Annotated in this window: 87 protein-coding genes and 3 tRNA genes (1 of these 90 only partly in view); 21 read left to right on the forward strand and 69 right to left on the reverse strand. The window is 71.5% G+C overall.

Annotated features, from left to right (window positions below; all coding sequences use genetic code 11):
* The 3 genes from Q9R26_RS09000 to glgB form a co-directional block, all read left to right on the forward strand.
* Positions 1–824 carry the end of an alpha-amylase family glycosyl hydrolase gene (locus tag Q9R26_RS09000; protein ID WP_311227077.1) on the forward strand. The gene continues 1,285 nt to the left of window position 1, outside the view, so the window shows 824 of its 2,109 coding nt (coding positions 1,286–2,109); its start codon lies beyond the left edge, outside the window; the stop codon is at positions 822–824.
* Between the two features lie 174 nt (positions 825–998).
* Positions 999–2,999 carry an alpha-1,4-glucan--maltose-1-phosphate maltosyltransferase gene (locus tag Q9R26_RS09005; RefSeq protein WP_311227078.1) on the forward strand — a complete coding sequence of 667 codons (2,001 nt, stop codon included), beginning with the start codon at positions 999–1,001 and terminating at the stop codon, positions 2,997–2,999.
* A complete protein-coding gene (glgB, locus tag Q9R26_RS09010) occupies positions 2,996–5,590 on the forward strand; it encodes a 1,4-alpha-glucan branching protein GlgB (protein WP_311227079.1) in 2,595 nt (864 codons plus the stop codon). Before Q9R26_RS09005 ends, glgB begins: the two co-directional genes overlap by 4 nt.
* 85 nt (positions 5,591–5,675) lie before the next feature.
* On the opposite strand, the gene Q9R26_RS09015 is transcribed toward glgB, so the two are convergent.
* Positions 5,676–6,686, reverse strand: coding sequence for a tetratricopeptide repeat protein (locus Q9R26_RS09015; protein ID WP_311227080.1), 1,011 nt, complete (start codon positions 6,684–6,686; stop codon positions 5,676–5,678).
* Positions 6,683–8,425, reverse strand: coding sequence for a hypothetical protein (locus tag Q9R26_RS09020; RefSeq protein ID WP_311227081.1), 1,743 nt, complete (start codon positions 8,423–8,425; stop codon positions 6,683–6,685). Before Q9R26_RS09020 ends, Q9R26_RS09015 begins: the two co-directional genes overlap by 4 nt.
* Positions 8,426–8,609: 184 nt before the next feature.
* Here Q9R26_RS09020 and Q9R26_RS09025 point away from each other — a divergent pair, with 184 nt between their 5' ends.
* A complete protein-coding gene (locus Q9R26_RS09025) occupies positions 8,610–10,451 on the forward strand; it encodes a hypothetical protein (RefSeq protein ID WP_311227082.1) in 1,842 nt (613 codons plus the stop codon).
* A gap of 87 nt (positions 10,452–10,538) precedes the next feature.
* On the opposite strand, the gene Q9R26_RS09030 is transcribed toward Q9R26_RS09025, so the two are convergent.
* The 10 genes from Q9R26_RS09030 to Q9R26_RS09075 form a co-directional block, all read right to left on the reverse strand.
* Complete coding sequence (locus Q9R26_RS09030; protein WP_311227083.1) at positions 10,539–11,288, reverse strand: alpha/beta family hydrolase; 750 nt, start codon at positions 11,286–11,288, stop codon at positions 10,539–10,541.
* On the reverse strand, positions 11,285–11,587 hold the full coding sequence (locus Q9R26_RS09035) for a hypothetical protein (RefSeq protein ID WP_111103455.1): 303 nt from the start codon (positions 11,585–11,587) through the stop codon (positions 11,285–11,287). The genes Q9R26_RS09030 and Q9R26_RS09035 overlap by 4 nt, the downstream gene beginning before the upstream one ends.
* Before the next feature lie 12 nt (positions 11,588–11,599).
* Complete coding sequence (locus tag Q9R26_RS09040) at positions 11,600–12,508, reverse strand: transglycosylase SLT domain-containing protein (RefSeq protein ID WP_311227084.1); 909 nt, start codon at positions 12,506–12,508, stop codon at positions 11,600–11,602.
* A gap of 147 nt (positions 12,509–12,655) precedes the next feature.
* A complete protein-coding gene (locus tag Q9R26_RS09045) occupies positions 12,656–13,204 on the reverse strand; it encodes a DivIVA domain-containing protein (protein ID WP_071406375.1) in 549 nt (182 codons plus the stop codon).
* Positions 13,205–13,281: 77 nt separating this feature from the next.
* Positions 13,282–14,292: a phosphatidate cytidylyltransferase gene (locus Q9R26_RS09050; protein WP_259578144.1), complete on the reverse strand. Its 1,011-nt coding sequence runs from the start codon at positions 14,290–14,292 to the stop codon at positions 13,282–13,284.
* Complete coding sequence (gene frr / locus Q9R26_RS09055; RefSeq protein ID WP_182065613.1) at positions 14,292–14,846, reverse strand: ribosome recycling factor; 555 nt, start codon at positions 14,844–14,846, stop codon at positions 14,292–14,294. The genes Q9R26_RS09050 and frr overlap by 1 nt, the downstream gene beginning before the upstream one ends.
* 47 nt (positions 14,847–14,893) lie before the next feature.
* Positions 14,894–15,613: a UMP kinase gene (gene pyrH / locus Q9R26_RS09060; protein WP_071406376.1), complete on the reverse strand. Its 720-nt coding sequence runs from the start codon at positions 15,611–15,613 to the stop codon at positions 14,894–14,896.
* A gap of 127 nt (positions 15,614–15,740) precedes the next feature.
* Entirely contained in the window at positions 15,741–16,568 is an 828-nt protein-coding gene (gene tsf, locus Q9R26_RS09065; protein WP_027465873.1) for a translation elongation factor Ts, read from the reverse strand.
* A 91-nt stretch (positions 16,569–16,659) separates the two neighbouring features.
* Entirely contained in the window at positions 16,660–17,577 is a 918-nt protein-coding gene (gene rpsB, locus Q9R26_RS09070) for a 30S ribosomal protein S2 (protein ID WP_027465874.1), read from the reverse strand.
* A 320-nt stretch (positions 17,578–17,897) separates the two neighbouring features.
* Positions 17,898–19,340: a sugar porter family MFS transporter gene (locus Q9R26_RS09075; protein ID WP_259362783.1), complete on the reverse strand. Its 1,443-nt coding sequence runs from the start codon at positions 19,338–19,340 to the stop codon at positions 17,898–17,900.
* Between the two features lie 277 nt (positions 19,341–19,617).
* On the opposite strand from Q9R26_RS09075, the gene Q9R26_RS09080 reads away from it, so the two are divergent.
* Positions 19,618–20,190, forward strand: a complete 573-nt coding sequence (locus tag Q9R26_RS09080; protein ID WP_311227085.1) for a M23 family metallopeptidase — start codon at positions 19,618–19,620, stop codon at positions 20,188–20,190.
* A 33-nt stretch (positions 20,191–20,223) separates the two neighbouring features.
* Here Q9R26_RS09080 and Q9R26_RS09085 read toward each other — a convergent pair whose 3' ends face one another.
* From Q9R26_RS09085 to rplS, 9 genes are all read right to left on the reverse strand, one after another.
* Positions 20,224–21,156 (reverse strand): tyrosine recombinase XerC, encoded by a 933-nt coding sequence (locus tag Q9R26_RS09085; protein WP_311227086.1) that lies wholly within the window; start codon positions 21,154–21,156, stop codon positions 20,224–20,226.
* Positions 21,157–21,181: 25 nt separating this feature from the next.
* Positions 21,182–22,417 carry a DNA-processing protein DprA gene (dprA, locus tag Q9R26_RS09090; protein WP_311227087.1) on the reverse strand — a complete coding sequence of 412 codons (1,236 nt, stop codon included), beginning with the start codon at positions 22,415–22,417 and terminating at the stop codon, positions 21,182–21,184.
* Positions 22,417–23,940: a YifB family Mg chelatase-like AAA ATPase gene (locus Q9R26_RS09095; protein ID WP_311227088.1), complete on the reverse strand. Its 1,524-nt coding sequence runs from the start codon at positions 23,938–23,940 to the stop codon at positions 22,417–22,419. Before Q9R26_RS09095 ends, dprA begins: the two co-directional genes overlap by 1 nt.
* Entirely contained in the window at positions 23,937–24,314 is a 378-nt protein-coding gene (locus Q9R26_RS09100) for a YraN family protein (RefSeq protein ID WP_311227089.1), read from the reverse strand. The genes Q9R26_RS09095 and Q9R26_RS09100 overlap by 4 nt, the downstream gene beginning before the upstream one ends.
* A 163-nt stretch (positions 24,315–24,477) precedes the next feature.
* Positions 24,478–24,828: an Lsr2 family protein gene (locus tag Q9R26_RS09105; protein ID WP_017888250.1), complete on the reverse strand. Its 351-nt coding sequence runs from the start codon at positions 24,826–24,828 to the stop codon at positions 24,478–24,480.
* Between the two features lie 117 nt (positions 24,829–24,945).
* On the reverse strand, positions 24,946–25,269 hold the full coding sequence (locus Q9R26_RS09110; protein ID WP_017888251.1) for a DUF2469 family protein: 324 nt from the start codon (positions 25,267–25,269) through the stop codon (positions 24,946–24,948).
* A gap of 45 nt (positions 25,270–25,314) precedes the next feature.
* Positions 25,315–26,022, reverse strand: coding sequence for a ribonuclease HII (locus Q9R26_RS09115; RefSeq protein ID WP_182065607.1), 708 nt, complete (start codon positions 26,020–26,022; stop codon positions 25,315–25,317).
* Positions 26,019–26,762, reverse strand: a complete 744-nt coding sequence (gene lepB, locus Q9R26_RS09120) for a signal peptidase I (protein ID WP_182065606.1) — start codon at positions 26,760–26,762, stop codon at positions 26,019–26,021. Before lepB ends, Q9R26_RS09115 begins: the two co-directional genes overlap by 4 nt.
* A 122-nt stretch (positions 26,763–26,884) precedes the next feature.
* Entirely contained in the window at positions 26,885–27,241 is a 357-nt protein-coding gene (gene rplS, locus Q9R26_RS09125; RefSeq protein WP_017888254.1) for a 50S ribosomal protein L19, read from the reverse strand.
* A 168-nt stretch (positions 27,242–27,409) separates the two neighbouring features.
* Here rplS and map point away from each other — a divergent pair, with 168 nt between their 5' ends.
* Positions 27,410–28,201, forward strand: coding sequence for a type I methionyl aminopeptidase (map, locus tag Q9R26_RS09130; RefSeq protein ID WP_311227090.1), 792 nt, complete (start codon positions 27,410–27,412; stop codon positions 28,199–28,201).
* Between the two features lie 169 nt (positions 28,202–28,370).
* Here map and trmD read toward each other — a convergent pair whose 3' ends face one another.
* The 8 genes from trmD to aroA all read right to left on the reverse strand — a co-directional run bounded on the left by trmD (position 28,371) and on the right by aroA (position 37,969).
* Positions 28,371–29,063 (reverse strand): tRNA (guanosine(37)-N1)-methyltransferase TrmD, encoded by a 693-nt coding sequence (trmD, locus tag Q9R26_RS09135; RefSeq protein WP_311227091.1) that lies wholly within the window; start codon positions 29,061–29,063, stop codon positions 28,371–28,373.
* Between the two features lie 5 nt (positions 29,064–29,068).
* Positions 29,069–29,614: a ribosome maturation factor RimM gene (rimM, locus tag Q9R26_RS09140; protein WP_171907871.1), complete on the reverse strand. Its 546-nt coding sequence runs from the start codon at positions 29,612–29,614 to the stop codon at positions 29,069–29,071.
* 19 nt (positions 29,615–29,633) lie between these two features.
* Entirely contained in the window at positions 29,634–29,870 is a 237-nt protein-coding gene (locus tag Q9R26_RS09145) for an RNA-binding protein (protein ID WP_017888258.1), read from the reverse strand.
* A 3-nt stretch (positions 29,871–29,873) separates the two neighbouring features.
* On the reverse strand, positions 29,874–30,287 hold the full coding sequence (gene rpsP / locus Q9R26_RS09150) for a 30S ribosomal protein S16 (RefSeq protein WP_027465884.1): 414 nt from the start codon (positions 30,285–30,287) through the stop codon (positions 29,874–29,876).
* Between the two features lie 164 nt (positions 30,288–30,451).
* The gene (locus tag Q9R26_RS09155) at positions 30,452–32,587 is read right to left on the reverse strand and encodes an FAD-dependent oxidoreductase (protein ID WP_311227092.1); all 2,136 of its coding nucleotides are present in this window, start codon (positions 32,585–32,587) and stop codon (positions 30,452–30,454) included.
* A gap of 4 nt (positions 32,588–32,591) precedes the next feature.
* The gene (locus Q9R26_RS09160; RefSeq protein WP_311227093.1) at positions 32,592–33,437 is read right to left on the reverse strand and encodes an SDR family oxidoreductase; all 846 of its coding nucleotides are present in this window, start codon (positions 33,435–33,437) and stop codon (positions 32,592–32,594) included.
* Between the two features lie 87 nt (positions 33,438–33,524).
* The gene (locus Q9R26_RS09165; protein WP_311227094.1) at positions 33,525–34,703 is read right to left on the reverse strand and encodes an acyl-CoA dehydrogenase family protein; all 1,179 of its coding nucleotides are present in this window, start codon (positions 34,701–34,703) and stop codon (positions 33,525–33,527) included.
* Complete coding sequence (gene aroA, locus Q9R26_RS09170; protein ID WP_311227095.1) at positions 34,700–37,969, reverse strand: 3-phosphoshikimate 1-carboxyvinyltransferase; 3,270 nt, start codon at positions 37,967–37,969, stop codon at positions 34,700–34,702. The genes Q9R26_RS09165 and aroA overlap by 4 nt, the downstream gene beginning before the upstream one ends.
* A 119-nt stretch (positions 37,970–38,088) precedes the next feature.
* Here aroA and Q9R26_RS09175 point away from each other — a divergent pair, with 119 nt between their 5' ends.
* A complete protein-coding gene (locus Q9R26_RS09175; RefSeq protein ID WP_311227129.1) occupies positions 38,089–39,228 on the forward strand; it encodes a glutamate--cysteine ligase in 1,140 nt (379 codons plus the stop codon).
* A 72-nt stretch (positions 39,229–39,300) separates the two neighbouring features.
* Here the strand turns inward: Q9R26_RS09175 and ffh are convergent, their stop codons facing one another.
* On the reverse strand, positions 39,301–40,851 hold the full coding sequence (ffh, locus tag Q9R26_RS09180) for a signal recognition particle protein (RefSeq protein WP_182065600.1): 1,551 nt from the start codon (positions 40,849–40,851) through the stop codon (positions 39,301–39,303).
* A 70-nt stretch (positions 40,852–40,921) separates the two neighbouring features.
* Here ffh and Q9R26_RS09185 point away from each other — a divergent pair, with 70 nt between their 5' ends.
* Positions 40,922–41,716 carry a nucleotidyltransferase domain-containing protein gene (locus Q9R26_RS09185; RefSeq protein ID WP_311227096.1) on the forward strand — a complete coding sequence of 265 codons (795 nt, stop codon included), beginning with the start codon at positions 40,922–40,924 and terminating at the stop codon, positions 41,714–41,716.
* A gap of 38 nt (positions 41,717–41,754) precedes the next feature.
* On the opposite strand, the gene Q9R26_RS09190 is transcribed toward Q9R26_RS09185, so the two are convergent.
* From Q9R26_RS09190 to Q9R26_RS09200, 3 genes are all read right to left on the reverse strand, one after another.
* Complete coding sequence (locus Q9R26_RS09190) at positions 41,755–42,432, reverse strand: hypothetical protein (RefSeq protein WP_182065598.1); 678 nt, start codon at positions 42,430–42,432, stop codon at positions 41,755–41,757.
* A 93-nt stretch (positions 42,433–42,525) separates the two neighbouring features.
* Positions 42,526–43,404, reverse strand: a complete 879-nt coding sequence (locus Q9R26_RS09195) for a hypothetical protein (RefSeq protein WP_262138430.1) — start codon at positions 43,402–43,404, stop codon at positions 42,526–42,528.
* A gap of 80 nt (positions 43,405–43,484) precedes the next feature.
* Positions 43,485–43,838: a PadR family transcriptional regulator gene (locus Q9R26_RS09200; RefSeq protein ID WP_262138431.1), complete on the reverse strand. Its 354-nt coding sequence runs from the start codon at positions 43,836–43,838 to the stop codon at positions 43,485–43,487.
* A 94-nt stretch (positions 43,839–43,932) separates the two neighbouring features.
* Here Q9R26_RS09200 and lipB point away from each other — a divergent pair, with 94 nt between their 5' ends.
* Both lipB and lipA read left to right on the forward strand, forming a co-directional pair.
* Positions 43,933–44,598 carry a lipoyl(octanoyl) transferase LipB gene (lipB, locus tag Q9R26_RS09205; protein WP_311227097.1) on the forward strand — a complete coding sequence of 222 codons (666 nt, stop codon included), beginning with the start codon at positions 43,933–43,935 and terminating at the stop codon, positions 44,596–44,598.
* On the forward strand, positions 44,595–45,578 hold the full coding sequence (gene lipA, locus Q9R26_RS09210; RefSeq protein ID WP_311227098.1) for a lipoyl synthase: 984 nt from the start codon (positions 44,595–44,597) through the stop codon (positions 45,576–45,578). Before lipB ends, lipA begins: the two co-directional genes overlap by 4 nt.
* 78 nt (positions 45,579–45,656) lie before the next feature.
* Here the strand turns inward: lipA and Q9R26_RS09215 are convergent, their stop codons facing one another.
* Entirely contained in the window at positions 45,657–46,682 is a 1,026-nt protein-coding gene (locus Q9R26_RS09215; protein ID WP_311227099.1) for a TerC family protein, read from the reverse strand.
* A 217-nt stretch (positions 46,683–46,899) separates the two neighbouring features.
* Between Q9R26_RS09215 and ftsY the strand changes: the two genes are divergently transcribed.
* Entirely contained in the window at positions 46,900–47,769 is an 870-nt protein-coding gene (gene ftsY, locus Q9R26_RS09220) for a signal recognition particle-docking protein FtsY (protein ID WP_182065592.1), read from the forward strand.
* Between the two features lie 83 nt (positions 47,770–47,852).
* The gene (locus tag Q9R26_RS09225; protein ID WP_017888269.1) at positions 47,853–48,011 is read left to right on the forward strand and encodes a hypothetical protein; all 159 of its coding nucleotides are present in this window, start codon (positions 47,853–47,855) and stop codon (positions 48,009–48,011) included.
* Between the two features lie 96 nt (positions 48,012–48,107).
* On the opposite strand, the gene Q9R26_RS09230 is transcribed toward Q9R26_RS09225, so the two are convergent.
* The 7 genes from Q9R26_RS09230 to Q9R26_RS09260 all read right to left on the reverse strand — a co-directional run bounded on the left by Q9R26_RS09230 (position 48,108) and on the right by Q9R26_RS09260 (position 57,283).
* On the reverse strand, positions 48,108–51,836 hold the full coding sequence (locus Q9R26_RS09230) for an AAA family ATPase (RefSeq protein ID WP_311227100.1): 3,729 nt from the start codon (positions 51,834–51,836) through the stop codon (positions 48,108–48,110).
* A 31-nt stretch (positions 51,837–51,867) separates the two neighbouring features.
* On the reverse strand, positions 51,868–52,839 hold the full coding sequence (gene mutM / locus Q9R26_RS09235; RefSeq protein ID WP_311227101.1) for a bifunctional DNA-formamidopyrimidine glycosylase/DNA-(apurinic or apyrimidinic site) lyase: 972 nt from the start codon (positions 52,837–52,839) through the stop codon (positions 51,868–51,870).
* 4 nt (positions 52,840–52,843) lie between these two features.
* Positions 52,844–53,569 (reverse strand): ribonuclease III, encoded by a 726-nt coding sequence (gene rnc / locus Q9R26_RS09240; RefSeq protein WP_247738016.1) that lies wholly within the window; start codon positions 53,567–53,569, stop codon positions 52,844–52,846.
* A gap of 13 nt (positions 53,570–53,582) precedes the next feature.
* Complete coding sequence (rpmF, locus tag Q9R26_RS09245; RefSeq protein ID WP_017888273.1) at positions 53,583–53,786, reverse strand: 50S ribosomal protein L32; 204 nt, start codon at positions 53,784–53,786, stop codon at positions 53,583–53,585.
* 55 nt (positions 53,787–53,841) lie between these two features.
* Positions 53,842–54,414, reverse strand: coding sequence for a DUF177 domain-containing protein (locus tag Q9R26_RS09250; RefSeq protein ID WP_071405664.1), 573 nt, complete (start codon positions 54,412–54,414; stop codon positions 53,842–53,844).
* Positions 54,415–54,530: 116 nt separating this feature from the next.
* Entirely contained in the window at positions 54,531–55,016 is a 486-nt protein-coding gene (coaD, locus tag Q9R26_RS09255; protein WP_110894839.1) for a pantetheine-phosphate adenylyltransferase, read from the reverse strand.
* A 38-nt stretch (positions 55,017–55,054) separates the two neighbouring features.
* A complete protein-coding gene (locus Q9R26_RS09260; protein ID WP_311227102.1) occupies positions 55,055–57,283 on the reverse strand; it encodes an ATP-dependent DNA helicase RecG in 2,229 nt (742 codons plus the stop codon).
* Positions 57,284–57,380: 97 nt separating this feature from the next.
* On the opposite strand from Q9R26_RS09260, the gene Q9R26_RS09265 reads away from it, so the two are divergent.
* Positions 57,381–57,941 (forward strand): RsmD family RNA methyltransferase, encoded by a 561-nt coding sequence (locus Q9R26_RS09265; protein WP_027465899.1) that lies wholly within the window; start codon positions 57,381–57,383, stop codon positions 57,939–57,941.
* An 18-nt stretch (positions 57,942–57,959) separates the two neighbouring features.
* Here the strand turns inward: Q9R26_RS09265 and thiL are convergent, their stop codons facing one another.
* On the reverse strand, positions 57,960–58,955 hold the full coding sequence (gene thiL / locus Q9R26_RS09270) for a thiamine-phosphate kinase (RefSeq protein WP_262138442.1): 996 nt from the start codon (positions 58,953–58,955) through the stop codon (positions 57,960–57,962).
* Between the two features lie 24 nt (positions 58,956–58,979).
* Between thiL and Q9R26_RS09275 the strand changes: the two genes are divergently transcribed.
* Positions 58,980–59,465, forward strand: a complete 486-nt coding sequence (locus tag Q9R26_RS09275) for a DUF3515 family protein (RefSeq protein WP_182065586.1) — start codon at positions 58,980–58,982, stop codon at positions 59,463–59,465.
* A gap of 66 nt (positions 59,466–59,531) precedes the next feature.
* Here Q9R26_RS09275 and Q9R26_RS09280 read toward each other — a convergent pair whose 3' ends face one another.
* The 6 genes from Q9R26_RS09280 to leuC all read right to left on the reverse strand — a co-directional run bounded on the left by Q9R26_RS09280 (position 59,532) and on the right by leuC (position 66,017).
* On the reverse strand, positions 59,532–60,614 hold the full coding sequence (locus Q9R26_RS09280) for a D-alanine--D-alanine ligase family protein (RefSeq protein ID WP_311227103.1): 1,083 nt from the start codon (positions 60,612–60,614) through the stop codon (positions 59,532–59,534).
* 59 nt (positions 60,615–60,673) lie between these two features.
* Positions 60,674–61,687 (reverse strand): NAD(P)H-dependent glycerol-3-phosphate dehydrogenase, encoded by a 1,014-nt coding sequence (locus Q9R26_RS09285; protein WP_182065633.1) that lies wholly within the window; start codon positions 61,685–61,687, stop codon positions 60,674–60,676.
* A gap of 79 nt (positions 61,688–61,766) precedes the next feature.
* Positions 61,767–62,591 carry a lysophospholipid acyltransferase family protein gene (locus tag Q9R26_RS09290; protein ID WP_311227104.1) on the reverse strand — a complete coding sequence of 275 codons (825 nt, stop codon included), beginning with the start codon at positions 62,589–62,591 and terminating at the stop codon, positions 61,767–61,769.
* A 5-nt stretch (positions 62,592–62,596) separates the two neighbouring features.
* Positions 62,597–63,964, reverse strand: coding sequence for a UDP-N-acetylglucosamine 1-carboxyvinyltransferase (murA, locus tag Q9R26_RS09295; protein WP_071244875.1), 1,368 nt, complete (start codon positions 63,962–63,964; stop codon positions 62,597–62,599).
* Positions 63,964–64,560 carry a 3-isopropylmalate dehydratase small subunit gene (gene leuD, locus Q9R26_RS09300; protein WP_110859117.1) on the reverse strand — a complete coding sequence of 199 codons (597 nt, stop codon included), beginning with the start codon at positions 64,558–64,560 and terminating at the stop codon, positions 63,964–63,966. Before leuD ends, murA begins: the two co-directional genes overlap by 1 nt.
* A complete protein-coding gene (gene leuC / locus Q9R26_RS09305) occupies positions 64,560–66,017 on the reverse strand; it encodes a 3-isopropylmalate dehydratase large subunit (RefSeq protein WP_311227105.1) in 1,458 nt (485 codons plus the stop codon). The genes leuD and leuC overlap by 1 nt, the downstream gene beginning before the upstream one ends.
* A gap of 157 nt (positions 66,018–66,174) precedes the next feature.
* On the opposite strand from leuC, the gene Q9R26_RS09310 reads away from it, so the two are divergent.
* Positions 66,175–67,242: an FUSC family protein gene (locus tag Q9R26_RS09310; protein WP_311227106.1), complete on the forward strand. Its 1,068-nt coding sequence runs from the start codon at positions 66,175–66,177 to the stop codon at positions 67,240–67,242.
* Between the two features lie 346 nt (positions 67,243–67,588).
* Here Q9R26_RS09310 and Q9R26_RS09315 read toward each other — a convergent pair whose 3' ends face one another.
* From Q9R26_RS09315 to Q9R26_RS09335, 5 genes are all read right to left on the reverse strand, one after another.
* Entirely contained in the window at positions 67,589–68,194 is a 606-nt protein-coding gene (locus tag Q9R26_RS09315; RefSeq protein ID WP_111093386.1) for a histidine phosphatase family protein, read from the reverse strand.
* On the reverse strand, positions 68,191–68,580 hold the full coding sequence (gene crcB / locus Q9R26_RS09320; RefSeq protein WP_259578188.1) for a fluoride efflux transporter CrcB: 390 nt from the start codon (positions 68,578–68,580) through the stop codon (positions 68,191–68,193). Before crcB ends, Q9R26_RS09315 begins: the two co-directional genes overlap by 4 nt.
* Positions 68,577–69,023 (reverse strand): CrcB family protein, encoded by a 447-nt coding sequence (locus Q9R26_RS09325; protein WP_311227107.1) that lies wholly within the window; start codon positions 69,021–69,023, stop codon positions 68,577–68,579. Before Q9R26_RS09325 ends, crcB begins: the two co-directional genes overlap by 4 nt.
* A gap of 107 nt (positions 69,024–69,130) precedes the next feature.
* Positions 69,131–69,206, reverse strand: a tRNA-Glu gene (locus Q9R26_RS09330).
* 33 nt (positions 69,207–69,239) lie between these two features.
* Positions 69,240–69,315: transfer RNA gene (locus tag Q9R26_RS09335), tRNA-Glu, on the reverse strand.
* 103 nt (positions 69,316–69,418) lie between these two features.
* Between Q9R26_RS09335 and Q9R26_RS09340 the strand changes: the two genes are divergently transcribed.
* Entirely contained in the window at positions 69,419–70,315 is an 897-nt protein-coding gene (locus Q9R26_RS09340; protein ID WP_311227108.1) for a DUF72 domain-containing protein, read from the forward strand.
* 122 nt (positions 70,316–70,437) lie between these two features.
* Here Q9R26_RS09340 and Q9R26_RS09345 read toward each other — a convergent pair whose 3' ends face one another.
* From Q9R26_RS09345 to Q9R26_RS09370, 6 genes are all read right to left on the reverse strand, one after another.
* Positions 70,438–71,073, reverse strand: a complete 636-nt coding sequence (locus tag Q9R26_RS09345) for an MBL fold metallo-hydrolase (protein WP_311227109.1) — start codon at positions 71,071–71,073, stop codon at positions 70,438–70,440.
* A gap of 10 nt (positions 71,074–71,083) precedes the next feature.
* Positions 71,084–72,100 (reverse strand): LacI family DNA-binding transcriptional regulator, encoded by a 1,017-nt coding sequence (locus Q9R26_RS09350; protein WP_311227110.1) that lies wholly within the window; start codon positions 72,098–72,100, stop codon positions 71,084–71,086.
* Between the two features lie 21 nt (positions 72,101–72,121).
* On the reverse strand, positions 72,122–72,619 hold the full coding sequence (locus Q9R26_RS09355) for a hypothetical protein (RefSeq protein ID WP_209135437.1): 498 nt from the start codon (positions 72,617–72,619) through the stop codon (positions 72,122–72,124).
* A gap of 5 nt (positions 72,620–72,624) precedes the next feature.
* Entirely contained in the window at positions 72,625–73,467 is an 843-nt protein-coding gene (locus Q9R26_RS09360) for a carbohydrate ABC transporter permease (protein ID WP_311227130.1), read from the reverse strand.
* Positions 73,468–73,532: 65 nt separating this feature from the next.
* The gene (locus Q9R26_RS09365; protein WP_311227131.1) at positions 73,533–74,510 is read right to left on the reverse strand and encodes a sugar ABC transporter permease; all 978 of its coding nucleotides are present in this window, start codon (positions 74,508–74,510) and stop codon (positions 73,533–73,535) included.
* A 152-nt stretch (positions 74,511–74,662) separates the two neighbouring features.
* A complete protein-coding gene (locus tag Q9R26_RS09370; RefSeq protein WP_311227111.1) occupies positions 74,663–75,946 on the reverse strand; it encodes an ABC transporter substrate-binding protein in 1,284 nt (427 codons plus the stop codon).
* A 293-nt stretch (positions 75,947–76,239) separates the two neighbouring features.
* Here Q9R26_RS09370 and Q9R26_RS09375 point away from each other — a divergent pair, with 293 nt between their 5' ends.
* Complete coding sequence (locus Q9R26_RS09375; RefSeq protein ID WP_209135432.1) at positions 76,240–77,559, forward strand: glycosyltransferase family 2 protein; 1,320 nt, start codon at positions 76,240–76,242, stop codon at positions 77,557–77,559.
* A 163-nt stretch (positions 77,560–77,722) separates the two neighbouring features.
* Here Q9R26_RS09375 and Q9R26_RS09380 read toward each other — a convergent pair whose 3' ends face one another.
* Positions 77,723–79,015: a glycosyltransferase family 2 protein gene (locus tag Q9R26_RS09380; protein WP_311227112.1), complete on the reverse strand. Its 1,293-nt coding sequence runs from the start codon at positions 79,013–79,015 to the stop codon at positions 77,723–77,725.
* Positions 79,016–79,197: 182 nt separating this feature from the next.
* Between Q9R26_RS09380 and Q9R26_RS09385 the strand changes: the two genes are divergently transcribed.
* The 4 genes from Q9R26_RS09385 to Q9R26_RS09400 all read left to right on the forward strand — a co-directional run bounded on the left by Q9R26_RS09385 (position 79,198) and on the right by Q9R26_RS09400 (position 83,161).
* Entirely contained in the window at positions 79,198–79,422 is a 225-nt protein-coding gene (locus Q9R26_RS09385; protein WP_123312254.1) for a hypothetical protein, read from the forward strand.
* A 105-nt stretch (positions 79,423–79,527) separates the two neighbouring features.
* Positions 79,528–80,442, forward strand: coding sequence for a beta-1,6-N-acetylglucosaminyltransferase (locus Q9R26_RS09390; RefSeq protein ID WP_311227113.1), 915 nt, complete (start codon positions 79,528–79,530; stop codon positions 80,440–80,442).
* On the forward strand, positions 80,439–81,983 hold the full coding sequence (locus Q9R26_RS09395) for a lipopolysaccharide biosynthesis protein (protein WP_182067069.1): 1,545 nt from the start codon (positions 80,439–80,441) through the stop codon (positions 81,981–81,983). The genes Q9R26_RS09390 and Q9R26_RS09395 overlap by 4 nt, the downstream gene beginning before the upstream one ends.
* On the forward strand, positions 81,980–83,161 hold the full coding sequence (locus Q9R26_RS09400; protein ID WP_311227114.1) for a glycosyltransferase family 4 protein: 1,182 nt from the start codon (positions 81,980–81,982) through the stop codon (positions 83,159–83,161). Before Q9R26_RS09395 ends, Q9R26_RS09400 begins: the two co-directional genes overlap by 4 nt.
* A 65-nt stretch (positions 83,162–83,226) precedes the next feature.
* Here the strand turns inward: Q9R26_RS09400 and Q9R26_RS09405 are convergent, their stop codons facing one another.
* The 9 genes from Q9R26_RS09405 to gltX all read right to left on the reverse strand — a co-directional run bounded on the left by Q9R26_RS09405 (position 83,227) and on the right by gltX (position 97,764).
* Entirely contained in the window at positions 83,227–84,234 is a 1,008-nt protein-coding gene (locus Q9R26_RS09405) for a glycoside hydrolase family 16 protein (protein ID WP_311227115.1), read from the reverse strand.
* Positions 84,231–86,165, reverse strand: a complete 1,935-nt coding sequence (locus Q9R26_RS09410; RefSeq protein WP_311227116.1) for a PIG-L family deacetylase — start codon at positions 86,163–86,165, stop codon at positions 84,231–84,233. Before Q9R26_RS09410 ends, Q9R26_RS09405 begins: the two co-directional genes overlap by 4 nt.
* Positions 86,152–89,706 (reverse strand): glycosyltransferase, encoded by a 3,555-nt coding sequence (locus Q9R26_RS09415; RefSeq protein ID WP_311227117.1) that lies wholly within the window; start codon positions 89,704–89,706, stop codon positions 86,152–86,154. The genes Q9R26_RS09410 and Q9R26_RS09415 overlap by 14 nt, the downstream gene beginning before the upstream one ends.
* Positions 89,703–90,668 (reverse strand): glycosyltransferase family 2 protein, encoded by a 966-nt coding sequence (locus Q9R26_RS09420; RefSeq protein WP_182067156.1) that lies wholly within the window; start codon positions 90,666–90,668, stop codon positions 89,703–89,705. The genes Q9R26_RS09415 and Q9R26_RS09420 overlap by 4 nt, the downstream gene beginning before the upstream one ends.
* Positions 90,665–91,606: a glycosyltransferase family 2 protein gene (locus Q9R26_RS09425; RefSeq protein WP_209135419.1), complete on the reverse strand. Its 942-nt coding sequence runs from the start codon at positions 91,604–91,606 to the stop codon at positions 90,665–90,667. Before Q9R26_RS09425 ends, Q9R26_RS09420 begins: the two co-directional genes overlap by 4 nt.
* A gap of 397 nt (positions 91,607–92,003) precedes the next feature.
* Complete coding sequence (locus tag Q9R26_RS09430; RefSeq protein WP_311227118.1) at positions 92,004–94,769, reverse strand: alpha/beta fold hydrolase; 2,766 nt, start codon at positions 94,767–94,769, stop codon at positions 92,004–92,006.
* 379 nt (positions 94,770–95,148) lie between these two features.
* A tRNA-Gln gene (locus Q9R26_RS09435) sits at positions 95,149–95,220 on the reverse strand.
* Between the two features lie 48 nt (positions 95,221–95,268).
* Positions 95,269–96,270 (reverse strand): NAD(P)/FAD-dependent oxidoreductase, encoded by a 1,002-nt coding sequence (locus Q9R26_RS09440; protein WP_311227119.1) that lies wholly within the window; start codon positions 96,268–96,270, stop codon positions 95,269–95,271.
* Positions 96,271–96,276: 6 nt separating this feature from the next.
* Positions 96,277–97,764, reverse strand: coding sequence for a glutamate--tRNA ligase (gene gltX / locus Q9R26_RS09445; RefSeq protein WP_311227120.1), 1,488 nt, complete (start codon positions 97,762–97,764; stop codon positions 96,277–96,279).
* Positions 97,765–97,822 lie beyond the last annotated feature (58 nt).

The raw sequence follows: 97,822 nt of genomic DNA on the forward strand, positions 1-97,822 counted from the left end.
AGACCGGGATCGGCCGGCTGGCTGAGGCGTTGTCGGGGTCGAGGAGTGTCTTCGGCGCCGACCGCGGCCCGCTGGCGAGCGTCAACTTCGTCACCGCGCACGACGGCTTCACCCTGCTCGACCTGGTGTCGTACGACGGCAAGCACAACGAGGCCAACGGCGAGGACAACCGCGACGGCTCGAACGACAACCGCTCGTTCAACCACGGCATCGAGGGCGACACCGCCGACCGCGGGGTCCGTGCCGCGCGTGGGCGGTCGATGCGCAACCTGGTGGCGACCCTGATGCTGTCCGCCGGGGTGCCGATGCTCACCGCCGGCGACGAGCGGAGCCGCACGCAGCACGGCAACAACAACGCCTACGTGGTGTCTGACGACCTGACCCCGGTGGACTGGTCCGACGACGAGGACGCCGAGACGATGACCGAGGCCGTCGCCGCGCTGGCACGGTTCCGGCAGGCGCACCCGTCGCTCCGCCCCACCCGCTTCGGCGTCGAGGGGCAGGAGACCCCCGGGGCCTCGCGGATGTCCTGGTACGGGCCGAACGGGCACCCGATGACGATCGAGGGTTGGGACCAGCCCGTGCACCGCGCCCTGCAGTACTTCGTCGAGTCGACGCCGGAGCACGAGCCCTTCGACCGCGTCCTGGTGGTCGTGCACGGCAGCGGCCGCACCCGCGACCTGACCCTGCCGGTCCGCGAGGACGTCTTCGGGTACCGCCTGGCCTGGTCGAGCGAGAAGCACCGCGACCACGAGCGCCTCCGTCCCGCCGGGCAGGTCTTCACCGCCTACGGCCCCGGCATCCACCTGTTCGAGGTGGCGTAGCGCCGAGCAGGCGGGTGCGGCCCGGCGTCGCGACCGGGTGGCGGACGGGAGGCCCGTGGCGGCCCCGCCACGGGCCTCCCGTCCGGTCCTCAACAGGGTCCACGGCGCGCCCGGCCCGCCACAGCGGGCCGATTCCGGGGAACGCGGAGCCGCTCGCCGGGTAGCGTCGCTTCCGTGGCCACCGCAGACCGACCCCGCCGCCCGAAGATCGGGCGCATCCCGATCACCGAGCTCGCCCCGAGGACGCCGAACGGCTTCCCCGGCAAGGCATTCGACGGCGAGGTGATCACGTTCGGTGCAACCGTCTTCCGAGAAGGACACGGCATCATCGGCGCCGACCTCGTCCTCGAACGCCCAGACGGTGGAACCCGCACCGTCCCCATGACCCTCGGCGCCCCCGGCACCGACCGCTACGAAGCCACGGTGCAGGTCGACCACGTCGGCGTCTGGACGTGGCACGTCGAGTCGTACTCCGACGACTGGGCGAGCTGGCTGCACGGTGCACGCCTGAAGATCGCGGCCGGCGTCGACACCGAGGCGACGCTGCTCGACGGCGCCGTGCTGCTCGACCGGCTGGCCGAGGAGACCGACTCCCCCGCCGCCACCCGTGCCGCCGCACGCGTCCGGGACACCGACCTCGACCCGGCCGAACGCCTGGCCGCCGTCGACGACCCACGCATCGTCGCCGAGGTCGAGGAAGCCCCGCTCACCTCGCTCCGGACCCACTCCGCCACCCAGCTGCTCGACGTCGAACGCACCCGCGCCGGCGTCGGTGCCTGGTACGAGTTCTTCCCCCGCTCAGAAGGTGCGAAGAAGAACCCCGACGGCTCCTGGAAGAGCGGCGACTTCCGCACCGCGGCCCGCCGTCTGCCCGCCGTCGCCCGGATGGGCTTCGACGTCATCTACCTGCCGCCGATCCACCCCATCGGCACCACCGCCCGCAAGGGGCCGAACAACACGCTCACGCCCGGGCCGCACGACCCCGGCAGCCCCTGGGCGATCGGCTCCCCCGACGGCGGGCACGACGCGATCCACCCCGACCTCGGCACCGAGGACGACTTCCGCGACTTCGTCGAGACGGCGAAGAACACCGGCATGGAGGTCGCGCTGGACTTCGCGCTGCAGTGCTCCCCCGACCACCCCTGGGTCACCCAGCACCCGGAGTGGTTCACGCAGCGTGCCGACGGCTCCATCGCGACCGCCGAGAACCCCCCGAAGCGGTACCAGGACATCTACCCGATCCAGTTCGACACCGACCCCGAGGGTCTGGTCACCGAGGTCGAGCGTGTCCTGCGCCACTGGATCGACTTCGGCATCCGGATCTTCCGCGTCGACAACCCGCACACCAAGCCGCTCTGGTTCTGGGAACGCGTCATCCGCGAGATCCGCGACGAACACCCCGACACCGTGTTCCTCGCCGAGGCGTTCACCCGCCCGGCGATGATGCGCGCGCTCGCCGAAGCCGGGTTCCAGCAGTCGTACTCGTACTTCACCTGGCGCAACACGAAGGACGAGATCGAGGACTACCTCACGGAGCTCTCCCACGAGACGAGCGACTACCTGCGCCCGAACCTCTTCGTGAACACCCCCGACATCCTCACCGAGTACCTGCAGTTCGGCGGCCGTGCCGGCTACAAGGTGCGCGCGGCGCTCGCCGCCACCGGTGCGCCGACGTGGGGCATGTACGCCGGGTACGAGCTCTTCGAGGACGTCGCCCGTCCGGGCTCGGAAGAGAACATCGACAACGAGAAGTACGAGTACAAGCCGCGTGACTTCGCCCTGGCCGAGGCAGAGGGTGCGTCGCTCGCGCCGTACGTGACGATGCTCAACCGCCTCCGAGCGGCGCACCCCGCGCTGCGACAGCTGCGGAACCTGCACGTGCACGCCGCCGAGGACCCGGCGATCGTCGTCTACTCGAAGCACCTGTCGGGCGAGTACATCCGGTCAGGACGCCCCGACACCGTGATCGTGGTCGCCAACGTCGACCCGCACTCCGCCCGTGAGACCACCGTGCACCTGGACCTCGCTGCACTCGGTCTGCCGACCGAGGGCCTGTTCGACGTCCGCGACGTCGTGACCGGTCAGCGCTGGACCTGGGGCGCGTCGAACTACGTCCGCCTGGATGCGTTCCAGGAGCCCGTGCACCTGCTCGTCGTGGAAGGACCCCACCGATGACCCCCGAACCGACCGACCCCACGAAGCGCGGACCGGCCGTCCCGCCCGTACCGCCTCCGCCGCCGGCCGTGCCGCGGTACGAGCCGAAGGTGTCCGCGCCGGACGAGGACCTGCCCGGCGCTCCGCCGGCGCAGCGCGAGGCGCCCGACCGCGGCGTGGCGGAGTCCGCCACGCTCGCCGGGCACCCTGTCGACCCGACGCACCCGCGGCAGCCGTCCGTCGCAGCCGCGGCACCGTCGGAGGCCCCGACGGCCCCGACCGGAGGCGCTGCACCCGTGGTCCGGCCTGCCTCCGTCGACGCTCCGGCCGCCCCGAGCGCCGCTGCTCCGGCGCCGGCTCCGGCTGAGGTGTCGGCATCGACTCCGGCTGACGCCTCAGCTGCTGCCCCTGCCCCTGCCCCTGCCGGTACGGCCACGGATCCGCGTCCGGCTCCGATCGAGGACTGGCTGCGTCTGCAGGTGGCCGAGGGCCGCTGGTCCCAGCCGCACGACGTGCTCGGCCCGCACCCGGTCGACGGCGGCACCAGTGTCCGCGTCGTCCGGCACCTGGCCCGCGCGGTGCGCCTCGTGCGCCCCGACGGCGACGACATCGAGCTCACGCACGAGGGCGACGGGCTCTGGGCCGGCGCCACCGCCGATCCGCTCGGTCGCTACCGCGTCGAGTCGGAGTACGACTCCGACGAGTCCACGGACGAGGACGACGCCACCTGGACCACCGACGACGCGTACCGGTTCGCCCCGACGCTCGGCGAGCTCGACCTGCACCTGTTCGGCGAGGGCCGTGACGAGCAGCTCTGGCACCACCTCGGCGCACACGCCCGCACGGTCGACGGCGTCGACGGTGTCGCGTTCGCCGTCTGGGCGCCCCGGGCGACCGCCGTCCGCGTGATCGGCGACTTCGAGGGCTGGGAAGGCCGCACCACCGCGATGCGCCGTCTGAGCGACCTCGGCGTCTGGGAGCTGTTCTGGCCCGGCGCGGTCGTCGGGCAGCGCTACAAGTTCCAGATCCTCACCGACTCCGGTTGGGTGGAGCGGGCCGACCCGTTCGCCCGCGAGGCCGAGATCGCGCCGGCGACCGCCTCCGTCATCACCGAGTCCACGTACGCGTGGTCCGAGGGTGACGCCGCGTGGATGGAGCGCCGCGCGCAGACCACCACGCACGACGCCCCGATGAGCGTCTACGAGGTGCACCTCGGCTCCTGGCGCCCCGGTCTGTCGTACCGCGAGGTCGCCGACCAGCTCATCGGGCACGTGGAGTACACCGGCTTCACCCACGTGGAGTTCCTGCCGCTCGCCGAGCACCCCTTCGGCGGCTCGTGGGGCTACCAGGTCACCGGGTACTACGCACCGACAGCACGTTTCGGTTCGCCCGACGACCTGCGCTACCTGATCGACCGCCTGCACTCCGCGGGCATCGGCGTGATCATGGACTGGGTCCCCGGGCACTTCCCGAAGGACGAGTGGGCGCTCGGTCGCTTCGACGGCTACGCACTGTTCGAGCACCCGGACCCCCGCCGCGGCGAGCAGCTCGACTGGGGCACGTACGTGTTCGACTTCGGGCAGCCGCAGGTGCGCAACTTCCTGGTCGCGAACGCGCTGTACTGGCTCGAGGAGTTCCACATCGACGGCCTGCGGGTCGACGCGGTGGCCTCGATGCTGTACCTCGACTACTCCCGCACCGACTGGCTGCCGAACGTCCACGGTGGCCGCGAGAACCTCGACGCGATCTCGTTCCTGCAGGAGACGAACGCGACGGCGTACAAGCGCTACCCCGGCATCGTGATGATCGCGGAGGAGAGCACCTCGTGGCCGGGCGTGACCCAGCCGACGAGCGCCGGTGGGCTCGGCTTCGGGCAGAAGTGGAACATGGGGTGGATGCACGACTCGCTCGAGTACGTGCAGCGCGACCCCGCGTACCGCAGTTACCACCACGACGAGATCACGTTCTCGTTCGTCTACGCGTTCAGCGAGCAGTTCACGCTGCCGATCAGCCACGACGAGGTCGTGCACGGCAAGGGCTCCCTGTACGGCAAGATGCCCGGCGACGAGTGGCAGAAGCTCGCCAACGTTCGTGCGTACCTGGCGTTCATGTGGGCGCACCCCGGCAAGCAGCTGCTCTTCATGGGCCAGGAGTTCGCGCAGCCCGCCGAGTGGTCCGAGGCAAAGGGCCTCGACTGGTGGCTCCTCGACCAGCCCGGCCACCGAGGTGTGCAGGACCTCGTCGCGGAGCTCAACCGCGTGTACAAGGACTCCCCTGCGCTCTGGACGCACGACTCGACAGCCGACGGCTTCGAGTGGCTCGAGGGCGGCGACGCACCGCACTCGACGCTCGGGTTCCTGCGGAAGGACGGCGACGATCGGGTCGCGGTGTTCGTGAACTTCTCCGGCGTGCCGGTGGAGCGTCGCTTCGGGCTACCGACCGCCGGTGATTGGCACGAGGTGCTCAACACCGACGCTGCCGAGTACGGCGGGTCCGGAGTCGGCAACCTCGGCGTCGTCACGGCGGAGGACACCCCGTGGGCGGGCCGCCCGGCCTCGGCGCACCTCGTGGTGCCGCCGCTCGGCGCCGTCTGGCTGAAGCTGGACCAGTAGCCCGGCCAGCGTCCTCGACGCGACCGATGAACAGACGGGAGGCCCGGTGCCAGCTGGCACCGGGCCTCCCGTCTGCCTCGTGGGGTCAGTACAGGGCGTTCGCCAGACGGCGACGCGCCGCGACGACGCGCGGGTCCTCGCTGCCGATGAGCTCGAAGTACTCGACGAGCCGGACACGCAGGGCCTCACGGTCGTCCCCGAACACCGTCGGTACGAGGTCGAGCAGCCGCCCGAAGGCGTCGTCGACGTGCCCGCCCGAGATGTCGAGGTCGGCGACCGCCAGCTGTGCCTGGACGTCCTGCGGGCCGGCGGCTGCTGCCGCCCGGATCTCGTCGGCCGTCCGACCGTTGAGCCGGTCGAGCAGTGACACCTGCGCGAGCCCGGCCACGGCCATCTGGTCGTGCGGGTCCTGCAGGATGGCGGTCTTGTACTCCTCGATCGCGGTGGCGTAGTCGCCCCGCTCGATCGCGTCGTACGCGGCCTGGTGGTGCGGCGGGAGCGGCTCCGGCTCCGGCTCGCCCTGCTCGGCGTCAGCGGATGCGACTGCGCCGTCGACGGTCACGCGACCGGCCACGCCGTTCTGCTCGGCGGCCTGGAGCACCTGCTCGTAGACGTCACGGACCTGCGCCTCGGGCAGTGCCCCGACGAAGAGCCCGAGCGGGCGTCCGCCGATCACGGCGGCCACGGTCGGGATCGACTGCGCCTGGAACGCCTGCACGAGCTGCGGGTTCGTGTCGGCGTCCACCTTGGCGAGCACCACGCGGCCGTCGTACTCCGCGGTGAGCTGCTCGAGGATCGGCGAGAGCTGCTTGCACGGCCCGCACCACTCGGCCCAGATGTCCACGATGACCGGGACGACGTTCGACAGCTCCAGGACATCCTGGAACGTCGCGTCGGTGACGTCGATCACGAGCGACGGGACGGTCAGGTCGGCACCGTTCACGGTGCCGGCTTCCGTGCCGGGAGCGGCTCCGCTGGCGGAACCCGCCGGGGCCGGAGCACCGGACGGCTGGGGCGGCCGCTGTGCGCGGTCGACGAGCGACGACAGGTCCACGGCTCCGCGGAGCCCGGACGGGGTCGGGGGGATGTTGCTCATTGCACCTCACTTGCTGCGGTCAGGCCCTGTGTGAACCCGAGCAGGACCACTTTGCCATCCGAGGCGACCGGCGGCACGTAGAAGAGCAACTGGACGCTGTAGGTCGCGCTGATGCCCTTCTTGCTCGTGTCCACGCCGGACAGTGCCTTGACGGCACCCTCGGTGTTCACCTCGGCACCCGACGCGGTCGGGGTCACCTTCTCGATCTCGTCCAGGTCGGCGGAGACCAGGGCGCCGGCGTCGTCCGTCGCGATGGCGACGGCGGAGTCGGCGGGTGCCTCGGACGAGTACTCGATCTTCGCCGTGTCCGGCAGGGCCTTGGCCTTCTTGTCCTTGTACGCCTTGCCGATGGTGGTGCGGAGCGCGTCGCCCTCGGTCGCGAACAGGTCGGCGTACTCACTGGCGGTGTCCTTCGACAGGATGTCGCCGTAGGCGGTCGCGACCTGGTCGGGCTGGATCGTCAGGAGCTTCGACTCCGGCGCGAGCAGTGCTGCACCGATCGTCGTCGGGGCGAGGCTCGGGATCTTCGCGTCGGCCTCGAGCGAGACGTCGTACGCCACCTTGTACGGATCGCGGGCAGTGTCCTGCACCAGGGTCAGGGCCTGCGGTGCGGACTTGGCGTCACAGTCCTCGGCGACGATCGTGAAGACCGTGCGCGGCCAGGTGTCGGTCTGCTGCGGCAGCGCGACGCACACCTGCGCGGCCGAGATCGCCGGCGGTGCCTTGACGTCCGAGTCCTTGCCGCGGATCGAGTAGTTCGCCAGACGGAGATCGAGCGCCGCTCCGGAGAACCGGGTCCGGACCAGGTCGCGGTCGCGGGCCCCGTCGGCCTGCTCGGCGACGGCGGCGGTGCGCTGCACGATGCGGGTGATCTGCTGCTTGGTCGCAGCCGTCGGCTCCGTGGTCTCAGCAGCCCCCGTGGCGGTGGCCGTCGGGGTCGGCGTGGCGAGCGACGGGTCGCCACCCTGCGGCCAGTAGTCCGAGGAACAGCCGGCCAGGGTCAGGGCGCCGACGAGCAGCACCGGGACGCCGACGAGCGCACGCGTGCCGCGACGACCGCGGCGCGGCACCTGGGCTCCGGCGGCGGCTGCTCGACGGGACGCACGCACCCGCGGCGGGCGGCTGCCACCACTGCGACGGCGGGGACCGCGGCCACGGCGCTGGTGCAGGAAGGCGAGGACGAGCAGCACGAGACCTCCGAGGACGAACACGCCGCCGGCCACGAGCAGCGGACCGACCGCCGGCGTCGCGGTGTCCTGCGGCCAGGTGACGGACACGTCGCTCGGCGCTGCGGCCTCGCCGTCGCTCACGACGAGGACCGAGACGTCCTGCGGCAGGCGGACCGTGAACTGTCCGGCACCGTCGTACTCCTGGTACCAGAGGTCGCTGCCCTTCGGCGAGGGGACGCTGGTCTCGCTGCCCGAGGTCGACCCGACCAGCGCGCCCTTCTCGGCGTCGAAGCGGAGCGTGGTGTGCTCGGCGTCACCGATCCAGGCATCCACGTCGGCGGTCTTGCCGTAGGCCGCGAAGACCTTGCCGGAGCCGGACACGTTGATGCGCTGGTAGCCGGGGTTGGCGTTGAGCGTCGTCCCCGGGATCACGGTCACCGGGGCGGAACTGGTCGTCGAGCTCTCGGCCACGAGCGAGGACGGCGGCGCGAACACGGTCCGCTGTCCCACCGCCAGCGCCACGAGCAGCAGACCGATGACGAAACTGACGATCGCCAGGACGAATCGCACGAACTCTCTCCCTACCGCGCCGGGGTGGGGATGTCGGCGCGCGAATCAGCGATTCAGGATAGCGAGCAACGCTGGACAGCGCATCAATCCGCGCTGTCGCCGGACTCAGACGACCCGCTCCGGCCGCCACTACAATCGACCGCGGGCCGATCCAAGCCCTCCGCCGAGCACCCAGGAGCGACACGTGGCGAACGACGAGGCCGAGTTCGGGACCGAGCTGCGGGGGTACCGCCGCGACGAGGTGGAGCGTTCGCTGAACGACCTGCGCCGCGAGCTCATCAAGTCGAACAACGACCGCGCCGACGCCGCGAAGGAGATCCGTCTCCTGCAGGCCCGGGTCTCCGAACTGCAGGGCGAGCTCGACGAGGCCGGCACGCCCACGTACAGCGGACTGGGCACCCGCCTCGAGTCCACCCTGCGTGTGGCCGAGGAGCAGTCGACCCGGCTCATCAGCCAGGCGGACATCGACGCCCAGCGGCTCCGAGCCTCGAGCCGCGCCGAAGCCGAGCGCACCGTCCGCGAGGCCCAGGAGGAAGCGCGCGACACCCTCGAGGACGCCCGCACCCGCGCCACCAACGAACTGACCCGCGCCCGCGCCGAGGCAGCCGACACCGTCGAACGTGCCCGCGCCGAGGCCGGTCTGCTCACGCAGGACGCCCGCAACGAAGCCGCCTCGATCCGCGGGGCCGCCGTGACCGAGGCCGCCGAGGTCCGTTCCGTCGCCATCCGCGAGACGAACGCACTGCGCGCGCAGGTCGAGCACGAGGTCGCCGAGCTCCGCGAGATCGCCCAGCGCGAGTCCGCCGACGCCCGCACCGCCGCGGCCGAGCTCGACCGCGAGACCGAGCACCGCCGTTCCGTCTTCGAGGCCGACCACACCCGCCGCACCGAGGACCTCGACCGCGAGGAGACGACCCGGCGCGAGGCCCTCGAGCGCGAGGTCACCGAGGGCCGTGCCGCCTGGCACCGTGAGCGTGACGAGGAGCAGCAGGCACACGCCCTGGCACTCGAGACCGGTCGCGCCGAACTCGAGTCCAAGGTCACCCGCCGTCGCGCCGAGCTCGACACGGAGGTCGCGGACCGCCGCCGCGAGCTCGACGAGGAACTCGCCGCCGCCCGCGCCCAGTGGGACCGCGAACTGGCTGCAGCCCGCACCGCGCTCGAGCAGGAGATCGAGGCGGCCCACGCCCAGCTCCGTGTCGACGAGGAGCAGACCCGGGTCGAGAACGCGCGCCTGGTGCAGGAGACCGCCGACCGGATCGCCCGTGAGCTCGAGGAGCACGACGCCCGGATCGCGCAGGAGCGCGCCGAGGCCGACGCTGCAGCCGAGCGTGCGGTCCGGGAGCACGAGAACGCCATCGCCGCCCGACGCGAGCGTGAGCACGCCGAGGTCGACACCGAGATCGCCGACCGTCGCACTGCCGAGCTGGGGGTGCTCGAGGCCGAGCGCACCGCCCTGCGGCAGGAGATCGACACGGCCCGCGCCGCCCTGGTCAAGGAGCGTGACGAGGTGCGCGCCGAGATCGCCCGGGAGCGCGACGAAGCGCGCACGACGCTCGAGTCGGAACTCGCGTCCCGCCGCGACGACGCCGAGCAGGACTACCTGCGGAAGCACCACGAGACCGTGACCGAGACGCAGAAGTACCTGGACGAGGCCAACCTGCAGCTCGCCGAGGCCACCCGCCGCGCGACCGAGGCCCGCGAGCGCGCCGAACGCCTGCAGCAGGAGGCCGACGACCTCGAGCGCACCAGCACAGCCGAGGCCCAGGAGCACGCCCGCACCATCATCGCCGACGCGCAGGACCGCGTGCACCGGATGGTCGCCGACGCCGAGGAGCGCACCGCCGGCGTCATCGCCGAGGCCGAGGACCGCCTGGCGGCGATCCGCACCGAACGCGAAGCCGTCGCGGGCTACCTCGAGAACCTCCGCGGGGTCCTCACGAACGCCACGGGCCTGCTCGGCACGGCACCCGCCGCAGCGTCCGCTGCGGACGCTGACGACGACGTGGACGCGACCGACCGCTGACGGTCCACGGCCTGGAGGCGTGACCCGCGCCTCCAGGCCGTCCCACCTGGTGCAGGTGGCGGGCTGCAGGGCTTCGTGCGGACGTGGTCAGACGGGCCAGTTGGTCGGCAGCGGGGCGCTGCCCGGCACGACGAGGTCGGCAATCGCGTCGAGGACGATCCGCACGTACCGCTCTCCCACCCACAGGTGCTTCGCGCCGGCCACGGGCACGACCCGGACGTTCGGGGCGAGCGCGAACCGTGCCGCCGCGGCTTCGGGCTGCAGGAAGTCGTCGTGTTCCGGGACGAGCGCCACGACCGGGACACCGACGGCAGCCCAGCGGGCGAGCTCCTCGTCCGAGGTGCGGTGCAGCGGTGGCGACAGCAGGACGACGCCGGCGACCGTGCCGGCCTCGACGTGTTCGAGCGCGTGCTTGAGGATCACCTCGGTGCCGAAGGACCACCCCACCAGCCACGGCGTCGGCAGGCCGCGGTCGGCGACCTCGGCGACGGCCGCGCGCAGGTCGAAGCCCTCGGACACGCCCTCGCCGAAGGCACCCTCGGACGTGCCCCGGGGCGACGTGACGGACCGGAAGTTGAAGCGCAGCACCGCGATGTCGGCGAGGGCGGGCAACCGTGCGGCGGCCTTCTTGAGCACGTGCGAGTCCATGAACCCGTGCGCGGTCGGCAGCGGGTGGAGCGTGACGATGGCCCCGCGAGCCGGGGTGTCGGCAGGCTCGGCGAGCTCACCGACGAGCGTCAGGTGGTCGTCCGTGACGAGCTCGACCTCGGTGCGACGGGCCGGTAGCTCGGTGGCCGATCGGATCTCGGTGTCGTGCGTCACGTCACGCTCGGTCATGCGATGCTCCAGCAGTGGTTGTGCCAGTGCCGGCGCGACGCCAGGTCGGCAGCGTCACCGAGCACGCCGTCCGCACGCCAGACCACCACGTGGGCGGTGCCGGGCAGGACGGTTCCGCCGCACCCCGGGCAGATGTACTCCTTCTGCGCCGACGCGGCCGAGATCGGCTGCACCTGGTACTCGCGACCGTGGCGGACCTCGGTGCGCTTCCACGAGCTCATCAGCCGATCGAGGGTGGTCTCCTCGTCAGGCTCGACGTCGCGACCACGGGGACGCCGCGGTCGGTTGCTGCGCGGCACCCGAGCAGCCGATCAGTACCAGTTGTTGGCCTGGCTGTGCCCCCAGGCACCGCAGGGGGTGCCGTAGACGCCGGCGATGTAGTTGAGACCCCAGGTGATCTGCGTGGCCGGGTTGGTCTGCCAGTCGGCGCCGGCCGTGGCCATCTTGCTGCCGGGGAGGGCCTGCGGGATGCCGTACGCACCGCTGGGGTTGTAGGCGTTCACCCGCCAGCCGGACTCCTTGTTCCACAGCGAGACCAGGCAGTTGTACTGATCGGTGCCCCAGCCACGAGCCGTGACCTGCTGCAGGGCGATGGCCTGCGCGCTGCCCGGGTCGGGCGTCGCGGCGGTCGCGGCGAGCGTGTTGGCGGCGGAGACCGGCTGGGTCTCGGTGGCCGCAGCGTCCGCGCTGTCGTCGGTGGTCTCGGCGTCGGTGTCGGCCTCTTCGACGACGGGCTTGACGACCTTCGGGGCCGGGACGGTGACGTCGTAGCCGTCACGGTCGGCGGCGGCCACGGCGTAGGTGCCGTGCGCGGTGTACTGCTGCGGCGCCGGCGGCGTCTTCACGAGCACCGGGGTGTCGACTGCGGCCTGTGCCACGTCCGCCTGCAGCGGGTTGAACAGCGAGCCGCCGACGAAGAGGAACACGCCGACGAAAGACATCATCGGCGCGACCGCGCGCTTGCGGGTCGCAGCGTTCACCGACGAAGCGGCGGGCTTGCCGAGCTTCGGCGTCGCGCGGCGCTGCACCGTCGCGGTGCGCTGCTTCGCGGGACGCTGGTCGGCGTCGTTCAGGGCATCGTGGGCGAAGGAGGCCACACGCTCGTCGGAGACGCGGTTCGCCGCCACCGACTTCGGCATGGCGACCGGACCCGTCGCCGCGGGCGCTGCCTGCGGGGTCACCCCGAACGCCGACGTCTCCGTCGTGCGGGTTCGCTGCATTGCCGCGCGGCGCTCACCGGAAGCCTGGAGGCTGAGGTGCTCGCGGGTATCGCGGTCGGAGCTTGAGTCTGCCGTGTGCCTGCCCATGAGTAGGACCAGGGTAACGGAACGATCACGGAAAGCGAAGCACCTGGGGATAGCGCGTCGTCACCGGACAGCGAGCATCACTTCGACGACGGCGTCGAGCAGCGCATCGACCTGCGCCTCGCGGTACCCGCCGTGCTTCGGGCGGAAGACGATCGAGCGGACCTCGGTGAGGCTGAGCGGCTTGCCCTCGCGGAAGTACCCGGCCAGCCGGGCAGCGAACGCGTCGACGTCCTTCGGGTGGTACCCGGTGCCGAGCACGCTGACCCGGCTGAACCGTTGCCCGTCGGGCCGTTCGAGCCGCGCCACGACGTCGGAGGCCTTCGTCCGCGCCTCGGCGTACCAGGCCTTCTTGCCCACCTCGCTCATCTCCCGCTCGCGCTCGCGGGCCGCGAAGGCGTCCTCGAGTCGCTCGAGTGCGGCGTCGACGTGCGACGTGGAGTACCCGCCCTTGCGCATCGAGAACGCCGTGGCGCGGATCTTCGCGGCTTCGATGCCGGGGGCGCTGTCGTCGGCGGAGTACGCGCGCCGGGCGTCCTCGAGGAAACGCTCGACTTCGTCGACGTCGTAACCGAGGGCGGAACGGGCTGCGGTCGGGAAGGTGGTGGCCACGGCGTCATTCTGCCAGTCCCCCGCCATGGCACAACCTGGACGCGCTGAGTGGGGCGTTCAGCCCGGGACGGGCGCGGTCAGTGGTTGACGATCAGGTACAGCACGTAGGCGACCGCGGCGGACGGCAGGATGCTGTCGATGCGGTCGAGCAGGCCACCGTGTCCGGGCAGGAACGACGAGATGTCCTTGATGCCGAGGTCACGCTTGATCATCGACTCGGTCAGGTCGCCGAGCGTGGCCGAACCGGAGATGAGCACACCGAGCAGGACACCGGTCCACCAGGGCAGCCCGAGCATGAACACGGCCACCAGGATGCCGACGACGATGCTCGCCGCCACGGACCCGGCGAAGCCCTCCCACGTCTTCTTGGGACTGATGCGCGGAGCCATCGGGTGCTTGCCGAGGTTCAGCCCGGTGGCGTACGCGCCGGTGTCGACCGCGACGACGACGAGGATGAACGCGATCACCCAGAGGTTGCCGTCCGGCTGGGCGGAGAGCAGCACGACGCACGCGCCGAGCAGTGAGATGTAGGCCTGGACGAACAGCCCGTTCGTGAGGTCTCGGGCGACGTTGCCGGCCGGGGGCTTCTGCCGCGCGAGGGCGACCTCGACCAGTCGCCAGGCGCTGATCAGGACGATGCCGCCGAGCAGGGTGAACAGCGCCGCCACCTGCCCGAGCAGGAACGCCGCCGGCACGATCGCGATCGCCACGGCGACGCTGGGGATCCGCGGGACGTCGCGCCCGGCGAACCGCATCGCACTCGTCAGCTCGTAGACGCCGACCCCGAGCAGGAACGCCGCGACCACCATGAAGGAGGGCGTGAACAGGAGCAGCGTGCCGAGCATCACGACCGCGAACGCGAGCGCGATGCCGATCGCCGCCGGCAGGTTGCGCCCGGTCCGCGCGGTCAGCGCTTCGTTGCGCGCGCCGAAGTCGGCCTTCCGCTGGCGGAGCTGCGCCTCGAAGTCGGTGCGCGCCGCTCGTGCACGCGCATCGAAGTCTTGACGGAGCCCCTTCTTCACGGGCCCGCTCGACGCGGGCCCGTGCTCTGCTGTGGGGCGGTCCTCGCCCTGGTCGGAGCGACGCATCAGACCTCGAGGAGTTCGGCTTCCTTCTTCTTCAGCGCGTCGTCGATCTGGTCGACGTGCTTCTTCGTCAGGGCCTCGAGGTCCTTGTCGCCACGCGAGATCTCGTCGTCGGAGATCTCACCCTTGAGCGCGTCGAGGTCGTCCTTGGCCTTGCGGCGGATGTTCCGGATGACGACCTTGTGGTCCTCGCCCTTCGTCCGCACGAGCTTCACGAACTCCTTGCGGCGGTCCTTGGTGAGCTCCGGGATCGTCACTCGGACGATGTCGCCGTCGTTCGTCGGGCTGGCGCCGAGGTTCGGGAACGTCGCGATGGAACGTTCGATCTCCTTGAGCGCCGACTTGTCGTACGGCGTGACGATGAGCGTGCGGGCCTCGGGCGTCTGCAGGGACGCGAGCTGCGCGAGCGGCGTCGGCGTGCCGTAGTAGTCGACCGGGATCTTCTGGAAGAGCGCGGCGTTGATCCGGCCGGTACGGACGGTCGAGAAGTCGTCCTTGGCGACCTCCACGGCCTTCGCCATCTTCTCGGTGGCTTCGGTCAGGACATCACTGATCACGGTGTGACTCCTTCGGTACTGGCGTCGAGTCTAGTCAGCGCCGGGGGTCAGTTGCTGACGACGGTGCCGATGCGCTCGCCACGGATCGCGGCCTGGACGTTGCCGTCGCCCTCCATGCCGAAGACGTGCATCGGCATGCCGTTGTCCATGCAGAGCGAGAACGCGGTGGCGTCGACGACCTTGAGGCCCTTCAACAGCGCGTCCTGGTAGGTCACGTGGTGCAGCTTCTCAGCGGTGGCGTCCTTCTTCGGGTCGGCGGTGTACACGCCGTCGACGCCGTTCTTGGCGACGAGGACCTCGTCCGCCTTGATCTCGAGCGCACGCTGCGCCGCCACCGTGTCGGTGGAGAAGTACGGCAGTCCGGCACCGGCGCCGAAGATGACGACCCGGCCCTTCTCGAGGTGCCGCTCGGCGCGCCGCGGGATGTACGGCTCGGCGACCTGGGTCATCGCGATGGCGGACTGCACCCGGGTTGCAGCTCCCGCCTGCTCGAGGAAGTCCTGCAGCGCGAGAGCGTTCATCACCGTGCCGAGCATGCCCATGTAGTCGGCGCGCCCGCGGTCCATGCCGCGCTGCGAGAGCTCGGCTCCGCGGAAGAAGTTGCCACCGCCGACGACGATCGCGATCTCGACCTCGCGCGCGGCGACGGCGATCTCCTTGGCGATGGTGCCGATCACGTCGGGGTTCACCCCGAGGGAGCCGGCGCCGAACGCCTCTCCCGACAGCTTCAGCAGAACGCGGCGTCGTCCGGTCTTCTCGTCGGTCATCTGGTCCGCACCCTTCGTCGTGGTCTCGTGGAAATGTACTCGCGGATGTGTCGCGCGCGTGTCGTGCCGGCGCGCGCGAAAAACGGGGCCAGGAACCTGGTTGGTTCCTGACCCCGTCACGGGTTCGTTACGCGCCGACCTTGACGCGGGCGAAGCCCTGGATCGTGATGCCGGCGTTCTCGGCGGCCTTCGCGACGGAGATCTTGTTGTCCTTCGCGTAGTCCTGGTCGAGGAGCGACACCTGCTTGATGTAGGCGTTCACCCGGCCCTCGACGATCTTCGGGAGCGCAGCCTCGGGCTTGCCCTCTTCGCGCGTGATCGCCTCGACGGTCGCACGCTCCTTCTCGATGGCCTCGGCCGGGACCTCGTCGCGGGTCAGGTACGTCGGGTTCGCGAACGCGACGTGCTGTGCGATCGAACGTGCCTCGGCGGCGTTGTCACCCTCGTACGCGATGACGACGGCGATCTGCGGCGGCAGGTCCTGGCTGGTCTTGTGCAGGTAGATCTCGAAGGCCGAGCCCTCGACGCGGCGGACCGTGCGGACCTCGAGCTTCTCGCCCAGCGCAGCAGCCGACTCGTTGACGACCTCGAGGACGGTCTTGCCGTCCAGCGGTGCGGCGTTGGCGGCGGCGACGTCGGCGGCACCGGCAGCGGCGACCGCGCCCAGCACCTTGTCGGCGAGGGTCGTGAACTTCTCGTTCTTCGCGACGAAGTCGGTCTCGCTCGCGAGCTCGACGACCGTGGCGGCGCCGTTCTCGGAGGTCGCGACGACGACGCCTTCAGAGGTGGCACGGTCGTCGCGCTTGGCGACGGCCTTCGCACCCTTGATGCGGAGCAGCTCGACGGCCTTGTCGTAGTCGCCGTCGGCCTCGACGAGCGCGTTCTTCGCGTCCATCATGCCGGCGCCGAGGTCCTCGCGGAGCTTCTTCACGTCAGCAGCGGTGAAGTTTGCCATTGACTGGAGTCCTTTCTGGACTGTACGTGTGTGGAGAGTGGTGTGCAGTCGGGGGGGCCGGCCCCGGGGGGGGGCCGGGCGCCCCGGCGACTCACTCGGCGGGGGTGGTCTCCGCGGCTGCCTCGGCCTCGGCCGTCGGCTCCGCGTTCTTCGCCTCGTCGGCGATCGGCTCGCCGATCTCCTTCGCGGCGACCTGCGCGTCGGCATCGTTCTCCTCGACCGGGGCGGCGGGCGCCTCGGTCGTGGCGGCGGTCTCGCCACCGAGGAGCTCCTGCTCCCACTCGGCGAGGGGCTCGCTGGCCTCGTCCTCGTCGCCGCCGTTGTGGCGGGTCTTCAGGCCCTCGGCCGCGGCGTCGGCGACGATGCGGGTCAGGAGGCCGACGGAGCGGATCGCGTCGTCGTTGCCCGGGATCGGGTACGTGATCTCGTCGGGGTCGCAGTTGGTGTCGAGGATGCCGATGATCGGGATACCGAGCTTCTGCGCCTCGTCGACGGCGAGGTGCTCCTTCTTGGTGTCGACGATCCAGAGCGCGCTCGGGGTCCGCGTGAGGTTGCGGATACCACCGAGGGTCTTGTGGAGCTTGTCCAGCTCGCGCTTCTTGATGAGGAGCTCCTTCTTGGTGAAGCCCTTCGTCGTGTCGTCGAAGTCGATCTCCTCGAGCTCCTTCATGCGCGCGAGGCGCTTGGAGACCGTCTGGAAGTTCGTGAGCAGACCGCCGAGCCAACGCTGGTTGACGTACGGCTGGCCGACGCGGGTCGCCTGCTCGGCGATGGAGCCCTGGGCCTGCTTCTTGGTGCCCACGAAGAGGATCGTGCCACCGTGCGCGACCGTCTCCTTGACGAAGTCGTACGCGCGGTCGATGAAGGCCAGCGACTGCTGCAGGTCGATGATGTGGATGCCCGAGCGCTCGGCGAGGATGAAGCGCTTCACCTTCGGGTTCCACCGACGGGTCTGGTGTCCGAAGTGGACGCCGCTGTCGAGCAGCTGGCGGATGGTGACGACGGCCATGTGCCGTCCTCCTTCTGTGTTCTCGGCGCGCAGCCGTGCTCTCGCACGTCGCTGCGGACCTGTTGCGGTTGTGTCGATCACGACCGTCGGTCGTGGTCCCTGGTGTCCTGGCACGCGACCGCCTGCTCGTGAGAGCAGGACCGGTGGTCGGGTACCGAGCCCGTGAGGGCTTGGTGGACACGCGAAGTCAGCGCGCGTCAGCACGCTGCTGGATAGATGCTAACAGAACGGAGGCCCGGATCACGCGCGCCTCGCGGCTGACGTGGTCCGGGCCTCCTGACCGGTGATCCGTGCGGAACGGACGCGGTGCGACCGGCCGATCAGGCCTTGGCGTCCACCGTGTCGCCGTCGGCGGAGATGCCCATCTCCTCGAGCGAGCGGCCCTTGGTCTCCGGGATCTTGGCGATGACGAAGAACAGCGACAGCAGCGCGAACAGCGCGTAGATGCCGTACGTGACCGTCAGGTTGAAGCCCGAGAGCACCGGGAACGAGATCGTCACGATGAAGTTCGCGATCCAGTTGGCGGCCGAGCCGACGCCCAGCGCCGTGGCGCGGATGCGGTTCGGGAACATCTCGCCGAGCAGGACCCACATGAGCGGACCCCACGTCGCGCCGAAGGACACCACGAAGAGGTTCGCGAAGACCAGCGCGATGACGCCCCACGAGCCGGGGAGGCTCGGGCTGCCGTCGACGATCGTCGCCTGCGAGAACGCGATGGCGACCATGGTGAGCGAGACGAACATGCCCGCGGAACCGGCGACGAGCAGCGGCTTGCGGCCGACCTTGTCGACCAGGAAGATCGCCACGAAGGTGACGGCGACGTTGACCACCGAGGTGATCGTGGAGATGAGGAACGAGTCCTCCTCCTTGAAGCCGACGGCCTGCCAGAGCGTCGTCGAGTAGTAGAAGATCACGTTGATGCCGACGAACTGCTGCAGCACGGCCAGGATGATGCCCACCCAGACGATCGGCTGGAGCCCGAAGCGGTTGCCCCGGATGGAGCCCTTCTTCTCGTTGGCTTCCTTCTTGATGCCGTCCTGGATCTCCTCGAGGCTCGTGTTCACGGTGTCGCGCGGGACGATCTTGCCCATCACGACGCGCGCATCGTCAGCACGGCCCTTGGTGAGCAGGTAGCGCGGGGACTCCGGCAGCGTGATCGCCAGGACGCCGTAGACGACCGAGGGGATCACCCCGACCAGGAACATCCAGCGCCAGGCGGCCAGACCCCAGACCTCGGCCGAGGCGCTGCCCGCGGTGACGGCGAAGAGCTGGTCGGACAGGAGCGCGGCGAAGATACCGAGCGTGATCGCCAGCTGCTGGAACGAGGCCAGCCGCCCGCGGATCGCCTTCGGGGACACCTCGGAGATGTACGCCGGTGCGATGACCGAAGCGGTACCGATGCCGAGACCGCCGACGAGACGCCAGATCACGAGGTCCCACGTCGCGAACGCGAACGCCGAACCGATCGACGAGACGAAGAACAGCACGGCGGCCCAGAACATGATCCGGGTGCGGCCGTAGCGGTCGGCGAGGCGGCCGGCGAAGTAGGCGCCGAACGCGCAGCCGATCAGGGCCGATGCGACCGCGAAACCGCTGGCCGCGTCGGAGAGGTCGAACTCGCCCTTGATCGCGTCGACGGCGCCGTTGATGACGGACGAGTCGAAGCCGAACAGGAAGCCACCGACCGCCGCCGCGATGGCGAACAGGGTGACCTTCCCCTTGAACGCACGGTCTTCGCCGTGCCCGGTGGTCGTGGTGGACACGATGCTCCTGGGTTCTGCCGCCGTGCAGTTGTGCAGCACGGTGCCCCGGCGGTCGGCTGGTTCGCCGTCCGAGCGGCGTTGCGTGTTCCGGAGCGGCCCCGACTGTACTCCTCGCTCGGGATCTGGTCATAACCGGGGCGCGGTCGGGACGGCGTGCGGTCGGTGCTGTCGCATCCGTCGCCGTCTTCTCCCTCCCCAGGCCTGGAGGCGCGACTCCCCCCTCCACGGATCGCCCCCGCCCGCATCGGGGCCGGGTTCCGCCGCCCAGGCTGGGGAGATGCGATCGAGCGCACGTCCCGTCCTGCTGTCCGTGGTGTGCGCGGCGGTGCTGAGCGGGACGGTGCTGAGCGGAACCGTGGTGTTCGTTGCTGCGTCGTCGACCGGAGCCGGGTCGTCCGCGGACGCTGCGACCGATCGGGGCCGGGTCGAGGCTCGCTGGGTCTGGCCCACCGGATCGCGGGTGGTCGAGCGCGCGTGGGAGGCACCGTCCTCGGACTACGGCGCCGGCCACCGGGGCCTCGACGTCCCGAGCGCCCTCGGCAGCACTGCCTCGGCGGTGGACGACGGCACCGTGGCGTTCGCCGGCGCGGTCGGCGGCCGCACCGTCGTGACGATCGACCACGGCGACGGGCTGGTCAGCACGCTCGACTCGGTGACGCCCCTGGTGGCCGCCGGTGACGAGGTCGTGCGGGGCGCGCCGGTCGGCCGCGTCTCGGTCGGGCACTGTCCGGCGTCGGCGCCGTGCCTGCATCTGGGTGCTCGCGTGGACGGTCACTACGTCGATCCGATGGCGTACCTTCCACCAGCCGAGTGGCCGGTGCTGTTGCCCAAGTCGGCCTGGCCCGGGTGAGCGGAGCCGACCGGGACGTACATCGGCGCACCGTCAGGCGCGCGGGTGTGCCGTCCGGTAGACCTCGCGCAGCCGGGCCGACGACACGTGCGTGTAGATCTGCGTCGTGCCGAGGCTGGCGTGTCCGAGGAGTTCCTGCACCGCGCGCAGGTCCGCTCCCCCGTCGAGCAGGTGCGTCGCCGCGGTGTGCCGGAAGGTGTGCGGCCCGCTCGGCCCCTCGCCCGGCAGGTCACCGAGCAACCGCGCCACCACGCGGTAGGCGCTGCGGACGCCGAGTCGCGTGCCACGGTCGCCGAGGAACAGCGCCGTGCCTGCCGGTCCCTCGGCCCGTGCGGCGAGGGCGGGCCGTCCGCGCTCGAGCCACGCCTCGAGTGCCTCCCGCGCCGGCACCCCGAACGGCACCACGCGTTCCTTGCCGCCCTTGCCGAGCACCCGCACGGTCAGGCGTCCCCGATCGACGTCGGTCACGTCGATGCCGACGAGCTCGCTGACCCGGATGGCCGCCGCGTACAGGAGCTCGACCAGGGCCAGGTCCCGCAGCGCCGTCGGGTCGTCCGTCGCCGCTCGGGCACCGAGCCCGTCGAGCAGGGCGCGCACCTGGTCGGCCGACACCACGCGGGGAAGGTGTGCCCCACCCTTCGGGGCCCGGAGCCGGACCCCGGCGTCCGTCGCGGTCGCCCCGGTCTCGCTCGCCCAACGCGTGAACGCCCGCACGGACGAGGACCGCCGAGCGATGGTCGACCGGGCGAGCCCCCGGTGGTCGGCATCCCACAGCCAGTCACGCAGGAGCTCGAGCTCGACGTCGGCGACGCGGTCGACCCCTCGGGCGTCCGCGAACGCCACGAGCTGCTCGAGATCGTTGGCGTACGCGCGGAGGGTCTGCTCGCTGAGGCCCCGCGCGTGCCGGGCGTGCCCGAGGAAGGCGTCCACCGCCACCACGAGTCGACCGTCCGTCCGAGCAACCACGACGTCAGCGTACGGCTGCCGACCGTCATGCCCGACCCCACCCGCCGCCGCTCGCGACGACGAGTCCCTGCAGCTGCGCCAGCGCGAGCGCGTCGGCGACGTCGGACGTCGACATCCCGGCCCGGCGGGCGATCTCCGCCTCGGGCAGGGCGCGACGACCGAGCGCGTCGAGCACCCGGAGCACATCGGGGTCCTGCCGACCGGACAGGAGCGGTTCGTCCGGCACCGCTCCCCCGCTCATCCCGGTCGCCGGTCTCGTCGCCGCGACCGGATCGCCGGGGTGCACGACGATCTGCGCCCGCCCCTGTGCGATGAGTCGATGGCACCCGACCGATGCCGAGGACGCGAATGCACCCGGGACCGCGAACACCGGGCGACCGAGCTGCGCGGCGTGGTGGGCCGTGTTGAGCGCGCCGGACCGGGCGCCGGCCTCGACCACGACCGTGACGTCGGCGAGCGCGGCGATCAGCCGGTTCCGGGCGAGGAAACGCCACCGCGTCGGTCGCGTCCCCGGTGCGGACTCGGCGAGCAACGCCCCCTGCCGCGCCACGTTCTGGAGCAGCTGTGCGTTCCCCGCCGGGTAGAGCTGATCGATTCCACCGGCCAGGACGGCGACCGTGGGCGTCCCGGCGGCGAAGGCGACACGGTGCGCCACCGCGTCGATGCCGTAGGCACCCCCGCTCACGATGCAGACTCCCGCGTCCGCCGCCGTCGAGGTGATCTCCGCCGCGGCCTCAGCACCCGCCACCGTGTTCGCCCGGGACCCCACGACACTCAACGCCGACATCCCGTCGCCGAGGCGTGCACCCGAGCTGCGCGTCCAGAGGACCACCGGCGCGTGCGGCCCGAGGTCGTCCATCGCCGACGGCCACCCGTCGCTCTCGGGGACCAGGAGTCCGGCACCGACAGCACCGGCCGCTGCGAGCACGTCGCCCACCTCGACAGCGGCCAATCGGGGCCGCCAGCGTTCCACCGCGGTCTGCAGCACACCGAGCAGCACCGCGGGGTCCTCGGCACCCGGCACCTCGGCGTCGACGCAACATCCCAGCAGCGAATCGAAGTCCCCGTCCGCCGCGAGCAGCACCGTACCGAGCGCGCGCTCGGGTCCGAGGCCGCTGAGGAGCTCTCCGGCGACGGAGTCCCCCGGTTCGACGATGGCCGACCAGGCGACGCGGGCCGCGGCCTGCACCGGGTCCACCGCGGCGCCGCTGGGCCCGAGCAGGCGCGCCACGGTGTCGAGGAGCTCCGTGCCCGCCGGCATCACAGCGCGCTCCGCAGGGCAAGGGCACCGCGGACGTGCGCACCCGTGGGCCGCTCCACCGCGTCGAGGTCGGCCAGCGTCCACGCCAGTCGCATCACGCGGTCCCAGCCGCGCATCGTCAGGGTGCCGAGGTCGAGTGCGCGGTCGAGGTCTGCCGTCGACCCGGGTTCGATGCGCCCCTCGGCCCGGAGCCACGTCCCGGTGACCTCGGCGTTGCGCGTCCATCCCGTCCCCTGCAGTCGCTCCGCCATCCGGGCGCGGGCTGCCGCGACCGCGGCACGCGCGACCGCCGTGGTCGGGGTGTTGCCGTCCGCGTCCCGCATCCGGCCCGTCGTCACCCGGGGCACCAGTACCCGGATGTCCATCCGGTCCAGCAGCGGCCCCGACATCCGGCCGAGGTACCGGCGGACGATGCTCGGGGAGCACTCGCACGGTTGCCCGTGCGCACCACCGGCATTGCCGCACGGGCAGGGGTTCGCCGCCAGGACGACCTGGCATCGTGCGGGGAACTCGGCCGCTCCCGCCGCACGGTGGATCGTGATCCGCCCGGACTCGAGCGGTTGCCGGAGCGCGTCGAGCACGGCCCGTGGGAACTCCGGTGCCTCGTCGAGGAACAGGATGCCCCCGGTGGCGCGCGACACGGCTCCGGGGCGCAGGACCCCGGATCCGCCGCCGATGAGCGACACCGCCGATGCGGAGTGGTGCGGGGCTTCCCACGGTGGCTTCGTGCTCCACGACGCGGGGCCCAGCCCGGCGACGGACCGGACCGCGGCCACCTCGAGCGCGGTCTCGTCGTCGAGGTCGGGCAGCAACCCGGGCAGCCGTTCGGCGAGCATGGTCTTGCCGGCGCCCGGCGGCCCGAGCAGGAGTGCGTGGTGTCCACCGGCCGCCGCCGCGATGAGCGCTCGGACGCCGACCAGGTTCCCCACGACGTCCGACAGCTCGGCCACGGGACGCGGCACAGCCGTGACCGGAACCGGCAGCACCGGATCGACCTCGACCGTCGGCAGGAGCGCCCCGGCGTCGATCGCCGCCGCACGCAACGAGTCCACGCCACGGATCCGGACCCCGCTGACCACACGGGCCTCGGTCAGGTTGCCGACGGGCAGGACGACACGGTCCACACCGGCGTCGCGCGCGGCGATCAGCATCGGGATCACGCCGGGGACCGGACGCACCCGCCCGTCGAGGCCGAGCTCGCCGATGTAGACGATGCGCTCCGAGACGTCCGGCGCGAGACCGGCACCGGCGAGCACGGCCATCGCGATGGCGAGGTCGAACCCCGAACCGCGTTTCGGGATCGCCGCCGGGGTCAGGTTCACGGTGATCCGGCGGGCGGGCAGCGGACACCCCGCGTTCGCCGCCGCGGATCGCACGCGTTCCCGTGCCTCACCCAGCGAGGTGTCGGGCAGACCGATGATGCTGAACGTCGGGAGCTGACTGGTCAGGTGCGCTTCGACCTCGATGCGCCGACCGGTGACACCGAGGAGCGCGACCGCGGCAGCCCGCCCGATGCCGGTCACAGCACACCTGCCAGGTGCTCGACGACGGTGCGGGGACCGTCGACGTGGACCGCGATGACGTCCACCCGGACGGCGCGCGCCGAGGTCTCGCGGTGCGCGTCGAACCACTCGGGCACGAGTCGCCGCATCCGGCTGAGCTTGGTCGCCGTGATCGCCTCGAACGGGTGACCGGTCGCGGCGCCGGAACGGGTCTTCACCTCGATGAAGGCGAGCGTGCAGGAATCCCACGCGACGATGTCGATCTCACCACGGGCACATCGCCAGTTCCGCTCGAGCACACGGAATCCCCGTGCTTCGAGCCAGGCCACCGCTCGTTCTTCACCGAATCGTCCGAGTCGGCCGTTCCGGAGCGACCGCCCCGGTGCGCGTTGCACGTCGTGTTCCATGTCGTTGCCTCCACGACAACGATCTCCGGAACGAACACCCCGATCGGCGGATGCGGAGAGTCTGTGGAATCAGTGCGGGCCAATTGCTCCTGTGGAGGAAAGAAGAAGGACCCGGGCGATCGAGATCACCCAGGTCCTGCTGCAACGAGCGTCAGTGCGCTGCTGCGTAAGCTTCCTGCACCTGCGTCGAGATGCGGCCGCGGGACGAGACTTCGTACCCGTTCTCCTTGGCCCACTCGCGGATCTTGCCGAGTTCTTCCGAGTTGCCGCGCTTGGGGGCGGACTTCGGGGCGGAACCGCCGCCGGTGCGACGACCGGAGACCTTGCGCGCTGCGGCGATGTAGTCGGAGATCGCCTCGCGGAACTTGTCGACGTTGTCGTTCGACAGGTCGATCTCGTACGACGAGCCGTCGAACGCGAATTCGACCGTCCGGCCTTCACCGGTGGTGATGGGGGAATCGTCGAGGTCGTCGACGAGCTGGACGGTGACCTTCTGTGCCATGGGGTGCTCCTGTTCGTGGGGCGGTTATTTCCCCATCAGAATAGCGCCAACAATTCTCCGCCGTTCCGGATCAGCGGCGATTCATCGAGAAAGAAGCAGGAGAAAGGAAATTGACGATCACTCGTCGAGTGCGAGTTCCTTCGGCAGTTCGAGTTCCCGCGTCGTGAGTTCCTCGACGTTCACGTCCTTGAACGTGAGTACCCGGACACCCTTGACGAACCGGTCGGAACGGTAGACGTCCCAGACCCAGACGTCGTTCATCGTCAGTTCGAAGTAGAAGTCGTGCTCCGTGTCACGGCGCACGAGTTCGACCTCGTTCGCCAGGTAGAAACGGCGCTCCGTCTCGACCACGTAACGGAACTGCGACACCACGTCGCGGTACTCGCGGTACAGGGCCAGCTCGACCTCGCGGTCGTAGTCGTCGAATTCGTCCTCATCCATTGCGCCCACAGTCTACGGCGACGGAGGCCCGTGCGGACGACCGGCTCAACCGGCGACGGCGTCGAGTTCGTCGAACCCGTCCAGTGCGACGCTCGAGGCCTGGTGCAACCACGACTTGCGGTGCAGCGCGTGCGCCCCGATCGCCCGGATCGCGTCGTAGTGCGCCGTCGACCCGTAGCCCTTGTTCGACACCCACCCGTAGTGCGGAGCCTCGTCGTGCGCGGAGATCATGAGCGCGTCACGAGCGACCTTGGCCACCACGGACGCCGCAGCCACCGAGGCACAGTCGCGGTCGGCCTTGATCCGGACGACGACCTCGAGCGGATCTGCGGCCGGACGGAGCGACGCGGGCAGAGCGCGGCTCAGCCAGTCGAACGAGCCGTCGAGCACCACCACCGCACCGTCGAGGGACACCCCGTCGGCGACCAGGGAGCCGAGCGCCTGCGCACCGGCAGCACCGAGGGCGGGGACGATGCCCTGCTGGTCGACGAAGTCCGCCGAGGCCATGCCGACCGCCGTGCGTGCCCATCGCTGCACGACGGGCACGAGGTCGGTGCGGCGCGCTTCGGAGAGCAGCTTCGAGTCCGCGAGCCCCTGGGGCACTCGGCCGATGTCGAGCGTCACCGCGGCCACCCCGACGCCGACCGGACCGGCGATGGCGCCACGGCCGACCTCGTCCATGCCGATGACCGTCACGCGGCCCTCGGCGAGCAGACGCTTCTCGACCCGGAGCGACGGACGGACGGCGGTCACTCGTCGCGCTCCTCCACGCCGGCGAACACCTCGGGATGGTCGTCGAGCCATGTCCAGCGGCTCGCCGGCCACGAGATGACGAACGCGCGGCCCGTGACGTCGGACATCGGGACGAAGCCCTTCGACGGTGTGTCCCCGTTGTACCGGGAGTCCTTCGAGTCGTTCCGGTTGTCGCCCATCACCCAGATGGTGCCCTTCGGCACGGTGACCGAGAAGTCGGTCGCCGAGGCCGGAGCGCCGGCAGGCAGTTTCAGGTACGGCTCCTTGATCGGCACACCGTTCACCGACATCTGCCCGAGGTCGTTGCAGCAGGACACCTTGTCACCGGGCAGACCGATGACGCGCTTGATCAGGTGGTCGTCGCTGTCACCGGTGCCGAGACCGACCTGGGTCAGTGCCCAGTCGATGGCCTTCGCGGGCTGGGTGTCCGGCGTGACGCTCGGCACCTCGGACCCGGTGAGCCACCCGCCCGGGTCCTTGAACACGACGACGTCTCCCCGCTTCAGCGCCACGGCGCCGGGGACGAGCTCGTTGACGATCACCCTGTCGTTGATCTGGAGCGTGTTCTCCATCGACGCCGACGGGATGTAGAACGACCGGATCAGGAACGTCTTGACCAGGAACGACACGAGCAGTGCGGCGATGAAGATGATGACGAGGTCACGAAGGAATGTGAGGACTCCGTTCCGTTGCTTCTCGGCACGTGGCCTGCGCCCGGGATCCTCTGTCGTGTCCGTCATTTCCGCTCTCGTTCGAACCACTGTCTCCCCGCAATGGGAAGAGCCCCCCGTCGATGCACAACCGTACATGGACGAGGGGCTCGCAGCGGCGTCCGGCTCGCGGACGTTCACTGTGAAGGCGATCAGGCGTCGCGCTTCTCCTTGATCTTGCGGCGGGCCGCCTTGCCGCGGAGCTCGCGCAGGTAGTAGAGCTTCGCACGACGGACGTCACCCTTGGTGACGATCTCGATGTGGTCGATGATCGGCGAGTGCACCGGGAACCAGCGCTCGACGCCGACCTGGAAGCTCACCTTGCGGACCTTGAAGGTCTCGCCGATGCCGTGGCCCTGACGGCCGATGACGACTCCCTGGAAGACCTGGATACGCGAGCGCGTGCCTTCGATGATGTTGACGTGCACCTTGATGGTGTCGCCGGGACGGAAGTCCGGGACGTCGGTACGCAGCGATGCTGCGTCGACGTTGTCGAGGAGCTGGCTCATGGTGGGTTTCACTCTCTGCGGACGCGCACGGGTCGCCGCGGATCGAAGGTTCGGAAAGTGGTGGTGCGTGCCCGGTGTCGGCGACTCCCCCGTGGCAGAGTCCAGCCAGGGCACAGCGATCCATACTGCCACAGAGAGCGCGGGAGACAAAACGACGAGGATGGTCCCATGATCGAACTCCGCACCCCCGCCGAGCTGGACGGACTGCGCGTCGCCGGCCGGTTCGTGGCCGACGTCCTCGACGAGCTGCTCGAGACCGTCGACGTCGGCGTCAACCTCCTCGACCTCGACCGCGTCGCGGCCCGGATGATCGCCGAACGCGGGGCGGAGAGCTGCTACGTCGACTACCACCCGTCGTTCGGCATGTCGCCGTTCGGCAAGAACCTCTGCACCTCGGTCAACGACGCCGCCCTGCACGGCCTGCCACACGACCACACCCTGCAGAACGGCGACCTCGTGAGCCTGGACTTCGCCGCGAGCGTCGACGGCTGGGTCGCGGACTCCGCGGTCAGCGTCCAGGTCGGGACGCCGCGCGACGAGGACCAGGCGCTGATCGCCACGGTCGAACGGGCACTGGCCGCCGGCATCGCCCAGGCGACTCCCGGCAACAAGCTCGGCGACGTCTCGCACGCCATCGGTCGCGTCGCACACGAGGCCGGCCACGAGGTGAACCTGCAGTTCGGCGGACACGGCGTCGGTCGCACCATGCACGGGGACCCGCACGTGCCGAACGACGGCCGTCCGGGTCGTGGCCTGAAGCTCCGGCCGGGACTGGTCGTCGCGATCGAGCCGTGGCTCATGCAGACCACCGACGAGCTCTACCAGGACGACGACGGCTGGACGCTGCGCAGCGTCGACGGCTCGCGTGCCGCGCACGTCGAGCACACGGTCGCGGTCACCGCGGCCGGCCCCGAGGTCCTGACCCTGCGTCGCGCCCAGCGCGCCGACCCGACCGCGTGACGGACTGGAGGCACGGTGCGGGCCCGCTCCGCGCCTCCAGTCCGTCACGCTTCGTCCCCACCCCACGGACGCGACAGATCTCGCGGCCCGCGGACCGTCACAACAGCGAAAGCGACAGATCTCCGCGGATGTTCCGCGGAGATCTGTCGCTTTCGCGAGACCGGCGAGGCTACTCGTCGGGCAGCAGGTCCGGACGGACGCGCCGCGTCCGCTCCAGCTGCTGCTCGTACCGCCAGGCACCGACGCGGGCGTGGTGCCCGCTGAGCAGGACGTCGGGGACGTCGAGGCCGCGCCACGACGCGGGCTTGGTGTACGAGGGGTACTCGAGCAGGCCGTCCTCGTGGGACTCCTCGACCAGCGACTCGGGGTTGCCGACGACGCCGGGGACGAGTCGTCCGACGGCCTCGATCATCGCCATCGCGGCGACCTCGCCGCCGTTCAGCACGTAGTCGCCGAGCGAGAGCTCGACGACGGTGGCCCGCGACGACGCCCATTCGAAGACGCGGGCGTCGATTCCCTCGTACCGCCCGCAGGCGAACACGAGGTGCTCCGACGTCGACGCGAGCGACCGCGCGATCGACTGCGTGAAGGGCGTGCCGGCCGGCGTCGGGACCACCAGGGTGGACGAGCCGTCGGGGCGGAAGAGCGCTTCGAGCGCCTGCGCCCACGGCTCCGGCTTCATCACCATGCCGGCGCCCCCGCCGTACGGGGTGTCGTCGACGGTGCGGTGCCGGTCGGTGGTCCAGGACCGTAGGTCGTGCACGTGCAGATCGAGCAGACCGCCGGAGCGGGCCTTGCCCAGCAGGGACACGTCGAGCACGGAGAAGAACTCCGGGAAGATCGTGACGATGTCGATCCGCACGGGGACTAGTCCGTGACCGTCTCGGGGCGCGAGGTGTCCTCGGGGTCCTCGAACAGCCCCTGCGGCGGCGTGACCGTGACGGTGCCGGCCGCGATGTCGACCGCCGGCACGATGGCCGAGACGAACGGCACGAGGACCTCGCCGCGGGACGGCGTGTCGATCGCGAGGAGGTCCTGAGCGGGCATGTGGTCCACGCGGGCGACCGTACCGACCTCGACGCCGTCACGCAGGACCTTGAGCCCGACGAGCTGGTGGTCGTACCAGGCGTCGTCCTCACCGGTCTCGGCGTCGGCGTCCTGCTCGACCCAGAGGATGATGCGCGCCAGGGACTCGGCCGCGGTCCGGTCGTCGATCCCGGCGAAGAACGCGACGGGGTGACCGTTGTACCAGCGGAGTTCGTCCAGCTCGAGGGTCTTGCCCGACCACGGTGAGTCGTCGGGGACCTGGAGCGTGAAGGTGGCGCCCGGGGTGAACCGACGATCCGGGTCGTCGGTGTAGAGCTCGAGCTTGATGCCGCCCTTGAGCCCGTGCGCCTTCGTGATTCGACCCACCCGGAGCTGGGTCGTCTCCCTAGGAATCGGTGTCCACCACGTCGACCCGCACGCGCTTGCCGTCGGCCAGGGCCGTGACGAGCGTGCGGAGCGCCTTGGCGGTGCGCCCGGCGCGACCGATCACGCGGCCGAGGTCCTCGGGGTGCACGCGCACCTCGAGGACCTCGCCGCGTGGGGAGGTGGAGCTGGCGACGCGCACGTCGTCAGGGTGATCGACGATCCCCTTGACGAGGTGCGTCAGCGCGGATTCGAGCAAGGACTACGCCTCGGTCGTCTCGTCGGCGGTCTCGGCGTCGTCGGCCTTGGCGGCGGGCGCCGTCTTCTCCGACTTCGGCTTGAGGACGGCCTTCTTCGAGGAGTCGACCTGGAAGGCCGGCTTCGGCTCGGCGACCTTGACCTTGGACTCGGTGTCCTTCTCGCCCTTGAACTTGGCCCAGTCGCCGGTCAGCTTGAGGAGGGCCGCGACCTGCTCGGTCGGCTGCGCGCCGACGCCGAGCCAGTAGAGCGCACGCTCGGACTCGATCTTGATGACCGAGGGCTCCTCGGTCGGGTGGTACTGACCGATCTCCTCGAGGACACGACCATCGCGCTTGGTGCGCGAGTCGGCGACGACGATGCGGTAGTAGGGCGCACGGATCTTACCGAGACGCTTCAGACGGATCTTGACAGCCACAATTGCTCCTGTTTGCTTTCGTTGTGGTTGAACTGGAACCGCGGGCGTGGGGGCACACACGGCGAAAGCTCGAGAGAGATCGCTCACAGCTGGATAGAGGGTCGAGCTGCGGCGATTCGACCGTTCATTCTTGCAGATTCCCGGCCGTGATGCGAGCCGACTCGCTACGGCGCGAGGCGCCGCACCGCTTCGAGGGCCTCGGACGTCGCCCGGACCGCGTCGACGCTCCGTGCGTCACGCGCGCCGCCGACGACGGCGTACGGTACGCCGGCGGCCTGGAGGCCCGTGGCGAGTCCGTCGGGCGCGTCGCCCTCGGCGTCGCTCGCGCGCTCCTGCCCGGCGCAGACCACGACGCTGTCCGCCGGGACGCCGACCTCGTCCCCGTGCTCGTCGCGGATCCAGAGCACCCCGGGTTCGATGCGCAGGTACTCCTGCACGCCGCCGACCATCCGCACCCCGGCGTCCCGCAGCCGGCCGATCGCGACCCAGCGCGAGGTGATGCCGATCCCCTGCCCGAACTTGCCCGAACGCCGGAGCACCGTCACCTGCGACCCCGGCCGGGTGGTGCGCTGCGCCGCGGGGAGCCGCTGCGGCACGCCGCCGATGAGCTCCTCGGACACGTCGAGGTCCCAGCGGGCCGCGAACTCCGCGGCCCGGACGACCTCGTCGGGCGACTCGGTCAGGAACGCCGCGGTGTCCACGCCGATGCCACCGCCGCCGATGATCGCGACGGTGCCCTCGGGGACCCCTTGGCGGAGTGCCTGCTCGTAGGACAGCACGTGCGGCAGGTCGCTGCCGGGGACGTCGATGCTCCGCGGGACCACCCCGGCCGCGAGCACGACGGCGTCGCTGTCGACGAGGTCCGCAGCCGTGGCCGGGCGTCCGAGGTGGATCGTGGCGCCCCGCTCCGTGAGCTCGGCACGGGCGGACCGCACCGTGGCGGCGTAGTCCTCCTTGCCCGGGACGAGTGCGGCGAGGCCGAACTGGCCGCCGAGGCGGTCGGAGGCCTCCCAGACGGTGACGTCGTGGCCCCGTCGGGCGGCGTCCACCGCGGCGGCGAGTCCGGCCGGTCCGCCACCGACGACGTCGACGCGCTTCGGGTCCGCGGTCGGCCGCGCGGGGAAGACCACCTCGCGGGCGGCACGGGGGTTCACGAGGCACGACACCGGTGCGCCGATGATCGAGCGGTCGAGGCACGCCTGGTTGCAGCCGATGCAGGTGTTCACGAGGGCGAACCCGCCCGCGAGCGAGCGCGACACGATCGCGGGGTCGGCGAGGAACGGCCGGGCGAGGGCGACGGCGTCGATCAGGCCGTCGCTGAGGACGGCCTCGCCGTCGCGCAGGTCCGTCATCCGGTTCGAGGCGATCACGCGGACGTCCGGGTGCGCGGACGAGCGCACCACCGCGGCGACCCGTGCCGCGTACGCCAGCCACGCCCCGTGCGGCACCGAGGCCTGCACGGTCGGGGTGCGGGACTCGTGCCAGCCGATGCCGACCGAGATGCCGTCGAGTCCGAGCGGCAGCAGGTCGTGCACGAGCGCGTCGACCTCGTCGTCGGTCGACGAGCCGGGCATCAGGTCGGCACCGGACAGCCGGATCGTCACGGCGAGCTCGGGCACCGCGGCGCGCACGGCTCGGACGACCTCGATCGCGAAGCGCCGACGCCGTTCCGCATCGCCGCCCCACTCGTCGTCGCGCAGGTTCGTCAGCGGCGACTGGAACTGGTTGATCAGGTACCCCTCGGACGCCATGATCTCGACGCCGTCGAACCCGATCGCGCGAGCGGTGCGGGCCGCGGCGGCGAAGTCCTCGATGGTCCGCTCGACCTCGGCCGACGTCAGCTCGGTCGGCACCACCCCGCGGGCGGCCGCCCACGGCAGGGCCGAGGGCGCCACGACGCGCTGCGGGTCACCGTGCCGGTCGACCATGCCCGACGCGAGCGCGTACCGCCCGGCGTGGAACAGCTGCGCGAGGATCGTCCCGCCCTCGTCGTGCACGGCGTCGACCGCCACCCGGAACCGCTCGTCGGCTCCCCCGACGTCGAACACCGCGAAGTCCGGACCGCCGCGGGCCTCGTCGTTCACCGCGATGCCGCCGGTGATGATGCACGCCACCCCGCCGGCCGCCCGTTCGCGGTAGAAGGCGGCCATGCCGGCTCCGCCGTCGTCGTGCACCTCGAGCCCGGTGTGCATCGACCCCATCACCACCCGGTTCGCCAGGTGCAGGGGGCCGAGGGTCCAGGGTGACGCGACGGTCCGGAGGGACTCCGGCACGACGGGGGCGGAAGCGACGCTGCTCATGCGCCTATTCTGCGGTGTCCGCGGCCGGGGCGTCGGCCGGCAGCACCGCGTCGCGGAGGGGCGACGTCGTGTCCGACCAGTACGGCGGGGCGATGACCGTGAGTCCGCCGTCGACCGAGAGCACCTGCCCGGTGATGTACCCGGCCTTGTCCGACAGCAGGAAGTCGACGACGTCGGCCATGTCGTCGGCCGTCCCGGGGCGCTGCAGCGGGAGCTTCTCGAGCACCGTGTCCATCGGCGCCTGGCCGGGGACCTTCGTGTAGAAGTACTCGAGCGAGTCGGTGTCGATGAGGCCGCCGTTCACCGCGTTGACGGTGATCTGACGCGGACCGAACTCCACCGCCATGTACTTCATGTAGGCCTCGCTCATCGCCTTGGCGGCACCGAGTGCGGCGTAGGTCGGGAACGCCCGGAGTGATCCGTACGAGGTCACGACGACGATGCGGCCACCGCGGTCCATCAGCTCGGCAGCGCGTTGCGCCCCGAGCACGAACGAGCGGGCGTTCGTGGCGTAGCTGCGGTCGAGGTGGTGCAGCTTGAGGTCGGCGACGGGCTTGAACGCGCTGGCGGCGGCGTTCGCGACGAACATGTCGAGGCGCCCGTAGGTGTCGCGCACCAGGTCGAACAGGGCGTCGATCGACTCCGGCTGCTCGATGTCGACCTGCGCGGTGATGCCGTCGCCGCCCGCGGCCTTGACGTCAGCCAGCGACTCCTCGGCCAGGTCGGCGTTGCCCTTGTACGTCACCACGACGGTGACGCCGCGCCTGCCGAGCTTCTGTGCGAGCAGGCGGCCGATGCCGCGCGAAGCGCCCGTGATCAGTGCGATGGGTGCGTTGGTGGAGTCGGTCACTGGTGTCCTCTGCTGACGTGGTTGCGGACGGACTGGAGGCGCGGGGCGGGCCCGCCACGGGCCTCCGGTCCGGTGGTTGGTGACGGTCTAGAACCCGGCCTGGCCGGTGACGACGGCGCGGCCGACGATCAGCTTCTGGATCTCGTTGGTGCCCTCTTCGAAGCGCTGCGCGCGTGCGTCGCGGTAGACGCGCTCGATGGCGTTGCGCTTCCAGTAGCCCTGCCCGCCGTGCACCTGCAGGGCCTTGTCGGTGACGCGCGCGAGCATGTCGACGGCGACCATCTTCGAGGCGCTGGACAGCGTGCCGGCGTCGGGGCGGTCTGCTTCGTAGGCGCGGGCGGCCTCGAGCACCAGGGCGCGGGCGGCGGCGATGTCGGCGTAGTTCTCGGCCAGGTAGAACTGGATCGCCTGGCGGCTGGAGAGCCGCTTGCCGAACGTCTCGCGCTTGTTGGCGTACTCGACGGCGAGCTCGTTCGCCCGCTCGGCGAGCCCGACGGCGCTCATCGCGACGGACACCCGGCTCGGCAGCAGGAAGCCGCCGAGCGCGACCTCGAGGCCCTGGCCTTCCGCGCCGAGGCGGGCGCTGGCGGGGATCGGGGTGTCGGTGAACCGCAGGATCGCGTGGTCGGTGCCTCGGATGCCCATCGTGTCGGAGTCGTCGATCACCTCGGCACCCGGCAACCCGCTGTTCGGCATGAGGAACGCGACCGTGCCGTCCTGGCCGGAGGTGCCCTCCAGCCGAGCGGCGATGAGCCAGTGGTCGGCCTTGACGCCGAACGTGATGAGGTGCTTCTCGCCGTTCATCACGTAGGTGTCGCCCTCACGCCGGACCGTCGTGCGGATGTCCGCTCCGGTGCCCGCGGTGGCCTCGGTCAGGGTGAACGCGACGAGCGTGTCGCCGGCGACGCTCGGCTTGACGACCTGCTCGATCTGCTCCGGCGTCGCGTAGGGGGCCATCGCGCGCCAGGTGCCGTTGATGACGTGCACGAGCATGCGGATGGAGGCGTGCGAGCGGGAGATGACCTCCATGATCTCGAGGTACCGCGAGAAGGGGATCGCCCGTCCACCGAGCTCCGTCGGGGCTGCGAGGCTGAGCCACCCGTGCTCCTTGAGCTCCTGGAACAGCTCCGGGGCGACCCGGCCGGTGCGTTCGATCTCGTCCGCCCACTCCTCGCCGGGGCCTCGGACCCACTCGGTGACCTCGGTCTTGAGCTGCTGGAAGGCGGCTTCGTCGAAGCCGGTGCTCGTCTGCTCGACGATCGTCATCGTGTCTCGTTCTCCTTCGTCGCGACGAGCGCGGCCGCCTGCTCGCGCAGGACGTTCTTCTGGACCTTGCCGACCGCGTTGCGCGGCAGCTCGGTGGTGTACTCGAGTCGTTCCGGCCAGTAGTACTTGCTCACGCCGGCCGTGTCGAGGTACTGCTGCATCGCGGCGAAGTCGAGCGGCTCGTCCGCGCGGGCGTTCACGACCCAGGCGCACGCACGTTCACCGAGCCGTTCGTCCGGCATCGCCACGATCGCGACGTCCGTGACCAGCGGGTGCTGGTACAGCAGGTTCTCGATCTCGACGACGGGGATCTTCTCGCCGCCGCGGTTGATGACGTCCTTCACGCGTCCGGTGATCGACAGGAAGCCCTTCTCGTCGACCTTCGCCAGGTCGCCGGTGCGGTACCAGCCGTCCGCGGTGAACACGTCGTCGGTCAGGTCCGGACGGTCGAGGTAGCCGGCGAACATCGTGGGCGAGTGCAGCTCGAAGTTGCCCTCGGTCCCGGCGGGCAGCTCGATCCCCGCGTCGTCGACGATGCGGACGGCGATGCCCGGCAGTGCCCGGCCGTCGTGGCCGTACGCGTCGGCGGGGTCGTCGCCCGGGCTGGACAGGGCCCCGAGACACGTCTCGCTCGTCCCGAAGGCGCCGAGGATGGCGCTGCCGAGCACCGTGCTCGCCCGCTGGGCCAGTGCGCGGGGCACCGCGGCCCCCGTCGGCACGAAGATCCGGAGCGAATCGGGCCGCGGAGCGCCGGCCTCGACCAGGTCGACGAGGTCGGTCAGGAACGGCGTCGCGCACTGCACGAAGGACGCCCGGGCGACGCCGAACGCCTGCTCGAGTGCGACCCGGCCGTCCCACACCGGCTGGATGACCTGCGGCGCACCGAGCCGGAACGCCAGCAGCATGCCGTACAGGAACCCGGTCTGGTGGGCGAGCGGCGAGGGGATGTAGATGCGGTCGGCGCTGGTCAGACCGGACTGCGCCACGTGCATGGCGGTCGCGAGCCCGAGCGTCCGGTGCGGGTGCTGCACGCCCTTCGGCTCCCCCGTGGTGCCGGAGGTGAAGAGCAGCTGGCAGACGTCGTCCGGACCGGGAGCGTGCGACGCGATCTCGTCGACGTCGACGTGCACGGCGGCGAGGGCGTTCTCGAAGTAGCGCCAGTGCCAGTCGCTCGCCACCACCCGCTCCAGGGCATCGGCGGGCAGCGGCGGCTGGTTCGTCGGGGTGTCCCCCTGCCCGCGGGCCTCGGCGCGGAGCACGATGACGTGCTCGAGCGACAGGCGGCGGTCCTGCGCGGCGGCCTCGTCGATGACGTCGAGGAGTTCGAGCGCGGGACGGCGCTTCCGGAACACGTTCGGCAGGAAGACCACGCGGGCCTTCGAACGCGCGAGCGTCATGGTGGTCTCGCGTGGACCGAACACCGGCATGATCGGGGTCGCGACGGCGCCGATCTGGATCGTACCGAGGGTGATCGAGACGAACTCGCGCCAGTTCGGCAGCTGCATCGCGACGGATTCGCCGGTGCGCACGCCGAGTTCGAGCAGCAGGGCGGAGACCCGGTCGGCCTCGTCCTGCAGCTCCTTCCACGTGGTGTTCACGGGCGTCGCACCGCCGACCTCGATCACCGCGAGGCCGTCGGGGTCGGTCTGCGACAGGGCACGGACCCGCTCGCTCAGGACGAGGGGGTCGGCGTCGACGCCGGCGAGCTCGGGCACAGCGACGGGGGGCTGCGGGGCGGGGGATTGCGGAGCGGCGGGCTGCGGGACGGCGGGCTGCGCGACCGGCTGGTCGGTGGGCTCGGGCACCGCCGACGTGTCGAGGTCACCGGCAGCCGCGCTGACCAGGGGCGTGCCCAGGTGCGTGCGGACCCCGTCGGCCTCGGCGGCGTCGATCCGGTCGTCCCGCGCCACCTGCGCTGCGAGCCGGTCACCGACGGACATGTCGAGCCCGACGGAGTTCATCGCCTCGAGGAACGTCGGGTAGGAGATCCGGTAGGCACGCGGGTAGGTCAGGCCGGACACCCCGTCGGCACCCGACGCAGCGACCGCGAGGGACATCAGCACGCGGTGGTCGTTGAACGAGGACATCGGCGCACCGTGCAACCCGGCTGCACCGACGCCGGTGACCCGCAGCTCGTCCGCACCCTGCTCGGCACGGCCGCCCATCCGGTTGAGCTGGAGCATCGCCGCGACGCGGTCGGACTCCTTCAGCCGGATGTGCGCCACGTTCCAGAGCCGGCTGGTGCCCTCGGCGAAGGTGGCCATCGTCGACAGCACGGGCAGCAGGTCCGGGATCGGACGGCAGTCGACGTCGAGCGGCCGGAGCGGTGACCCGTCGTGCTCGATCCGGACGAAGCCGGTCTCCTCGTCGATCCGCATCGGCACGCCCATCGCGGTGGCGAGGTCGAGGAACTCGCTCTCCGGGTGGTCCGTCTCGGCCGTCGTCGTGGCCGTCATGCCGCGCAGCAGCACGTTCGACTCGCGGGTGCCGGCCGCCGCGATGCCGAACGCAGCGGAGCCGATGTCGGGCGGGATGACGTAGTCGTGCGGGGTGGCCTGTTGGCCCGCCGGGATCCGGTACTCGAGCCAGTCGTCGGAGACCTCCACCGTCAGGCCGAACTGCCGCATCATCCGCACGGTGAGCTCGACGTAGGGCTGCTCGTTGAGCCGTCCGCCGGTGATGTGGATCCGGGTCTCGTGCTCGGCGAACGGTGCCACCAGCAGCAGCCCGGACACCCACTGCGACAGCGTGCCGGCGATCGTCACGTCACCGCCGCGCGGGCGCCTCGGCTGCACGGTGACGGGCGGGCAGTCGTTCGTCGCCTCGAGCTCCACACCCATCTGCGTCAGCGAGGTGAGCAGCGCCTTGATCGGTCGGCGCTGGAAGTACTTCATGCCGGACAGGGTCATCGGGCGGTCGGCCAGCGAGGCGAGCCCGGTCATGAAGTAGAGCGTGGTGCCCGAGGACCCCATGTTGAGCAGGCCGTCGGCACCCCGCGAGCCGTGGTCCACCACGTCGGTCGCCTCGTACCGGCCGCCCAGTCCGGTCACGTGGTACGCGTTCCCACGACGCTTGACGTCCACCCCGAGCGCGCGGAGCGTGCCCACGGTCCACTCCACCTGTCGCGTCGCGCTCACCCCGGAGACGACACTCGTCCCCTTCGCGAGCGACGCGAGCACCAGCGCACGGTGCGCGTGGTACTTCGAGACCGGGATGTCGAGTTCTCCGACGAGCGGGGCGTTCGTCCCGCGGACCACCAACTGCATGCGTACCTCTTCCCTGTAGGAACATTTCAACGGTACGCCCGGTGTGGAACTAATTGCGGAAGGATCCGCACGATCGGGACAGTGCTTCGTTGTGCGTGTCCGACAAGGACCCGGGCAGGATGGACGGCATGGACATCCGCTTCACCGAGTCCCGCCCGTCGACCATCGGCGTCGAGTGGGAACTCCCCCTGGTCGACCGGGCGACCGGCGACCTCGCTCCCCGCGCCCCCGCCGTCATCGCCGCCGTGCACGAGCGGCTCGGTGACCACGACCGCGTCACCGAGGAACTCCTGACGAACACGGTCGAGGTCGTCTCGAGCGTCCACGACCGCGTGGGGGCTGCGACGAGCGAGCTGTCCGGCATCATCGGCGAGGTCATCGACGCCGCCGAGCCGCTCGACGCCCAGGTGATGTGCTCCGGCACGCACCCGTTCGCGGTGTGGGACCAGCAGGAGATCACCCCGGACAGCGAGCACTACACGACCCTCATCGACCGCACCCGCTGGTGGGGACGCCAGATGCTCATCTGGGGCGTGCACGTGCACGTCGGCATCGACGACCGCGACAAGGCCGTGCCGATCATGAACGCGATGCTCGCCTACGTCCCGCACCTGCAGGCGTTCACCGCGTCGAGCCCGTTCTGGGGCGGCACCGACACCGGGTACGCCTCGAACCGCGCACTCATGTTCCAGCAGCTCCCGACCGGCGGGCTCCCGCCGCAGCTCGGCGCCTGGGCGAACTTCGAAGAGGTCGTCGGCGACCTCACGCACACCGGCGTCATCGACGGGGTGAAGGACCTGCGGTGGGACATCCGACCGTCGCCGGGCTGGGGCACCCTGGAGAACCGGGTGTCCGACGGCATCTCGACCCTGCACGAGGTCGGCGCCGTCACCGCGCTCGTGCAGTGCCTGGTGACCGCCTGCTCGGACCGGCTCGACGCCGGTGAGACCCTGCCCACGATGCAGCCCTGGTTCATCCGCGAGAACAAGTGGCGCGCGGCCCGCTACGGCATGGAGGCCGAGATCATCACGAACGTCGCCGGCGACGAGCGGCTCGTGACCGACGAGGTGCACGACCTGGTGCAGCGGCTCGACCCGATCGCCGAGCGGCTCGGCTGCCAGGACGAACTGCACCACCTCGACACCATGATCGAGCGCGGCGCCTCGTACCAGCGGCAGCTGCAGGTCGCGCGGGAGAACGGTGGCGACCTGCGCGAGGTCGTCCGCCACCTGGTCAGCGAGTTCCGCGACGCGCTCTAGCCGCGACCAGACGACGGACGGGAGGCCCGGTGCCAGCTGGCACCGGGCCTCCCGTCCGTCAGGTGGTCGCGACTAGCGACCCAGGAACTTCTGCAGGCTCGCGAGCTCTTCCTCGGTCGGTGCCTTGCCGCCCTTGGCGCCTCCGAGGCCGAGTCCGGATCCCTGCGGGGCCTGCTGCGGCGCAGCCGCCGCGCCGGCAGCCAAGGCCGCGCGCTTGGCGGGGTTGCCCACCTTCGACTTCTTCTTGCCGCCCTGCTGCTGCTTCTTGCCGCCGTGCATGCCCGGGATCGGACCCATGCCCGGCATCTGCGGCACGCCACCGCGAGCGACGGTCTTCATCATCTTGGCGGCCTGCTCGAAGCGGTTGACCAACGCGTTGACCTCGGTGACGGTCGATCCGGCACCGCGCGCGATGCGCAGACGACGCGAACCGTTCAGGAGCTTCGGGAGCTCGCGCTCCTGGGGCGTCATCGACTGGATGATCGCCTCGGTGCGGACGATCTCGCGCTCGTCGAAGTTGTCGAGCGCCTCGCGCATGCCCTTGGCTCCCGGGAGCATGCCGAGCATGCCCTTGATGGAGCCGGCCTTGCGGAGCTGCTGCATCTGCTGCAGGAAGTCGTTCAGGGTGAAGTTGTCGGTCGCGATCTTGTCGGCGACCTTGCGGGCCTCTTCCTCGTCGAAGGCGCCCTGCGCCTGCTCGATGAGGGACAGGATGTCGCCGAGGTCGAGGATGCGGCTCGCCATGCGGTCCGGGTGGAACGGCTCGAAGTCGTCGAGCGACTCACCCGTCGACGCGAACATGATCGGGCGGCCGGTCACACTGGCCACCGACAGGGCGGCACCACCACGGGCGTCACCGTCGAGCTTCGAGAGCACGACACCGGTGAAGTCGACGCCTTCCTGGAAGGCGCGGGCCGTGTTGACGGCGTCCTGACCGATCATCGCGTCGATGACGAACAGGACCTCGTCCGGGTCGACGGCCTTGCGGATGTTCGCGGCCTGCTTCATCAGCTCGGCGTCGACACCGAGCCGACCGGCGGTGTCGACGATGACGGTGTCGTACTGCTGGTCGATCGCGGCCTTGACGGCGTTCTTGGCGACCTTGACCGGGTCGCCGACACCGTTGCCGGGCTCGGGCGCGAAGACGTGCACGCCGGCCTGCTCGCCGACGACCTGCAGCTGCTGCACGGCGTTCGGACGCTGCAGGTCCGCCGCGACCAGCATCGGGGTGTGGCCGTCCTTCTTGAGCCACTTGCCGAGCTTGCCCGCGAGAGTGGTCTTACCGGCACCCTGCAGACCCGCGAGCATGATGACCGTCGGCGGCTTCTTCGCGAACTCGAGCCGTCGCTGCTGCCCGCCCAGGATGCCGACGAGTTCCTCGTTGACGATCTGGACGACCTGCTGCGCCGGGTTGAGCGCGCGGTTGACCTCGTCGGAGAGGGCACGCTCGCGCACCGATGCGGTGAACGCCTTGACGACCTCGAGCGCGACGTCGGCGTCGAGGAGCGCCCGCCGGATCTCGCGGACGGTGCCGTCGACGTCGGACGGAGTCAGCCGACCCTTGCTCCGCAGATTGCGGAAGGTCTCGGTCAGCCGATCGGAGAGTGAACCGAATTGCGCCATGATCCGTCGATTCTACCGGTAGACGAGCAGATCACCTGATCCGGCGTCCAGCGCTCGGTATCGTCGAGGCATGCGCGCCGTCCCCGAGGAGCTCGACCCCGCGGTGGTCGCCGAGATCGACGGGCGCCTCGCGCGTCTGCAGACCGAGCTCGGCGTGACGATCCCCTGGGCGATCGAGAGCGGCAGCCGCGCCTGGGGCTTCCCGTCCCCCGACAGCGACTACGACTGCCGGTTCCTGTACGTGCGACGGCCGGACGACTACCTGTCGCTCTGGCCCAGCCGTGACGTCATCGAGACGCCGCTGGACAAGGTCTTCGACGTCAACGGGTGGGACCTCGCCAAGACGGTCCGCCTGGCCGTGAACGGGAACGCGACGGTCGGCGAGTGGCTGCGGTCACCGATCGTGTACTCGGGCGACGAGGGCTTCCGCGACCGCCTGCTGGCGTTCGTGGCGAGCGTCGCCGACCGGGGGCGCATCGGCCGGCACTACCTGCACGTCGCCGATCGGCAGTACGAGCGCGAGGTCACGCTGAAGCGCTTCTTCTACGTGCTCCGCACCGCGGCCTCGCTCCGCTGGCTGCGGGAGCACCGGGAGAGCGCCACGCCCCCGATGGACCTGCCGACGCTGCTCGCCGAGTCGACGGTCGACCGCGCGGTGGCCGACGCCACGACGGATCTCATCGCGGTGAAGGCGCGGACGCGCGAGGTCGGCACCGGCACCCCACCCGGTGTCCTCGTCCGCTTCGTCGACGCGGAACTCGACCTGGCACGGTCCTTCGACGACCTGCCGCCCGAGAACTCCTCTGCCGACGCGCACGACCGAGCGGACGCGTACTTCCTCGGCGAGCTCGACCGGCTGCGCTGACGAGGACCCACGGGGCGGTCGGCACAGAGCAGGAGGGCTCAGCGGACCACGACCCCCTCGGCGAGCTCGACCGGGGCCGTCAGCCCGACGTCGAGGACCACCGGTGCCGTCGACGGAAGTCGGTCGCCCGTCGGGAACCACCGCCGCTCCGGCGACACCAGGATGACGAGACCGTCGACGTCACCGACCGCGGCGAAGCCCTCGCCGGGCGGGTTGGCGTAGGGCTCGAGCCCGGCGTGGCGCAGGGTCTCGACGGCACCGAGGACGTCCGGGACGGGGATGCCGACCTCGCTGACCGAGACGAGCGGAACGGCGCCGGCGTGTGCCGGTGCGAGTGCGGCGCTCGCGGACCTGGTCGCGACGAGTTCGCGGCGCTCGATCAGCTCGAGCAGCTGCTGATCCGGACCCTCGAAGTACACCGATCGCGAGTTCCAGTTCGGCGGGCCGTCGAACTGGTCTCGGCCGGCGGCGTCGACCAGCACGATCGCGATCTCGGCGACCCACGCTGCAGCCGCGTCGAACGTGCCCGTCGGGATCGTGATCGCCAGGTGGAGCGCGCCGGTCATCCCCGGGAGCTCGCGGAACACGAGTTGTGTGGACCCGACGGCGACCTCGACCGCCCCGTCGACGAGCTCGACCGAGCAGCCGAGCCGTTCGTAGAAGCGAGCGGTGCCGTCGAGGGAACGGGTGGCGAGCTGAACCTGGCGGATATCCATGCGCCCATTGGAGCAGCTCAACCGATGTTGCGGTCAAGCACCGGGTTGATGAGCCAGGAACTGTCGTCCGCCCGCCATCAGGACTGCCACGCCTCAGTGCGAGACCGCACGGCGAGGCGTGCGACGCAGCGCGACGACCGTGAGCGAGACGAGCACGAGCGTTGCGGACCCGATGACCATGATCACCGCGTCCGTGCGTTCGTTCGCGAACCACCGGAGGGCGATCGCCCCCGCGGCGCCCCAAGGTATCCAGGCGATGGAGAGCGAGGCCGCCAACTCCTGGCGCCGCTGCACGAGCAGCACGACCACGAGGATCGCAAGCAGGGCGCCGGCGGCCGCGAGCATCCAGGCGGGGGCCACAACGGTCCACATCGCACTGTCGGTCACTGTGGTCAGACGGAACGGGCGCCCACTCGACGGGAACAGGACCGCGTAGGAGGCCAGGCCACCCCCGACGACCGCGAGTCCCCAGAGGAACGCGCCGCGGTGACGCGGATCGCCGCAGTTCGCGAGCAGGATCAGCAGCAGGGTCACACCGGTGGTCGTGGAGTGCGGGCCGTTCCAGGACTCGTCGGACCGCCCGAGCAGCCAGGCCGCTGCGGCACCGAGCACTGCGAGGACGGCCAAGAGGTATACGCCCCACCGCGACCGCACGGCCGCGGCGAGCGCCATCAGGGCGAGCGGGACGACGACGAGGATCCCGGCGTTCCAGAACGGCCCGAACGTGCGCAAGTCACCGGGGGTCTGCAGTGGGCGCGCGTCCCAGGGTCCCCACACCACGAAGACGCCGTATACGAGGGCGAACCCGAGGGCCGACCCAGCCCCGATCGACGCGGCGATCCCCCGGACCGCGGAGGGCACGACGGAGTCCGCCCAGGCGCGGAGGCCGTGCAGGCGGAGACCGACCACCTCGCCCCTCGCCGGTCGGGTGCGTCCGTGGGCGTCCGCGACGTCGAGCAGTGTCCCGAGCATCGCGACACCGTGCTCTCGTCGCCACCTCGGCGGGTACCACCGGATCGCAGCGCGGTACTCCTCCTCCAGCCTCGTGGTCGTCACGACGCTCCCCCCATCTGGATCGTCCCCGGTCGCCACGTCGACAGTCGCGCTCGCGCCACGGTGGCGTTCGCCTCCAGGCGCCGCACCTCAGCGGCGAGCGCCCGAGCGCCGTCCTCGGTCAGCTCGAAGTAGCGGCGCAGGCGCCCGTCCACGACCTCCTCGCCCGCCGTGCGGACGAGCTCCTGGTCGAGCAAGCGGTCGAGCACCGCGTACAGCGTGCCGACCTTCAGCTGCACCCGCCCGCCCGACAGCTCGGATGCCTCGCCGATCAACGCGTACCCGTGCTTCCGTCCGCCGACGAGCGCGGTCAGGACGAGCATCGTCGGCTCGCGCATCTCCGTGGTACTCATGCGGAAAGGATACTCATACAATCAGGGTATGCAAGCGGCGACCGCGAAAACGGGTTGATGTACGGAGTCCAGAAACTGTCGTACGCTGGCGCCCATGCCGGAACTCGAGATCGTCCGGGTGCCCGGGCTGCTCGACTACAACGAGGGCCTCGCACTGCAGAAGCGCCTGAAGGCTGACGTCGTCGCCGCGCGCTCCCCTGGCGCGGTCGTTCTGTGCGAGCACCCGTCCGTGTACACCGCAGGTCGTCGGACGCGGCCGAGCGACCTGCCGACGGACGGCTCCCCCGTGGTCCAGGTCGACCGCGGCGGGCGCATCACGTGGCACGGCCCCGGACAGCTCGTCGCCTACCCCATCCTGCGGCTCGCCGAGCCCCTCGACGTCGTCGCCTGGGTGCGTGACCTCGAGCAGGTCATCATCGACGCCGCCGCCGCGGTCGGCATCACGGCGGAGCGCATCGACGGTCGCAGCGGCGCGTGGGTGCCGACCTCGCCGCCGGCGAAGGTCGGCGCGATCGGGCTGCACGTCGCCGAGGGCGTCACGAGCCACGGGATCGCGATCAACTGCGAGAACGACCTCGAGGCCTACGCGACGATCGTGCCATGTGGGATCGCGGACGCGGGCGTCACCACGCTCTCGCGGGCCGCAGGACACCGGGTCGCCGCCGACGAGGTCGCCGACCGCGTCGCTGCCCGGGTGCAGGCGGCGTTCGACGGCATGCACACCGGCAACCGGATCGCACGACAGGAGACCCTCGTATGACCCTCGCCCCCGAAGGCCGCCGCATGCTCCGGGTCGAGGCCCGGAACGCCGAGACCCCGATCGAGACGAAGCCCGCGTGGATCAAGACCCGTGCCACGCAGGGCCCCGAGTTCCGCGAGCTGTCGAGCCTGGTGCGCGAGAAGCAGCTGCACACCGTCTGCCAGGAGGCCGGCTGCCCGAACATCTTCGAGTGCTGGGAGGACCGCGAGGCCACCTTCCTCATCGGCGGCTCGCAGTGCACCCGTCGCTGCGACTTCTGCCAGATCGACACCGGCAAGCCCGAGCCGCTCGACCGCGACGAGCCCCGCCGCGTCGCCGACTCGGTCGTGTCGATGGGCCTGAAGTACGCGACGGTGACCGGCGTCGCCCGCGACGACCTGCCAGACGGCGGCTCCTGGCTCTACGCCGAGACCATCCGCGCGATCCACGAGCACTCCCCCGGCACCGGCGTCGAGATCCTGGTGCCGGACTTCAACGGGCGACCGGACCAGCTCGGCCCGGTGTTCGACGCCCGCCCCGAGGTCTTCGCCCACAACGTCGAGACCGTCCCGCGGATCTTCAAGCGGATCCGGCCGGCGTTCACGTTCGAACGGTCCCTCGACGTCATCACCCAGGGCCGCGACGCCGGACTCGCCACGAAGTCGAACCTGATCCTCGGCATGGGCGAGGATCGCACCGAGATCGAGGATGCCCTGCAGCGTCTGCACGACGCGGGCACGGACATCATCACGTTGACGCAGTACCTCCGACCGTCGCCCCGGCACCTGCCCGTCGCGCGGTGGGTCAAGCCGGAGGAGTTCGTCGAGCTCCGCCGGGTCGCCGAGCAGATGGGCTTCGCCGGGGTGCTCGCCGGACCGCTGGTCCGGTCGTCGTACCGGGCGGGCCGGCTGTGGGCGCGGGCGACGGTGGCCCGCGGCGGCTCGGTTCCCGAGCACCTGGCCCACCTGCTCGACGCGACCCCTGGTCGCCAGGCCGTCTGACGCTCCGGACGACGCCCGGACGGATGGGAGGCGCGGTGCCAGCTGGCACCGCGCCTCCTGTCCGTCAGGCGCTGACGACTACTTCGCGTCGGCCTCGACCGACTCCTTCGGCTCACCCGACGGGGTGAGCCCGCGCTCCTGGCGGCGCTTCGAGACCACGAGCGAGGCGATGGTCGCGACGGTGATCGTCAGCGCGATGAAGCCGAGCGAGAACCAGATCGGGATCTCCGGCGCCCACTCGATGTGCTCGCCACCGTTGATGAAGGGCAGCTCGTTGACGTGCATGGCGTGGAAGACGAGCTTCACACCGATGAACGCCAGGATGACGGCCAGGCCCTGGCCCAGGTAGATGAGCCGCTCGAGCAGCCCGGCGATCAGGAAGTACAGCTGCCGGAGCCCGAGCAACGAGAACGCGTTCGCGGTGAACACGATGAAGGCGTCCTGCGTCAGCCCGAAGATCGCGGGGATCGAGTCGAGGGCGAAGAGCACGTCGGTCAGGCCGATGGCGACCATGACGAGCAGCATCGGGGTGAACAGGCGCTTGCCGTCGACACGGGTGGTCAGGCGGTCACCGTCGTAGTGGTCCGACGTCGGGATGAAGCGCTTGAGGATCCGGATGAGTCGCGAATCGCCCTCGCCGCCGTGGTCGTTGCCGCTGCGGGCCTGCGACCAGGCGAGCCAGAACAGCAGCGCGCCGAACAGGTAGAAGACCCACGAGAAGTTCTCGATGATCGTGACGCCGAGGGCGATGAAGACGCCGCGGGCGACGAGCGCGATCGCGACGCCGACCAGCAGGACCTTCTGCTGGAACTCCTTCGGCACGGCGAAGCTCGACATGATGATGAGGAAGACGAAGAGGTTGTCGACCGACAACGCCTTCTCGGTCAGCCAGCCGGCGAAGTACTCACCACCGGCCTGCCCGCCGCCGAACACCAGGATCCCGATGCCGAACAGGATCGCCAGCCCGATGTAGAAGGCCGACCAGAACGCGGATTCGCGGATGTGTGGCACGTGCGGCGTGCGGACGTGCGAGTAGAAGTCGAACACCAGCAGTGCGACGATGCCGGCGATCGTGATGAGCCAGACGAAGAGTGGGACGTCCACGGTTTCCTTCAGGTAGGGCGCGCCGCTGCTGTGCGGGTACGCCGAGGCCTGAAGGTCTCTTCCGTCGCACGGCACCGGAACCGGTGTCGCACGACCGGCGCCCCGGGGCCGGATCGTTCCGGACCGTACTGACGGGGTCACCGAGAGGGAATACTCCCCTTCGTGATCCCGAGCATACCGGGCACAGCGGACATGTGCCGCGCTCTAAGCTGGGAGCATGGCGAGTTCTTGGTCACTGTCCACACGGCTGCGCGGCCTCTTCCAGCGCAAGACGATCGACGAGACCACGTGGGAGGACCTCGAGACCGCCCTCATCGGCGCCGATTTCGGTCCGGACATCTCCGAGGAGATCATCGACGACCTGCACGCCCGCGTCGACCGGTACGGCACGACCGACCCCGCCGACCTGCAGCGCATGCTCCGCGAGGTCCTCGAGGAACGGCTCTCCAAGCTCGACACCACCCTGAAGCTCAGCGCGCGGCCTGCCGTGGTGCTCGTCGTCGGGGTGAACGGCGTCGGCAAGACCACGACGATCGGCAAGTTCGCCAAGTTCCTGAAGACCTACGACCGCACGGTGCTCGTCGGGGCGGCGGACACGTTCCGCGCCGCGGCGGTCGAGCAGGTCGCCACGTGGGCCCAGCGCGCCGGGGTCGACGTCGTCCGTCCGTCGCAGCCCGGGCAGGACCCGGCGTCGGTGGCGTACCAGACCGTCGAGAAGGCGATCCGCGACCAGACCGAGATCGTCGTCATCGACACCGCCGGGCGTCTGCACACCAAGGCCGGCCTGATGGACGAGCTCACCAAGATCAAGCGCGTGGTCGAGAAGCAGACCGAGATCAGCGAGGTCCTGCTCGTCCTCGACGCGACGACGGGCCAGAACGGCCTCGCACAGGCCCAGGCGTTCATCGAGGGTGCCGGCGTGACCGGCCTCGTCATCACCAAGCTCGACGGCTCGGCCAAGGCCGGGTTCGTGCTGAGCGTGCAGGAGAAGACCGGCATCCCGATCAAGCTCATCGGACAGGGCGAGGGCATCAACGACCTCACGGGCTTCACGCCGCACGTGTTCGTGCAGAACCTCGTCGGCTGAGCGAACGCGTCGGCACGCCGAGGAGTAGCGTCCCTGACGGTCCGGGCATCTGCTCGGTCTCGTTCCAGGGATAGGAGACCCTCATGCCCGCACTGCTGATCATCGCGATCATCGTCGGCCTCGTCCTGCTCTTCAGCGGCATCTTCGTCGGTGCGCTGAAGCTCCTGCTCTGGGTGGGCATCGTGCTCATCCTGCTCGGGATCATCGGCTGGCTGCTCCGGACGATCCGCGGTCGCGCGTAGCGACCCGGCGTCCTGTCCGGACGCACCTGACGCAACGGGAGGCGCGGTGCCAGCTGGCACCGCGCCTCCCGTCTGTCGTGGTCGCGACCAGGGCGCCTACGCGACCGCGTCCGCCGGCTCGCGCTTCTGCACCCGCTGCCCGACGACCGCGGAGACGCCGTCCTGCCGCATCGACACCCCGTACAGGGCGTCAGCGATCTCCATCGTCCGCTTCTGGTGCGTGATGACGATGAGCTGGGACGACTCGCGGAGCCGCTCGAACACGGTCAGCAGGCGGCCGAGGTTGGCGTCGTCGAGCGCCGCCTCGACCTCGTCCATGATGTAGAACGGCGACGGCCGAGCGGTGAAGATCGCGACGAGGAGCGCCACCGCCGCCAGGGACCGCTCGCCGCCGGACAGCAGGGTCAGGCGGTCGATCTTCTTGCCGGCTGGCTTCACCTGCACGTCGATCCCGGTGCCGAGCAGGTCGGTCGGGTCGGTCAGGTTGATGGACCCCGAGCCGCCCGGGAACAGGATCGGGAAGATGACGTCGAACGCTTCCTTCGTGTCGTTGAACGCGGACTCGAAGATCGTCTGCATCTTCGTGTCGAGCTCGTCGATGATCGTCAGCAGGTCCGTCCGGGTCTTCTGCAGGTCCTCGAGCTGCTCGGCGAGGAACGCGTGCCGCTGCTCGAGCGCCTGGAACTCCTCGAGCGCGAGCGGGTTCACCTTGCCGAGCTGTCCGAGGTCGCGCTCCGCGGTCTTGAGCCGGCGCTCCTGTTCGGCACGGACGTAGGGCACGGTCTCGACGTCGGCGGGGTCGATCTCGTCGGTCGTGTCGAACTCGGGCAGGGCCGGGCCGCCGGGCAGGGTGGACTCCGCGTCGACGAGGGCCACGTCGTCGGTGTCGGGACCTGCTTCTGCCGCAGCTTCCTCCGGCTCGGTCACGCCCGCGGCGTCGGCCGCGGCGGCCGCCGCGGCACGCTCCGCCTCACGGTGCTTCCGCGCACGCACCCGCGGGTCCACGAGCACGTCGACCGGCACCGGCACGTGCGGCCCGTACTCGGCCACCAACACGGCCTCGGTCAGCCCGAGTTCGCTCTGCGCCCGGTCGAGGACGCCGGACACGTGCAGCTTCTTCTCGTAGATCTCCATCTCGAGCGAGTGCACGCCGTCGGTGATGGTCTGCAGGCGGTCCCGGAGCTCGCGCTCCTCGTTGCGGATCGTCTGCAGCTCGGTGTTGCGCTTCGACCGCTCGGCTTCCTCCGTCGCCAGCTGCACCCGGGCCTCGGCCAGCGAACGGTCGACCGCACCGAGCACCCCGGGCAGGTCGTCGAGGACGGCTTCGGCGGTCCGGATCTGACCACGGCGGATGACGGCGAGCCGCGCGGCTTCCTCGGCCGCGGCGCGCTCGGCCTCGAGTTGGCGGTCCAGCTGGTCGGCGCGGTTCCGTTCGGCGCGCACGCGCTCGCGCACGGTCTCCACCTGGATCCGCTGCTCGACCTCGGCGGCACGTGCGGCCTCGAGCGCGTCCTGCAGCGCGGGGCGCTCGGAGGCGTCGACCACGGGACGCTCCTGGTCGGTGAAGGCACGGTACGCCGACTCGGCCTCGGCCAGCAGCGACTCGGCGGTCTCGACGGCGCCGTCCGTCTCGGCCAGCGCGGCACGCAGCCGCTCGACCTCGGCCGCGGCGTTCTCGGCCTTCGCCCGCGTCGACGCGCTCGTGCGGTCGTACTCGGCCTTCGCCCGCGTGTAAGCGCGGGATGCTGCGTCGGCCTCGTCCGCACGGCGGCGTGCGTCCTCGACGGCGCTGCGCGCGGCCTGGAGGCCCGTGGCAGCGTCCTCGGCGTCGGTCGCGATCGCGTCGCGTCGCGTCACGGCGTCGTCGCGCTCCGCGACGAGCTCGATGCGCGAGGTCACGCGCTCCCCGCCGCCGGTCACGCGGACCGCACGGACGAGGTCGCCGGGCCGCGTGACCACCGTGGCGTGCGGGGCGGCCGTGAGCACGGCCTCCAGGTCGAGGTCGTCGGTCTCCGCGACCAGCGTGTCCCGCAGGATCGACGCGAGCGCCGGCGGTCCCTGCACCAGGTCCGTGGCACGGCGGACGCCGGCCGGCAGGGTCTCGGGCAGGGCCGCGGGGACGGACGCGGCGTCGGCGACGACGACGTCGATCCGGCCGAGGTCGGCAGTGCGGGCGTGGTCGACGGCGTCGAGCGCCGCACCGCGGTCGTCGGCGAGGACGGCGTCGGCGAGTCCCTCGAGCGCGGTGGCGATCGCGGCCTCGAACCCGGGCGACACCGTCAGGCTGTCGGCCAGGCGACCGACGATGCCCGCGCGACCGGCGTCGATCAGCGCCTGCGAACCGTCGCGGACCTCGATCGACATGCCGAGCGCGGTGACCCGGGCGTCGAGGGCGTCCCGCTCGCGTTCGAGGGCGTGGAGCCGGTCGCGCTGCTCGTCGCGTGTGGTCTGGGTCCGTTCGAGCACGGCGCGCGCCTGCTCCAGGGTCTGCGCCAGCGCGGTCTCGTCGCCCCCCTCGGACGGATCGACACCGAGTTCGGCGAGGGCCGCCGCGGCACGCTCGGCACGCTCCCCGGCCTCGGCCAGAGCCCGCTCCCGCCGCTCGCGGTCGGCGACGGCGGAACCGCGCTTCGACCGGGCGACGTCGACGGCACTGGCGAGCCGCTGCGCCTCGAGGTCGTGCTGGGAGACCCGGGCAGCCTGGGCGGCGATGCGTTCGTCCAGGGCGTCGAGCGCCGCGCGGGCGTCCTGCACCGCGCGGGCGGTCGTCGCCGAGCCGCCCTGCATCTCGTCGGCACGGGCGGCGAGGCGGTCGGCCTCGGCACGGACCCCGGCGACCTGCTCCTGGGTGACGGTGGGTCCCTGCTGTGGTGCCTCGGCCTGCTGCGCGAGGAACATCAGGCGCTGGTTCGCCAGGCTTGACAGCCCGCGGAGGCGCTCCTGCACGCTCTCGAGCCGGTGCACGACGGTCCGGGCGCGGTCGACGTCGTCGCCGACCATGCTCTGCTCGACGTGCTGCTGGCGCACCCGGGTCTGGTCGAGCCGCTCGGTCAGGACGATGCGCTCGGACTTGCGGCCCGCCTCGACCTCCTGGTGGTCGTGCAACTCGCGGCGCAGGCGCACCACGTCGTCGGCGAGGATGCGGGCCTTGGCGTCGCGGAAGACCGCGGCCACCGACTGGGCCTTGCGTGCGACCTCGGCCTGCCGCCCGAGGGGCTTCAGCTGCCGCCGGATCTCACCGGCCAGGTCGGACAGGCGGGTCAGGTTCGTCTGCATCGCGTCGAGCTTGCGGAGGGTCTTCTCCTTGCGGCGACGGTGCTTCAGGATCCCGGCGGCCTCCTCGATGAAGCCGCGGCGGTCCTCGGGGGTGGCGTGCAGCACCTTGTCGAGCTGACCCTGCCCGACGATCACGTGCATCTCACGGCCGAGGCCCGTGTCGCTCAGCAGCTCCTGGACGTCGAGCAGCCGGCAGTTCTCGCCGTTGATGGCGTACTCGCTGCCACCGTTGCGGAACAGCGTGCGCGCGATCGTCACCTCGGAGTACTCGATCGGCAGCAGGCCGTCACTGTTGTCGATCGTCAGCAGCACCTGGGCGCGACCGAGCGGACCGCGGGTCGAGGTGCCTGCGAAGATGACGTCCTCCATCTTGCCGCCGCGCAGGGTCTTCGCACCCTGCTCCCCCATCACCCAGGCCAGGGCGTCCACCACGTTCGACTTGCCGGAGCCGTTCGGGCCGACGATGCACGTCACGCCCGGCTCGAACGCGAACGTCGTCGGCTGCGCGAAGGACTTGAACCCCTTGATGGTCAGGCTCTTCAAGTACATGCGGTCTCCGGATGCTCTGGTTGGCGTCAGGCTAACGCGTGCGGGCGCGGGGACGGGGTTGGCACACGGGGCAGATGTGGCTCGACCGGTTCATGAAGGCCTCGCGCACGATCGTCGTGCCGCAGCGTGGACACGGCTTCCCCTGCTGCCCGTAGACGTTCAGGCGCTGCGAGAAGTACCCCGACTGCCCGTTGACGTTGACGTACTGGGCGTCGAAGCTCGTGCCGCCGTCCTCGAGCGCCCGGCGCAGGATGGCGCGCACCTCGTCGAGCAGGCTTCGCAGGTCGGCACGGCTGAGGCGGTCTGCGGCGCGGTCGTAGTGCAGCTTCGCGGCCCAGAGCGACTCGTCGGCGTAGATGTTGCCGATGCCGCTCACGACGCCCTGGTCGAGCAGCACCCGCTTGATGCCGCTCGAACGCTTCCGCGCCATCGCGGCGAACCGGTCGTCGTCGAACGCGGGGTCGAGCGGGTCACGGGCGATGTGCGACACCTGCCCGGGCACCCAGCGGCGCCACACCGCATCGGGGTCGATCGCGTCGACCTGCCCGCCGAACCCGGCGGGAGCCCCGTCGATCGTCGGCACCATCGCGTCGATCGCCATCGAGCCGAACGTGCGCTGGTCGACGAACTCGAGTTCCACCGGGGGCTCCGCCGCACCCGAGCGGTCGGTGCCCGCAGGCTGCACGTCGATGAGGATCCGCCGGTGCTTGGCAGCCGGTCGACCACGACCGAGCAGGATCTGCCCGCTCATGCCGAGGTGGGCGACGAGGGCCTCGGGGCGGTCCCCGTCCCGCTCGGGACGCAGCGGCATCCAGAGGAACTTGCCCCGGCGGACGGCGGCGGCGATCGTGCGACCGGTCAGTCGGTCGGCGAAGTCCTCGGCGGGGCCGTCGTGCCGGGTGAGGGCACGGTCGTCGACCACGTCGACGTGCAGGACCCGCGCGCCGCTGACGGCGGGTTCGAGGCCGGCGCGGACGACCTCGACCTCGGGGAGTTCGGGCACGCGGTCAGGCCGCTCGACCGGACAGCCGGGTCCAGGCGTCGAGCGCGGCGGCCATCTCGGCGGCCTTCTTGCTCGACCCGGTGCCGGTGGCGATGTCCTCACCCTGCAGCACGACCGTCGCCATGAAGGTCTTGTCGTGGTCCGGGCCGGTCTCGGTGACGCGGTACGCCGGGTTGCCGAGCGAGCGGCTCGAGGCGAGCTCCTGCAGGCTCGTCTTCGGGTCCATCGCGGCGCCGAAGCGGTCCGGGTCGATCATGAGCGGTTCGACCAGGCGGAGCACGAGTTCGGTGGCCGGGTCCGGGCCGGCCGACAGGTACGTCGCGCCGATGACGGCTTCGACGGTGTCGGCCAGGATCGACGACTTGTCGCGCCCCCCGGTCTGTTCCTCGCCCTTGCCGAGGCGCAGGTAGCGGCCGAGCCCGATCATCCGGGCGATCTCGGCCAGCGCCACGGTCGACACCAGGCTCGCCCGTCGCTTGGCGAGGTCACCCTCGTCGAGGTCGGGGAACGACCGGTAGAGCTTCACGGTCACGGCCTGACCGAGGATCGAGTCCCCGAGGAACTCGAGGCGCTCGTTGTGCTTGATGCCCCCGTGCTCGTAGGCGTAGGAGCGGTGCGTCAGGGCGAGCTGGAGCAGCTCGAGGTCGATGTCGACCCCGAGGATGCCCTGCAGACGAACGACGTCCGGCCCCGCGGGGCGAGACCCCGCAGCGCCGGACGTTGTCGTCATGCGTTCGGTCCGATCAGACGTCGGCGACCTTGCGGCCCTTGTACTCCATGTACAGGGGCGTGCCGGCCGAGTCCTCGACGACCTTCGCGCGGTGCGGGAGGCTGTAGGTGACCTGGCCGTTCTCGATCGTCTTCACGAGCTGGATCGGCGTGGCCTTCCACTGCGAACGACGGGCGTGCGTGTTCGCACGGGACTGCTTGCGCTTGGGAACGGCCATGGTGAATCTCTTTCGGTTGGTCGGTGGTCGGTACGGGGGCTGGCGGTGTCGGGACCTACTCGGTCTCGGCCCGCTCCTCGCCCTCGGTGGTCTTCGGTGCGGTGGTGTCACCGTCGGTGCTGTCGTCGAGCTCGATCGCGCTGAGCGCTGCCCAACGAGGATCCAGCACCTGGCGAGCGGGCTGCTCGCCGAGGTCGGCCAGACGCTCACCCGTCACCGGGTCGAGTCCTGGGCAGTCCGGTCGGCAGACCGGCTGGAACGGCAGCGACAGCACCACCGCATCTCGAACGACCTGTTCGGTGTCCACGTGGTCATCGCGAACGAAGAAGTCGAAATCCTCCGAGGCATCATACGCGAACAGCTCGGCGAAATCGACCTCGATCGGTTCGCTGATGTCGATGAGGCAGCGCGAGCACTCCCCCGTGGCGTCGGCCGAAGCGTGTCCGGACACGAGGACACCCTCGTGCAGGCCTTCGAGTTTGACGTCGATGTGCAGTTCGGCACCCTGTCGGACGCCGATCAGACCGGCCCCCATCGCGTCGGGCACCTCGATGTCGAGCGAGTGCTCGCGCATCTCGCCCGGCCGGTGCGCGAGGTCGCGCACGCGCAGGGCGTAGGGGCTGTTCACGGGGGAAGACACGATCGACGAGCCTAGCGCGATCGGGGCCGAGAGTCGAGGTGGCGACAGGCGTGTCCGGACGCGGTGGGCTCGGTGCGCGAGCTGGGCCGGCTGGGCGGGCGTGCTCAGCGGGCCGCGAGCGCGTCGGCGACCGTCTTCGGCACGTAGGGCGTGACGTCGCCGCCGAGGGAGGACACCTGGCGGATCAGCGAGCTCGACACGTGCGCCCGAGACGCCTCCGGCAGCAGGAACACCGTCTCGACGTCGGCCAGGTGGCGGTTCATGATCGCCATCGGGGTCTCGTACGCGACGTCCTCGCCGGACCGCACGCCCTTCACCAGGACCTTCGCGCCGACCTGCCGGCAGTAGTCCACCAGCAGCCCGGACGTCCACTCGCCCACCGTGACCGTCTCCGGCGCGCCGACCTCGACGAGCGAGTCGCGGATGAGCCGCACCCGATCGACCGCCTCGAACATCGCCGGCTTCTTGTCGGGGTTGTGCACCACGAGGACGTGCACCTCGTCGAAGAGCCCGGCCGCGCGGCCGATGACGTCGAGGTGCCCGAGGGTGACGGGGTCGAACGAACCGGGGACCACCGCGATCTGCGCCATGGCAGCGACGATACCGCCCGCGACGCCGTGCCCCGGGGTCAGTTCTTGCCGAGGAACGCCGCGTCCGACTCGTCGAGACGCCGGGCGAGGGCGTCTCGGAGGGCCGGGGACCCCTCGAGCTCGGGATCGGGTTCGAGCACACGCTCCGCTTCCTCGCGCGCGTCGACGATGAGATCGGCGTGCTCGACCACCCGGAGCAGGTTGAGCGAGGACCGCCCACCGGACTGCCGTTCGCCCAGGACGTCGCCCTCGCGTCGGAGCTCGAGGTCGACCCGGGCGAGTTCGAACCCGTCGTCCGAGGCGGCCACCGCGTCGACGCGCTCGCGCGAGGTGGTCTCAAGCTCGGCCGAGGTGACGAGCAGGCAGACACCGGCCCACTGCCCACGACCGATGCGGCCGCGGAGCTGGTGGAGCTGCGAGACCCCGAACCGGTCGGCGTCGAGGACGGCCATCATCGCCGCGTTCGGCACGTCGACGCCGACCTCGATCACGGTCGTCGCGACGACCACGTCGAGGTCGCCGGCGGCGAAGGACGTCATGACGCGGTCCTTCTCGTCGGCGGTCATCCGGCCGTGCAGGACCGCGATCGAGCGCCCTTCGAGCACGGGCATGGTGCGCATCCGCTCGGCGGTGGCGAGCACGGTCGCCGGGGCACGCTTCGGGGCGTCGTCCTCGCCCTCGGCCGGCTCCGGCTCGCCGTCGTCCTCGGTGTGGGCGTCGTCGATGGCCGGGCAGACGACGAACGCCTGGCGGCCCTTGGCCAGTTCTTCTGCCATGCGCGACCAGATCCGGGGTTCCCAGCCCGGGTGCTCCGCCAGCGGGACCGTGAAGGTCTCGACGCCGGCGCGCCCCGACGGCATGCCCGTGATGGTCGAGACGTCGAGGTCGCCGAACACCGTCATCGCGACGGTGCGCGGGATCGGCGTCGCGGTGAGCACGAGCACGTGGGGCGGGGTCGTGCCCTTGGTGCGGAGGGCCTCGCGCTGCTCGACACCGAAGCGGTGCTGCTCGTCGACCACCACGAGCCCCAGCTCGGCGAAGTCCACCCGGTCGCCCAGGAGCGCGTGGGTGCCGACGACCAGCCGTGAGCTGCCAGACGCCGCGGCGAGCAGGGCACGGCGACGTTCGTCGGTCGACTGCGACCCGGTCAGGATCACCGGTCGGAGCTCGGCGGCCAGGTCCGGCCCGAGGAACTTCACGATGGAGCGGAGGTGCTGCGCCGCCAGCACCTCCGTCGGGGCGATGAGCGCGGACTGGCCGCCGGACTCGGCCACCGTGAGCATCGCCCGGATCGCCACGAGGGTCTTGCCGGACCCGACCTCGCCCTGGATCAGCCGGTGCATGGGCCAGGTACGGGCGAGGTCCTGGTCGATGTCGGCCCCGACGGCCCGCTGGTCGTCCGTCAACGTGAAGGGCAGGGTGGCGTCGAAGCGCTCGAGGATGCCACCCGAGGCCGCCACACGCGGAGTGGCAGCGGTCCGACGGGCCGCGATCCGGCGCTGCACCAGGGCGGTCTGCAGCACGAACGCCTCGCGGTAGCGCAGAGCGTCCTGCGCGCGCTTGAAGTCCGCGACCTTCTCGGGGCGGTGCAGGAGCTCGAGGGCACGGCGGAACGGCACGAGGTCGAACCGGGACCGCGCGGACGCCGGCACCGGGTCGGGCAGGTCCGGCAGGGTGTCGAGGACGATCCCGATGGACTTCGCGATCTGCCACGACGTGAGCGAGGCCGTGGCCGGGTAGATCGGGATCGGCTGGCGCGACCACCGGATCGCCTCGTCGGAACCGGGCTCGGCCGTGGCGCGGGGGTCGTCGCGGTCGAACAGCTCGTAGTCGGGGTGGGCGAGCTGCCGGGCACCGCGGTAGTCGCTGACCTTGCCGGAGAAGATGCCCCGGGCGCCGGGGACGAGGTCCTTCGTGCGCCACACCTGGTTGAAGAACGTGAGCGTGAGCAGGCCCTTGCCGTCGCCGATCTTCGCTTCGAGGATCGAACCGCGGCGCGCGCGCATGGTGCGTTCACGGACGTCGACGACCTCGGCCACGATGGTGACGGGTTCGCCGATCGCGAGCGAGTCGAGGGCCGTCAGCGCACCACGCTCGGCGTAGCGGCGGGGCGCGTGCTCGAGGAACTCCCCCACCGTGCGGTAGCCGAAGGCCTTCTCGATCGCGGTCGCCGTCCGACCGCCGAGCACGTTCGCGAGCCGCGCGTCGAGCGGCGCCGGACCGAGGTCGGGCGCGGCCGGCGCAGCGGGGGTTCCGGAGGTGACCACGCTCCAACGGTACCGGGCACGACCGACCCCACCCGCGCCTCCCGAGCGGCCTGTGGAGAACACCGGACCGGACCCGCCGGGCCGATACGGTGGCTGCATGACCCGCATCATCGCCGGCGCCGCCGGCTCCCTGACGCTCCGGGTGCCGAAGTCCGGCACCCGCCCGACGAGCGACCGCGTGCGCGAGGCGCTGTTCTCGTCGCTCGAGGCACGGGGACTCGTCGAGGCCACGTCGGTGGCCGACCTGTACGCGGGGACGGGCGCGCTCGGGCTCGAGGCAGCGTCCCGCGGTGCGGCCGAGGTGGTCCTGGTCGACCGGGCATCCGCCGCCGCGCAGGCCTGCCGGGCGAACGCGAAGGCCGTGCAGCAGCGGGTGCCTGGCGTCCGGATCGACGTGCAGCCGCAGCCGGTGCTCGGGTACCTGCGCGGGACCGTCCGCACCTTCGACCTGGTGTTCATCGACCCGCCCTACGACGTCACCGAGCACGAGCTCGCCGAGGTGCTCGAGGCCCTGGCGCCGAAGCTGACGCCGGATGCCGTCGTGGTGGTCGAGCGGAGCAAGCGCTCCCCCGAGCCCACCTGGCCGGCCGGGCTCGCGCCCTTCAGCAAGCGCAGCTACGGCGAGACCGTCGCGTGGGAGGCGGTCGCTGCCGGCTGACGCAGCCGGCCAGCCGGGTCAACCGGTGGCGCCGTCCCAGTCCGCGTAGGGGTCCCAGCCGGTCGTCGGCACCGGCGACCCGGCACGCAGCAGGTCCGCGTCGCCACGCTCCCGCACGGCACCGATGCGCCGGAAGCCCCCGGGCAGGATCGTGTCGGCCGGGAACGTGGCGAGCAGTCCGTGGTCTTCGCCACCGTGCAGTGCGACCTCGTCGAGGTCGGTGGCGGCATCGAGTTCGAGCGTCACCCGGCTGGCACGGGCGAGCCGACCGGCGTCGATCGCCAGCCCGTCGGACAGGTCGAGCATCGCGGTGGCCCCGGCCGCGGCCGCGAGCGGCCCGTCGGCGATCGGGGGCACCGGTCGGCGCTGCCGTCCGACGTCGGGGTCGACGTCCGCACCGCTCGCGACCGTCGCGACGCGGTCCGGCTCGCCCCGGTCGTCGACGCCGTCGTGGAACAGCCGGGACAGCCCGCGCGCGGCACGTCCCAGCTCGCCGGACACCGCGAGCACGTCACCGACGCCCGCGCCCGACCGCAGCACGGGGGCGCGGCCCAGCAGGTCACCGAAGGCGGTGACGGCCACGGTGAACGTCGCCGAGGTGGAGAGGTCTCCCCCGACGACCCCGCACCCCGGCGCGAGTGCGTCGACGGCGAGTCGGAAGCCCTCGGCGATGCCCTCGAGGACGGCCACGGGGGTGTCCTGCGGTGCGGCGAGGGCGATCACGAGGCCGCTCGGCACGGCACCCATCGCGGCGACGTCGGAGAGGTTCGTGGCGGCCGCTTTCCAGCCGATGTCCGTCGGCGACGACCACGCCCACCGGAAGTCCGGACCGTGCACCATCATGTCCGTCGTCACGACGAACCGCCCGTCGGGAGCGGCGACGACGGCGCAGTCGTCACCGGGACCGAGGAGCGGCGTCCCCGCGGGCAGACGGCTCGTGATCCGGTCGAGGACGACGAGTTCGCCGAGCTCCCCCACCGTCGGTCCGGCCCAGGCATCGTCCGTCGCATCCACACGAGAACGGTAGCCTGGACGGCGATGGACACCGCGCGCCGCACCCCTCGCACCCTCGCGATCCTGGGGGCCGTGATCACCCTCGCCGCCGGGTTGACCGGGTGCACGAACGCCGTGTCGATGTCCCCGGCCCCGTCGGCGAACGCCGCGGCGTGTGCGGCCGTGCAGGTCCGGCTGCCCGCGACCGTGGACTCGAAGTTCGACCTGCGGAACACGAACGCGCAGGCGACCGCTGCCTGGGGCGACCCCGAGGTGGCGATCTACCACTGCGGTGTCGCCGTCCCCACCGTGTCCGACCTGCCGTGCTTCTCGCAGGGCGGCGTCGACTGGATCCGCGACGACCGGGGCGACCAGGTCGTCTACACGACGTTCGGTCGGTCACCGGCGGCGCAGGTGGTGGTCGACTCGACGAAGACCACGTCCTCGGTCGTGCAGGAGCTGTCCGACGCCGTGTCGTCACTGCCGAAGGACGGACACGAATGCCTCGACCCTGCTGACGTGCAGGGCTGACGCTCGCGCGCCGACCCGGTCAGCGCACGGCTGACGCTCGCGCGCCGACCCGACAGCGCAGGCTGGTCAGCGAACGGCGGCGCGACCCAGTTCGATGAGCTCGGTGATCAGCTCGCCGTAGGACACCCCCGACGCCGCCCAGCAACGCGGGTACATCGACAGCGGTGTGAAGCCCGGCATCGTGTTGACCTCGTTCACGACGAAGCCGTCGTCGGTCAGGAAGCAGTCGACACGAGCGAGCCCCGAGCCACCGATTGCCTCGAACGCGCGGGCACCGATGGAGCGGATCTCATCGGTCTGGTCGTCGGTCAGCGGCGCCGGGCAGAGCAGCGACTCGTCGCCGCCCAGGTACTTCGAGGCGAAGTCGTAGAAGCCGTCCTCGGCCACGACGATCTCGCCCGGCAGGCTCGTGCGCGGCACGCCGTCACGACCCTCGAGCACGGCGACCTCGACCTCGCGGCCGACCACGCGGGGCTCGACGATCACCTTGGAGTCGTGCTCGAACGCCAGGTCCATCGCGGCACCCAGCTGCGCGGGCTCGTCGACGCGCGAGACGCCCATGCTCGACCCGGCGCGGGCAGGCTTGACGAACAGCGGCCAGCCGTGGGCGGCGATCGTCTCGGCGACGTCCACCGGATCGGCCGCCCACTGCCGGCGCAGCACCGTGGTCCACGGTGCGACCCGGAGCCCGGCGTGCTCGAGCACGGCCTTGGCGACGTGCTTGTCCATCGCCAGGGCGCTCGCGAGCACGCCGTCGCCGACGTACGGCAGCCCGGCGATCTCGAGCAGGCCCTGGATCGTGCCGTCCTCGCCGAAGGGGCCGTGCAGGATCGGGAACACCACGTCGACCGGGATCGCCGTGACCGTGCCGTCGGGGTGGGACACGACGAGTTCGTTGGTGGCCGGCGAGGTCGGGAACGCGATCCGCGTGCCGTTGTCGGGCACCGTCGGCAGCGCGCCGTCACGGATGGTCCACTGCGCCGGGTCGTCCGACTGCAGCGTGAAGGCACCCTCCCGGGTGATCCCGATCGGCACGAGGTCGTACTCGGCCCGGTCGACGACGTCCATGATGCCGCCGGCGGTCACGCAGCTGATCTCGTGTTCGCTCGAGCGACCGCCGAAGAGCACGGCGACGGTGGTCCTGGGCATGGGGGTTCCCTCGGGGATCGTGGGCACGGGAGTCCCTTCGTGACTCGGTGCGGGACCGGTCACTCGCCCTGCGGCTCGTCGGTCTCGGTGAGGTGCGGCGCGATGTTGCGCGGATCGAGCCTACCGGCGAGGACCTCACCGACCTGGCTGACGATGGGCATGTCGACCCCGTTCGCCGCGGCCAGCTCGAGGATCGGGGCGACCGAGGCCAGCCCCTCCGCCGTCTGGTTCATCTGGCGGACGACCTCGTCGAACCGGTAGCCCTGGCCGAGCAGCCGTCCGGCGGTGTTGTTCCGCGACAGCGGCGACTGGCACGTGGCGATGAGGTCGCCGAGGCCCGCGAGCCCGGACAGCGTGGACGACTGCGCGCCGAGCGACACCGCGAAGTCGGTCATCTCGGCGAGGCCGCGCGTGATGATCGAGGCCTTGGTGTTCTCGCCGTAGCCGACGCCGTCGACGATGCCGATCGCGACGGCGATCAGGTTCTTCAGCACGCCGCCGAACTCGGTGCCGATGACGTCCGTGTTGATGAACGACCGGAAGTACGGGTTCGTCGCGACGGCGGCGACGTCGGTGGCGGTCGCCAGCGACGACGACGACACCACGGCGGCGGTCGGCTGCCGACGGGCGATCTCGAGCGCGAGGTTCGGTCCACTGGCCACCGCGATGCGGTCCTGGTCGATGCCGAGCCCCTGCAGCAGGACCTCGCTCATGCGCAGGCCCGTGCTCTTCTCGACGCCCTTCATCAGGCTGACGACCGGCACGTCAGCGGGCAGCAGCTCGCGGATCGCGGCGAGGTTCGAGCGCAGGGTCTGCGAGGGCACCGAGACGTACACCTGCGAGGCGCCGTCGAGCACGCGCTCGAGTGACGTCGACGCGGTCAGGGTGCGAGGCAGGTTGATGCCGGGCAGGTAGTCCGAGTTGCGCTTGGTCTCGGTGATCTCGCGGGCGACCTCGGGGCGACGGGCCCACACCACGGTGGACGCTCCGCCCTCGGCCAGCACCTTCGCGAACGTGGTGCCCCAGCTGCCGGCACCGATCACGGCCACCCGGGGCTTGTCGGTCGACTGCATGACCACCCGGATCGCGGCGGTGTCGAAGGCCCCCGGAGCCGCGGCGGCGGGGTCGGGTCGGTCGTCGTGGGGTCGGAGGTCACTCAAACCGGCCGGTCTCCTTCTGGTTGTTCGCCGCCGGATCCCAGCGGGTCGCGGGTGCCCGTTCGCCGCGGAGCACCTCGAGCAGCGTGGTGATCTCGCGCATGACGAGTTCGGTGGCCTCGCCGAGCATCTGCTGGTCGATCTGCCGACCGCGGTACGCCGACAGGTCGACCGGGTCACCGATGATCACGTCGACGCGGGACGGCGGGAACAGCCGGAGCTTCTTGCCGTACCGCGCCATGATGTTCTGCGTGCCCCAGTGGGCCATCGGGATGAGCGGCACGTCGTTCTCGAGTGCGATCCGCACCGCGCCCGTCTTGCCGCGCATCGGCCACAGGTCGGGGTCGCGGGTGAGCGTCCCCTCGGGGTAGACGATGATCGCACCGCCCTGCTCGACCAGGGACCGGCCACCCCCGAGCGGGTCGCTCAGGCGCGTCCGGCCGGAGCGTTCGACCGGGATCTGTCCCATGCCGGACATGAGCTTGCCGACCACGGGGACCGTGAACAGGGACGCCTTCGCCAGGAACCGCGGCGCCCGCTTCGAGATGTACACGGCGGTGCCCACGACCAGGGGGTCGATGTTCGTGAAGTGGTTCGGTGCGAGCACGAAGGCACCCTCGGCCGGCAGCCGGTTGGGGCCGTGCCAGTGGTACCGCGCCGAGAACCGGAACGTCGGGATGACGATCGAGGCGACGATCCGGAACGCGGTGTTCAGCTCGCCGCGGCGCCACCGGCGCCCACGCACGGGGAGGCCGGTCGCGACCTGCGCGTCGGAGCCGCCACGGGCCTCCAGACCGTCGCCGCTTGCTTCTGCCGGCACTGTGCCTACCCAGCGAAGTCGAAGTCGGCGCCGAGCTTGCGCAGCTTCGGGATGAAGTGCTCGTAGCCGCGGCTGATGATGCCGACGTTGGTGATGTGCGACTCGCCGTCGGCGGTCAGCGCCGCGATGAGGTGGCTGAACCCGCCGCGCAGGTCGGGGACGCGCACGTTGGCGGCGTGCAGCTTCGTCGGACCGGTGATGACGGCGGCCTGCTCGAACGGGCGGCGGGCGACACGGCGGTCGTGCCCGGGCAGCCCCTCCTTGTGCACGACGATGTCGGCACCCATCTCGTTCAGCGCGTCGGTGAAGCCGAAGCGGTTCTCGTAGACGGTCTCGTGCACGATGCTCTGGCCCTCGGCCTGGGTCAGCGCGACGACGAGCGGCTGCTGCCAGTCCGTCATGAAGCCGGGGTGCACGTCGGTCTCGATGACGACGGGCTTCAGGGTGTCCAGCTCGCGGTAGAACCGGATGCCGTCCTCCTGGATGTCGAACCCGCCGCCGACCTTGCGGAAGACGTTGAGGAACGTCATGAGCTCCTGCTGGTTCGCGCCCTCGACGAAGATGTCGCCGTTCGTGGCGAGCGCGGCGGACGCCCAGCTCGCGGCCTCGTTGCGGTCGTTGATCGCGCGGTGCGTGTAGCCGCGGAGCGACTCGACGCCCTCGATGAAGATGACGCGGTTCGGCTCGACGGAGACGATGGCGCCCATCTTCTGCAGGATCGCGATGAGGTCCATGATCTCGGGCTCGATCGCGGCGTTCCGCAGCTCGGTGACGCCCTTCGCGAGGGTCGCCGAGAGCAGGACCTGCTCGGTGGCGCCGACGCTCGGGTACGGCAGCTCGATCGAGGCGCCCTTCAGGCCGTCCGGGGCCGTCAGGTGGATGCCGTTGACCTGCTTGTCGACGACCGCACCCATGGCACGCAGGGCGTCGAGGTGGAAGTCGATCGGACGGTCGCCGATGCGGCAGCCGCCGAGGTCGGGGATGAACGCCTCGCCGAGCTTGTGCAGCAGCGGACCGCAGAACAGGATCGGGATGCGGCTCGAACCGGCGTGCGCGTCGATCTCGGCGAAGTGCGCCGACTCGACCCGCGACGGGTCGAGGATGAGTTCGCCTCGTGCAGGATCGGTGATGCGCACGCCGTGCACCTCGAGCAGCCCGCGGACCACCTTGACGTCGGAGATGTCCGGCACGTCACGGAGGATCGACGGGGTGTCACCGAGCAGCGACGCCACCATGGCCTTGGTCGCGAGGTTCTTCGCCCCACGGACCTCGATGCGCCCCACGAGCGGCTTGCCCCCGCGGATGACGATCTCGTCCGACTTGAGGCCCACGCGCGCCCCTGCGGCCGCTGCGTCCTGTACGAGAGAGTTCACTACTTCACCGGCAATGTCTTCGGCCGCCAACTGGAGCGGCGGGATTCGAACTCCGTGATCGAGGTCTCGTCACGGAGGGTGAGCCCGATGTCGTCGAGCCCTTCCATCAACCGCCAACGAGTGTAAGCGTCGATCTCGAAGGGGACGTCCACATCCCCCAGCGACACGCGCTGCGTCACGAGGTCGACCGTCGCCTCGATGCCCGGGTTCGCCTCGATGGCGGCCCACAGGCGCTCGACCTCCGGTTCGGTCACGATCGCCGTGACCAGGCCCTGCTTGCCAGCGTTGCCCTTGAAGATGTCCGCGAAACGGGGCGAGACGACCACGGTGAAGCCGAAGTCACGGAGCGCCCACACGGCGTGCTCGCGGGACGAACCGGTGCCGAAGTCGGGGCCTGCGACGAGCACACGGGCACCCTGGTAGCGCTCCTGGTTCAGCACGAAGTCGGGGTCCTGCCGCCACCCGGCGAACAGGGCGTCCTCGAAGCCGGTCTTCGTGACGCGCTTCAGGTAGACGGCCGGGATGATCTGGTCGGTGTCGACGTTCGACCGCTTGAGCGGTGCGGCGATGCCGGAGACGGTGGTGATCTTGTCCATCAGAAGGTCCCCTCGGTGGCGGCGGCGGCCGTCGCTGCCGCGATCTCGTCGTCGGTCGCCAGGTCCCACGGGCTGGACAGCGTGCCGCGCACCGCGGTGGCCGCGGCGACGAGCGGCGACACCAGGTGGGTGCGGCCGCCCTTGCCCTGGCGACCCTCGAAGTTGCGGTTCGAGGTGCTCGCGCAGCGCTCCCCCGGTGCCAGCTGGTCCGGGTTCATCCCCAGGCACATCGAGCAGCCGGCGAACCGCCACTCGGCACCGAACTCGGTGAACACCTTGTCGAGCCCCTCGGCCTCGGCCTCGAGCCGGACCCGAGCGGACCCCGGCACCACCATGACCCGGACGCCGTCAGCCTTCTTGCGGCCGTTGATGATCGATGCGAAGGCCCGCAGGTCCTCGATGCGCGAGTTGGTGCAGGACCCCATGAACACCGCGTCGACGGCGATGTCCTTCATCGGGGTGCCGGCTGCGATGTCCATGTACTCCAAGGCGCGGCGTGCGGCGGCCTGGTCGTTGGGGTCGCTGTAGGCGGCTGGGTCCGGCACGCTCTCGGACAGCGAGACGCCCTGGCCCGGGTTCGTGCCCCAGGTGACGAAGGGCTCGAGCTCGTCCGCGTCGATGAACACCTCGGCGTCGAACACGGCGTCGTCGTCGGTCGCCAGGGTGTCCCAGTACGCGACGGCGTCGTCCCAGTCCTGGCCGGTGGGCGCGTGGTCGCGGCCCTGCACGTAGTCGTAGGTGGTCTGGTCGGGGGCGACCATGCCGGCGCGGGCACCGGCCTCGATCGACATGTTGCAGATCGTCATGCGGCCCTCCATCGAGAGCGCGCGGATCGCGGAGCCGCGGTACTCGAGCACGTAGCCCTGTCCGCCGCCGGTGCCGATCTTCGCGATCACGGCGAGGATGATGTCCTTCGCCGTCACCCCCGGGCGCAGCGTGCCCTCGACCGTGATCGCCATCGTCTTGAACGGCTTGAGCGGCAGGGTCTGCGTGGCGAGGACGTGCTCGACCTCCGACGTGCCGATGCCGAACGCCATCGCGCCGAAGGCCCCGTGGGTGCTGGTGTGCGAGTCGCCGCAGACGACGGTGATGCCGGGCATGGTCAGGCCGAGCTGCGGACCGACGACGTGGACGATGCCCTGCTCCTTGTCGCCCAGGGAGTGCAGCCGGACACCGAACTCCTCGCAGTTGCGACGGAGGGTCTCGATCTGGATCCGGCTCGTCGGGTCAGCGATGGGGCGGTCGATCGCGAGCGTCGGGGTGTTGTGGTCCTCGGTCGCGATCGTCAGGTCGAGGCGACGCACCGGTCGCCCGGCCTGCCGCAGGCCGTCGAACGCCTGCGGACTCGTCACCTCGTGCACGAGGTGGAGGTCGATGTAGAGCAGGTCGGGGTTGCCGTCCTCGCCCTTGACCACGACGTGGTCGTCCCACACCTTCTCGGCGAGCGTCTTTCCCATGAGCTCAGCCCTCCTCGTCCTCGTCGTTGCGCCGCGACCGCGGCCCGATCAGGCGACTCTACCATTGGTATACCAACGCGCGGCACCCCGGCGCGACCCGGCTTGGAGGCCCGTGGCGACGCCCCGACACCTGTCGCGGTGGGAAGATGGTGACGACATGACGACACCTGCGCACTCGACCCGGACCATCAACCTCGAGGGCGCGGCACGCGCCGCGATCGCCGGTGGCGCACCGCTCGCGCTGCTCATCGCCCTCGGTGTGCCGGGGTACGCCGCCTTCGCCATGTTCGCCGGGTTCACCGCCATCTTCGGTGCGACCGAGCCCTACCGGCAGCGTGCCGTCACCACCGGCGTCGCGGGTGTGCTGCAGGCGCTCTGCATGTTCGCCGGCATCGGGGTCGGGCTCCTCGGGTCGCCGCTCTGGCTGCAGGCCGTGGGTCTCGTCGTCGTCCTGGTGGTCGCGGTCTGCACCCTCTCCGCGCTCCGGGCGATCCCCGCGCAGCCGATCTTCCCGGTGTTCGCGTTCGTCGTGTCCGCACTCGTGCCGATGCGCCCGGCCGACGTCCCGCTCGTCACCACGATCATCGTCTGCTCGGTCGCCTGGGCCTGGCTCGTCGCGATGTCCGGTGCGGTGCTCCGCCGGGTGTTCCACCCGCATGCCCCGCACCGGTTCCGCCCGCTGGCCGACCGCAAGCACCGCTCACTCGCGGTCCTGCGGACGCCGGCGCTGTGGGAGACCGTCGCGCTCAACATCGTCGGGTCACTCGTCGCCGGGGCCGTCGCGGAGTCGATCCCCGGGCTCGGGCACCCGTACTGGGCGGTCATCGCGGTGGTGTCGACCCTGCCGGCGATCCGCCAGCGGCACACCGTGGTCCGCGCCGGGCAGCGTGTGGTCGGCACGATCGGCGGCACGGTCATCGCGGTCGGCATCCTGCTGCTCGAGCCGTCGGCGTGGTGGATCGTCGTGCTGGCCGTCGTCGGGCAGTTCTTCGCCGAGATCTTCGTCGCCCGGAACTACGCCGTGTGCCTGCTGTTCCTCACCCCGCTCGCCCTGGCGGTGTCGTGGTTGAGCCTGCCGGAGGCACCCCAGCTGCTGGCGCTCGACCGCGTCGCGCAGACCGTGCTCGGTGCCGTGGTCAGCGTGGGGCTGCTGCTCGTCGGGCGTGCGATCGAGCGCCGGCGTGGCCGTGCCCTCGGTGCGACGAGCGCCATCCGGACCGTCTGACGCCCCCGGTCGAAACGGGCGCACCTGGTCGTTCCGGGCGTACCGGGTCGAACCGGGCGCACCTGGTCGAACCGGGCGTACCTTGTCGTTCGTTTCGACCAGGAACGCCCGATTCCACTCGCCATCGCGCGTGACAGGGGAAGGAACGGGCGCGGACGGCGGACGGGAGGCCCGTGGCGGCGCCGCCACGGGCCTCCCGTCCGTCCGTGGTCGCGACCACCGCACGTCCTGCGGAAGCGACAGATCGCTGCGGAACATCCGCGGGGATCTGTCGCCCTCGCGGAAGGGACGACACCGCGTGCCGCGGGTCTGTCGCTTTCGCGAGCCCGCACGACCCACCAGCGCGTCAGTCGCGCGGCTGGATGTTCCAGGCGTCGATGACGGGGCGGCCGTGCTCGTAGCCGAGGATGCTGACCGAGGCGGTTCCGAGCTTCAGCACGGCGCCGTCCTGTGGCGCGAGCCGGATCCAGGCGGCGCCGAGCGCCCGCAGCACGTGCCCGTGGGCGATGAACACCGCGTCGTGGCCCTCGGCGAGCACCGGACGGGCACGGTTCAGGATGCGCTCGACGCGGACCCGGACCTCGGCGGCGTTCTCACCGGGGGTCTCGCCGGCGGGGACCCCGTCGGTCCAGAGGTCCCACGGACCGTGGCGCAGCACCTTGATCTGCGGGGTGGTGAGTCCCTCGTAAGCGCCGTAGTCCCACTCGTACAGGTCCTCGTCGAGCTCCGGCTCGACGCCGATCAGGTGCGCGGTGTCACGAGCGCGCTGCAGCGGGCTCGACAGCGCCAGCGCGAACGACCGGTCCCCGAGGTACCGGCCCGCGCGCTTCGCCTGTTCGACGCCGTTGTCGGTGAGCGGGATGTCGGTCCGGCCGGTGTGCTGCCCGCTCTTCGACCACTCCGTCTCTCCGTGACGGACGAGGACGAGTTCGCCGGGGCGTTCCGAGGTCATGAGTTCCTTCCGATCCAGAGGCCGAGCGCAGCTGCGCCGACCGAGACGACGAGCATCCCGAGGCCGTTCAGGACGGCGAGCCGGGTCTTGCCGGATCGGAGGAGCTGTACGGTCTCGACGCTCGCCGTCGAGAACGTCGTGTACCCACCCATCATGCCCGTCCCGAGCACAGCGACCGTCGAGGCGGGGATGGTGCCGGCCTGCCCGAGGCCCGTCAGGACACCGAGCACGAGCGAACCGGACACGTTGATGAGCAGGGTCCCGACCGGGAACCCGGCGAACCGCGAACGGGCGACGCGGCCCTTGACGAGCCCGTCGAGCACGAAACGCAGGGCGGCACCGGCTCCCCCGCCGACCGCGACCAGGACCAGTTCCACCGGGGTCATCGGGCATCCTGCAGGGGTTCGGGGCGGGAGCGGGGCCGGGTGGCCGCGGCGACCCCCAGACCGAGGACGACCGCGACGAGTCCGAGCACGACCGACAGCAGCGCGTACCCGGTGCCCGCCGTCAAGCGCCCGAGGTCGAGCAGCTGCGCGGTGTCGTCCGCGAGCGTGCTGTAGGTCGTGAAGCCGCCGAGCACACCGGTGCCGACGAACAGCCGGACCGCGCGACGACGACCGACGTCCGGGCCCCGTCGGGCGAGTGCGTCGAGCAGGAAGCCGAGGCAGAACGCCCCGACGACGTTGATCCCGAGGATGGTCCAGCTGATCCCGTCGTGGGCGGGGAACGCCGTGGCGAGGAGTGCGCGGACGGCCGTGCCGATCGCGCCGCCGAGGGCGACCAGGGCGACGAGCCTCCAGCGCAGGTGCGGTGGGCGTTCGGCGTGCATCGTGCTCCCGTCGCGAGGCGATCGTTCCCCGGTCCACGGGGACGATCCAGGCTAGCCGAGACGACGAAACCCCCGCCGAGCCGGAGCTGGACGGGGGTTTCGTATGCTGGTGACCCCAGCGGGATTCGAACCCGCGTTACCGCCGTGAGAGGGCAGCGTACTAGGCCGCTATACGATGGGGCCGCGGCTGTTGTCGGACTCGGAGCATGTCACCTGTGGTGACCCCAGCGGGATTCGAACCCGCGTTACCGCCGTGAGAGGGCAGCGTACTAGGCCGCTATACGATGGGGCCGTTCCGACAACTCGACAAGTATTGCACAAGGCTCGCATCCGCACCAAAACGGGGCGTGTCGCCCGGGTGTGCCGCCATGTCGGAGCAGGCATACGGTGGATCGATGACGGCGGACCACGACGCGATCGCAGCGCCTCGACACGTCGGCGGCAGCCCCTCGGCCACGGTCCGGATCGGCCTGTCCGGGTGGCAGTACGACGGCTGGCGCGGGGACTTCTACCCCGAGGGCCTCGCGAAGCGGCGGTGGCTCGAGCACGTGGCGTCGCGGTTCCCGACGGTGGAGCTGAACGGATCCTTCTACTCGCTGCAGCGTCCGGCGCGCTACCGGGCGTGGCGTGCGGCCTCGGGTGGGCAGCCGTTCCGGTTCGCGGTCAAGGGCGGCCGGTACGTCACGCACATGCTCCGGCTGCGGAACGTCGAGACCGCGCTGGCGAACTTCTTCGCCTCGGGTCCGCTGGAGCTCGGGGACACCCTCGGGCCCGTGCTCTGGCAGCTGCCCGCGCGCCTGCTGCCGACGCCGGAGGTGCTCGACGCGTTCCTCGGGGTGCTCCCCCGGACGCACGGTGCGGCCGCCGGGCTCGCACGCCACCACGACGACAAGGTCCACGCCGAACCGGACGGTCTCGTGGAGCCGGAGGAACCGGCGAGGTCGATCCACCACGCGCTCGAGGTCCGGGCAGCCGGCTTCGGCGACGAGCACCTCGACGTGCTCCGCCGGCACCGCGTCGCCCTGGTCGACTCGCACGCCGGCGACTTCCCCCGCTTGCGGGCGGACACCGGGGCACCGCTCGCGTACCTCCGGCTGCACGGTGCACCCCGGACCTACCACGACGGGTACTCGCCCCGGGCGCTCGGCGGGTGGGCGACGACGGTCCTCGAGCACGCCGAGGCCGGCCGTGACGTCTACGTGTACTTCGACAACGACGCCGAGCGGCACGCTCCGTGGGACGCCCTGACGCTCGACCGCCTGGTCGCAGCGCGACTGCGTCGCGCTTCGTGAGCAGAGACGGTCGCCTCGGGCGCACGGACTCGACCGTTCCTGCACACGATGCGGACAGGAGGCCCGTGGCGGCGCCGCCACGGGCCTCGAGGCCGCGCAGCGCAGCGCGGCGCAGCGCAGCCCTAGAGCGTCAGCGACTCCCCCGGGCGCAGCACGACGAGCGACCCGGCAGGCTCGACGGCCTCGCGGAGCCGCCCCGTGTGCATGCCGAGGCCGACCTCGGACAGGGTGGCCTCGTGGATCGGGTACGCTCGGGACGGCGCGATCGCGGCGACGTAGTCCATCATCTCGGCGACCTTGAGCCACGGCGCCCCGACCGGTGCCGCGAGGACCTCGACCGGGACGCCCGGGTCCGTGTAAGAGTCGCCCGGGTGGAACAGCCGGCCGTTCACGAGCACGCCGGTGTTGTCGACGATCGGCACCGAGGTGTGGATCAGCTGGTGCCGCGTGCCGTGGAAGCTGAGTGCGAAGGGGCCGACCGTCCGGTGGTCGCCGTCCGTGACGACGTCGACGGGGATGTCCGCCTCGGCCAGCGCCGCGCGGACCCCCTCCGGTCCGATGACGACGGCACCGGGGTTCGCGTCGAGGATCCGGCGGACCTGCTCGGGGGTGACGTGGTCCGGGTGCTCGTGGGTGACGACGACGGCGACGACCCCGGTCGCGTCGACCGATCGGGTGAAGTTCCCCGGGTCGAGGACCAGGCGGGCGTCCCCCTCGGTGATGACCTGGCAGGCGTGTTCGAGTTTGGTGACCTCCATGCGGGCGACCCTACGCGGCACCATGCGGGCGGGGGCCCGTGGTCGCGCGGACGACGAGGTGCGCGGGTGCCGCCGCGATCGGGCCGGCGACACCGCCGTCGACCTCGGCGAGCACCGCCCGTGCAGCGGTCCGTCCCTGTGCCACCGGGTCCTGCACGACGGTGGTGAGTCCGACGGTGGCGCCGTACTCGTGGCCGTCGATCCCCATCACGGACACGTCCTCCGGGACCGCGAGGCCGGCTCGGCGTGCGGCCAGCAGGACACCGAGCGCCATCTCGTCCGAGGCGCAGAGCACCGCCGTCGGTCGTTCCGACGCGGGTTCTGCGAACAGCACGGCCCCGGCGGCGGTCCCGCCGGCGAACGAGAACCGGCCGTCGAGCGACCACCGTTCCGGTACGGCCTGTCCCGACGACCGCACGGCGTCGAGGAACCCGTCCCGCCGCAGGTGCGGCACGGCGACGTTCATGCCGGCCTCGTCCTGCCCGCCGACGTAGGCGATGCGCCGGTGGCCGAGGCCGCGCAGGTGCTCGACCGCGATCCGGGTGACCTCGCGGTCGTCGACGCCCACGTTCCGCAGGCCCGGTGCCGGGCCGCCGATGACGACGATGGGGTGCCGGCTGAGTTCGAGTTCGGCCCGTTCGGTGGCGTCGAGCACCAGGGAGAGCAGCACGAGGCCGTCGACCCGGTGCCGCAGCATCGATCGTCGGAACGCCCGGTCGCGGTCGCCGCCCGGGCCGCCGAGGTTGTAGAGGACCAGGTCGTACCCGGCCTGGCGGAGCTCCGCGTCGACACCGCCGAGCGCCTTGACGTAGAACCAGCGATCGATGACGGGCACGACCACCCCGACGGCGCGCTGCCGACCGGTGGCGAGGCCGGCCGCCGCCGAGCTCGGGACGTACCCGAGTTCGTCGGCGACCCGCCGCACCTGCTCGATCGTGGTGTCGGCCACGGTCGACATGCCGCGGAGCGCCCGCGACACCGTGGACTTCGACAGCCCCGTGACGGTCGCGATCTCCTGGATCCCCATCGGTGCGACCCGGGAGGCCCGTCAGCCGTCCGTGCCGTGCGTCACGTCCGCCGGTGCGTCGGGTCCACCCCGTCGGGCCGCCACCGCAGACACGCCGCGGTCCGCCCGGTGTTCCGGCACGCGTGCGGTGCGCGCCGGCCGTCGTGCAGCCGGAGCGACCTCGTCCCAGCCGGCGTGCTCGTGCACCCGTCCGTCCGCGCCGGGTCGGGGGCGGCGACCGGTGGGGTCGGTGACCGACGTGCGCACCGGGGCGACCGCGGGCGCAGCGCCGACGCCCCGGGGTGCGGATCCACCCGTGCCGCCCTGCGCCGCGGTCCGGCGGAGGACGGCGACACGCCACCGGTCCAGGGCGACGACGCCGAGCACGCACACGAGCAGGGTGAGCGCCCAGCCGAGTGCCGGTCGCCCGGTGAGCTCGCAGAACACCGTGACGCCGAGGAACAGGACGCCGAACATGCCGACGAAGCCGATCGCCTCTTCGATGTGGGCGGTGGGACGGGTGGGTCCGCGCTGGGCCACGGTCGTCAGCCCTTCACGCCGCCGGCGGTGAGCCCCGCCACGATGCGCCGCTGGAAGATCAGCACGAGGATGACCAACGGGATCGTGACGATCGTGCCGGCGGCCATCACCGCCGTGTAGGGCTCCTGGTGCGGCTGCGACCCGGCGAACGATGCGATCGCGACGGTCACCGGCTGTGTCGCGTCGCTCGAGAGCTGCGACGAGATGAGGTACTCGTTCCAGCTCGAGATGAACGCCAGGATCGCCGTCGTGAACACTGCGGGTGCGGCGAGCGGCAGGATGATCCGCCGGAACGCCTGCACCCGGGTGCACCCGTCGATCCGGGCTGCTTCTTCCAGGTCCCACGGCATCTCGCGGAAGAACGACGCGAGCGTGTACACGGTCAGCGGCAGCACGAACGAGATGCTCGGCAGGATGAGCGCCTGGTACGACCCCATCCACCCGATGTCGGTGAACAGCTGGAACAGCGGCGAGATGAGGGCGACGCCGGGGAACATCGACGCGGCCAGGATCGCGCCGGCGATGAGCGACTTGCCACGGAACTCGAGCCGGGCGAGGGCGTACGCCGCCGTGGTGCCGACGAGCAGCGCGATGATCGTCACGACGCCGCCGATGAGCAGGCTGTTGGCGAGCGCCCGACCGAGGTGGTTGCCGAGCGACGTGGAGAACGCCGTCGCGTAGTTGTCGAGCGTGACGTGGGTCGGCCACGGGGTGGCGTCGAACGTGAAGCCGACGTCGCGGAAGCTCGTCACCACCATCCAGTAGAACGGCAGGAGGCACCACACGGCGATGACGATCGCCTGGACGGCCGTTCGGACGCGCGGCCCGGTGTCGCGGCGGACGCGCACCTCGGTGCGGTCGACGGCGCGGTCGCGTGTTGCTGCGGTGGACCGGGGGCGGTCTGCTGCGAGGGTCACTTGAGTTCACCCTTCTGCTGGGCGGCCTGCGTCTGCACGACGTTGGCGCCGAGGAACCGGACGAAGACGAACGCCACGATGAAGATCACCAGGAAGGTGATCGTCGACAGGGCCGACGCCGAGTTGAAGCCCTGCCGGATCTGTTCGACGACCAGGATCGACAGGGTCGTGGTGGCGTTGCCGGAACCACCGCCACCGCCGGTCAGGATCGCGGGTAGGTCGTACATGCGCAGCGCGTCGAGCACGCGGAACAGGATCGCGACCATGAGCGCGGGCTTGATCAGCGGCAGCGTGATGAGCACGAAGCGCTGGAAGGTCGACGCGCCGTCCATCTTGCCGGCCTCGTAGACCTCCTCCGGGATCAGCTGCAGCCCCGCCAGGATGAGCAGCGCCATGAACGGCGTGGTCTTCCAGGTGTCGGCGATGATGACCGCCCACCGGGACGCCCACTCGCCGCTCGTCCACAGGATCTGCTGCCCGAGGACGTGGTTCAGCACGCCGTTCGCGTCGAAGATGAAGTACCAGAGCTTCGCGGTGACGGCCGTCGGGATCGCCCACGGCACCAGGATCGCGGCACGGACGAGGGCACGGCCCCTGAAGTTGCGGTTCATGATGATGGCCATCCACACGCCGATGACCGTCTCGGCGAGCACGGTGACGACGGTGAAGAAGAACGTGTTGCCCATCGACACCCAGAACTGGGAACCGAGGCTGCCGGGCGGACACGTGACGTTGCCGCACTGCTGACCGAGCCAGTGCGCGTAGTTCGTGATGCCGGCGAACCCGCCCTGCACGAACAGGCCGGTGGCCTTGTCGAGGCCCTGGTCGAGCTGGAACGACTGGATGATCGCACTGACGACCGGGTAGCCGATGACGATCGCGAGGAGCAGGATCGTCGGGCCGATGAGGTACACGGCCCAGCGGCCGTGCTCGGCGTTGAGTCCGCCCTTGCGCCGTCGGCGCTTCGGTTCCATGCCCGTCGGGTTGGGGATGGCTGCGGGGATCTCGGTTGCTGCTGACACGTGTCGGCCTCCTTGCCGGGGGTGTCGGAACGCAAGTAGGGGGCGGACGGGAGGCCCGTGGCGGACCCGCCACGGGCCTCCCGTCCATCAAGCGGCGTGAGCCGCTAGCTGCTGGTCGCCGACTTGAGGGCGTCCTGCATGTCCTGCATGGCTTCGTCGACCGACTTCGATCCCTTGAGCGCCGCGTAGGTGTTGTCCTGGATCGCCTTCGTGACCGCCGGGTAGAACGGCGTGACCGGTCGCGGCTCGGCCGACTCGATCGACTTGAGCAGCGTCGGAAGGTAGGGCAGCTGCTTCGTCAGCTCGGGGTCGGTGTACAGGTCACCGACGACCGGGGCGAGCGAGCCCTGGGTCGCGAAGAACTTCTGCGTCTCGTCCGAGGTCAGGAACTCGAGGAAGTCGTGCGCCGTCGCCTTGTGCTTCGAGTACACGCTGATCGCCGCGTTGTGCCCACCGAGCGTGGAGGCACCGACGCCGTCGGCACCGGGGATCGGCGCGATGCCGAAGGTGTCCTTGACCTTCGACGAGCCGTCGGTCTTGGCGAGGCTGTAGACGTACGGCCAGTTGCGCAGGAACAGCAGCTTGCCGGCTTCGAACGCGGTGCGGCCCTGCTCCTCCTGGTAGGTGATCGCCTCGGCCGGGATGTTCCCGTCCTCGAACGCGTCCACCAGGTTCTGCAGGCCGGCCTTCGCCTTGTCGGTGTCGACGTCGGGCGCTCCGTCGCTGCTGAGCACCGAACCGCCGGAGCCGTTGATCGCCTCGGAGGCGTTGACGGTGAGTCCCTCGTACTTCGCGAACTGCCCCGCGTAGCAACCGATGCCGGCGTCCTTCGCGATCTTGCAGTCGTCCATCATCTCGTCCCACGTCGTCGGGGGCGTCTTGACGAGGTCCTTGCGGTAGTAGAGCAGCGCGCCGTCCGAGGTCTGCGGTGCGGCGTAGAGGGTGTCGTTGTAGGTCGCGGTCTTCACCGTCGACGGCAGGAGCTTCGAGGTGTCGATCTCCATGTCGCCGGTCAGCGGCGTCAGCCAGCTCTTCGCGGCGAACTCGGCGGTCCAGACGACGTCCACGTCGACGACGTCGTAGTTCTCGTCCTTCGCCTGGAAGTGCTGCACGAGGTCGTCGTGCTGCTGGTCGGCCTGGTCGGACTGTTCCTTGAAGGTGACCTTCTCGTCCGGGTGGGCCTTGTTCCACTTCGCGATGAGCGGGCGGACGACGTTCGAGTTGTCCTTGCCCTGCACGTAGGTGATCGGCCCGCGGCTGTCCTGGCCGCTCTCGGCGTCGTCCGAACCGGCGCCGGAGCTCCCGCTCGAGCAGCCGGTGAGCACGAGGCCGATGACGGCGACCCCGGCGACGGATGCGAACCGCACCCTGGAGCGTGTTGTCTTCACAGCGATGTCTCCTCATTGAGATCACCAGGGGGCATCGACCGGGTTCGACGACACTGCCCTGGAGCAGGCGCCGCTGCCTGCTGGTGGAGGAAACTACGCCCGGACCAGCGGGAGCGCAACCGGTTGCATCGGTTCCGTGACCTGAGCGTGACCCATGAGGTTCCCGTGGCTTCCTGGGTGAGCGCTCACCCCCGAGGAGGGCACACGCACGGCGCTGCGGAACCCCGCACGAACCCCGCCACTGGGGACCCGCGCCGTTGTCCGTGCCGACGGCTCCACGTAGCGTCCACCACATGGCCACCCTCCACACCGCCGACACCGTGCCTGCACCGCGCCGTGTCATCGGCGTCGACCTCGACGCCCCGCTCCCCCGCCTCGTCGCCGACGAGACCGGCGAGTCCGCCATGGTGATCGGCTACCGCGGCGGCCACCCCACCGGCACCCTCGACGTACGGCTCACCGACGACCCGGCCGACGCGGCCCGCGCCCTCGAGGCGCTGCAGGAGACCGTCCTGGCCGACGTCCCCGCGGTGTCGGACGACGACCTGCCGACCATCTCGGTCGTCGTGTCCACCGTCGTCGACCGCGTCGAGGACCTCGGCAGGCTGCTCGACGTCCTCGAGCACCTCGACTACCCGCGGCACGAGGTCATCCTCGTCGACAACCGCGTCCGCGTCCCCGCCGGCGACGCCCTGCCCGCGATGCTCGCCGGGCGGAACGTCCGCCTGGTCGAGGAGCGCCGCCCCGGCCTGTCCGCCGGCCGGAACGCCGGCGTCGCCGCCGCGACCGGCGACGTCATCGCCTTCACCGACGACGACGTCCGCGTCGACCCGCAGTGGCTCCGCGCCATCGGGTCCCGGTTCGTCAGCGAGCCCGGCCTGGACGCCGTCACCGGTGTCATCCTGCCGAGCGAACTCACCACCCCGGCGCAGATCTGGTACGAGGCGTACTACGGCGGGTTCAGCGCCGAGCGCACGTTCTCGCCCGTCACGATCGTCCCCGACGACGTCCAGGGCACCATGCGGCACGCCCGCGTCACTGCGGTCTCCCCGTCCGGCGAGGTCCTCAAGCACTTCGCTGTCTACGGCATCGGCGCGTACGGCGCCGGCGCGAACATGGCCTACCGCCGAACCCTGATCGAGGCCGTCGGCGGCTTCGACCACACCCTCGGCGCCGGCTCCCCCGCCCGCGGCGGCGAGGACCTGGCGATGTTCATCGAGACGCTGTGGCGCGGCGGGAAGATCGGCTTCGAGCCGCGCGCAGTCGTGCACCACCGGCACCGCCAGACCATCGAGGACCTGCACAAGCAGCTGCACGGCAACGGCGTCGGGTTCACCGCGCTGATGTTCGCGCTGGCCGCGAAGGACAAACGGCACGTCGCCGTCCTGGCCCGCCTGATGCCGCTCGCAGCGAAGGTCAAGTCGAAGCAGATGCTGTCCCGTCTGGCCGGGCGCCGCGACGCCGCGACCGAGGTCACCAACGACGCCTCGACCACGCGCATCCCGAAGACCCTGGCGTACCACGAGCTGCGCGGGTTCCCCGCCGGCCCGGCCGCCTGGTTCCGCAGCCGACGCCGCTGGCGCGACGTCGAGGCCGGCCGCTTCCGACCGTAGACGCACCACCCGACGGACGGGAGGCCCGTGGCAGCGTCGCCATGGGCCTCCCGTCCGTGCGTTGCGCACGCAACGAGCGACAAGACACCTGTCGTACGACGACCGTCTTGTCGCAAACCGGGTGCGCCCCCGCCCGCCTCGCCCAGCGCGCCCGCCCCGCACCTCAGCGTGCGGTCAGCCGCCCGGCCACGTACCGCCACGGCCCGCCCAGCGCGGCCGTCAGCTCGGCGCGCTTGAGCCCGCGCGTCGCCTCGGTGAACTCGGCGTCGACGGGCCAGCCGCCGCTCGCGTCGACGGGGCGCTCGTCGGCGCCCTGCCCGAGCGCGCCGAGCCGCCGGAGGGCCCCGACCGCACGCCGCAGCACCGCGAACGCGGTCGACGGACGCAGCACGAGCTTCGTGACCCAGGCGCCGAGCCCGGTGCCGTAGCCGATCGCCTGCGAGCGCAACGCGGCACGATCCTTGCGGTGCTCGTGCCAGACGACGGCCGAGGGCTCCACGGCGAGCGCCCCGCCGGCGAGCAGCACGCGGGTGAACAGGTCCGGGTCCTCACCGGCGCGGGCACGGGTGCCGGGGCCGAGGGCGACGTCGAAGCCACCGAGCTGCCGGACGGCGTCGCGCCGCACGGACATGTTCGCGCCGGTGCCGAACGCACCGACCGTGAACGGGAACAGGGGCTCGTCGACGGGTGGTGCTGCAGTGCGGTACACCCGGCGTTCGAGGTTCCGCGCCCAGGTCACCCGCTCGTCGAAGAACCGCTGGGTGGGGGTCCGCAGCTCGCCGCTCGGGACGAGTCCGGTGACGCACCAGACGTCCGCGTCGCGCTCGTAGGCGGCGGCGATGGCGGCCATCCAGTGGCGGTCGACGACGACGTCGTCGTCGATGAAGGCGACGATGCCACCCGTGGCGAGGGCGAGTCCGGCGTTCCTGGCCCGGGAGACGCCGGCGCGTGCTTCGAGGACGTAGTGCAGGCGCGGGTCGTCGATCGCCGCCACGACGTCGCGCGTGCCGCTGGTGACGGGGGCGTTGTCGACGACGAACAGCTCGAAGTCGTCGTACGCGGAGTCGAGGACGGAGCGCACGGCGCGGGCGAGCGCCACGGGACGCTCGCGGGTCCCGATGACGACGGAGACGCGTGCGCCGTCCGCGGGGGCGTCGACCGCGAGGCCCGGTGCGGGCAACCGACGCAGGGCCGGTCCCAGCTCGGCCGGGTCCACCGCCCCGCGGTCGTCGACGCGCACGTCGACGAACCCGGCGACGTCGCGGCCGTCGCGCACCATGAGGCGGGCGCGGCGGAAGCCGTCGGCGCCGGCGAGGCGCACGGTGCCGGCGGCGAGCGCCGCGGACCGGTCGACGGCGCCGACCCATGCAGCTCCGGCCCAGGTGGGGGCGTCGGGCGAGGGCATCGCCGGGTCGAGTGTGAGGGCTCGTTCCGCGGTGCTGGTCTGGTCGGTCATGGTCGTCCCGTCGGGCCGGTCTGGTCGGGTGGACGTGGCAATGGTCCGCGCGCGTCGACAGGGGGTCAACCGCGATGCTCGGAGGATGCGGGGAGGCTGCGGTTTGCCGCCACTAGACTCGCGGGAGACGCCGGTCGACCCGCCGGTGCGACCCCGGTCCCCGCCGGACACGAGGAGGACGCATGCCGCTGGCCCGCACGATGGACCGGCTCGGCCTGACCAGGCGTCCACGCCCGACGCTGCGACTGGTGCCGGACCCCGACGCGTCCGATCTCGTGGTGGTGCACCTCGACGCCGACGACGCCGCGTGCGGCACCTGCGGGCACGCCCAGGCGGCGCACGAGCACTACCGTCCGGGCACGGACTGCGCGCTCTGCGACTGCCCGAAGTTCCGCCGCGCCCGCTGACCCGATCCCCCTCGATCGGGGGGCTCCTGCGGGAAACCGCCGTTCCCCCGCAGGTGGTCCCGACCGCCCTTGTCGGTGTTCGTGGGCCCGCTTAGCGTCGCGGACATGGTCATCACTCCCACGCCGCTCGCGTGCATCGTCCTCGCCCACGAGGACCCGACGCACGTCCGTCGGCTCGTGGCGGCGCTCGACCCGTTCCCGGTGTTCCTGCACTGCGACGCGAGCACCGACGACGACGCGTTCGAGGCGATGACCGCCGGCCTGCCCGAACGGGTGCACGTGCTGCCGCGGATGCGCACCGGATGGGCGAAGTGGGAGAACGTCGAGGCCGAGGTCGCCGGCTACCGCGCCGCCCTGTCCGGGACCGACGCCACGCACGTGGCCCTGCTGACGGGCAGCGACTACCCGTTGGCCGACGCCGAGGAGATCTCGGCGCTCCTGGCGGCGAACCCCGGCCGGTCGTTCGTCGAGGCGACGCCGCTGCCGCATCCCGCGTGGGGTCGGGACGGCGGTCGGTCGCGCGTGCGTTTCCGGCACTGGGCGTGGCGGAAGCACATGCTGCGCCTGCCGATCCCCCGACGCGTCCCGCGTGACGTCGTGTTCGGCGGCGGCTCGCAGCTCAAGGTCCTGGCCCGCCACCACGCGCAGGGCGTCGTCGACGTGTTCGACCAGCGCCCCGACCTGGTGGCGTTCTGGGAGCGCGTGTGGATCGGCGACGAGACCTTCGTGCCGTCGGTCCTGCTGACCCCGGAGTTCACCCCGGACTTCACGGACGCCCACGCGGCGCAGCCGCTCTGGTGGATCGGGTGGGACGGCACGAAGCAGAAGAGCCCGCCGTGGCTCGGCATCGAGGACGCCGGCCGGTTGCTGGAGCGTCGCACGTCGGCCGACCAGTCGACGCCGTACGTGTTCGCCCGCAAGTTCTCGACGTCGCGCAGCACCGACCTGCTCGACGTGGTCGACGCGACGTTCGGGCTCCGCACGTCCGCCGACGACCAGCCGGTGGTGGTGGCGCAGTGACCGTCCCCCAGACCCGACGCGAGGCCCGTGCGGCCGAGGCGGCTGCGCTGGCGGCACAGCCCGACGACGACGAGCTCGAGGCGTCCGTGCAGCCGGCGGCCCCCGGCGCGCTGTCCACCGACACGGACTCGATCGCCGTCGCACGCGGATCGTCCGTCCTGTTCGGCCGTGGCCTGCTCTACGTGGTCGTCTGGTCGATGCAGCTCGTCGTGAGCTCGCTGATCTCCCCCGTGCTCGCACACCTGATGCCGCCGGCCGAGTTCGGCGTGCTGGCCTCGGCGATCGCGCTGTACCAGGCGCTGGTGGTCGTGGCCGTGTGCGGCATCGACCAGGCGTCGGTGCTGCAGCGCGCCGAGGACGGCGACGACCGGCGTGCCCGCGGCCTGGTGTTCGTCGGCATGGTCACCGCGGTCACCGTCACGGTGTTCGCCCTGGTGTCGATCCCGCTCTGGGGGGACGCCGCGGGCTTCGTCGATCAGCACCCGCTGCTGCTGGTGGCCGTGCTCTGGACCGGACCCGCCGCGATCGTGCAGCTGTCCCTCGCGCTGCTCGTCGCCCAGGACCGCATCCGCGTGTTCGCCGTCACGAGCCTGCTGTCGTCCGTCGGCGGGTCGATCATCGGCCTCGGGCTGCTCGCCGCCGTGCACGCCGACGCCACCACGTACGCGTGGGGCGGGGTCGTGGCGCAGGGCGCCGCGATGGTGATCGGCATCGTCGCCACGAAGCCGCGGTTCCGCGGTCTGTTCGACCACCGCACCACGGTCCGGGCGTTCAAGCTCGGTGTCCCGATCGCGCTCGGCAGCCTGTCGTACTTCGTCCTGAACGCCGGTGACCGGCTCGTCGTGCAGCGTCTCCTCGGTGCCGACGAGGTCGCCCGCTACCAGATCGCCTACGTCGTCGGCTCCGCGGTCATCCTGCTGCTGACCTTCACGAACCAGGCCTGGGCGCCGCACTTCGCCGCCCTCCGCGACGCCGTGGCCCGCCGCCGGCTCGCGATGCACGCCCGTGACGAGCTCTACATGCTGCTCGCCCCTGTGCTCGTCGCGGTCACGCTCGTGTCGCCGGTGGCGCTGCCGATCCTGGCACCGGCGTCGTACCGGGTCGAGTCCCTCACCGTCGTCGTCTTCGTGGTCGCGTTGACCGCGTTCCCGGTGGTCGCGAGCGGTGCGACCGGCCGGCTCCTGCTGGTCGAGCGCCGCGGGGTGACGGTCGGCGTCATCGGTGCCGTCGCCGGCGTCGTGAACATCGCGGCGAACCTGGTGCTGGTGCCCCTGACCGGCATCGTCGGCGCGGGCATCGCCACCGTCATCGCCTACGCCGTCCTCGCTGCGCTGCAGCAGGCCTCCCTGCCGGACCGCCGCGAGTGGCGCGGTCCCCGACGCCGGGTGCTGCTGGCCATCGCGATCGCGATCGTCGTCGCCGCGGCCTCGCTCCTGCCCCCGCAGGACCTCGCTTGGAACATCGTCCGCGTCGTCGGCGTCGCCGCGTGCCTGCCCTGGTTCTTCCGTCGCCTGAAACTCGCTCGCGGAGGATCCGCATGACCCGTCCCACCTCCCGTCCGCTGCGTGTCGTCGTCGCCACCAACGGACTCGCCATCACCGGCGGCGTCGAACGCTGCGTCGTCGAGGACGTCGGCGAGCTCGTCGCGGCCGGCCACGACGTCGAGGTGTGGCACCGTGCCGGCGCGGACGGCGACCCGGACGCGGGCCGCGCGGTGTTCGACCAGCTGGGCGTCCGACTGCGTCATGCCCGCGACTACCGCTTCGGCATCCGCTCCGCCCCGACGGACGTGCTGCGCTTCGTCCGCGAGGGCCTGCGCCTCCGCCGGTCGCGTCCCGACGTCCTGTGGCTGAACCGTCCGGAGTTCCTGCCGTGGGGCCGCGTGGTGTCGTTCGTGTCCGGCGTCCCCCTGGCCGTGCACCTGCACCACGCCCCGAACTACCGTCGGCTCGGCCCGTTCGCCGGAGGGCGGTCCCGCTACCTGGCGGTCTCGGCGGCGATGGCACGTGCCTGGACCGCAGTCGGTGCTCCGCCGGACCGGGTCGACGTGGTCCCGAACGGCGTCGACACCGCGGCGTTCCCCGCCGCCACCGCTGCGAGCACGCGAAGCGCGCGCACGGCACTCGGCCTCGACCAGGACCGCCCCGTGGTGCTGTACTACGGTCGGCTCACGCGGTCGAAGGGCGTGCTGGCCCTCCTGGAGGCATGGGGGCGCGTCCACGCGTCGGCCCGTGTCCTCGTCGGGCCCGGCACACCGCCCGCCCCGGCTCCGGTGCTCGTCCTGGCCGGTGCGCTCTACCCGGAGGACGCCCCCGCCGTGCACCGCGCGATCGCCGCGCTGCCCGAGGGTGCCGTCGTCGTGGTGCCCGAGCGGGACGACGTCGTCCCGCTGCTGCACGCCGCGGACGTCGTGGTGGCGCCCTCCATCGAGCCCGAGGGGTTCGGCCGCGTGGTCGTCGAGGCGATGTCCACCGGACGCCCCGTCGTCGCGGCGGCGACCGGCGGCACGGCCGAGATCCTGAGCGGCGAGTGGGCACGCTTCACCGTCGATCCGACCGAGACCGCAGCGCTGGCCGACACGGTCATCGAGGCGTTGCACGCCGCCGAGGCCGAACCGGGATTGGCGGACCGGTGCCGCGCCTGGGTGCGGGACCGGTACGGTCGGGAGCGGCACGTCGCGGCGCTGCTCCGGGCGCTCGAGGCGCACGCGAAGCACTGACGGACGACGACGACCAGAGCGGTGCCGACGACCAGGTCGGCACCGCTCTGGTCGTTCGGGACCACTCAGTCGTCCGGGACCGTCGTCGCGGTGTCGTCCGGCAGCGACGCGCTCGGCTCGGCACCGTCCGCCGGCACGTCGATCGTCATCCAGTCGATGAGGAGCGACCCGGCGGCGTCCGCCGGCGGGTTCCCGGCGTTCGACCCGGCCTGCACCACCAGGTGCATCCGAGCCGTCGGGATGTTCTCCGTCGTGGTGCCGACGACCTCGTCGTCGACCAGGAACGACATCCGGTCGGCGGTCCACTCGATCGTGTAGGTGTGCCAGTCCTGCAGCGACGCCTCGGTCTGCTGGTGGATGCACTTCTCGGCGGGGTCCGCCAGGCAGTGCACGTTGAGCCACGCGGGCGCGCCGAGCGCTCCCTCGGGGAAGTCGATCTCACCGTCCGACCACAGGTTCTCGTCGCTCCAGAGCAGCACGGCGACGCCGTACCCGTCGACCTCGTCGCTCCGCATCCGGATGCTGTACCGGCCGGCGGTCTGCCCGCCCCACTCGCCGTCGACGAGCGGCACGACACCGCCCGCCAGCGGCACCCCGGCGCGCGTGGTGCGCAGGCGCACGTCGAGCACGCCGTCGTGCGTCGACAGGGTCGACGCCTGGTAGCGCCCCGTCCCCGCGGTGTCGGCGAACCCGTGGTAGGCGACGAACCGGTCCGAGTACCGGGACTCGAAGGTCCGGTTCGTGGCGGCGTCGGCGAAGTCCTCGCCGAACACCCGGGTCCACCCCTCCGGCTCGGAGCTCGGCATCGAGACGCCGCTCGGGTCGTCGAGGGTCACGTCGTCACCGTTCGCCGTGGTGGTCGCGGTCGTGGTGCCGGCGACGATGCCGACAGCCACGAGCAGGGCGCCGGCCGCGAACGCGGTCCGGCGGGTGCCGGGGCGCCGCGGCGGCCGGTGCCGGGACAGGCCACGACCGTGTGCCGGTGGGGCGCCGTGGGCCGATGCCGCGTCGTCGGCGACGTGTTCCGACCACGTGGGGCGGGCCTCCTGGCCGTCACCCTGCTCGTCGGTCACCCGGTCGTCCACGCGCGGACCTCGGAGAGTCCCACGTTGCCCGTGCTGTCCGAGACGCCCGTCACCGTGAAGCGCACCCAGGTGACGTCACGCGGGGTGAAGTCGACCGTCAGGGCGTCGCCGCCGTTCGGCAGGGTGCCGACCGCGACCTGGCTGCCGTCCGAGAACGTCAGGGTGCCGCTGGTGACCTGGTCCGAGCTGTTCGGGCGGTCGTGCAGGACGATCCGACCGAGGTGCTGCGAGGCGGCCCAGTCCAGCTGGATCCACACCCCCTTCCGGCCCCACGGGGCGACCCACTCGGCCGTCGGGTTGTCGGGGTAGCCCGACACGACGCCGTCCACCGCCTTGGCGACGGTCTGCCCGGTGGACTGGTCGTCCCACGCGGCGGTCGGGGTGGCCGACCCGGTGACGTCCGACAGCGTCGGGGTCGGCGTCGGGGTGGGCGTGGGCGTCGGCGTCGGCGTCGGTGTCGGCGTCGTGTCCGCCGGCCGGAAGGCCCGGATCTCGGCGAGGCCGACGTTCCGGGTCGTACCGCTGACCGAACCGACCGTGAAGCGCACCCAGCTGACCTGCCGGGCGCTGAACGTGACGCGTTGCACGGCGCCGCCGTTGTCGAGCGACGGGACCGCGACGCTCGAACCGTCGGAGAACGTCAGCGTGCCGCCGGTGACCTGGTCGTCGCCGTTCGGACGGTCGGCGAGGTCGATCTCGTGCAGGGTCGTGCCGGCTGCCCAGCCCAGCTGGATCCAGGTGCCGACGCCGCCCCACGGAGCTGCCCACTCGGCGGTCGGGGCGTCGGGGTACCCGCTCACCACGCCGTCGACGGCCTTGACGGCCGTCTGGCCGTCCGCCGGGTTCTCGGCGCTCGCGGTGACGGTCGCACCGGCGGTGACATCGGTGCCCTCCGCGGGCAGCGGTTCGGTCGGGTCGGTGGGGTCGGTCGGGGGCTCGGCCGACGAGCCGACGGCGTACTGCCGGCTCAGCCAGGAGCCCTCCGGGCGCGACGCGCAGGCGGACGTGGAACCGCAGGTCTCACCGTCGTACGCGGCGTAGGCGAAGAACGCGGCCGCCTTCGCGGCGGCCTGCGCGGCGCTGAGGTTCGCGGGGCGGTTCGCGATCGGGTACCCGAGGTACCCGGTGAAGGTGTGGGCCGCGGTGTACGTCGCCTGGGCCTCGTCGGCGAGGTACGCGACGGTGTGGTGGTCGCTGTGGTCGCCGTCGCCGTACGTGCCGCCGTGGTCGAGGGTGTGGATCTCGGTGGGCGCGTACCCGGTGACGAGCCCGGCGAAGGTCGCGCGCAGGGACGTGAGCGAGTACGACGTCGGCTGCGATGCCCCGTCCACGGTGTGCATCGTCGGGATGTGGCCCTCGTAGAGCTTCTCGAGGCTCTCGTCGTCGGTGGCCGCGAAGCCCGACCCGTCGATGTTCCCGTCCGGCAGCTCGAGGAACACCAGGCTGAGCTCGGGATGCGTCGCCAGTGTCTCCGTGCGCAGGGTGTTCCCGGCCACGACGACCTGACCGGTGGTCCAGTCCGCGTCGACGCCGGCGATCTCGGCGTACGAGGCCATCAGGCCGTCCTCACGGGCCTGCCAGTACCAGGCGGGCTTGCCGGCGTCGCCCGCCGTCACGACGACGGAGCGGACGCACTTGCCCGCGTCGACGTCGGCGCGCAGTTCGGTGCCCGAGAAGAGCAGGTCGTCGTCGGCGTGCGCCACCATCGTGAGCACCCGGCCGGCGCTGCAGTCCGCACCGGCGGCGGCCCCCGACGCCGACGACTGTCCGGTCGTGGTGTCGGCGAGCGCCGCTCCACCGGTCGCGGTGAGCGTCGGGACGACGAACGCCACGAGGCCGAGCACCGCCGCGGCGGACGCGGCGCCGATGCGCCGCGTCCGCCGGGAGGTCCGGACCGTGTCGTGCTCAGTTCGTGGCATGTGCCAGCCCTTCCCGGGTCAGTTCGTAGACGGCGGTGGTGCCGGAGCCGAAGACGCGCTTCCAGTAGGGCGAGTCGGCCATCGCGGCCGCGAGCTCCTGGTAGTCGGCGTCGGTCTGGTAGCCGTAGCGCTCGTCGTAGGCGCCGAACGGCTCGGCGACCAGGGCGTAGTACTTCGTCGCCGGCCAGTCGAGGACGAACTGGCGGGTCATCGTGGACACGTCGGCTTCGGCGTCGTAGCCCTGCGGCTCCGGGTACGCCCCGAGGACCTCGCGGGACAGTGCCCCGACGTCGAAGTAGCGGGCGCCGGTGTTGCTCGGGACGGCGTTGGCCGACCCGGTGAGCAGCATCATCGAACCCTTCGGCGCGGTGGAGTCGTAGAACTGCGTCGCCGCCGACTGGCTGCGCGTCGGGACGCGGTTCCAGTCCAGGGCGGTCTGGCCGAAGGCGCCGACCCCGACCATCGCGGCCACCGCAGCTGCGGCGACGACGACCTGGACGGCCGTGGGTCGCATCGTGCGGGTGAGGAGGCGACCGACGGGAGCCAACCGGCCGCTGGGCATCGGGAGGCCCGCAGCCAGGATCGCGATCCACGGTGTGGCGAACAGCACGACGCGGAAGATGCCCTCCTGGCCGTAGTTCGTCGCGACGAGCAGCGAGATCGGGCTCGCGGCCGTGGCCAGCAGCCCCCAGTGCACGCGGTCCCGGCGCATCAGCACCGTGATCAGGGCGACGAGGCCGAGCACCACGAGCGCCGCTGCGGGGATGTCGAACGCGAGCCGGGTGACGAGCGGCTTCGGCAGGACGGTCATGTCGTGCGACGGCGGCTGCACGTTGTCGAGCACCTTGCCGACGGCCCCGAGGGACAGGAACTTCCCGAGGATGTCGTCGTTCAGCAGGGCGAAGCCGACGGCCGGCACGAGCACCACGATCGGGAGCCACCAGGGTCGGAGCAGCCGGAACACGATGAGCGTCACGAGTGCGGCGACCGTCAGGTACGGCGAGATCTGGTGGGTGACGACCAGCACGATGCCGATCACGGTGATGGCGATGATCCGGGACAGGCCCACGCGGCGTGCCCGCAGCACGGTCGAGCGGACGCCGTCCGCAGCGGTCGCGGCGGTGCGTCGCAGCGGGCCGACGGCCAGCACGAGGATCACCAGGGACATCAGGATGCCCACCGACTGCGGCGAGAAGTACGTCGTGTTGAGCGAGCCGGTCATCGCGGTCAGGAACGCCGCGATCCAGGGGCGGCGGTTGCCCGGCAGCCAGTTGGCGGCGAGGACCCCCACGGCGATCGTCGTGCTGAAGGCCAGCAGGACGGGGACCCACGCGGCGATGGTCATCGCGTTGTCGATCCCGCCGACGTCCGCGACCCAGGCGCCGCCGGCGAACAGCCCGGACCACGTCTGGAAGATGTCGGCGGCCGGGTTCGTCGAGCCCCAGCGTCGGATGTACTCGAGCACGCCGATGTGGCGGGCGGCCGCCATGACGGTGGGCATGCCGTAGGTGATGGCCTGCGCGAGCTGGACCGCCCCACCGAGCACGACGACCGGGATCGCGAGTCCGCGGTCGCGCACCAGGGCGACGACGGCAGCGGCGACGACGATCGCCAGTCCGACGACCAGGCCGGGGCCGAGCGAGCCGAACAGCCCGTCCGGTACCGGGTCGCCGATGTGTGTGAGCGCGGCGATGACGATGATGAGCAGCCCGACGACCGAGCCGGCCGTGACGGTGTGGGTGGTGGTCCAGCGGCGGGCGGTTGCCCCCTCGGCAACCGGCGCAAGGCGCGCCCGCTGCAGTTCGGCGACGTCCCGCGGCACGGCGACGGCGAGGGCGACCGCGGTGAGCACGACGACACCGACGAACGGTGCGGTGGGGTTCCAGAGCTGGAAGGTCGCCATCGTGTAGCCGATGGCGATCGTCCCGACGAGCGACGCCGTGACCGCGAAGACGCTGAACCGGGCCAACGGCATCGGGCGGACGAGCAGCAGCGGGGCGACGCCGAGCAGCGCGAACAGGTACACGCCGATCGCACTCCCCCGCAGGACCGGGAGTCCGGCGAGCGCCGCGACCCCGGCGACGAGGAGCGTCAGGACGACGATCGCCGCTGCGGTGAGCCGCGCGACCGGGCTCATGGCGTCCACCGCGGCCGGGCGGGCCGGACCGGCCGAGGCCAGGCCGTGCCTGAGCTCGTGACGGCCGCGGGCGTTCCGGTCGATGGTGCCGCCGCCACGCAGCCGTTCGGTGAGTGCGAGGAACGGCGCCGCCAGGACCGAGCGACGTTCGACCCCGCGCAGTCGCCGCCGGGTGGCGGCGAACTCGGTGTCGACCGCGTCCGGGACGCGGTCCTCACCGGTGCCGGGCTGGTCGCCGGCGATGTCCGTCACACGGTCGCCCTGCTCGAGGCCGAGTCGTGCGAAGGCGCTGAGCGCCTCGGGCGCTGCGTCCACCGATGCGGTGAGCGACTCGCGGTCGATGGCGTTCTTGGTCATCCAGGCTCCGAGTCCGTGGCCGTGCGCGGCAGCGGCGGCGCGGAGCGACGCGACGTCGTCCGCCGATCGCTGCCACGCGATGGCGGCCGGTTCGACGGCGATCGCGGATCCGGCGAACAACAGTCGTGTGAAGAGGTCGAGGTCGTCGCCGGCGCCGACGCGGGTCCCCGGTCCGAAGGCGGTGTCGAAGCCGCCGATCCGGAGCGCGGTCGCACGGTGCACGGCCAGGTTCGCACCGGTGCCGTAGGCAGCGGCGGCGAAGGGGTGGTGCGGGGGTGCGTCGTCGGTGTCGTCGAGGCGGAACACCCGACGGCGGACGGTCCGGCCGGCCGCGGTGCGGTCGTCGTGCCAGCGCTGCGCGGGGGTGCGCAGCTCGGCGCTCGGGACGAGTCCGGTGACGCAGGCGACGTCGGGGTCGGTCGCGAAGGCGCGGGCGATCGCGGCGATCCAGGCGCCGTCCACGATGGCGCCCTCGTCCACGAACGCGACGACGTCGCCGGTCGCCACGAGCAGACCGGCGTTCCGCGCGGCGGCGAGCCCGCCGTCGGGCGCGGGGATGGTGGTGACGCGACGTCCTCCGATGTCGACCGTCGCCACGCCGCCGTCGTCGGCGCCGTGCGAGACGACGACGACGTCGAAGTCGGGGTGCCCGTTCGCGAGCACCGACCGCATGGTCGTGCCGGCCGCACCGTCCGTGCAGAGCACCACGGTGACGGACGGCAGCACCAGACCTGCTGCCGGCCGACGCTCGGGTGCCGGCATGGGCCGGATCGCGCGCTGCAGCGCACGCACATCGATGGTGCCGCCGATGCGGCGGCGTTCGGTGATCTCGGCCTCGACGAAGCCGAGCGGCTCGCCGTGGTCGCGGACGAGCAGGCGTGCTCGCCCGTACCCGGCAGATCCCTGCAGGGCGATGACGTCCCGGTGGCTCGACACGTGCACGTCGGCACGGTCCACCTCGCCAACCCAGAGCGCGCCGTCCCAGGTGGGGACGAGCGGCCCGGTCACGACCGGCGAGAGGACCATCGCCAGGGTCGCGCGGGTCACGGTGTGCCCACCGGCTGCGGGAGCGGGGCGGGCGCGGGCGGCGTCCGCACGACGACGGTGCCGAGGACCCGGCCGACGGCGTAGCCCGCGACCGTCGAGACGACGGAGAGCGCGATGGCGTACGCCCGCAGGCCTCCGCCACGACCGACGTGACGCAGTTCGCGCAGCACGGCGCCCGGGATCACCCGGGTCAGGTAGGTCGACTCGCTCGCGAGCGAGTCGCCGGTGCCGACCCGACGGCTCAGCACGGCCTTCGAGATGCCCTCGTAGTAGCTGCGGCGGCGCAGGTAGCGCATCGTCACACGGTCCGGGGAGACCCGGTGCGAGACGTTCGAACGCGGTTCGTACCGGATCCGCGCACCGGGACGGGCCTGGGCGATGCGGATGCAGAGTTCGGTCTCCTCGCAGCCGAGCGGCTGGTTGCCGACGCGGCCGATGCCGGAGCGGAAACCGCCGGCGAGCAGGATCGCGTCGCGGCGGAACGCCATGCTCGACCCGATGACGTTGCGGACGTCGCCGGGGGTCTCCGGCAGGCCCCGGTACGAGCAGCCGACGATCCAGAGGAGCTCGTCCGCGTAGGGGCCGGCACCGGTGGCGGTGGGCCAGGACGGGGTGGCCCGACCGCCGACGCCGACGACGTCGGGGTCCTCGAGTGCGGTGAGCATGTGCCCGAGCCAGTCGGGGTCCGCGGTGGCGTCGTCGTCCAGGAACGCGACGACGTCGGCGTCGGTCAGGGCGACACCGGTGTTCCGGGCTCCGGAGAGTCCGCGGTCCTCGGTGTTCGGGACGACCCGGAGTTCCGGCCAGCGCGCGGCGGCGCGAGCCAGGAGTTCTGGCTCGTGGTCGATGACGACGACGACCTCGGGGCCCTCGGGCTGGCGCTTGGCCGACTCGACGCTGTCCTGCAGGTCACCCCAGCGCTGCTGGGTGTAGGCGCAGATGACGACCGCGACGGTCGTCACGCGACTTCCTCCTCGAGGCTGGCGACAGCGGCGACGGGTGCGCCGGCCGGGGCGTGCCCGGCCGCGTGGACCGTCGCGTGCGCTGCAGCCGGGGCCGCGTGCGGCGCCGCGGCGTGCGGCGCGGCGTGCGGCGCGGCGGCCAGCTGCTCGGCCGGCGGCACGACGCTCATTGCGGCACGGCGGACTTCTGAGCGGCCGATCGCGGCGCGGCGACGCTCGTGCATGATCGACTTCAGCACACGAATGCCGTCGGTCACGGCGTTGAGGTTGCTGGAGCCGTGCACGCGGAGCTTCTCGTGGCTCGGCACCTCGGTGATCGCGAGCTCGGCGGCCGACCAGCGGCAGGTGAGCACGGTCTCGATCTCGAACCCGTCGCCCCACAGCATCGAGCCGTCGGTCGGCTTCGGCAGCTCGGAGGACAGCAGGCCGATCTCCGGCAGGACGTCCGCCCAGAAGGCGTTGTAGCCGTAGCAGAGGTCGCTGTAGCGGGTGCCGAGGATGATGTTGCAGAGCATGTTCAGGCCGCGGTTGCCCATGTTCCGGACGATCGTGATGTCGTCGCTGCCACCGCCGAGCGAGTACCGGGTGCCCTTCGCGACGTCGGCGCCGTCGACGAGTGCCTGCACGAACCGCGGGATCTCGTCGGGGTCCGCGGAGCAGTCGGCGTCGAACATGACGACGATGTCGCCGGTGACGGCCTCGAACCCGCAGGCAAGGGCGTTGCCCTTGCCCTTGCGGGTCTGGTGGACGACGCGGATGTCGGGCATCACGCGCTGGGCGGCTGCGATGGTGTCGTCGACGGAGTTGCCGTCGACCAGGATCACCTCGTACACCGGCGGGAGCTTCGGGAGGATGATCTCGAGGTTGCGGGCCTCGTTCCGCGCCGGGATGACGACGGAGACCCTCGGGTCTGCAGGGCGGACGGTACGTGCGGGCATGGCGCGGTCCTGTCGGGTCAGGGTTGCTGTCGGGTGGTGGCTCGTCGAGACGAGCGGCGCGTCCTCGGATGACGCATCGACGACGGTGACCGTCGTCGGTCGAGCAGCGGGACGCGGGTACGACGCCGCCGGCTTCGCAGGTGGATGGGTACTCTCCCCGCGTGTCCAACCATCGTCGCGGGGTGACAGGCGGTCAATGCGCGGTGTGGTCCATTGCGGACACTCGGCCGTGGATACGGAAACCCGCAACACCGCGCGGCCACGTGCCGTGGACGCACGGACGGACGGACGGGCGCGCCCCGCAGAGCGGCAACGCGAAGCGTTGCGCGGGGCGCGCCGACCGAGCCTGCGAGGGAGGTGTGCCAGCTGGCACCGGGCCTCCCGTCCGTCGACCGTCTCAGATCCGGGCCGCGCCCTCCGTCGCGAACGCCGCACGCAGCGCGGTCGCGAGGTCGGCCACGTGCGGTTCCCGCAGCAACGAGCTGTGCTCGGCGGCGATCCGCACGGTCTCGGTCCGGCCGCGCAGCAGCGCGGACCAGCCGGCGGCGTCCGGGTTCGCGTCGGCGAGCACGTACGTCGCCCGCCCGTGGAACGGCGTCGGGTGGTGCCGCCGGGTGACGAGCTCGGCCTGGTCGAAGAAGGCGTCGAAGTCCTTCTGGCCGCCGTGCCGCAGCACACCGGCGCTGTAGGCGCGCATCCGCTTCGCGACGTGGTCGCCCCACGACATGCCCGTGGGCATGACCCGCCGGACGGCCCCGGCGAGGCGCTCGCCGGCGGCGCGGACTGCGGGGTTCCGGTGCTCGCGCGGCTCGAGCCGGCCGAACTGCTGTCGGACCCCCTCAGCGCCCGTCCGCGGCAGGTAGGTGTCCAGCAGCGCGACGTGCTCGACCTGCTCGCCGCTCTCGGTGAGCAGTCGGGCGATCTCGAGCGCGATCAGCCCACCGAGCGAGTGGCCGACCAGCAGGTACGGTCCGCGTGGCTGCACGATGCGCATGAGGGCGACGTACCGGCGGGCGCTGGCCTGGATGCTCCAGTCCGGCATCCCCCGACGCTCGAGGCCGTGCTGCTGGAACGCGTACACGTCGTGCTCGGGCAGGTAGCGGGACAACGGCAGGAACGTCAGCGCGAGCGCTCCGCCGCCGGCGAAGCAGAACACGGGGGGACGGCCGGATTCGCGCGCGCCGGACACCTTGACCACGTCGGGGTGGCTCGGCAGCGCCGTCGTGCCGCTGCGCACCCGTCGGGCGAACGCCCGGAGCGTGGGGTGCTGCAGCACGTCCGAGGACCGCAGGTCGACGCCGAGCCGGTCCTGCACGACGGCGAGCATCTCCTCGGCCGAGAGCGAGTCGCCCCCGAGCGCGGAGAAGTCCTCGTCCAGGTGCACACCGCGCAGGCCGAGCACCTCGGCCCAGATCTGCCCCACGACGAGCTCCCACTGGTCGTACTCGCCCTCGGCCATCTCGGTCTCGACGCTCGGTGCCCCGGGGAGTTCGGCGCGGTCGACCTTGCCCCGCTCGTTCCGCGGCAGTTCGGTCATCGGCACGATCGACGCCGGCACCATGTACTCGGGCAGCCGCGCACGGAGCGCCCGTCGGAGCGCGCCCGGTGCCGGGGTGCGGTGCCCCGGGCGACCGACCACGTAGGCGACGAGCCGGGTGACGGAACCGGGGTCGACCTGCGCCGTCACGACCGCGTCGTGCACCTCGGGGACCGCGCGGAGCGTCGCCTCGACCTCACTCGGCTCGACCAGGTAGCCGCGGACCTTCACGGCGTCGTCGGATCGGCCGAGCAGCACGAGCCGGCCGTCGGGGTCGATGCGTGCCAGGTCGCCCTGCCGCCAGCTCGGGGTCCCGACGGGGATGCCGGCACCGGCTTCGGCCTCACCGGTGCGTCCGGCCCGTTCGGCGGTCTTCTCCGGCGCGCCCCAGTAGCCCGCGGTCAGGGCGTCGGAGACCACGACGAGCTCGCCGGTCTCCCCCGGGTCGGCAGGGCTGCCGTCCTCACGGAGCACGAGCACCGTCTTGCCGGGCAACGGCCACCCGGCGGGCACGACGCCCTCAGGCACCGGCTCCCCCGGGGCCACCGGGCAGTACGCGACGCAGGCGGTCTCGCTGGAGCCGAAGGCGTTCAGGAGCAGCGTGTCCGGGTCCAGGTGGGGTCGGGCCGCGGCGAGGTCGGCGCCGGTGACGGACTCGCCCGTGGTCATCAGGAAGCGCAGGCCGCCGAGCACCGGTGCGGTCCCGGCGGCCGTTCCGTGCGACCCGGGCGCGTTCTGCGACCCGATGATCGAGCGCAGCAGGTGCGGGGTGCAGACGAGCACGTTCACGTCGTCGTCCCGGAACCGCCCGAGCAGCCGCTCGACACCGAGTTCACGCGGTTCGAGCAGCACGATGGTGCCGCCGCAGAGCAAGGTGTCGAACGAGAACAGGAGCCCGGCCGCGAACGACAGCGGCAGGACGACACCGAGCCGATCGCCCGGGCCCAGGCCGAGTGCGGCCGCGTCCTGCTCCGCGTTGGCGATCTGCTGCCGGTGCGTCAGGACCACGCCCTTCGGCATGCCGGTCGAGCCGGAGGTGAAGACGATGGCGAAGGGGTCCCGCCCACCGGGCTGCGCCCGGGCGGTGTCCAACGACGGAGCCGCGCCGGGTTCGCTCGCGTCCAGCAGCTCGCCGAGTGCGTGCACCCGGCCGTCCCGTTCAGCGACGACGTCGGCGGCCAGCACCGCACGCTCGGCGTCGGCCAGGATCTCGTCGACGCCGGCGAGGCGGGCCACGTGCACCAGGCGTGCGGCGGGCAGGTGGTCGTCGAGCACCACCACGGTCCGTCCGGCACGCACCAGCGCCAGGATGCCGATCACGGCCTCGGTCGACTGTCCCGCCATCAGCCCGACCGGCTTCGAGGCCCCGCCCGGGGCGTCGCCGACGCCGGCGCCGCTGTGGTCGTCGGGTCGGAGCGTCACGGCCAGGGCTGCAGCCAGCGCGCGCGAGGCCCGGTCCGCTTCGGCGTAGGTGTACGGACGGCCGTCCCCCGCGAGCGCGGCGGCGTCGCCCCGGAGTGCCACCACGCGGTCCCAGCGGTCCAGCACGGAGTGGTCGGCCGCCGCGGGCACGGCTGCGGGGTGGGTCCAGGAATCGACGGTCGTCAGCGGGTCGACGGAGGTCACGATGACACCTCGGGTGCTCAGCAGCGGACCGCCACGACTCCCGCGACGGTCTTCCGACCGTAGGACCGCGCTCTCCCCGCCCGCGAGCAGGTGACGGCCCGGTGCGGGGAACCGCAACCCGGCCGGGAGGCGCGGCCTGCGCCCGCCACGGACGGTACGCCTCCGGAACGACCGGACCACCGCCGTGGGCGCCTCCCGCGCGTCAGCTCGACCGGCTCGGAGATCGTGCGGTTCCGCGCAACCTCCCGATCAGCCGTGGTGTGACCGTGGATCGGCCCTGCATCCCCGATGGGGATGCTCGGAACCAGCGACGTTCGGAACGAGAACAGCCCGGAACGAGAACAGCCCCCGGGTTGTCCCGGGGGCTGTTCGTCGAGTGCTGGGGTACCTGGACTCGAACCAAGAACGACGGTACCAGAAACCGCTGTGTTGCCAATTACACCATACCCCAAAAGGCCTGTCGGCCTTCTGGCCCGGTCACCCGGGGCACGATCAACTACTATACAGCATCCCGGAGGTCCGCGAGACCACCCACCAGGTCTCGGTGCACGGCGGCGGCCGTCACGGCTCCGTGTCCGGCGGCGACGATGAGCTGCTCCGGCCCGGGAGGCGTGACGTCTCCCACCGCGTAGAGCCCAGGGACGGACGTCCGGCCCACCCGGTCGACCACGAGGAGTCCTTGCGTGTCGCGCTGGAGCCCCTCGAGCGGTTCGGGCGTGTCGGCGGCCGCGTCAGCGCTGGCGCTCGCGCGCAGCCAGTCGAGGTCCGCGTGCCACACGGGACGCACGAACCCACCCGTCCGGGGCTCGACGTGGCCGTCGGCGAGCCTGACGCCGGTCATCCCGGAGCGATCGCCCTCGAGGTCCTCCACGACCCGCTCGTCCACGACGACCCCAGCGGCCGACAGCCGAGCGCGACCCGGGGCATCGAGGGGCGCCACCCCGTTCGTGTAGACGATCAGGTCGTCGGTCCACGCGGCGATGAGCAGTGCGCGGTCGACGAGGTCGTCGGTCTCGCAGATGAACGCGAGCGGCTGTCCGGCCTTGTCGTACGCATCGCACTCGACGCAGCTGTGCACAGCCGTGCCGTAGAACGCACGCAGCATCGGCAGCGAGGGGAACTCCTCACGCAGCCCCGTCGCCACGACCACCGTCCGGGCGAGGGTCTCGAGCTCGGTGCCGCGCCACGAGCCGTGCACCCGCCAGGTGTTCGTGTCGGCGTCCGGGGCCACCAGATCGACGACGGACTGGACGACCGTCGCTTCCGGGTACCCCTCGACCTCGGTCCGCCCGAGCTTCCGGAGTTCGAGCGGCGAGATCCCGTCCCGCGTCAGGAACCCGTGCGACCGCAGCGTCGCGGCGTTCCGGGGACGGTTCGCGTCGACGAGCAGCACGGTGCGCTTCGCCCGGACCAGGTTGAGCGCAGCGCTCAGCCCGGCCGGACCGGCGCCGATGACCGCGACGTCGTGCACGACCGGGTCGGCGTGCTCCGTGCTGCCCATGATCGGTCAGCGCGCCGCGAGGGCACGGAGCCGGGTCAGGGTGGACGCCTTGCCCAGGATCTCCATCGACTCGAACAGCGGCGGACTGATCCGGCGTCCGGACACCGCCACCCGCAGCGGGCCGAAGGCGACGCGGGGCTTCAGGCCGAGCTCGTCGATGAGGGCCGCACGGAGCGCACCCTCGATGGCCTCGGTGGTCCAGTCCTGGACACCCTCGAGCGCGGCGGTGCTCGCCGTCAGGACCGTTGCCGTGTCGCCCTTGAGCGAGGCCAGCGCGTCGTCCTCGACCACCAGGTCGGCGTCGGAGGTGAACAGGAAGCCGAGCATCGCCGGTGCCTCGCCGAGCAGCTGCATTCGCTCCTGCACGAGCGGAGCCGCCTTGGTCAGGACCTCGAGCTGCTCCTGGGTCGCCGGGTCGCTGATGAACTCCGACAGGTACGGCAGCAGACGCGACCGGAAGTCCTCCGGCGCCAGCAGACGGATGTGGTCCCCGTTGATCGCCTCGGCCTTCTTGTGGTCGAAGCGGGCCGGGTTCGGGTTCACGTCGGTGACGTCGAACGCCGCGACCATCTCGTCGATCGAGAACACGTCGCGGTCGGGGCCGATCGACCATCCCAGCAGCGCCAGGTAGTTGACGAGTCCCTCCGGGATCATGCCGGCGGCACGGTGGTGGAACAGGTTCGACTCGGGGTCACGCTTCGAGAGCTTCTTGTTGCCCTCCCCCATCACGTACGGCAGGTGCCCGAACACGGGGATGGAGGGGGCGAGGCCGATCTCGTACAGCGCCTCGTACAGCGCGATCTGGCGCGGGGTCGACGACAGCAGGTCCTCGCCCCGGAGCACGTGGGTGATGCCCATCAGGGCATCGTCCACCGGGTTCGTGAACGTGTAGAGCGGCTTGCCGTTCGGGCGGACCACCACGAAGTCGGGGAACGTGCCCTGCTTGAAGGTGATCTCGCCGCGCACCAGGTCGTCGAAGCTCAGGTCGCGGTCGGGGACGCGCAGACGGAGCGCCGGCTCCCGGCCCTCGTCCCGGAACGCCTGGCGCTCAGCGTCGGACAGGTCGCGCTCGTGGTTGTCGTAGCCCTGCTTCGGGTCACGACCAGCGGCCTTGTTGCGGGCCTCCATCTCGTCCGGCGTGACGAAGGACTCGTAGATGTGGCCCGACTCCTTGAGCTTCGCGATCACGTCGTCGTAGATCGCGGTGCGCTCGGACTGCCGGTACGGTCCGTGCTCACCACCGGCGTCCACGCCCTCGTCCCAGTCGAGCCGCAGCCAGCGGAGTGCATCGATGATCTGCGCGTACGACTCCTCGCTGTCGCGGGCGGCGTCGGTGTCCTCGATGCGGAACACGAGCTTGCCGCCGGTGTGCCGGGCGTAGGCCCAGTTGAAGAGCGCGGTGCGGATGAGCCCCACGTGCGGGGTCCCCGTCGGGCTCGGGCAGAAGCGGACGCGGATGTCGGAGCCGGAGGCAGTGGTGAATGGCGCAGTCATGACCCGTCAACCCTACCGCGGAGCCTGTCCCTCCAACCTGCCCTGTGGACGGGCCGTC

Origin of the sequence: Curtobacterium sp. BRB10, from assembly GCF_031844325.1 — a bacterium.
Taxonomy (GTDB): Bacteria; Actinomycetota; Actinomycetes; order Actinomycetales; family Microbacteriaceae; genus Curtobacterium; species Curtobacterium poinsettiae_A.

Coding starts and splice junctions, on each gene's coding strand:
- Q9R26_RS09015 (WP_311227080.1), bottom strand. CDS start 6,686: ATGAGCAACATCCCCCCGACCCCGTCCGGGCTCCGCGGAGCCGTGGAC.
- Q9R26_RS09050 (WP_259578144.1), bottom strand. CDS start 14,292: ATGCGTCGCTCCGACCAGGGCGAGGACCGCCCCACAGCAGAGCACGGG.
- rpmF (WP_017888273.1), bottom strand. CDS start 53,786: ATGGCCGTTCCCAAGCGCAAGCAGTCCCGTGCGAACACGCACGCCCGT.
- leuD (WP_110859117.1), bottom strand. CDS start 64,560: ATGGACAAGATCACCACCGTCTCCGGCATCGCCGCACCGCTCAAGCGG.
- Q9R26_RS09380 (WP_311227112.1), bottom strand. CDS start 79,015: ATGACCGACCAGACCAGCACCGCGGAACGAGCCCTCACACTCGACCCG.
- Q9R26_RS09350 (WP_311227110.1), bottom strand. CDS start 72,100: ATGGGGATCCAGGAGATCGCGACCGTCACGGGGCTGTCGAAGTCCACG.
- glgB (WP_311227079.1), top strand. CDS start 2,996: ATGACCCCCGAACCGACCGACCCCACGAAGCGCGGACCGGCCGTCCCG.
- map (WP_311227090.1), top strand. CDS start 27,410: ATGATCGAACTCCGCACCCCCGCCGAGCTGGACGGACTGCGCGTCGCC.
- lipB (WP_311227097.1), top strand. CDS start 43,933: ATGCCGGAACTCGAGATCGTCCGGGTGCCCGGGCTGCTCGACTACAAC.
- leuC (WP_311227105.1), bottom strand. CDS start 66,017: ATGGGAAAGACGCTCGCCGAGAAGGTGTGGGACGACCACGTCGTGGTC.
- ftsY (WP_182065592.1), top strand. CDS start 46,900: ATGGCGAGTTCTTGGTCACTGTCCACACGGCTGCGCGGCCTCTTCCAG.
- Q9R26_RS09040 (WP_311227084.1), bottom strand. CDS start 12,508: ATGCAGCGAACCCGCACGACGGAGACGTCGGCGTTCGGGGTGACCCCG.
- Q9R26_RS09165 (WP_311227094.1), bottom strand. CDS start 34,703: ATGACGATCGTCGAGCAGACGAGCACCGGCTTCGACGAAGCCGCCTTC.
- Q9R26_RS09365 (WP_311227131.1), bottom strand. CDS start 74,510: ATGGAACCGAAGCGCCGACGGCGCAAGGGCGGACTCAACGCCGAGCAC.
- rpsB (WP_027465874.1), bottom strand. CDS start 17,577: ATGGCCGTCGTCACCATCCGCCAGCTGCTCGACAGCGGCGTCCACTTC.
- dprA (WP_311227087.1), bottom strand. CDS start 22,417: ATGCCGGCGGGCACGGAGCTCCTCGACACCGTGGCGCGCCTGCTCGGG.
- rplS (WP_017888254.1), bottom strand. CDS start 27,241: ATGAGCCAGCTCCTCGACAACGTCGACGCAGCATCGCTGCGTACCGAC.
- Q9R26_RS09390 (WP_311227113.1), top strand. CDS start 79,528: ATGGTCATCACTCCCACGCCGCTCGCGTGCATCGTCCTCGCCCACGAG.
- Q9R26_RS09190 (WP_182065598.1), bottom strand. CDS start 42,432: ATGGATATCCGCCAGGTTCAGCTCGCCACCCGTTCCCTCGACGGCACC.
- Q9R26_RS09440 (WP_311227119.1), bottom strand. CDS start 96,270: ATGGGCAGCACGGAGCACGCCGACCCGGTCGTGCACGACGTCGCGGTC.
- rnc (WP_247738016.1), bottom strand. CDS start 53,569: ATGACGACAACGTCCGGCGCTGCGGGGTCTCGCCCCGCGGGGCCGGAC.
- Q9R26_RS09275 (WP_182065586.1), top strand. CDS start 58,980: ATGGACACCGCGCGCCGCACCCCTCGCACCCTCGCGATCCTGGGGGCC.
- lipA (WP_311227098.1), top strand. CDS start 44,595: ATGACCCTCGCCCCCGAAGGCCGCCGCATGCTCCGGGTCGAGGCCCGG.
- Q9R26_RS09325 (WP_311227107.1), bottom strand. CDS start 69,023: ATGCACGCCGAACGCCCACCGCACCTGCGCTGGAGGCTCGTCGCCCTG.
- Q9R26_RS09400 (WP_311227114.1), top strand. CDS start 81,980: ATGACCCGTCCCACCTCCCGTCCGCTGCGTGTCGTCGTCGCCACCAAC.
- ffh (WP_182065600.1), bottom strand. CDS start 40,851: ATGGCGCAATTCGGTTCACTCTCCGATCGGCTGACCGAGACCTTCCGC.
- Q9R26_RS09385 (WP_123312254.1), top strand. CDS start 79,198: ATGCCGCTGGCCCGCACGATGGACCGGCTCGGCCTGACCAGGCGTCCA.
- crcB (WP_259578188.1), bottom strand. CDS start 68,580: ATGACCCCGGTGGAACTGGTCCTGGTCGCGGTCGGCGGGGGAGCCGGT.
- Q9R26_RS09225 (WP_017888269.1), top strand. CDS start 47,853: ATGCCCGCACTGCTGATCATCGCGATCATCGTCGGCCTCGTCCTGCTC.
- Q9R26_RS09375 (WP_209135432.1), top strand. CDS start 76,240: ATGGCCACCCTCCACACCGCCGACACCGTGCCTGCACCGCGCCGTGTC.
- Q9R26_RS09340 (WP_311227108.1), top strand. CDS start 69,419: ATGACGGCGGACCACGACGCGATCGCAGCGCCTCGACACGTCGGCGGC.
- Q9R26_RS09230 (WP_311227100.1), bottom strand. CDS start 51,836: ATGTACTTGAAGAGCCTGACCATCAAGGGGTTCAAGTCCTTCGCGCAG.
- coaD (WP_110894839.1), bottom strand. CDS start 55,016: ATGGCGCAGATCGCGGTGGTCCCCGGTTCGTTCGACCCCGTCACCCTC.
- Q9R26_RS09345 (WP_311227109.1), bottom strand. CDS start 71,073: ATGGAGGTCACCAAACTCGAACACGCCTGCCAGGTCATCACCGAGGGG.
- Q9R26_RS09425 (WP_209135419.1), bottom strand. CDS start 91,606: ATGCCCGCACGTACCGTCCGCCCTGCAGACCCGAGGGTCTCCGTCGTC.
- lepB (WP_182065606.1), bottom strand. CDS start 26,762: ATGACGGACACGACAGAGGATCCCGGGCGCAGGCCACGTGCCGAGAAG.
- Q9R26_RS09200 (WP_262138431.1), bottom strand. CDS start 43,838: ATGAGTACCACGGAGATGCGCGAGCCGACGATGCTCGTCCTGACCGCG.
- Q9R26_RS09175 (WP_311227129.1), top strand. CDS start 38,089: ATGGACGGCATGGACATCCGCTTCACCGAGTCCCGCCCGTCGACCATC.
- Q9R26_RS09195 (WP_262138430.1), bottom strand. CDS start 43,404: ATGCTCGGGACACTGCTCGACGTCGCGGACGCCCACGGACGCACCCGA.
- aroA (WP_311227095.1), bottom strand. CDS start 37,969: ATGCAGTTGGTGGTCCGCGGGACGAACGCCCCGCTCGTCGGAGAACTC.
- Q9R26_RS09410 (WP_311227116.1), bottom strand. CDS start 86,165: ATGCCACGAACTGAGCACGACACGGTCCGGACCTCCCGGCGGACGCGG.
- Q9R26_RS09280 (WP_311227103.1), bottom strand. CDS start 60,614: ATGCCCAGGACCACCGTCGCCGTGCTCTTCGGCGGTCGCTCGAGCGAA.
- Q9R26_RS09265 (WP_027465899.1), top strand. CDS start 57,381: ATGACCCGCATCATCGCCGGCGCCGCCGGCTCCCTGACGCTCCGGGTG.
- Q9R26_RS09310 (WP_311227106.1), top strand. CDS start 66,175: ATGACGACACCTGCGCACTCGACCCGGACCATCAACCTCGAGGGCGCG.
- Q9R26_RS09030 (WP_311227083.1), bottom strand. CDS start 11,288: ATGACCGAGCGTGACGTGACGCACGACACCGAGATCCGATCGGCCACC.
- Q9R26_RS09285 (WP_182065633.1), bottom strand. CDS start 61,687: ATGCAGTCGACCGACAAGCCCCGGGTGGCCGTGATCGGTGCCGGCAGC.
- gltX (WP_311227120.1), bottom strand. CDS start 97,764: ATGACTGCGCCATTCACCACTGCCTCCGGCTCCGACATCCGCGTCCGC.
- Q9R26_RS09110 (WP_017888251.1), bottom strand. CDS start 25,269: ATGGATGAGGACGAATTCGACGACTACGACCGCGAGGTCGAGCTGGCC.
- Q9R26_RS09155 (WP_311227092.1), bottom strand. CDS start 32,587: ATGAGCAGCGTCGCTTCCGCCCCCGTCGTGCCGGAGTCCCTCCGGACC.
- Q9R26_RS09105 (WP_017888250.1), bottom strand. CDS start 24,828: ATGGCACAGAAGGTCACCGTCCAGCTCGTCGACGACCTCGACGATTCC.
- Q9R26_RS09080 (WP_311227085.1), top strand. CDS start 19,618: ATGCGATCGAGCGCACGTCCCGTCCTGCTGTCCGTGGTGTGCGCGGCG.
- pyrH (WP_071406376.1), bottom strand. CDS start 15,613: ATGACCGACGAGAAGACCGGACGACGCCGCGTTCTGCTGAAGCTGTCG.
- Q9R26_RS09315 (WP_111093386.1), bottom strand. CDS start 68,194: ATGACCTCGGAACGCCCCGGCGAACTCGTCCTCGTCCGTCACGGAGAG.
- Q9R26_RS09185 (WP_311227096.1), top strand. CDS start 40,922: ATGCGCGCCGTCCCCGAGGAGCTCGACCCCGCGGTGGTCGCCGAGATC.
- tsf (WP_027465873.1), bottom strand. CDS start 16,568: ATGGCAAACTTCACCGCTGCTGACGTGAAGAAGCTCCGCGAGGACCTC.